Source organism: Izhakiella capsodis, from assembly GCF_900115045.1.
Taxonomy (GTDB): domain Bacteria; phylum Pseudomonadota; class Gammaproteobacteria; order Enterobacterales; family Enterobacteriaceae; genus Izhakiella; species Izhakiella capsodis.
The window spans coordinates 497,838-581,970 of sequence record NZ_FOVC01000002.1 but is presented as its reverse complement, the minus strand read 5'-3'; the positions used below and the strand labels follow the sequence as shown (position 1 = coordinate 581,970).

The following is an 84,133-nucleotide window of genomic DNA, read 5'->3' as shown; positions in this document are numbered from 1 at the left end:
AACCATGCAAACCCGGATGGCGTAAAGTTTTGCGAGCGCATGAAATACTAGGAAGGGATACAGAATTTCCGCTTTTGTCAGTTCTTGATAGCAACAGTTTAGAAGACACAATCTGGTGCATGAGATGTCTTCCCGAATATGAAGCTCTGTGGCGTAAATACGGGGTCTGGTGCGCTGCGCAAGTCGAACATCTGATGACAGATGACAGAAGCAAAAACGCGTTGAGAGTTGCATGGAGACATAGCGAAGGGCTTGCGACTGATGAAGAGCTATCGACTGCGTGGGCTGCTGCTGAGGCTGCGGCGCTGGATGCTGCTGAGGCTGCGGCGCTGGCTGTGGCGCGGGATGCTCGGGATGCTGCGGATGCTGCGGCGCTGGCTGCTCGGGATGCTGCGGATGCTGTGGCGCTGGCTGTGGCGCTGGCTGCTCGGGATGCTGCGGATGCTGCGGCGCTGGCTGTGCGGGATGCGGGGGCTGATGAAGAGCTATCGACTGCGCTGGCTGAGCTGGCTGCTGAGGCTGCGGCGCTGGCTGCGGGGGCTGATGAAGAGCTATCGATTGCGCTGGCTGCGGAGGATGCTCAACAGAAAAAACTAGTTGAGATTCTTACGGCAGGTCAATGGGTTGGCGGTGCGCCGTGGGAGCAGTAAGCCAACCGCTACTTTCACAGGCAAATGCGCATGGTGCGAGACAGCAATAAAAACTGGTCAATTCTGTGATACAGACTGTCGTGATGACTACGAACACTATCAGAAAGCGCAAAGCCAGAAATTAATCTAACCCCCTTCCCCTACCCCAATCGCCGCAACTGCGGCTATTTTCCAGTTATGAGGTGAATATGCGAGAGTTTAACGAAGATTCGCTAGTAGACATGAAATTTATGACACGAGACGCCGGATTTACTAGCCGTTATTTTTATAAACAGATAGAAAAGGGAAATCTCCCATCACCGCTTAAAATAGGGAGATCATCGCGATGGAAATATCGAGACTATCAGAGCTGGAAGCGCTCTTATGAAAAAAATGAAGAAAATTCAAACTGAATCAAATCCTTCATCTATCCAGTCAGCCCACCACTGCATCATTTTTTTTCTTGTATCCATATATTTTGCATGGTTGTACACTCCTCTAGTACCTGCGCTGTTAACATGCGCAAGTTGTGCCTCAATTGCGTCTACATTCCAGTTGTTTTCGTTGAGAACAGTACTGAATTGATGTCTGAATCCGTGGCCGGAAGCCTGTCCCTGATAACCTATCCGTCGAATAACTCCAAGTATGGTATTTTCGCTGATAGGTTTGTTTTTATCGGTCCTTCCTGTAAAAACATATTCGTACATACCCGTGAGTAATTTCAAACTATTCAGAAGGCTAGCGACCTGTGAAGACATAGGAACTACATGCAAGCGCCTGCCCTTCATAATCGCAGGATCAACATTAATAAACATTCCATCAAAATCAATGTTCTCCCACTTTAGCGTTCTTAACTCAATAGTCCTTAGTGCAGTATATTGAAGAAGAAGCGTAGCATTCTTTGGTATGACGCTACCGCTATATGACATCAGAGCTCGATTGAATTCTGGAATTTTGTGCATAGGAAGAAAGGGGAAATTTTCTTTTCTATATCCTTTCAGAGCGTCAACAAGATCTGGCGCTGGGTTATACTTAGCCCGGCCAGTTATGATTGCATACCTGAAAACTTCTCCGCACCGTCTTCTAGCCTTGTCAGCCCTGGACATGGCACCTCGATCTTCGTATAGCCTTATTACTCTTAAAATAACTAAAGGCTCAATTTCATCAATTCGAAGATTACCGATAAGAGGCAAAATATCATTAGTAAACATGCTCATTATTTCATCAGCGTATACTCGTGACCATACAGCAGTTTTATGAGAATGCCACTCAGAGAAGATATCACCGAAGGTATCGCCAGTATTTAACCTTGCAGACATTTTTCCAGCTTGCTTGTGAGCCGAAGGATCTTCTCCTGACGCAATTTTCAATTTTGCTTCTGATTGTAAAGCTCTGGCCTTTAACAGACTGATTTCGGGATAGGGCCCGATTACAAGAGTTTTTTCCTTACCGCCGAAGCGATAACGTAATCTCCAAACCTTTTTTCCCGTGGGCGGGATGAACAGGAACAATCCCCCGGAGTCTGCAAGTCGAAAAGCTTTATCTTTTGGTTTAGCGGCTTCAATCTGCTTCACAGTAAGCATGTGGGCACAATCCGATCATTACTAAAAATAATGCCCACAATATGCCCACAAAAGAGCGGTGTAGTCAATTCCTGCCGGTTCGCGTCAGTTCGCTATGAATGCCACAGCGGGCAGGCTTAATGGGGGATTATGTTCTCGTGGGGTTATGTCGGTTCTCTTTGAAATGGCGCCCCCTGCAGGAATCGAACCTGCAACTAGCCCTTAGGAGGGGCTCGTTATATCCATTTAACTAAGGAGACAGCGGCGCACAGTATAACCTTGTCTGATAATAAAATTAACCACTTGACGCGCCGTTTGCTTGTTTTACCAGCAAACGGCGCGAATTTATTCGTCAGTAGTGATCAGAATACGATGAAAAATGATGCTTAGCACCAACAAAGCAACCACATTGCGCCTGGCACAGGCTTTGACACTGAAATCCCTACATGGCCAGGGATAAGTTTCAGCCCCATTATCAACAACAAAACTGACTCCGGGGAAAATATGCATCAATAATAACGATATAGCCTGCGTTTGCAGACATAGGGCTAATCCTTTAAGTGCCCCACGTACGGCTTGTCTGCGCTGATGTTGAGCGAAGCAGTTAAAAATTAAACCAGTATTGTTAAATAAAGATCCAAATTGGAATGATAATTACAGGCGAACCTTATGATTTATCAAACATCAAGGAGATTGAAGATACATAAGCAGTTTAAATAGCTTCACTGACTGCGCTGACAACAACATTAATACTATGTTATATAATGTTTACTACTCTAATCGACCAAGGGGGGCATGTTTACACCGTCGACTATATAAACGAGAAACACTTCCTGCATTCTGACTGGATCAGATAAATAAAATTAAAATATCACAGATCGAAAAAACCGCATGCAGCAATATAGTTATAAACAGTCCTTACATAAATTCAAACGGATAATAACTCTGCCTTTCAATTAGCTTTTTATTGAATAGTTACATTGACATCAAACTTCCATCCGCTCCGGAATATAACTACTTTACGGTCTAGCCGTTTCTGACTCATCAAAGGTATGCGCTATACGGTTATGTGTAACATCATTCTGCATGGCAGCTCTATCGAGCTGTAAGGGATTAGAGCGATATTGCACTGCATTCACTGCGTGATCTTCATCAACGCGCTCAAAAGCGCCCGGCTTATGCGACGTGTAACTGGTCAAAAACAAAGCGGCCAGCATGAAAACGAATGGGCTCTTCATTTAGACAACCCTTCATGCTAACTCTTATCTGCAAGAACCATCAAACAGAGTAGTACGCAATAATGGGGAAAGTCAGATAATTTCTACCTATTGAATTGATGTGGCAAGACAGCTGCACTTTTAAATCAGATGGTACGATAATGATTATGAAACGTCGGGTCACCCGACATAACACCAGGAAATTGCAGCAATTGTTTACTTGCCCGCTGATGCGGGTTTTTTTTTATTTGACGGTATCGGCAATATCATTGATCGGCCCCCGCTATTAGCGCCAGACTCATCGCTTTGTGCCAGGACTTAGCGATCGCAGCGAACATCAATCATAACCGGACAGTGCGCCTGTTCAATAACAGCAGTACTTACCGATCCTTTAAGAAAGCGATTAAATGGCGTCAAATGCCGGCGTCCCATTATGATCATTTGCGCATTAATCGCTTTAGCTTGCCCGACAATAGTTTCAGCCGTTTCGCCAGCGATCACTCTGCCTCGCGCCTTAATACCGGCGTGCAGCAGCTGAAGCAATGCCCGGCGCACCACTGATTCTGCGCTGTTCTGCTCATCCTGGCTACGGATTTCGTCGTCATTCTCCTCGCCAGCAGCAAACTCCAGCGGCGCACTAAGATTGCAATTTTTTTCATCAACACAGCACAGTACCATGACCTGTGAGCTCAACGCCTGCGCCTGCTCTATAGCCAGAGAGACCACTTTCCTGGCTATCGTCGAGTCATCAATAGCCACCAGAAATATTTTCATTTTCTGCCCTCAATCCGTTGCAACTATTTTGTCGATTGGGTGAGGCTACGCCTCATTACAATTTAAAAAGAGTCGTTGCGCCTCTAATTTAGCGCTGAGTGCGGGGTCGCTAAATTTGCCTGACTCATGGCAATTTATGGTAGCGCACTGAGATATTATCTGTCAGCAACTGCCATATCCTATGGCTGGATGAATATTCAATATGCTGACAAGGCTTTAATGCCTAACATATGAGCTGAATCTCAGCATGATCAACTTTATTTTGCTTTCTAATGCAGGTAGATTAGTCAGCGATCCTGCCATCAAGTCATATGGCGACCAAAATGAGCAGCAGTGAAGCATCTCTCCGCCCGCGTTAGTTTCGTCTGTTTGCGTTGCGTGGGACTGGGATCACCGAAGCCGCACAAAGGAGCTGTTTGTGAAATACGCGTTAATGGGCATTTCGTTCTTACTGGTGGTCTGGGCAGGTACTTTTTATCTGATGTTGTAACAGGCCATACTAAAGCTGGGTCAGGCCGGCCTGACCCGCTCCGACGTTTGTCAGCTTTCAAGTCTTTCGCGTTCAATACTGCCAGACTGAATACCATCGGCACGAAACATCGATTTAATCCCTCGCACCGCCTGCCGGATACGATCGCAATTTTCAATTAACGCAAACCGCACATGGGTATCACCATACTCACCGAACCCAATACCCGGTGAAACACAGACCTTCGCCTCCTGAAGCAGCCGCCTGGCAAACTCCAGCGAGCCAAGATGTGCATAGTGATCGGGGATTTTTGCCCAGACGTACATCGAGGCTCCAGGCACGTCAACCATCCAGCCCGCTTCGTGCAGGCCTTTAACCAAAGCGTCACGACGATGTTTATACTCGTCTACAATAGTCTGTACACAGCTCTGATCTCCTTCCAGCGCGGCTATAGCTGCAACCTGCAACGGTGTAAACGTTCCGTAATCATGGTAGCTTTTAATCCGGGCGAGAGCCGCTACCAGCTCTTTATTACCAACCATAAAGCCGATTCGCCAACCAGCCATATTGTAGCTTTTGGATAAGGTAAAAAACTCCACAGCGACATCGCGTGCGCCAGGCACCTGCATAATAGAGGGTGCCTTCCAGCCGTCATAAACAATATCAGCATAGGCAAGGTCGTGAATGACCAGCACGTTATAATGCCTGGCCAGCGTCACTACTCGCTCAAAAAAATCCAGCTCAACGCATTGGGAGGTCGGATTCGAAGGAAAACCGAGTATCATCATCTTAGGTTTGGGATAGCTTTCGCGTATCGCACGCTCAAGCTCAGCAAAAAAGTCGATACCCTGAACCAGGGGTACAGAGCGGACCTGTGCCCCTGCGATAACGGCACCGTAAATATGAATTGGATAGCTGGGATTTGGTACCAACACGGTATCACCGTGATCGAGCGTTGCCAGCATCAGATGAGCCAATCCCTCTTTGGAACCGATGGTAACAATGGCTTCACTTTCCGGATCGATATCAACCTGATAGCGTTCCTGATACCAGTGCGATATTGCACGCCGTAATCGGGGAATACCGCGTGATGCTGAATACCCGTGGGTATCAGTACGCTGAGCGACAGTGCAAAGCTTTTCCACAATATGCGCTGGCGTCGGACCATCGGGATTACCCATACTGAAATCGATAATATCTTCGCCGCGCCGACGTGCAGCCATTTTCAATTCGGCAGTAATATTAAAGACATAGGGAGGAAGACGTTCGATGCGCGAAAAACGGCGAGCAGATAAATTATGAGCCATATGATCCTCAGATTAACGTTAGCGCCCGGACCGTCCGAGCGACGCTGACCGCCCTGGCGGTCGAGCTCTGAACTTATCGCGATCCCACCGCTGTTGTCGAGAAGCAAGATAAAAATTTTTTAAGCACTATCTAAGCCGAACAAATACCCAATCGTTCTTCCATCTTCCACGCAGTAGTCGATTATCCCGCAATACACCTTCCAGCAAAAAACTGTTTTTTTCCAGAATACGTCGTGATGACCAGTTTCCTTCCACCACATGCGCAGTGAGTTTATGGAAGCCACAATGATGCAAAAGATACTCGCACAGCGGTGCCAGGGCTTCGCTGCCGAAACCCTGACCATGAAACTGGCTAAGAAAAGCATAGCCAATTTCAACCTGACAGTACGGATACCCTTCGGCGGTAGCGCCCAGTAAGCCAATCGCTTCACCGGTCTTTTTCTGTCGGACAACCAGACAGAGCATATGGTCGCTGGTGAAAAACCAAGGTAGCAGGCATTCACTAAACCTTTTTTGCAGTTCTTCATCGTCAGGAATTGCGCTAACCCAGGCCATGCATTGCTCATCCTGATGCACCCGCAGGAACAGGGGCCAGTTTTCTGGCTTAAGCAACGTTATCAGCAACCGATCAGTTTCAAGTCGCATCCCGGGCCTCAAAAAGGGAAAACAGAAGGTAGAAAGATGAATAATGTCCCTATTTATTTAGATTAATTAACATTAAGCAAATATGTGAGTTTAATACTATTCCATCACTGAAAGGTATTTCGATGGGCATTGTGCATTATTTATGCGAATTCAAAGTTAAAAAAACCAGAGAAACGGTGATGAACCGCCAATAGAAGTCTTTCCGTATTATTTCAGTCAGGTTTCCTCTATTTAACTAAACAGTACAATAATCACTGAGTGACCATGATTTTTTCGCCGCCACTGCTCTTACTTTGTAAGCACTTAAATTCTGATAAAACAGATGTCGCCATGCTGCCAAGTACCTGGCCCGAAGTTAATCCATCGACTTTGGGTTGACGTGAATGAATGAGGCTCTCTTCAAATAATGAGCGATAGCAGAGCGACGAGTGTCGCTCCAGAAAAAATTACAAAACACGTCCCAAGGTTTGACGCAGATGTGCACCCGCACCAAGCAAACCGGGCTGATCGTGCGTGATAAGATAAACAGGGATAGGATGAACGTAGTCATGGAAACGCCCTTTGTCTTCGAACGCGGCGCGAAATCCGGAAGCTTTGAAAAACTCTAAAAAACGCGGCACGATGCCGCCAGCGATATAAACCCCGCCGAAAGTGCCAAGCGTCAGTGCCAGATTACCGCCGAAGCGTCCCATAATCACGCAAAACAGTGAGAGCGCCCGACGGCAGTCCGTACAGCTATCGGCCAGCGCCCGTCCGGATACATCTTCAGGCTTTAAGTTTTCCGGCTGGCGCCCATCCGATTTAACAATGGCCCTGTAAAGATTAACCAAGCCCGCTCCCGAAAGTATCCGCTCAGCCGAGACATGGCCCATTTCCATACGCAACACTTCAAGGATGAGATCCTCCTCTTCGCTGTTGGGAGCAAAATCGACGTGCCCCCCCTCTCCCGGCAAGCTAACCCAGCGCTCATCAACGTGAACCAGGTGAGCAACACCCAGCCCTGTGCCTGCACCGTAAACAGCGATAGGTTTATCCGCCACCGGCGCAGTGCCGCCAAACTGTAGAACATCCTGCTCTTTCAGCACTGGGATCGCCATAGAAACAGCGGTGAAGTCGTTGATTATCTCAAGGTTGTTAAAACCAAGATTGGACTTCATTTTACTGGTTGAAAACGCCCAATCGTGATTGGTCATCTCCACCCAGTCCTCGGTAATCGGGCAGGCAATAGCTATACACCCATCTTTTATCTCTTTTTGCTGCTCACCAAGCCAGTTTCGGATAACCGCTTCCAGACTCTCATATTCTGAAGTGGAGAACGTTTTGGCTTCTGAAATGGCACCGCTGTCAACGTCACAGAGCGCAAGTCGCGCATTTGTACCGCCAACATCACCCACCAAAGCATAACTGGTCATTAATGTTTTGCTCCGCATACGTCAATTAGAAATACTATAAAATCCTGCCGGGAAAACAACAATACTCACCAACGACTAAGGGTGAGCCTTTGCGCCGTTCCAGTGGCTTACCTTACCTGCAAGGATGCTGAGATGACAGTCCGCTTGCCTCAAATAGTTAAAAAGCCGTTTTGCGATCTCATGCCGTGTTACCCCCCTCCCGATCGCCAAAATCAGTCCAACTACGGCGGAAAATCTGGGCAATCCTGGCGGTATTAAGTTCGTTGACCTCCCCCCGGCGAACGCTATAAACGCCAGCATACCGTCAAGAAACTGTAGGTTATACTTACCGAAAACACTAAACAGCTGATTGCTCCCCCCTCAAACAGTCAGGCCAGCAAACAATCGCTAACTGTGGTATTTATTCGCACCCGCTGCCAAACGAGTGTTATCTGAGTTGGTAAACCCTCATCATCAGAAGGGATTGTCGGCCACTGGATGGCCACGCCTCACATTAGTCCTCAAGGGGGATTCAACCCTCGCTTTAGCATAATGTAAACGCATACACTAACGTCCGTAAGCTGCCTGTCTGTTCAAAGGAAAGAGAAATGTCTTATCTTGCACGCCACGAACGTTATCAAACAATGCAATATCAGCGCACTGGCCGAAGTGGTCTGAAGCTGCCGACAATTTCGCTGGGTTTATGGCACAATTTTGGTGATACAACCCTGATCGACAATAGCCGCACCTTGCTACGACACGCTTTCGATCGGGGGATCACCCATTTCGATCTTGCCAATAATTACGGTCCGCCCCCGGGGTCAGCTGAAGAAAATTTCGGCCGCATTCTGCGCGAGGATTTTCGTCCTTATCGCGATGAGCTAATTATTTCCACTAAAGCGGGCTATACCATGTGGGAGGGGCCTTATGGTGACTGGGGATCGCGTAAATACCTGATAGCCAGCCTAGATCAAAGCCTGCATCGCATGGGACTGGACTATGTAGATATTTTTTATCATCACCGCCCTGATCCGGAAACGCCATTGGAAGAGACAATGGGCGCGCTTAATCAGCTCGTCAGACAGGGTAAAGCCTTGTATATCGGACTATCTAACTATCGGCCAGAGCGCGCGGCAGAAGCCTTTGCTCTTCTGCGTGAAATGGGCACGCCCTGCCTTATTCACCAGCCTAAATTCTCTATGCTGGAACGTACTCCTGAACAAGGGCTGCTACAGGTCCTGCAACAGGAAGGCGTTGGCTGCATCGCTTTTTCACCACTGGCTGGCGGCATACTCACTGACCGCTATCTGAACGGTATTCCACACGATTCACGCGCGGCCAGCGGCAGCCGCTTTCTGAGCCAGGAAGCATTAACTCAGGATAAAATGACTAAAGTACGACGTTTGAATGCATTGGCAGAGAAGCGCAAACAAAAACTGTCGCAAATGGCGCTGGCCTGGGTACTCAATCATGCACAGATCACCTCGGTTCTGATTGGCGCCAGCAAAACTGCGCAAATTGATGATGCAGTATCTATGCTCACTAATCGCGACTTTACCCATGATGAACTGGCTTTAATTGACGAAATAACAACCTGATTTCCCGTCAAAAACCCGATCATACTGACCTGCTATGCGACGGAATTTACTCGAAGAGGGGAGTTTAACGATCATCAGGAGTACATCGAAGAATTGACTTTGCAAACAACAAGCAATAATGACATCGGCGGATGATCGTGAGGCAGCATCTGTTGCCTCACTGCTGGCAAATCTAGTGCTTACGACAATGCATTCATTACAGTTATAACACTGATAGTGATCCGGACATATCAGACATCGCTGGTGAAAAAATAAATGAAGAGGCTGAATACCCCTGATTCATTGATAATTTGGTCCGGAGAAACAAGCGTGCCTGAACAACCTTTGTAACCCCGTCTCAACATTAACCCTTCCCGGTTGCCAGACCGTACATTAACCAGATATTAAGCGCGACCACAAGCACCACGATAACCCGGCCTGCATTTTGAGTCAGCGTAGAATTCACCAGGCGCCCCATCAGCGCTCTATCGCCGGTAAAACTAAGTAGCGGTATGAGCGCTAACGCGATGCCAAAGCTCAGAACCACCTGGCTCATCACCAAAATTCTTGTGGGATCCCAGCCAGCCAGAATAACGATAAAAGAAGGAAGCATCGTTATCACTCTGCGCAGCCACAGCGAAATAGAGAAGTGGACAAAGCCTTGCATTACAACCTGGCCGGCAAGCGTGCCAACCACGGTTGAAGAGAGACCCGCCGCGACCAGGCTAAGACCAAATACCAGCGCCGCCGCGCGTCCCAGAAGCGGATCTAATGTCAGATAAGCCTGACCCAGTTCTGAAATCCCCGCATGGCCGCTAAAGTGGAAGGCCGCTGCAGCAGTGGCCATCATTGCCAGGTTAACAAATCCGGCAATGGTCATCGCAATCGCCACATCCAGCTTGGTTGACGAATAGCGCACATCACGCGTTTTCGCGTCGCCATGCTGCGTCAGGGATGAGTGCAAATAGATAACGTGCGGCATGATGGTTGCACCAAGCACTCCGGCAGCAAGATATACTGCATCTGCAGTTGGCATCGATGGGATCACCATGCCTTTAACCAATGTGGCCACATGAGGCTGAGAAAAAAACAGTTCGATGATATATGCGGCGGCAACAAAAAGCAGCATGCCGCCTATAACAATCTCCAGTGGCTTTTGACCACGGCGCTGCAACATCAGAATCAACACGGTCGCCACGCCGGTCAGAATGGCGCCTTGCAACAGCGAGACGCCGAAAATAAGTTTAAAGCCGATGGCCGCACCAATGAACTCAGCCAAATCGGTCGCCATGGCAATAATTTCAGCCTGAACCCAATAAAACCATACCAGCGGACGCGGGTAGCGATCGCGAATAAGCTCGGCGAGATTCCTGCCGGTCGCTATGCCCAGTTTGGCCGACATCAACTGGATCACCATCGCCATGACGTTAGCCCATACGACCACCCACAGGAGCGTGTAACCGTAACTGGCTCCGGCCTGAATATTGGTAGCAAAATTTCCGGGGTCGATATAGGCGATCGCGGCAATAAACGCTGGCCCCATCAGGGCCAGTTTCACTTTTCGGTTTCCACGAACATTGACGTTCGTCGTGCGACTCTCCAACATAATCAACCGTCCCCTTAAAACGACGCCGTAAGCTATCGCCATGCTCATGCGGTGAGCCAGCCGCTGCCATCATAGCCAACGCTAAACAATATAGCCATTGCTATATTCTTAGTGGCTATCTACCCCTATATAAAACGCATAATGGCGCTATCATCGTAGTTTAGGTTAATTTTATTAACAACCTGTTAGCTCCTTTTTAAGAGGACTTGATGGGATGTGATCAGAAAGCGTTTTCAGAAAAGCAAACCCATCGGGAATTATTATATTGTGGAATTGATCTCGTTTTTGGCGCCTGCGTTACATAGAATGTGCAGCGAAATATAACCTGCCTCAAGTTTAAGTTTGGAGCCCCATAATGATGTTCCGCATTCTTCACTTTGTGTTAGCGCTAGCGGTAGTTGGCGCACTGGCACTTTTAGTCAGTCGCGATCGTAAAAAAATTCGCATACGCTTTGTCGTTCAACTGTTGGTTATCGAAATCGTGCTGGCTTGGTTCCTCCTTAACTCTCAGATTGGCCTGGGGTTTGTTCAGGACTTTGCCGGGCTGTTCGATAAGCTGTTAAAATACGCCGCTAAGGGTACCAATTTTGTCTTTGGCAATATGAACGAAAAGGGACTGGCGTTTTTCTGGCTGAACGTCCTGTGCCCGATTGTCTTTATCTCCGCGCTAATCGGTATACTTCAGCATTTCCGCATTTTACCCATCGTCATTCGCACTATCGGCACCCTGCTGTCCAAAATAAACGGTATGGGTAAACTGGAGTCCTTTAACGCAGTAAGTTCGCTGATCCTGGGACAGTCAGAAAACTTCATCGCTTATAAAGACATCTTAGGGAAAATGTCAGAGCGCCGCATGTACACCATGGCGGCGACCGCTATGTCCACCGTGTCGATGTCAATCGTTGGCGCATACATGACAATGCTGCAACCGAAGTATGTAGTCGCAGCGCTGGTACTTAATATGTTCAGTACCTTCATCGTTTTGTCTTTAATTAACCCCTACACCGTCGAAAACGAAGAAGAGCTTAAGTTAAATAATCTGCATAAAGGCCAGAGCTTCTTCGAAATGCTGGGGGAATATATTCTTGCGGGCTTTAAAGTCGCTGTTATCGTGGCTGCGATGTTGATCGGCTTTATCGCGCTGATTTCGGGTATTAATGCGCTATTCGATGCGCTTTTCGGCATCAGTTTCCAGGGTATCCTTGGCTATATCTTCTTCCCGTTTGCATGGGTGATGGGTGTTCCTGCCCATGAGGCGCTACAAGCAGGCAGCATCATGGCGACAAAAATGGTCTCAAACGAGTTCGTCGCCATGGTAGACCTGCAAAAACTGACCGGGCATTTTTCTGTACAGGCGGAGGGGATCCTGTCGGTATTTCTGGTTTCCTTTGCTAACTTCTCCTCTATCGGCATCGTTGCCGGCGCTATCAAGGGCCTGAACGAAGGACAAGGTAACGTCGTGTCACGCTTTGGCCTGAAACTCCTGTACGGCTCCACACTGGTAAGCATTCTCTCTGCTTCAATCGCCGCACTGGTGTTGTAAACACCATTCAGGGCCGGAAAATTTCCGGCCCTGAATGATAGTTCTATCACAGGCTTTTTTCTCGCCAGCATCAAATAATCTAAACAGCGCTCAGCCACGTAACTGGTACTATTACACTCCATGTCGGAACCTGCATAAGGCATGCCTCCAGACTGGATGAATTGAAAGGAAAATAAAATCAGATGTTGCTGAAGGTTTTGATAGTGAAGTTGCCAGAAGGACAGCGATTGAATTGAAAAATTTGGTGGAGATAAGCGGGATCGAACCGCTGACCTCTTGCATGCCATGCAAGCGCTCTCCCAGCTGAGCTATACCCCCACTCTGATGCGTTATTCGGTGCCAAATTTTCTGGAGTAAATTTGGTGGAGCTAAGCGGGATCGAACCGCTGACCTCTTGCATGCCATGCAAGCGCTCTCCCAGCTGAGCTATAGCCCCATAACCGAAAAACCTTGTCGTGTTGACGGCGGGGATAATATGAAACACAGCTAGTGGTGTCAACGGCAAAATGTGAATCTGAGGTCAATCGCTGAAAAAGCGGGCAACCAGCGGAGTAGGTGATTTATGTGTGCCCTTTTTCACGCTGAAAATATTTATTGCCATAGAGAAGTAACCTTCCAGAATACTGAGTTAATAGCTTATAAATAAGCAGATAAGTGCTTGCTTGTGCGTGTTAGATCCACATGCAAACTGCTCAGTTTTTTACTGACAGAGTGGTCGCTTTGCGGGCTACACCGCGTTTACTGGATGTTTCCGGCACTGTGCTTTCCATGACGATTTATGCTAAATCCGGAAAGTATGCCTTGCATGCGTCTAAAGAAACTGCCCCTTGTTGCTATCAGACTGGTATAGCGAAACACAATGTGTCTGTCTTATACCCGTTAATCCCTGGTTTATGGCTGATGTAATTATCGCCACCGGTTTTTTACTGGATCCACATGTGGTTAACCCGTTTCCCGGATAATGGGTGCTCTTACAGGGTGACCTGAGGTATCTGTCTTTCCGCCAGGTATCATCAAAACAGGACTGGCAGGCGTCGATCGACTAACTGGTAATATGCTACTCCTGGCTGTCGCCTGACTCGCCCGTAAAATTAGCGTTTTTAATGTATTACACCGCAGATTCTGGCTGACGATAGCCAACATTTTCAGCAGTGCTGCCGCCGCATAATTTTTACTCATGTATGAGGCATGACGGCAGAGGGTGATTATTTGAAAAAAACGTTAGCCAGCACCAACGACAACGTTAACGCTGGCTTCCTGAATACTTTTATTTCCGCCATTGGCAGTTACTGATTGGTCTGCCTGCCAACTCAGTACGCTGTTGCCAATTATGTTTATCACCGTGACTGCAATTTTTACCACAGTCCTTGACCAGGGTGACTTTCTGAGAAATTTTCTTGCAGTATTTTCTGGTAACGCCCCTGGACTGCAACACCTACCATCTGCAGGCAATCGTTAATACTTATTCCCCTGTCAGTCGATAAAGTTTTTCGATCTCTCCCCCGTTTTATAACTCTTTATTCAACTCAATTTACTCATTAGTTGTTCATTTAACGCTTTACTGTAATATTAACCAGCGTGAACAATCAGCAGCATAAAGGATTAGATTGTGAAAAAGGAATGGTTAACTCCGCAGGAAATTGCCCAGCAAACCGGCTATACCCGACAAACTATTAATAAGTGGATCAATCGGGAACAATGGACTACCGCACCGCGCAAAGGCATCCAGGGCGGTCGGGGCCGCAAGGTGTTAATTGACGATCGTGTACGTCAGTTTCTGAAAACCTCAACCCGTCAGGTGGCGGAAGACGGTAGTCACTATCGTCCATCCACACGCAAAGACCCATTGACAAACCTGTTGGTTACATCGGTTCAGCAGATGACTAATGAGGAGCGCGAAAAGCTAACCGCACTGCTGTTACGCGAAGGAATTCTCGGGATGTTAAATCGTCTGGGAATTGACTAAGAATCTACAGGTAAAATCTCAGGCCCTGTACTGAGGGCCTGAGAAGAATGCTACTGCTGCTCCCGAGCCGAAATCCAATCCAGAGCCTTGTTGATTCGCTCAACTGAGCGCGTCTGGCCGATAGCGTGGACAGTCACATCAAGGCCAGGTGACTGGCCGGCGCCGGTGACAGCGACACGTAGCGGCATGCCAACCTTCCCCATACCTACGCCCAACTCATCAGCCGTAGACTGAATAGCATGATGAACATTTTCCGGCGTCCAGCTACCGATCGCCACCAGCTTGTCACGTACGACTTCCAACGGCTGGCGAGCAACCGGACGCAGATGTTTTTTCGCGGCATCAGCATCAAATTCAGTAAAGTCCTCATAAAAATAGCGGCATGAAGCGGCCATCTCTTTCAGAGTCTTACAACGCTCACCAAGTAATTTCACCAGCGCTGCCAGCTCCGGGCCGTTACGAGTATCAATGTTTTCCTGGTCAATATGCCATTGCAATTGGGTGGCAACATATTCAGCAGGCAACGCATTGATATAATGATGATTAAGCCACAGTAACTTTTCAGTATTAAAGGCGCTGGCGGACTTGCTCACCGCATCCAGGCTAAACCAGTGTTTCATCTCATCAATGCTGAAAATTTCCTGATCGCCATGTGACCAGCCAAGACGCACCAGATAATTTAGCAGCGCCTCCGGCAAATAGCCGTCATCACGATACTGCTTTACGCCTACGGCGCCGTGACGTTTAGACAATTTCTTGCCATCATCTCCCAGGATCATCGAAACATGGGCATATACAGGGACTTGCGCACCAATCGCTTTCAGAATATTAATCTGTCTTGGCGTATTATTAATATGGTCTTCACCACGGATAACATGCGTGATCTGCATGTCCCAATCATCGATCACAACGCAGAAGTTGTAGGTTGGCGAGCCGTCAGTACGTCGAATAATCAGATCATCCAGCTCCTGATTGCTGAACTCAATCGGTCCGCGGATCTGATCATCAAACACAACAGAACCCTCCTGCGGATTGCTGAACCGAACAACACATGGCTCACTGGCGTCATGATGCTGGTGCCCGTCACGGCAGTGGCCGTCATAGCGAGGCTTCTCCCCGTTCGCCATCTGACTTTCGCGTAACTGTTCCAGGCGCTCCCTGGAGCAATAGCATTTATAGGCTGTGCCAGCCTGTAACATCTCATCAATAACCGCATTATAGCGATCAAAACGCCTTGTCTGATAATAAGGGCCTTCATCCCAATCGAGACTTAGCCAATTCATCCCATCCATGATGGCGTCGATTGCCTGCTGAGTCGAACGCTCCAGATCGGTATCTTCAATACGCAGCACAAACTCCCCGCCGTGGTTACGGGCGAACAACCAGGAGTAAAGCGCAGTGCGCGCGCCACCGACGTGCAGATAGCCTGTCGGGCTGGGGGCGAAACGGGTTTTGATTTTCATTTACTGCTGCCTTATTACGCAAAAGCCGTCACGCGGCTATTATTTCTGATGAGGGAATAAATAAAAGATGGACAGCATTCTATCATCTGACGGTGATTCCTCAACGCTAAGCCAGGCTGCACCGTCTGTTTTCACTTTATAAACCAGCAACGGTTGATTCGTTTGCCCTATCAGCGCCTAAAAGCAAGCCTCTTGCTTAATTTTAAGACGAACAAACATTTTCATTTTAAAAAGCGTTGACTCATATGCAACTATCCCTATAATGCCACTCCACACAGCGGGGGTGATTAGCTCAGCTGGGAGAGCACCTCCCTTACAAGGAGGGGGTCGGCGGTTCGATCCCGTCATCACCCACCACTTAGGGTCGTTAGCTCAGTCGGTAGAGCAGTTGACTTTTAATCAATTGGTCGCAGGTTCGAATCCTGCACGACCCACCATTGTAGAAAGGCGCCCTAAAGGCGCCTTTTCGCTTTCATAAGTTCAATCATTTCTTTACTTCATTTTTATCGAATAACCTGTTCGTATACAGGTCTGAACGGCAGATTCACTTATATCTGGCGAAAACAGAGAAGCCGTGAACGATCAAAATTGACAAATCAGCCTAAATTCACATGCTACTAACGCAGGCCAGAAAATACCGGAAAGCCTGCAAAATCAACCAGCTTGAGTGAGTAAGCCGACAGCTGATGGCATTAGTCACTCAAATGACAGCCACAGGTTAATGTGCATATCCAGTCAAAATGAAGGCGCTAGCTGACGCTGATGCGCGAGTAAGCCAGCCTGTCGGCGGGCCTCCTGCCAGATAGCCTCCGCCGCAGGCGTAAGAGAGCGATTTTTGCGGCGAATCAGCATCAGCGAGCGATTGATCTCCGGGACCAGACGCCGCACCAACAGGGGCTTACCTTCCGGTAATGGTAAGGCCAGCGCCGGTAATATTGAAATGCCAATACCCGCCTCAACCATAGGATAAAGCGTGGCAGGGTGGCCGATCTCCTGAACAATTTCCGTTTCAACCTGCTGCTGCTGCAACGCGCAATCTATCAGCATCCTGCTGCCTGACGCATAATCCTGTAATACCAACAAACGCTGATTTAATGCAGACCACGGCACTACAGGTAAATCGGCAAGCTCGTCATCTTTTCGGCATAAAAGCAAAAATGGTTCATGCAAAATAGCTTCTGACTCAAAATCATCGCCTTGTAGGGGGCCAATGACGATACCGAAATCCACTTCGGCATTACGAATACTCTGTAATACCCAGTGCTGAGGATGGTCCCTGAGCACAACTTTTATCTCAGGATAATGTAACTGGCTTGCTGCAAGGCACTGTGGCATCAGCTGCGCTGAGATAGTCTGACTTGCGGCAACACGCACCGTACCGCTGCGCTGCAGACCGTAACGACGAACATCCAATAAGGCCGTATTCAGCTCTTCAAGCAGCCTCTCCAGGTGGCGTGCCAACTGCTCGCCTGCTTCTGTAAGCAACACTTCACGCGTGGTGCGATCCAGCAAGCGAATGCCGGTTTCATTCTCCAGCTCCTTGATACTATGACTCACGGCTGACTGGCTAAGACCAATAGCTTGCCCAGCCTGACTAAAACTACCGTGGTGCACAACAGCGACAAATATCTTCAGCTGGCGAAGCGTATAATTCATCTATTTTTCTCATGAATGAATGCAATAAATCAATTTTATTTCTAAAACTGATACGCGCACAATAGCGCCAGTCTCTTTTTAACCAGGTATTAACAATGGGTGTACTTCGCCTTGACCCAATGATGGTCAAACTGATTATTACTGTCCTGCTGGCTAGCTTTTTTCCCGCAAAAGGGGGTTTTGTACCGTTATTTGAAGGGCTGACTACTGCGGCTATCGCCCTGCTGTTTTTTTTGCACGGTGCAAAGCTATCGCGGGAAAACATTATTGCGGGCAGTAGCCACTGGCGGCTTCATGTGTGGATTATGTTCAGCACCTTCATACTATTTCCGACGCTGGGTCTGCTGGTCATTTGGTGGCATCCGGTAAACGTTGGCCGGGAAATTTATACTGGCTTTCTTTATCTCTGCATTCTGCCAGCAACGGTTCAGTCGTCCATTGCATTCACGTCGATTGCAGGCGGTAACGTAGCAGCAGCGGTGTGCAGTGCCTCAGCATCCAGCCTGCTTGGCGTGTTTATTTCCCCCCTGCTGGTAGGACTGCTGATGAATATTCATCATCATGGTGGTGCAGTTGATGGCCTGGAGCAAATCGGTAAAATCATGCTGCAGCTACTACTCCCTTTCGTCCTCGGACAATTCTCCCGACGCTGGATTGGTAACTGGATTGAGCGGCATCGAAGCCTCATCGGACACACGGATCAGACCTCAATTTTGTTAGTGGTTTATACTGCCTTCAGCGCAGCGGTAGTTAGTGGTATCTGGCATCAGGTTGATATCATGACACTATTGTGGATTCTGATCGGTAGCCTGCTGCTGCTGCTGATTGTACTTAGCATAAATCTGACCGCGGCGCGGCTATTTGGCTTTAAACGAGCGGACGAAATCACCGTTCTATTTTGTGGCTCCAAGAAAAGTCTGGCAAACGGCATACCAATGGCAAATATACTTTTTCCTGCCGCCACAGTCGGAATTATCGTTCTGCCACTGATGATCTTCCACCAGATTCAGCTGATGACCTGCTCTTTTATTGCACAACGCTATCAAAAGCAGGGCAAAAAAGCGGAGGACGAACCTAATAAACTGAGCGCTGACACCCGGAAGATGGAGTCGCAAAAATCATCTTAGCTAACTCTAAGGGGCTTTATCAGCCCCTCCAGTCCTTCAATCTTGATTGCCAGCGTCATTTGCATTAGTTCACCGAGAGGCCCCGAAGGAAACTCGCCTTTACGCGCAAACCAAAGCAGATAGGGCTCCGGCAAATCGATAAGCATGTAGCCTTTGTATTTGCCGAAAGGCATGGCGGTATTGGCAATTTTCAGCAGGCTTTCTTTTTCCATATCAGTCACCCAGAAGGTGTATCATCTGCGCTTCATCAATAACGTCAATCCCCAGTTCTTCAGCTTTTGCTAGCTTAGAGCCTGCAGCTTCCCCGGCAATCAGCAAATCGGTTTTCTTAGAGACGCTGCCACTGACCTTCGCCCCCAGCGCCATCAGACGCGCCTTCGCATCATCACGGGACATGATATTCAGCGAACCGGTCAGAACCACCGTTTTACCGGCAAAGGGACTGTTTATCTCTTCCGGCCTGATGACTTCAACAGCTGGCCAACTGATTCCCGACTCTTCAATCAGCTGGCGAATAACCTCGCGATTGCTCTCTTCATCGATAAAATTACGTACATGGCTTGCAACCACGTTGCCAACCTCAGGCACAGCGATCAAATCCTCAAGTGACGCATTCATCAGTGGCTCCAGAGAGCCAAAATGTGCTGCCAGGTTTTGCGCTGTGGCCTCACCAACTTCCCGAACCCCCAACGCATAAAGAAAGCGCGCCAGGGTAGTATGTTTGGCTTTTTCCAGCGCATTGACCAGATTTTGCGCTGATTTTGGTCCCATTCGATCGAGGCCGGTCATCACACCTGCGGTCAGACGAAACAGATCGGCCGGCGTTTTCACGTACTCTTTTTCCACCAGTTGATCGATTATTTTATCTCCCATACCCTCCACATCCAGTGCACGACGAGAAACAAAGTGCTTCAGCGCTTCTTTACGCTGAGCGCCGCAAATCAGCCCACCAGTGCAGCGTGCGACCGCCTCACCTTCCACTCGCTCAATATCGGAGCCACACACCGGACAGTGTACAGGAAAGACAATTTCACGCGAATCGGCCGGACGATCGTGAGTAATTACACCCACCACCTGGGGAATGACATCGCCTGCCCGGCGAATCGTTACGCGGTCGCCAATACGCAACCCAAGCCGCTCGATTTCATCAGCATTGTGCAAACTGGCATTACTGACCATCACACCGGCAACCTGAACCGGTTCAAGTCGGGCCACCGGCGTGATCGCGCCGGTGCGTCCAACCTGAAACTCCACATCACGCACGGTGGTAATTTGCTCCTGTGCAGCAAATTTAAACGCCACCGCCCACCGCGGAGCGCGGGCGACAAAACCCAGCTCTTCCTGTAAATCCAGTGAATCAACTTTTATCACCACACCGTCAATATCAAAACCAAGCTCGGATCGCTGAACGTCCACCCGCTGATAGAATGCCAGCACCTCTTCTGCGCTGTGGCATAGACGGATGCGATCGCTGACCGGTAGGCCCCACTTTTTAAATTGTTGCAAACGCTGCCAGTGGCTGCGCGGCATCAAACCACCCTCCAGCAGACCTAAGCCATAACAAAAGAAAGTCAGCGGCCGTTTAGCTGTAATGCGCGGATCGAGCTGACGTAGCGATCCCGCAGCGGCATTACGCGGATTCGCAAACACTTTGCTGCCTGTTCGGCGCGCATCGGCATTCAGCTTTTCAAAACCGGCTTGCGGCATAAAGACCTCACCGCGAACCTCAACCCTGGCGGGAATATCATCCCCCTGCAAACGCAGCGGAATGGCACGGATAGTACGGACATTGGCTGTTATATTTTCGCCGGTAGTGCCATCACCGCGCGTCGCCGCACGGGTCAATACACCTCCCTCATAGAGCAGGCTTACCGCTAATCCGTCCAGTTTCAGCTCACAGCAAAAGACAATCTCATCGCTACTTTTAAGACGATCCTGAACACGCTTATTGAACGCCAGATAGCCGGCATCATCGAATACGTTATCGAGCGACAGCATCGGCATTTCATGACGGACCTGCGCAAAAGCAGCCAGCGGTGTCGCGCCAACCCGCTGCGTTGGCGAATCCGGCGTCACCCATTGCGGGTGCTGCTCTTCAAGTTCACGTAATTCACGCATCAGCCGGTCATATTCAGCATCCGGAATTTCTGGGGAATCCAGCACGTGATAAAGGTGCTCATGATGACGCAACGTTTTGCGCAGCTGATTGATCTGATTTTCAATTGAGTGCATAAATTACCATCAGCGATAAAAAACCCCCGACTAGCGGGGGTTCAGTTAATTGAGAGGCCGTTCATCTTATCCGTTTTTTTCAACAACGGCGCGGATTCGCGCTTTGTAGATTTCAAGCTTCTGCGGCGTCATCATACGTCGCTCATCATCCAGAACCACTCCGCCAACGTCGTCAGCGATACGCTGCGCGGATTGTAGCATCAGCTTAAAGTTCTGATTAGCATCGCCATATGACGGTACCATCATGAAAATGGATATACCTGGCGTAGAGAAATCAGACATGGTGTCAGGATTAAACGAACCAGGCTTAACCATGTTGGCAAGGCTGAATAATACCGGCCCGCTTCCTGCCGGATTCAGATGGCGATGGAAAATGTTCATTTCGCCAAACTGGAACCCCGCCTGCAATATTCCCTGTAGCAACGCCTCGCCATTGAGCTCACTGCCTGCGTGCGCTGCAACGTGCAACACCAACACCGTCTCTCTTTCAGTGGATTCCACCGCGTCAGGCGCAGGCTCTTCTTCATGCGTTTTGTGTGCAGAGGCTTCAAGTGTAAACGTAGGCTCTACAGGCGCATGACGATCTACCCTGACATCAGGCTGCGCACTGTTGTAGGGCTCAATATTTTGCTCCGGCACCTCGTCACGGACAAGAGGATCTGAATGCCAGTCGGTTTCCATATCATCCAGCAGCGGATCGCGCGACGGCTGCTTTGACACAGCATACGACGTAAATTGCGCTGTAGCGATATCTGGCGACTGAACTGGTGTTCCGGTGATAGGCCTCACTTTTTTCTGCTGGCGGACTTCACCTCCAGGCTCAGCATGCAGGTGAGGTAGCGGCTCAACGGCCGGCTCTTGACGGCGTACGCGAACTTCCCCTACACCTTCATCGCTTTCCACGACGTCGTATTCCCGCTCTTGCTTGATACGTTTGTGTGGGCGATCGCGAAATACCGTAGAGCGCTCTTTACGGCTGGTCCACAAGCCGTGAAGAAGCAATGCGATTATGGCGATAGCGCCAACAACGATTAATATCAGACGCAAATCCTGCATCATTGTATTCTCTGTTGTTCCAATATCTTGCCACCACGGCAAACTTTATCCTCTAACTGTATTTGCACCGCTTCACAAGTGCAAGTCTGGGCACTATTTTCTCGCAAATAAGATCGACTCAGGCGAGTTTTTTGCTGGTTTTTCACGCAAGTCGCCTCGGACTCACCAGAAAACATAGGATATGATGTAGTTAACCAGATAGATGAAGGAGATTTCGTACTAATGATCAATCGAACTACCTCTGTAAATCCGGGGGGAGCCCACTATTTTTTTCAGGGATGGAAACTTATCCATCAACCCGGTATTCGTCGCTTTGTGCTGCTACCTTTGCTGGTCAATATCGTGCTTATGGGCAGCGCATTTCTTTGGCTGTTCCACAAGCTAAATGTTTGGATAGCGCTTATCATGGCGCACGTTCCCGACTGGCTTCAATGGCTAAGCTACTTACTTTGGCCACTAACCGTAATATCTATTTTATTAGTATTCAGCTATTTCTTCTCAACGTTAACTAACTGGATTGCCGCGCCCTTTTGCGGCTTGCTATCTGAACAACTTGAAGCTCGCTTAACCGGGCAATCACCGCCCGAAACGGGTTGGATAGAGTTAATGAAAAGCACGCCGCATATCTTGCTCCGGGAATGGCAAAAACTCGCCTGGTATTTGCCAAGAGCGCTGGGGTTGTTGATTTTTTATTTAATTCCCGGCCTGGGACAAACGCTGGCACCGGTACTGTGGTTTTTATTCAGTGCCTGGACGCTTGCTATCCAATACTGCGACTATCCATTTGATAATCATAAGGTAGATTTCACGCGCATGCGCAAGGCGTTAAGCCAGTATAAAAGCGATAATATGCAGTTTGGCGCACTGGTCAGCCTGTTTACGTTGATGCCAATTATCAATTTGGTGATCCTGCCAGTTGCTGTTTGCGGCGCTACCGCTATGTGGGTAGATAAATACCGCGCGCAGCTGGGTATCTCGCATACGCGCCACCAGTAAACCTATCCATCTCTCTGCCACCGGGGACAAGCTTTTCGCCATTTATTCCATTTTCTTTTACTTATTGCTGCAATACATATCCATATATGATTTCTTTACTTCCGAAGCAGATCTAGATCAGTATGCTGGTATGGATGTCACTTTTTTATACAGTTAAGGACGGGCAATGAGTAAGATCTATAAAGACAACTCGTTAACAATCGGTCATACCCCGCTGGTTCGACTGAATCACATTGGCAACGGGCGCATCCTGGCTAAAGTAGAGTCACGCAATCCTAGTTTCAGCGTAAAATGTCGCATCGGTGCCAATATGATATGGGATGCAGAAAAGCGCGGTGTTCTCAAGCCTGGTATCGAGCTGGTTGAACCAACCAGTGGCAATACCGGGATCGCTCTGGCCTATGTCGCTGCAGCCCGTGGTTACAAGTTGACGCTGACGATGCCTGAAACCATGAGTGTAGAACGCCGTAAACTCCTTAAGGCACTGGGTGCAAAACTGATACTAACCGAAGGGCCTAAAGGCATGAAAGGGGCTATCGCCAAAGCTGAAGAGTTGGTAGCGCAAAATCCCGAAAATGTCATCATGTTGCAGCAATTCAGCAATCCAGCCAATCCGGAAATTCACGAAAAAACTACTGGTCCGGAGATCTGGGAAGATACTGACGGTGAAGTAGACGTATTTATTGCTGGCGTCGGTACAGGTGGCACGTTAACTGGCGTTAGTCGTTACATAAAAAACGCCAAAGGTAAAAAAGATTTGATTACCGTTGCAGTCGAACCTGATGATTCTCCGGTAATTGCTCAGGCGCTGGCGGGCGAGGAATTAAAGCCCGGCCCGCATAAAATTCAGGGTATCGGTGCTGGTTTTATTCCTGGGAATCTCGATCTTAAGCTGGTCGATAAAGTCGTTGCCGTCAGCAATGAAGACGCTATATCAACCGCTCGCCGGCTGATGGAAGAAGAAGGTATCCTCGCCGGTATATCGTCCGGCGCGGCAGTCGCAGCCGCTCTCAGGCTGCAAGAAGATGACGCCTTTGCCAATAAAAATATCGTCGTTATTTTGCCCTCGTCAGGTGAACGTTATCTGAGTACTGCGCTGTTTGCCGACCTGTTTACAGAAAAAGAGTTACAGCCGTAATGTACCGCGTTCAATTTGTTCAAAAAAGCATCCCCTTGGGTGCTTTTTTTGTGGGCTATGTCATATTTTCACTATAAAACAGATTGCATTTCTAAGGCTGGATTGGTATCTAAGCAGCCAATTATTTTGAAGCGAAAAATTAATAATGACGCCCGAAGTTAATGTTGAAAAGATTTCTGAATTATTCAACGTACACTTTAGGGCACAATAAAAGCCATTGTAGTCAAGCATGACTGTTCGCGACGCTTCATACTTTCAACTGCACGTTTTTCGTTTTGTCTGTCGATCTCGGCAACGCGATGTGATCGGGCTAAAGCAACGCCTTCAGGCTAAACTTTAGATTCTCAACACCAAACCAATTTTATTGGGGAAACACGAATGTTCCAGAAAGAAGTGACTATTACTGCACCTAACGGCCTCCATACCCGCCCGGCAGCCCAGTTTGTTAAAGAAGCTAAAGCATTTCAGTCAGAGATCACTGTCACCTCCAACGGCAAGTCCGCCAGCGCCAAAAGCCTATTTAAGTTGCAGACGCTGGGACTGACTCAGGGTACAGTCGTCACCCTTTCAGCCACTGGTGAAGATGAGCAGCAGGCGATCGAGCACCTGGTCAAGCTCATGGCTGAGTTAGAATAAGTAAGTTCGACTCCAGAACTTACAGCATGGACTGGCCTACCTAATCACCTGGTTAATTGATCGCGGACAGCATGTCCGCGTTGCTGTTTTAGTAAAGTCTAAACGTAACTTGAACAGCGACCTGGCGGTTAGTTTCCCGGTCGTACCGCCATGCAGGGAGGTTAAATTGGTGAATGCACCACTTAACCTCATCAGGTGATTATCAAGATTATAAAAGGTAGGGTTATGATTTCAGGCATTTTAGCATCACCGGGTATTGCTTTTGGCAAAGTGCTTTTGCTGAAAGAAGACGAAATAGTAATTAATCGCAAAAAAATTTCCGCCGATGATACCAATGCGGAAATTAAGCGCTTTCTTGATGCCCGCGCCAAATCCTCAACACAGCTTGAAGCAATAAAAATAAAAGCAGGTGAAACCTTCGGCGAAGAAAAAGAAGCCATCTTCGAAGGGCACATCATGCTTCTTGAAGACGAAGAGTTGGAGCAGGAAATCATCTCTCTGATCAAAGACGAACTAGCCTCCGCCGATGCCGCTACTTTTTCGGTAATTGAAGGTCAGGCGAAAGCGCTTGAAGAGCTGGACGATGAATACCTCAAAGAGCGCGCGACTGACGTACGCGATATCGGTAAACGCCTGCTGCAAAATATCCTTGGGTTGCACATTGTCGACCTCAGTGCTATCCAGGAAGAATCCATTCTCGTGGCGAAAGATTTAACGCCATCTGAAACAGCCCAGCTAAACCTTAAAAAAGTGCTGGGTTTCATTACCGACCTTGGTGGCCGCACATCACATACGTCAATTATGGCCCGATCGCTGGAGCTACCGGCCATCGTCGGTACCGGTAATGTAACCCGCAGCGTCAAAAATGGCGACTTCCTGATACTCGACGGCGTTAACAATCATATTTACGTTAATCCAACCGCCGATAAAATTGACGAGCTGAAAGCAATTCAGAAGCAGTATCAGGAAGAGAAAAATGAGCTGGCCAAGCTGAAAGACCTACCCGCCATTACCCTGGATGGTCATCAGGTTGAAGTCGTCGCGAATATTGGTACGGTTCGCGATATCGCAGGTGCCGAGCGCAACGGCGCAGAAGGTGTCGGTCTGTATCGCACCGAGTTCCTGTTTATGGACCGCGACTCACTGCCAAGTGAAGAAGAGCAGTTCCACGCCTATAAAGCCGTAGCTGAAGGGATGGGCTCGCAAGCGGTTATCGTGCGCACCATGGATATTGGTGGCGATAAAGATTTACCCTATATGAATCTGCCCAAAGAAGAAAACCCCTTCCTTGGCTGGCGAGCCATCCGCATCGCGATGGATCGCAAAGAAATTCTTCATGCTCAGCTTCGCGCTATCCTGCGTGCTTCAGCTTTTGGCAAACTGCGTATCATGTTTCCAATGATTATTTCCGTTGAGGAAGTCCGCTTTTTGAAAAGCGAGCTGGACATGCTCAAAGCGCAGCTGCGTAGCGAAAGCAAAGCTTTTGATGAAAGCATCGAAGTGGGCATCATGGTAGAAACACCCGCCTCGGCAGTCATTGCCCATCATCTGGCAAAAGAGGTCGATTTCTTAAGTATTGGCACCAACGACCTGACGCAGTACACTCTTGCCGTCGATCGTGGCAACGATCTTATCTCGCATCTTTATAACCCGATGTCACCATCGGTACTGACGCTTATTAAGCAGGTTATTGATGCGTCTCATGCTGAAGGTAAATGGACTGGCATGTGTGGTGAGCTGGCCGGAGACGAACGTGCTACACTGTTATTATTGGGTATGGGTCTGGACGAGTTCAGTATGAGTTCGATCTCTATCCCGCGCATCAAGAAAATTATTCGTAATACGACTTTCAAAGATGCAAAGGCATTAGCAGAGCAGGCGCTGACTCAACCTACCTCAGAAGAGTTAATGAATCTGGTCAACAAGTTCATTGAAGAAAAAACACTCTGCTGATACCGCGTGACGCTGACCCAAAATTACAGCTTAGGAGAAAATCATGGGTTTGTTTTCTAAACTTTTTGGCGATAAATCGGATAGCACATCAGGCACCATAGAGATCGTCGCACCGTTATCAGGCGAAATAGTAAACATTGAAGACGTTCCGGACGTAGTGTTTGCCGAAAAGATCGTCGGAGATGGCATTGCGATTAAACCCTCCGGAAACAAAATGGTTGCACCCGTAGACGGTACGATTGGCAAAATTTTTGAAACTAACCATGCTTTCTCGATCGAGTCGGACAATGGCATTGAGCTGTTCGTGCACTTCGGCGTTGATACCGTAGAACTGAAAGGCGAAGGCTTTAAGCGTATTGCGGAAGAAGGTCAGAAGGTCAGCAAAGGTGACGTGGTTATCGAGTTCGATTTACCACTGCTCGAAGATAAAGCCAAGTCAACGCTGACACCGGTGGTCATTTCTAACATGGATGAGATAAAAGAGCTGGTTAAGCTGTCTGGCTCCGTCACCCTCGGTGAAACACCGGTGATTCGTATTAAGAAGTAAGCTATCACCAGACATAATGACGGCACCTGTAAAAGGTGCCTTTTTTTCGCTGAACGAAAAATCTGTGAGAAGGCGGTGGTAAATAGCCCTCCTCCCTGCTAACACCGCGATTGCCGATGCTGTTTGTAAATCAACGCTATATCGGACTGCTTTATGTTCAAGAGCATAGTGATTATCGTCAAACTGTAATCCCACCAAAAAAACTGACTGACCAAAATAAAAGTCGATCAAAAGCAAAAAATGTTCCCCGGTGTCACCCGCTAATCAGCCGGTTTTTCCGTTCTTCTTATCGTCCGCCGCAGCAATAGAGGGCTTAGCTGAAGACACCGGTCGACAGGTAGCGATCGCCACGATCGCAAATAATAGCAACGATTTTGCTCTCCGGTAGCGCATGCGCAATTCGCAGCGCACCGGCAACCGCTCCGCCAGAGCTGACACCACAGAAGATACCTTCGCGGCGGGCAAGCTGACGCATGATGTCTTCTGCCTCACACTGGCCGATATCAAGAATGTCATCCACCAGTTCGGGGCGAAAAATGCCAGGCAAATAAGCTTGTGACCAGCGGCGGATGCCCGGAATATTGCTACCTTCTGCAGGTTGCAGGCCAACTATTTGCACGCGGTCACTCTGCTCTTTCAGATAGCGCCCCACACCGGTAATAGTGCCGGTCGTCCCCATACAGGAAACAAAATGCGTCAGTACACCGCAGGTTTGTTGCCAGATTTCAGGACCTGTGGTCAGATAATGCCCGAGCGGATTATCAGGGTTATTAAACTGATCGAGCACTTTTCCTTCCCCACGCGCGGCCATCTCCCGGGCCAGGTCTCTCGCGCCCTCCATACCGCGCTCACGGGGAACCAGAATAAGCTCTGCGCCATAGGCTGCCATCGCCACACGCCGCTCTTCGCTCATATTGTCAGGCATCAACAGACGCAGTTTATAGCCCTTCATCGCCGCGATCATCGCCAGCGCAATACCCGTATTGCCGCTGGTAGCCTCAATCAGCGTATCGCCGGGTTTGATTTCATGCCGCACCTCACCCTGCTGGATCATCGACAATGCCGCCCGGTCTTTGACCGAACCGGCGGGATTATTGCCTTCAAGTTTTACCCAGATTTCGCTGCCATTATCCGGCGTCAGGCGCTGTAGCTGAACCAGGGGAGTACTGCCAACAGTTTTTTCAAGCGTCGTCACGTTAAGTTCCTGACAAACAAAATAGGCGGATAAAAAAAGGCCAGGCAAAACCTGACCTCCATTCGATACAAAAGAAAATATCAGGCACTTTGCGCAAAGGCAACCTGACGTAAAGGGGTTTCATCGTGATAAACCCGCGCCTGTTTCATGCCCACGTAAAACGTTTCACCGCGAAGAGGCGCAAGCTGCGAACCATCAAATATCACGCTAAACGGATCGGCATGCCAACCTTGCGGCTGAAGCTGAAGCTGCCAGAAGTGTCCTTTCGGACTGACTTCAACCACCCGCGCCGGTAGGGGCGTATCAGGGGTGTTCTGTCGGCTGACGTCGACCTCCCAAGGACGCAGGAAGAGATCGACACGATCTTGCCAGTCTGGTGTGTAACCTAGCGGCCAGTGCTGACCACCAACGGAAAATTGCGACCCCCGCACCAGGCCATCAAAGCGATTAACCTCACCGAGAAACTCCAGTACGAAGCGAGTCGCTGGCTCGCTCCACACCTCCTGCGGTGTGCCTGTCTGTTCAATGTGCCCATGGCTCATCACCACCACGCTATCTGCCACTTCCATCGCTTCTTCCTGATCGTGAGTAACGAAAACGCTGGTAAACTTGAGTTCCTCGTGCAGCTGACGCAGCCAGCGGCGCAGCTCTTTGCGCACCTGCGCATCCAACGCACCGAAAGGCTCGTCGAGAAGCAAAATCTGTGGCTCGACCGCCAGCGCCCGAGCCAAAGCTACGCGCTGTTTCTGTCCACCAGAGAGCTGGGCCGGATAGCGATTTGCCAGCTGCGACAGCTGAACCATGTCTAAAAGCTGCATAACCTTTTGCCGGATAACCGTAGCGCCGGGACGTGTACGTCGCGGCATCACCGTCAAACCAAAAGCAATATTATCGAACACCGTCATGTGACGAAAAAGCGCGTAATGCTGAAATACAAAGCCGACATGACGTTCACGGGCATGCAGCCGGGTAACATCGTTACCGTGAAAGCTCAGCCCGCCCCGCGTTAGACTTTCCAGGCCGGCAATAATACGCAGCAGCGTGGTTTTCCCCGAGCCTGACGGGCCAAGTAACGCAACCATTTGACCTGAGGGTATATCCAGCGAAATATCATGCAGTACTTTCGTTGCACCAAAAGCTTTGCTGATATGATTGATTTCAATACTCATTACTCATCTCCTGCTGCAAACGCTGTCGCTGGTTTTCCAGGCGCCACTGCAGTGCGCTTTTCAGAAACAGTGTCAGGATCGCCATCAGGGTCAACAAGGCCGCAGCAGTAAAAGCGCCCACGGTGTTGTAATCCTGATGCAATAATTCAACCTGAAGTGGCAACGTATAAGTCTCACCGCGTACCGCGCCTGAAACCACCGATACCGCGCCGAATTCACCAATCGCCCGGGCGTTAGTGAGCACCACGCCATACAGCAAAGCCCAGCGAATATTGGGTAGTGTCACCCTACGGAACATCTGCCAGCCAGAGGCCCCCAGCAGCACCGCAGCTTCATCCTCGTGGCTCCCCTGACTTAGCATAACTGGAACCAGCTCGCGCACCACAAAAGGACAAGTAACGAATACCGTCACCATAACGATACCCGGCCAGGAAAACATGAGTTGAATATTGTGCACATCCAGCCACCCACCCACGGGCCCATTAACCCCCCAGAATAACAGATAGATTAATCCCGCCACCACAGGTGAGACGGCGAACGGGATATCAAAAAGCGTCAGCATCAGCTGGCGGCCAGGGAAGTTAAAGCGCGTCACCAGCCATGCCAGCAGCGTACCAAAAACCAGGTTAACGGGAACGGTAATCAGCGCAACCAGCACCGTCAGCCAGATAGCATGTAGCATATCCTGATCACCGAGGTTTACTAGCGCCTCTCCCAACCCGTGATTCAGCGCCTCAACAAAAATTGATACTAGCGGTACCACTAGCAGCAATAGCGACAGGAGGATACCGAGGATAATCAACGCCCCCCTACCCCAGTTAATTCGGCTGCGGATTACAATTCTGGCACTATCGGTCATCAGTGCCCCCCGAGGCGTCGGCCGAAACGGCTTTGTAACGTGTTAATGGCAAACAGCAGCAGCAGCGACGCGGCCAGAATAACTGACGCGATAGCACTGGCCGCCGGGTAGTCAAACTCCTGCAAACGAACAAAGATCATCAGCGACGTCACCTCCGTTTTCCAGGCAATATTACCGGCGATAAAAATCACCGCACCAAACTCCCCCAGGCTGCGGGTAAATGAGAGCGCAGTTCCTGCCAGTAGCGCCGGAGTAAGCTCAGGCAGCACAACGCGACGGAAACTTTGCCAGGGCGTGGCTCCGAGCGTTTCTGCCGCTTCTTCATACTCCGGCCCCAGCTCCTCAAGCACCGGCTGTACCGTCCGCACCACGAAGGGGACGCTGGTAAACGCCATCGCTAGCGCGATACCAAGCCATGTATAAGAAATTTTCAGACCGAACCATGTGTATAATCCGCTGCCAAGCCAGCCATTGATGGAGAAAAGACCGGCCAGCGTCAGGCCTGCAACTGCGGTCGGCAATGCAAATGGCAGATCCATCAGACCATCCAACAACCTGCGTCCTGGGAAGCGATAACGCGTTAAGATCCACGCCATGAGCATACCGAAAAGGGCATTGAACAGTGAGGCCACACCGGCGGCAAGTAACGTGACCTGATAAGCCGCAACGATCTGCGGCTGGGTGATCACCTGCCAGTATTGCGCCAGCGTCATCTGCGATAGCTGCATCAACAGCGCGCTCAGCGGGAGTAGCAGAATCAGGCAGATAAAAAACAGACTACTGCCAAGACTGATGCCGAATCCCGGTAAAACGCGTTTCCCGCTGCCTGATACCATCTTAATGTCCTGCTGCTAACAGTTTTTCCAGCTCACCACCGCTGGCAAAATGGGTATTCATCACCTGATCCCAGCGACCAAACTGATCTTCAACCCTGAACAGCTGAGTTGGCGGGAAGCGACTTCTATTTTCCGCCATTAACACCGGATTATTCACCCGATAATAAAAGTCAGTCATAATCTTTTGTGCAACAGGGGAATAGAGGTAGTTAAGGTAGGCTTTTGCCACCGGCCTGGTATTGTTGCGCTCGACGTTTTTATCAATCCAGGTCACTGGAAACTCTGCGAGAATATTGTTTTTCGGCACCACGACTTCATAACCCTGGTCGGCATACCGATTACTGATGGTATTCACCTCTGACTCAAAGCTTATCAGCACATCACCCAGTCCACGATCGACAAACGTTGTTGTGGCACCGCGGCCACCGGTATCAAAAACCACCACGTTTTTTAGAAATTGCGTCATAAACTGCCGGGTTTTAGCCTGATCCCCACCGTCAGCCTGGCTGGTGACACCCCATGCGGCCAGCCACGTATAGCGGCCGTTACCAGAAGTTTTAGGGTTGGGGAAAACCAGCTTTACGTCACGTTTAACCAGGTCGCTCCAGTCGTGAATATTTTTAGGGTTACCCTTACGAACCAAAAACGCCATCGTCGAGTAAAACGGCGAGCTGTTATTCGGCAGGCGCAGCTGCCAGTCGGCGGGGATAAGATTTCCGCGATCGTGCAGTATCTGCACATCCGTAACCTGATTATAAGTCACTACGTCAGCTTTCAGCCCTTGTAATATGGCTAAAGCCTGTTTCGAAGAGCCGGCATGAGATTGCTTAATCGTGAGTTTGTCATCAGGATGCTGCGCATCCCATTGCTTTTCAAAAGGGGCGTTAAGTGCGACAAACAATTCGCGCGCCACGTCATAGGAGCTATTGAGTAATTCTGTTGCCTTAACGCTACCAACCAGCATGAGTGTTAAAGCCGTAGCCTTGGCTATTCTTTTTATCGTTATCTGCGACATTTTACACCCTGTGTGAGTTTGGCTGGTTGTATCAGGATGCCAGTTTATTTATAACACAGGGGAAAGTCGTAACGGTTTTATATACTTTTTAGTGATTTAAAAGCGTAAAACGCTATAAGTCACCGGCATCAGATAGGCGATGGCTCAATGACAAGCAGTCGTCCTTTGCAACCGGGCAGCCCGCATGAGCAATTGCATACCACCCGATCATCACAGATTAAGAGCGATGTTCAGCTCTGCCAGATAATTTTATTGAGACGCCACTTTTTCAGGGTTGCGTTATCGGGCATTAAGCCTTCCGGGCCGTGCCACTCACCGGTAAATTGGTACCATATGTGCTGACTGCCCGGCGCCCGACAGCGCACGTCGCTACCGTCACGATAGCCCGCAAGTTTACAGGCGCCAAATGCTTCGCTGTACAGCGTACTGAAAGGCGCTCCAAGCGCTACGCCGCCGGGTCCACTTACGTTGTCGTCCATTACGACAATCTGGTTAACATGGGTCTGGCCGCTAACTACCAATTTCAGCTTGCCCTCACTGAGCGCCTGCCAAAACGTCACCACCTTCTCTCCGTCGCTACGCATCCCTTTACGCAGGTGATAATCGCCGTCCAGGCCTTTGTTTATGGCCTCTTCAGTCATTGGCGTGGCGGCTGTAATCTTGCCAACTCCCTGTTCAGTAACCTGCAAAGAAGGGCCGAACCAGCTGACCGGGTTAAGCGCCGACCAGTGCCATGACAGCGGGTTATACCAGCTGGTGCTGTCTGGTGAGGTCGTTGATACGCCGGAACCGGCGCATCCGGACAGCAGCATGGCGGCACAAAGAGGCGCGAGGGAAACAGACTTCATGAATACTCCTTTCTATCAGAGGCGCGATCGCCGAACTGCTTTGAGTTTGCCGGCGATAAAAAGTTTACTCCACATGATTTAAGCGCGGATTAAAACAGTCGCGCAAGCGACGATCTAACACCAGCCAGGCCAGTCCCAGCAGATCAGCGATGCTCGTCATTATCATCCAGGGTGTAACCAGCGTCATATCCTGACTGGCAGCCAGGCACTGCTGGAGAAAAGAGGCCAATAACGAAATAGCCAGAACCCAGCGCCAGCATTGCCAGAAGCGAGGGAAGCGTTGCCAGAAGCGAGGGAAGCGTTGCCGCCAGCCACTGAGTAAAAAGCCAACCGCAGCCGGAACACCCCATATCAGACCCACGCCCAGATCGCCAGGATCAGGATAAAACAGCGCCAGAATAGCGCTGGCCTGCTGATGGGAGGTATCGGCCAGCACAAACAGAACCCAGCTACGCGCCTGCAACAGCAAAATCAACCAATAGGATAAAGGGAGCCTGAGTTGCCCTTTGGCATCCCAGACATCGGGCGGGTATTTCAGCATAATGAGGAATTAATACTCACGATCTTCGATCAAACGCTTACCGAGAGTGACGCTGTCCAGCGTGTCATAATCCAGTTTTTCGTAGAAGCCGATGACTGCATCATTTTCCTGACGCACCAGTAGGGTGATCTTGGGACAGCCACGCGCGATCAGTTTTTTCTCCAGACGATTGACCAGCGCATTTGCAATACCGCGACCGCGATAATCCGGATGTACACCAAGATAGTAGGCGGAGCCGCGGTGACCGTCATAGCCGCCCATCAGGCTACCGACTATTTCACCATTAACCACAGCGACCAGAAACAGATCGGGGTCATAACTCATCTTGCGTTCAATATCCAGCTCCGGGTCGTTCCACGGACGCAGCAGATCGCAGCGGTCCCACAAAGTGATAACCTCTTCAAAATCGTCCTGCTGAAACGCACGGATTTCCATAGCTTATATCCTGTTAAGTCGCAGATTCAGCTGATTATCACGCATTCTTGCCGATGCGCAAGTTTCGCACGTCACCGGGATAAAAAAACACGCTATTCTCCAGCTGAAATAAAAAGTAAATGCCTGAAATACACCGGATGTCGCGTAATCCTTAATGTTACGATATAACAATGGGCAGTATTTATTAGTGGACGCCATTGTGAAACCGATTAAATCTCTTACGCCTCTTGTTTCGCGCCGTCAGCTGCTGTTATGCGGCCTGGCACTCGCACTCACCGGAACAAAATCTGTTTTTGCTGCTGCTGAAGGCTCCCGCCCACGGCTGTCAGGCTATCATAACTACCCCAAACGCACCGTTCCTGGCAGGAAAAGAATTGTCATGATCGACCCTGGACACGGCGGTATCGATCCCGGCGCGATTGGCGAAGAGGGGTCGGAGGAAAAACATGTGGTGCTGGAGATTGCCCGCTATGTCCGCATGCTGTTGCAACATCATCCTACGATTGAAGCCATGCTGACCCGGGACAGCGACCATTTTATTCCGTTATATGAACGCGTGGAGATTGCCCATCGCCACGGTGCCAATCTGTTTATGTCAATCCACGCCGATGGATTCACCAGCCCGATCGCACACGGCGCTTCCGTTTTTGCCCTTTCCACCCGGGGAGCCAGCAGCACAATGGCGAAATATCTTGCCAATCGGGAAAACTCGGCAGACAGGTTTGGCGGTGCGCAGGTAGAGGCAAAAGATCGCTACTTGCAAGAAATCATATTCGATCTGGTGCAGACCAACACCATAAAAAAAAGCCTCACGCTGGGCAAGCATGTGCTTAATCAGATAAGGCCCATTCACCACCTGCACAGCCAGCACACCGAACAGGCCGCTTTCGCGGTGCTGAAATCACCGTCGATCCCCTCGGTATTAGTGGAAACGTCATTTATTACTAACCCACAGGAAGAGCGACTGCTGGATACCTCCGTTTTCAGACAGAAAATTGCCGGGGCGATTGTTGACGGCATTATTGGCTTTTTTAACGAAGTCGACGGCGTCCACAGACGATAAAATAGCGTATACTCGGCAAGTCATTTTATAGTAAGCAAGGCCACTATGAGTTCTCCCAATATCATCAGGGTTAAACAATTTCTGCTGCAGCTACAGGAAGATATTTGTCAGCAGCTCGCCGATGAAGACGGTAAAGCCGAATTTCACGAAGACAGTTGGACACGTGCGGATGGTGGCGGTGGACGCAGCCGTGTTTTGCATCAGGGCGCGGTTTTTGAGCAGGCCGGGGTCAACTTCTCTCACGTCCACGGCGATCAGATGCCGGCCTCTGCTACGGCTCATCGTCCGGAGCTGGCAGGCCGCAGTTTTGAGGCGCTAGGGGTATCGCTGGTGGTTCATCCCGAGAATCCCTATGTGCCGACCAGCCATGCTAACGTGCGATTTTTTATCGCGGAAAAGCCGGGGGCTGAGCCGGTATGGTGGTTTGGCGGTGGTTTTGACCTGACCCCGTTTTATGGCTTCACAGAAGATGCTCAGCACTGGCACCGTACCGCTCATCAGCTCTGCCAGCCATTCGGGGGTGACCTCTATCCACGCTATAAAAAATGGTGCGATGAATATTTCCATTTACCCCACCGTAACGAACAGCGTGGCATCGGCGGCCTGTTTTTTGACGATATGAGCACCCCGGATTTCGACAACTGCTTTAATTTTACAAAAGCGGTGGGACAAGGATTTATTGCCGCATACCGGCCAATTGTTGCCCGTCGTAAACACTGTACCTGGGGTCAGCGCGAGCGACAGTTTCAGCTTTACCGGCGGGGCCGCTACGTTGAATTCAATCTTGTATGGGATCGCGGAACGCACTTTGGTCTGCAAACCGGCGGGCGAACAGAGTCAATTCTGATGTCTATGCCACCGCTGGTGCGTTGGGAATATGATTATCAGCCGCAGCCAGGCTCAGAGGAAGCCAGGCTATACAGCGAATTTTTGCCAGTAAAAGAGTGGGTTTGACACATCCCTGATAATGTCTCCAGCCCGTCCTTTGCCCGGAGCATCATGTCAACGGTCAACCCAGCAGCGACAGGTTATAGCGGGGCGATTTGCGCCTCAACGACCGCCAGCGCTACCATGTTTACAATGCGACGCACTGAGGCTATTGGCGTCAGAACATGTACGGGGCTGGCCATGCCCATCAGCACTGGCCCCACCGTCACCCCGTCGGAGCAGGAAACGCGTAGCAAATTGTAACTGATACGCGCCGCCTCCATGTTCGGCATAATAAGCAGATTTGCCGACCCTTTTAGCGGGCTGTCCGGCATCAGATCCCTACGGATGCTTTCCAGCAGAGCGGCATCGCCATGCATTTCACCATCCACTTCCAGCTCCGGCGCCCGCTGCTGAATCAACGCCAGCGCCTCTCGCATTTTTCGCGCGGAGGGTCCATCAGAACTACCAAAGCTGGAGTGAGACAGCAGCGCCACCCGCGGCTCGATACCGAAGCGGCGTACCGTCTCCGCCGCTAGCAACGTCAGCTCTGCCAGCTGCTCGGCACTGGGATCGGCATTAACATAGGTATCGGCGATAAACGTATTCCCCCCCGGCAGCAGTAACGCGTTCATCGCCCCGGCAACTTTTTGCTGCTTGCGGTAGCCAAATACGTTCTCCAGCACCCGAAAATGTTCGTGATAATCACCGATGGTGCCACAAATCAGCGCATCCGCTTCGCCACGATGAACCATAATCGAACCAATCAGCGTAGGATTGCCAATAAGCGCACGCTGTGCCTGTTCGGCAGTAACACCCCGCCGCTTCATGATTTGGTAATATTCGTTCCAGTAAGCCTTGAAGCGCGAATCGGATTCATTATTGACTACTTCAAAATCTTTACCCGGCTGAATTTTCAAACCCTGTTTTTTCAGACGCATTTCAATAACGCCGGGACGACCAATCAGCACCGGCTTTGCCAGACCAAGACTAATCAGCTCCTGAGTGGCATGCAGGATACGAATATCCTCCCCCTCCGCCAGTACGACCCTTTTGGGCTCCTTACGTGCCTGAGCGAAAATGGGTTTCATAAACAGATTGGTTTTATAGACAAATTCCGCCAGCTTGTCTTTGTAGGCTTCCATATCCTTAATTGGGCGCGTTGCTACGCCAGAATCCATTGCCGCCTGCGCTACCGCGGGTGCAATCTGGGCGATTAAACGCGGATCAAACGGTTTGGGGATCAGGTACTCAGGCCCGAAGGTCAGATCCTGATCGACATACGCCGATGCAACCACATCGCTCTGCTCCGCCTGTGCCAGCCCGGCAATAGCATTAACCGCAGCCAGCTTCATCTCTTCGTTGATCGCCGTTGCACCGACATCCAGCGCACCACGAAAAATGAATGGAAAGCACAGCACGTTATTTACCTGATTCGGATAATCCGAACGTCCGGTGCAGATGATGGCATCAGGGCGAACTTCTTTTGCCAGTGGCGGCAGAATTTCAGGCTGAGGATTTGCCAGCGCCAGAATTAGCGGATCGCGTGCCATCCGCTTAACCATCAGTTGATTGAGCACACCGGGGCCAGAGCAGCCGAGGAAAATATCTGCGTTTTCAATAACCTCTTCCAGCTTACGCTTACCTGTATCCGCCACGGCATAGGCGGCTTTGGTCTCCGCCATGTTCTTTTCACGTCCCTGATAAATCACGCCTTTAGAGTCGCACACAGTGATATTGTGCTTTTTCATCCCCATCGTAACCAACAGATTCATACAAGCTATCGCAGAAGCGCCGGCACCCGATACCACCAATCGCACATCCGATAGCGTCTTTTTAACCACTTTCAGACCGTTAAGCACCGCTGCACAGCAAATGATCGCCGTGCCATGCTGATCGTCATGAAACACCGGAATATTCATGCGCTCGCGCAGTTTTTTTTCAATGTAGAAACATTCCGGTGCCTTAATATCTTCAAGATTGATACCGCCAAATGTCGGCTCCAGCGCCGAAACGACCTCAATGAATTTGTCGGGGTCGTTCTGGTCGACTTCAATATCAAAGACATCAATACCCGCAAACTTTTTAAACAGCACGCCCTTGCCTTCCATCACAGGCTTACCCGCCAGTGCGCCAATATTTCCCAGGCCAAGCACTGCCGTACCGTTCGAAATCACTGCCACCAGATTACCGCGTGCAGTGTATTTATAGGCTGCCTGTGGATCATCGGCAATTTCCAGACAGGGTGCAGCCACGCCTGGTGAATAAGCCAGCGCAAGATCGCGCTGCGTAGCCAGAGGTTTAGTTGGGATGACCTGAATCTTCCCTGGAACCGGATACTGATGAAAGTCCAGTGCACTCTGGTTCAGTTGATCGTCCATTTGCTACTCCTGTTATCGTTTTGGCCTGGTTGATAACTATAGAAGCTAAACAATGTCATAAACGTCGACAGAGCGCGAAAAATGAGAACACAAAAGTAATATTTGAACTTTGCTGAAATAAAAATAAAACCATCAGCGCATAAACCAGCTACCAGCACAATCGGGCTGCCCTGATACGGATACACGCAGCTCAAGAGGTCGGGAACCTGAATAAAATAAGCACTGAATGTCACGGTTCGAAACCTCATGATAATGCCCTTTCTGCTAAGCTTAATAAGTTAACAATCAGCTCCCCGACGTTAAATGTTGTACGTATTTGCGTTGTATGACCTTGACGCTGCAGGAAGACCAGATGCTGTTTCTTTCGTAAAATATTGTTCTCCAGAGTGGATTAGCTACGCTTGCTGAATCGGCTAAGTCCATTGCAACAATCTGAAAAAGCACATTTTCATCGCCATGAGCCTGCTGCAATGTGTTCATATGCGTAAGTTATTTTGCAATTGTATGAAAATTGCGTATCAAGGAGTTAAGAGATGAACCAGCTTGAAGCATTAAAACAGTATACAACCGTCGTCGCGGACAGCGGTGACATTGAATCTATCCGTGATTATCATCCTGAAGACGCCACGACCAACCCTTCGCTGATCCTCAAAGCCGCCGGACTTGAATCATATAAGCACCTGATTACTGATGCGATCGACTTCGCGAAAAAGCAAGGCGGTAATAAAGAAACGCAAATTATTAATGCCAGCGATAAAGTCGCTATAAATCTTGGCATGGAGATTTTAAAAAGCGTTCCGGGCCGCGTTTCAACCGAAGTCGATGCTCGCCTCTCTTTTGATCGTGGAATGTGCGTCACCAAAGCGGAAAAACTGATCCGTATGTACGAAGATCACGGTATTGACCGCTCAAGAGTACTTATCAAGCTGGCCTCAACATGGGAAGGTATCCGCGCCGCAGCCGAGCTGGAAAAAAACGGCATTCAATGTAATCTGACGCTCCTTTTTTCTTTTGCCCAGGCACGCGCTTGCGCCGAAGCCGGAGTCTTTCTGATTTCACCTTTCGTTGGACGTATCTACGACTGGTACAACAGCCGTAAGCCGCTCGCCCCTTATCGGGTTGATGAAGATCCAGGGGTACAGTCAGTACGTAATATCTACAATTATTATAAACAACATCGCTACAACACCATCATTATGGGTGCCAGTTTTCGTAAAACAGAGCAAATTATCGCGCTGGCAGGCTGCGATCGTTTAACCATCTCCCCGAACCTGCTGCAAGAGCTTCAGGCCAGTGAAGCACCCGTTAAGCGTAGACTGGAACCGTCAACCGAGGCCCTTAACCCGCCCTCGCCGCTTTCAGAATCAGAATTCCGCTGGGCGCATAATCAGGATCCGATGGCAGTCGAAAAACTGGCTGAAGGTATTCGTCAATTCGCCGTCGATCAGCAGAAGCTGGAAGACGTACTGTCAGCAAAACTGTAAAAACTTCCGGAGTGGCGCAAACCGCCCTTCACCTATTTGAGGGGGTGCTAATCCCCCGGGTTCTTTAAGCCAACGGAGAAGAAAATGTCCTCACGTAGAGAACTGGCTAACGCAATTCGCGCACTGAGTATGGATGCTGTGCAGCAAGCAAACTCCGGCCATCCAGGCGCGCCTATGGGTATGGCCGATATTGCTGAAGTATTATGGCGCGATTTTCTCAAGCACAATCCACAAAATCCAGCGTGGAGCGATCGCGATCGATTCGTTCTTTCTAACGGTCACGCCTCAATGCTGTTATACAGCCTGCTGCATCTGACTGGCTACGATCTGCCGATAGAAGAGCTTAAAAATTTCCGTCAATTGCATTCAAAAACGCCAGGTCATCCGGAAATTGGCTATACGCCGGGCGTTGAAACCACCACCGGGCCACTGGGACAAGGGCTGGCTAACGCGGTGGGCATGGCTATCGCCGAGCGCACACTAGGCGCGCAGTTCAACCGCCCTGGACACGATATTGTCGATCATCACACTTGGGTATTTATGGGGGACGGCTGTCTGATGGAAGGCATCTCTCATGAAGTTTGCTCTCTGGCTGGTACTCTCGGCCTCGGCAAGCTGATCGGTTTCTACGATCACAACGGTATTTCGATTGACGGTGAAGTTAAAGGCTGGTTTACCGATGATACGGCAAAACGCTTTGAGGCCTACAACTGGCACGTTATTCACGATATCGACGGGCACGACTCTGAGGCAGTTGCTGAGGCCATCAAAACAGCACAAAGCGTCACTGACAAGCCTTCGCTGATCATCTGCCGCACCATTATTGGCTTCGGTTCGCCGAACAAAGCTGGCAAAGAAGAGGCGCACGGCGCGGCGTTAGGCGCAGAAGAGGTGGCGCTGACGCGTAAGAAGCTAGGCTGGAATTATCCGCCATTTGACATTCCAAAAGAGATTTACGCCGACTGGGACGCCAAAAAAGCCGGTGCTACACGCGAGAAAAATTGGCAGGATAAATTCGCCGCCTATAAAGCGGCCTACCCTGAATTAGCCGCGGAGTATAGCCGCCGGATACAGGGCAAGTTGCCAAACCACTGGGAAACACAGGCGCAGAAATTTATCCAGCAGTTACAGGCAAATCCACAGAAAATCGCCAGCCGAAAGGCTTCACAGAATGCCCTGGAAACCTACGGTAAGCTATTGCCGGAATTTCTTGGCGGCTCGGCAGACCTGGCCCCAAGCAACCTGACCATGTGGTCCGGCTCTAAACCGCTAAACGAGGATATCGCTGGTAACTATATTCACTATGGCGTACGTGAATTTGGCATGACCGCTATCGCTAATGGTATTGCCAGCCACGGCGGCTTTGTACCCTATACCGCGACTTTCCTGATGTTCGTTGAATATGCACGCAATGCGGTGCGCATGGCGGCACTGATGAAAGCCCGACAGATCCTGGTTTACACCCACGACTCTATCGGTCTGGGGGAAGATGGTCCGACGCATCAGCCAGTTGAGCAGCTGGCCAGCCTGCGGGTCACGCCAAATATGAGCGTCTGGCGTCCCTGTGACCAGGTTGAGACAGCCGTTGCATGGAAGCATGCCATTGAAAGGCATCATGGTCCGACGGCGCTGATTTTGTCACGGCAGAATCTGGCCCAGCCGGAGCGCGATCAAAAGCAGCTGGAAAATATTTCACGCGGAGCCTACGTACTGAAAGAGTGTGCAGGCACGCCGGACATAATCCTGATAGCAACTGGCTCTGAGGTTGAAATTACGCTACAAGCTCAGCAGAAATTGAGCGCTGACGGACACAACGTAAGGGTGGTCTCCATGCCTTCAAGCGACCTGTTCGATAAGCAAGATGTGGCTTACCGGGAGTCGGTACTGCCTTCGACTGTCATTGCACGAGTGGCGGTTGAAGCGGGTATTGCCGATTACTGGTATAAATACGTTGGTCTGAACGGTAAGATCGTTGGCATGACCACATTCGGCGAATCTGCACCAGCCGACAAACTGTTTACCGCCTTCGGCTTTACCGTGGAGAGTATTGTCAATCACGCTAAAGCGCTGCTTAAGCCAGTTTAATTCAGCGCTGACATAGAAAAACCCGACACGTGTGTCGGGTTTTTCTATTTACCTGACGCGCTGAAAATCAGCAGCAGGTTGCTATCCTCTGTCATCATTACCGGGATTTATATTCGCTCGAACGAATACTGACCCAGCGCATCAGCCAGCCGACGCTGCCAGGCCAGTCCTCACAGATTTCCTCCCGTGCCTATTCCGCCAGTTCAAATTACTGACCAATGAGCTGCCAGCGCGTGGCGACGCCACAGACTTCCAAACTTCGATCTTTACGGTAAGTCAGCAAGACGCCCCCGATCGCCTCATACTCCGCGTTGACCAAGTCAAAATTTATTACCTCCTGGCCCAGAGCGCTTAAAGGCAACGTAGTCGAGAGTCTTTTGCTTGATAAGGCTGTTGACGCACCATCTCAAACGGTAGAGAGAGGACGTTAAGACTCCCGTTTCGCAGCTTATCCGCAGTAGCGGTTTTTTTTTCAGTCGACGGTGACACCCTCACCTGACGCCGCTGAGGGTCGAGTAAGCATTGGCCCAGGTTAACTCGCCAGGTGCCATAATCGATTAATTCACTAGCCTCATTACGCGTCAGTGCCTTTAGGAAGATGGGTCTGTATAAACACGCGCGGTACTTTGCGTTCACGCGAGACAGCGACAGGTGACCCGTTGCCATCTTTACCCCAGGCGCTCGCGCTGTTTTGCCTGCTGGGTACTCTATCCATCAGTTACAGCGTGAATTCATGCCATGAAGCGAACTGGTTGCCCGCGGGTTGTACAACTGGATAGTGTCGCCTTCCATTGCCTGCGCGAAAAATTCATCCATCGAAATGTTATGAGCGGTGCTGAGAGGATGAGCGTCAATCTGCAAGCGCTTAAGATCGATGCTGAGACGCTTCTGAACCGGCAGCAGGTTATCTTTTAAAAGACCTCCGGGTAACTTTCCACTGTAACCATTTCCATGATCAATTCGGAACAACGCGCGCGCCTGAATTCCCGCATGACGGCTGATAGTCATGACCTGACCAACATCGTCCGGAGTATTTATTGCCAGGCAATAATTAAGGCTATTTGCCAGTCAGAAATGACTGTCTGCAAAGGATCCGCGGGCAGACGAACGGCATAAAGAAGAGACAACCTCAGTAGCACACTCATCCAAAGTGGCATTAATAGAAGAGATTCTCAACAATTGAAAAGGCCGTAACGGTTTAATCGCTGGCAGCCACCGAGCGGTGCATGAGAACTCTCTTCGTGCCCTTTGTGATGCCATCGCGAAAAAAAGAAAAACAGGCTAACGACAACCTGAAAAATAAAACAGTTAAGATTAGGCATCTATCGTCTTAATTTTAAAAAAACTTGTCGGATACTTTCCAATCTGTTAACGCCGTCAACCCTCCGGATAGAACTGAAAAAACGAATACGTGACATAATTTAACCAGGGCATCTTAAATATCATCCGGGTCGATTGAGATTTTCAATTCGTCGTCAAATTGCTTCTTGTTGATATAAGCAGAACACCATCGGACAGAGTTAAACACTGCCGACTTTATCTGCCCTTTAGCACCAGAAAATTATCGGTGCAGCCATCCCCTAAGCTGCGCCTGCTGAAGCAGTATTAGCGTTTTTCCATCGCAAATACGACCATCAGCTACCCATGCCATCGCCTCTGGATAACTCATCTCCAGCACCTCAATTTGCTCGTCCTCAACGCCGCCGCCGCCCCCTTCTCTCAATGCATCACTGTATTCCGCTGCAAAAAAATGTACGATTTCAGTAACGCCTCCGGGCGACATATAAAGCTGAAACAGCTTTTCTACGTGACCCACGGCATAACCGGTCTCCTCCATGGCCTCTTTACGTATGCACTCCTCCGGCGAGTCGTCATCAAGCAGGCCAGCGCAGGTTTCAATAAGCATACCGTCAGGATTTTTATTTACCCAGGTGGCAATGCGAAACTGACGCGTAAGTACCACGCTATTTTTATTGCGGTTATAGAGCAAGATGGTGGCACCATCACCGCGATCGTAGACCTCACGTTTATGGCAGACTTTGCAGCCAGTAGGGCCTGACAGTTCATAGGTATAATTGCGCAAAACAAACCAGTTTTCTGACAACACTTTATTTTTTATCAAATTAATTTGGAGGGACATAATGACACCCTGTCTTTGATGAAGTAATAAATGGTAGTGCGCGAGGCGATCGAAAACTATCTTAATAATGCGATACAGAAGATGGATATGAAAGCAGCCGGCGCCATCAAACGCGCCGGCGAAGGAAAGTTAGCCTGGCAGGTTATTCAGATGCTCTTCATCATGCTGTTGCTGAGAAATCTCATGCGCACGTTTACGTACGCCAAACCAGCCAAGTATCAGAAGTAACGCCAGAACCGGAATACTGGCGATAGTCCAGGTTCCGTTCGGGTAGTCGAAGGCCATCAGTACCAGAACGCAGGCAAGAAATAGTAGCGTTAACCAGGAGGTATAGGGTGCGCCTGGCATTTTGAAACTCACTTCCTCGGCTTTACCTTCACGAATAGCCTTGCGCAGTTTGAGCTGACACAGAACGATGAAGGCCCAGGAGGATATAATCCCCAGCGAGGCAATGTTTAACACAATTTCGAATACCCGGGATGGCACGATGTAGTTAAGATAAACGCCCGCCACATAGACCAACACCGTGACCAGAATGCCCATATAAGGCACCTGACGCTTGCTCATTTTAGACAGAATTTTCGGCGCCGAGCCGCCCATCGACATTGAGCGCAGGATACGCGCAGTGGCATAAAGGCCAGAATTGAGGCTGGAAAGCGCTGCACTCAGCACGACGATATTCATGATGCTGCCGATATAAGGCACGCCAAGTTTGGAGAAGAAGGTAACGAATGGGCTCTCTCCTGCCTGATAGGCGTTCCAGGGCAACAGCAAAACCAGCAGCAAAATCGACCCTACATAGAACAGGCCAATACGCCAGATTACGCTGTTAACCGCTTTTGGCACCACGTTCTTAGGATCTTTGCATTCCCCAGCAGCAACCCCCACCATTTCAATAGCGGCGAAGGCGAACACGACGCCCTGTATCAATACCAGCGCTGGCAATATGCCATGTGGGAACACCCCGCCGTTATCTGAAATCAAATGAAAGCCGGTGGTATTTCCATCAATCGGCTTACCGCTACCAAGAAACACGATGCCGACCAGTAAAAAGATGGCTATTGCGGCGACTTTAATTAGCGCAAACCAGAACTCCATTTCGGCAAACCATTTCACGCCAACCATGTTCATAGAAGCGACAATGGCCAGTGCCCCCAATGCCAGCGCCCACTGAGGAATATCGCCAAACGCATGCCAGTAATGCATGTAGAGCGCCACGGCGGTAATATCGACAATCCCGGTCATCGCCCAGTTAACAAAATACATCCAGCCTGCGACATAAGAGCCTTTCTCTCCCATAAACTCGCGCGCATAAGAGACAAAGCTGCCGCTGGTAGGCCGATGCAGTACCAACTCTCCCAGTGCCCGTAAAATGAAAAAACAGAAGATCCCACAGACCAGGTAGACAATTGCCAGCGCTGGCCCGGCGGCCTGAAGACGCGCTCCGGCACCGAGAAAGAGGCCGGTACCAATAGCGCCGCCAATGGCGATCATCTGAACCTGACGATTTCCCATAGCTTTGTGATAACCCGAATCATGGGAGTTTAACCAACGTCTTCTGGCAGCATGCTTATCGGCTGCATCTTTTTTATCAGCTTTCATTTTTATTCCTGATAACCTGTCCAAACCTGCCAGCGTCCTACAATCCTGATGGACCTACTGACTCTCATAGTCCGATTTCCTGTCGAAGCCTGATAATTCCTCCTTCTTATCAATGATCGGACAAGCCTATGATCATCCTGATTTTTTTAATATTGGATGACAAATTCAATGGCGAAGCATCCTAACCGTTCCAGCGCGTCGACGCAAAATTTCTCAGTGGATATAACACAAAAGATTATAATTTTGTCTATGCCCGCAAAAAAAACCGACCCAAAATCAGGTCGGTTAAAAATTACATTGAGGCTACAAGGAGAGGGGGTAATTACCGACTCAGTATCCCCCGTTCATAGCAAATCATTGTCTGGGTAAAGTAAAAACACTTAAGGGTTGTGAAAAAAAATAACGGATATGTAAAAGAGAATTCAGCTATACGCACTACGGCAGCGCTATCTAAAACGCCAACTGGCACTGCTACGAATTACCACGATAACTTACACTTTCTTTCTAATTTTCCTCATGCTTTTTTAAGCATCGCCGGGTAAAGTGCTCACCGGCTTAATATCCAGAACAAACACAAACATTCCACTATTTCCACGCGGTTATCTAACGGTTAGCACTGCGTGTTTTGTAAGTCGCGACTACACATCGGGAGCTGATATTTCATGGCGAATTTTTTCATCAATCGCCCTATTTTTGCCTGGGTGCTGGCTATTTTACTGTGCCTGACCGGAACTCTTGCGATTTTCAATCTTTCTGTTGAACAATATCCGAACCTGGCCCCGCCTAACGTGATGATTTCGGCAACCTATCCTGGAGCATCCGCCGAAACTGTCGATAATACAGTGACTCAGAACATCGAACAAAGCATGACAGGTATCGATAATCTGGTCTATATGTCTTCACAGAGTAGTAATAATGGCCAGGCGAGTATTGAGCTAACCTTTAGCCCCGGCACCGATCCTGATGAAGCAATGCAACAGGTCCAATCGCAGCTAAATTCAGTGCTAAAACGTCTACCCCAGGCAGTGCAAACCCAGGGTGTGACGGTCAGAAAGGTGGGTAGCAGTAACTTTCTGACTGTCGCCTTCGTTTCCACCGACGGTAGCATGACAAGTCAGGATATTGCTGACTATATTGCCAGCCACGTGCAGGACCCGCTGAGTCGTATCAATGGCGTTGGCGAAGTGGACCCTTATGGTTCACAATATGCAATGCGAATCTGGCTCGATCCTAATAAACTTTATGCCTACTCTCTGACGACTGAGGACGTCATCAACGCCATTAAGGCGCAAAATACTCAGGTTGCCGTTGGCCAACTCGGCGGAATGCCACAGACCTCGCACCAGGCGCTGAACGCGACGGTGAATGCGCAATCGCTGCTGCAGACACCTCAGCAGTTTCGCCAGATAACATTGAGAGTAAATCAGGATGGATCGGCTGTCACTCTGGGCGATGTCGCTAAAGTTGAGCTTGGCGCAGAAAGCTATAACTACATCAGCCGCTATAATGGTCATGCTGCAACCGGCATGGGTATCAAGCTTGCGGCTGGCGCGAATGAGGTGCAAACCGACGAAAGGGTGCGCCATGAGATTACCGCCCTTTCTCAGTATTTTCCTCACGGTCTTCAGGCCCACATCGCCTATGAAGAAACCCCCTTTGTGAAGGCATCGATTAAAGACGTTGTTCAAACCTTGCTTGAAGCAGTTTTACTGGTATTCGGGGTTATGTACCTGTTTATGCAGAATTTTCGCGCCACCCTCATTCCGACTATTGCGGTACCAGTGGTGTTATTAGGGACATGCAGCATTCTCTATCTTTGTGGCTTCAGCCTGAATACTCTGACCATGTTTGCTATGGTACTGGCGATAGGTCTGTTAGTGGACGATGCCATCGTCGTTGTAGAGAACGTCGAACGCATTATGCGCAGTGAGGGTTTGTCACCGCTCGAAGCGACCCGTAAATCGATGGGACAAATTCAGGGTGCGCTAGTTGGCATCTCACTGGTCTTGTCGGCGGTCTTTGTTCCGATGGCTTTTTTTGGCGGTACGGTGGGCGAGATCTATCGGCAGTTCTCGGTGACCATCGTTTCCGCGATGGGGCTTTCGGTGTTAGTAGCGATGATTCTTACTCCAGCGCTGTGCGCTACTTTGCTTAAACCGATAACACCCGAACATGCCCAAAGTGGTAAAGGATTTTTTGTCTGGTTTAACCATCGTTTCAACCATAATTCCGATCGTTACCAGCATTGCGTGAGCAAAATTTTAGGCAAAACCGGCCGCTGGTTGCTGTTGTATGGTGCACTGATAGGCATCGTAGCACTGCTATTTTTACATCTGCCAACAAGCTTTTTACCCGCTGAAGATCGCGGTATTTTTATGACTATGGTTCAGCTGCCCCCCGGTTCCACCATGAATGAAACCAAAAAGGTGGTAGAAAAAGTCGAGAATTATTACCTGCATCAGGATAAAAAAGACGTGCTGTCGGTTTTTTCCGTGGTAGGCGCCGGTCCTGGTGGCAATGGACAAAATGTCGCTTTTATGTTCGTCCGGCTGAAAGACTGGAGTCAGCGCACCGCTTCCGCTGACTCCTCATTCGCTATCATCAATCGCGCTACCCAGCATTTTAGTACGCTGAAACAGGCAACCGTTATTGCTTTCAGCCCGGCGGCTATCAGCGGGCTCGGCAGTTCCTCAGGTTTTGATATGGAGCTGGAAGATCACGCGGGTGCTGGTCATCAGGCGCTCATGAAAGCTGGCGATGAGCTACTGGCGTTAGCTCGCGCAAACCCAAACCTGAGCAGTGTGCGTCACAACGGCATGGAGGACAGCCCACAGCTGCAAATTAATATCGATCAGCGTAAAGCCGAAGCTATGGGGCTATCGATGGATGATATTAACGATACGCTAACCACTGCATGGGGATCGAGCTACGTCGATGATTTTCTCGATCGCGGTCGTACTAAAAAAGTTTACGTTCAGGCCGCGGCTAAATATCGTATGCTGCCAAACGATATCTATAAGTGGTATGTGCGCAACAGTAGCGATCAAATGGTACCCTTTGGCGCTTTTGCAACTTCACACTGGACAAGTGGCTCACCTCTTCTGGAGCGCTATAACGGCTACCCCTCGCTGGAAATTATTGGCGAACCGTCGTCAGGTACCAGTTCCGGCACTGCCATGGCAACACTGGAGAAACTGGTGGCTAAACTGCCTGCAGGCTTTGGCATGGAATGGACCGGCTCTTCCTACCAGGAGCGCCTGAATGGTAAGCAGGCACCGGCACTCTACGCTATTTCACTGCTGGTGATTTTTCTCAGCCTGGCAGCGTTGTATGAAAGCTGGTCGATCCCTTTTTCTGTCATGCTGGCGGTGCCACTCGGCGTACTTGGCGCCCTGCTCGCAACCTGGATGCGCGGCCTTGATAATGACGTATATTTTCAGGTGGGTCTGCTTACGGTAGTCGGTCTGACAGCCAAAAACGCTATTCTCATTGTTGAATTTGCCAACAGTATGAACCGGCAGGGAATGGATCTACTAGAAGCTGCGTTACAGGCTGCACGATTACGATTGAGGCCAATTGTGATGACCTCATTAGCCTTTGGCCTCGGCGTACTGCCCATGACAGTTGCCAGCGGCGCTGGCTGTAATAGCCAGCATGCCGTCGGTACAGGTGTACTGGGCGGTATGATAACGGCTACTTTGCTGGCTATATTTTTCGTGCCGCTATTCTTTGTTCAGGTCAGAAGACGTTTTCCCCTTAAGCCTTCGCCAGCGGCCACTGCTTTTCCCCCCAAACATTTACCGGATACTCCGGAACCATTGGCGGAAAAATCTGATGGTAGTTAATCCTTCAGGGTATCCGAGCTGTGGCTAAGAGCCAGGAAGTCGTTCAGGATTGGCAACAACATGGCAGCCTCGCGGCTGCCATTTTACTTGCGTTCTTTCGATATTCTCTCAGTCAATTTTCGGCCTGGGCAGCGCTTCTAACGCAGCATGGCCTCGATGAAATCTTTCCAGTAACCCAGTTCAACCTCAATCATAATGCACCTCGTTATGAGTATGGATGCATTCTAAAACGTCTTCTTTACAAAAAAATACGGGTTTTACCGTTATTCAATCGAGGTTAACTGATAAGCCCGGTTGGGTATTTTAAACACGATGGTTGCCTGGATCGCCAGCTCCAGGCGCTTTACTGAATCTGTCATAGCATTCATGTTGATTGCCCCCGCTTGTTGCCGCAATATTTTACCTACTGTCTTGAGAAAGCATCCGCTGTAAACTAGCGACTTGATGCAGGTCATTCTCAGAGTTATGGCCCCGAGTTTAATAACGGAATAAACAAAAATGCTTAGAATTTATGGCATCAAAAATTGTGATACAGTAAAAAAAGCCCGTCGCTTTCTTGAGCAACAGCAGGTTGAAACGCAGTTTCATGATTACCGTGTTGACGGTCTGGATCACGCACTGTTGCAGCGTTTTATCAATCAGCTCGGCTATCCGGCGTTGCTGAATACGCGCGGCACAACCTGGCGTAAGCTTGATGAAGCCACGCGCAACAGTGTTCAGGATGAACAGAGCGCCGCAGATTTGATGATGGCGCATCCGGCATTAATTAAACGCCCGCTGTTAATGGCTGACAACGGTGCTATGCTGCTGGGTTTTGATGTGCAAAGCTATATGATTTTCATTCAGGAGAACCACTGAATATGTTTTGTCCGGTTATTGAGCTGGCACAGCAACTGATCCGACGCCCTTCCCTGAGCCCTGTCGATGCCGGATGCCAGGCTATCATGATTTCCCGTTTGAAAGCGCTGGGCTTTACCGTTGAATCCATGCCTTTTGGCGATACGCACAATTTCTGGGCATGGCGAGGCCAGGGAGAAACGCTGGCGTTTGCTGGCCATACTGACGTGGTGCCAACCGGTGATGAGGCCCGCTGGATCACGCCACCCTTTGAACCCTCTATCCGTGATGGCATGCTATTCGGCCGGGGTGCGGCGGATATGAAAGGCTCACTCGCAGCGATGGTCGTTGCTGCAGAGCGCTTTGTCGCTGCACACCCCTACCACCGTGGCCGGCTGGCTTTTTTAATCACCTCGGATGAAGAAGCCAGTGCAGCAGACGGCACGGTGAAAGTGGTCGAGGCACTGATGGCACGCAACGAGCGGCTGGATTACTGCCTGGTTGGCGAACCATCCAGCAACGAGATCGTCGGCGATGTGGTAAAAAATGGCCGCCGCGGTTCAATAACCGCCGAAGTGACTATTCACGGTGTTCAGGGCCACGTCGCCTATCCCCACCTCGCTGACAATCCAGTCCATCGAGCCACCCCTTTTTTGCTGGAGCTGGTGAACACCGAATGGGATAACGGCAACGCGTTTTTCCCGCCGACCAGCATGCAGATTGCCAACATTCATGCCGGTACAGGTAGCAACAACGTCATCCCCGGCGATCTTCATCTGCAATTTAATTTTCGTTTTAGCACCGAGCTGACAGATGCGCTGATCCGCTCACAGGTTGAAGTGATGCTGGAAAAACATAAGTTACCCTACAGCATAAGCTGGAACCTTTCTGGTCAGCCTTTTTTGACTGCTCGCGGTAAACTTGTGGATGCGGTGATTAATGCCGTTACGCACTATACTGAAAATAAGCCGCAGCTGCTAACGAATGGCGGTACATCGGACGGCCGCTTTATTGCTCGCATGGGTACGCAGGTGGTCGAGCTGGGACCAGTAAACGCTACCATCCATAAAATCAATGAATGTGTTAAAGCGGCTGATCTGCAATTGCTTAGCCGCATGTATCAACGCATTATGGAGCAGCTCATCGCCTGACATTTTCACCCGAGGAGAGAGTATGGAATGGGTTAAAGATTACTGGTGGATAATTATTATTGTATTGATGGTCGGCGTATTGATTAATGTCTATAAAGATTTAAAGCGTATTGACCCGAAGAAATACCTGGCAAATCGACCTGAACTGCCGCCCCACCGGGATAATAATGCAAAATGGGATGACGATGACGACTGGCCGAAAAAACCCTGAAATACTCAGAGAAAATTTCTCACCTCCTCATGACCCCGACACCGCCACGTCAAAATAGCCGCGTGGGATGGACTGAAGGCTTCAGTCCATCAATACCCACCATCAGAGTCTGTTGAAAGAACAGGCTAAACTGTCTCTCACACCACTGACATTCGCACTCAGATTTTACCTTAATCGTGAAACCGACATACACGCACCAATCGCCCGGCGAGGCTTTGCACGGCGAGCATCCAGTGACCACATGTACTTGACCCCGGTTATTTGACAACCAATCGACAATGCTCGCTTTATTGCAATGAGCGAAGCTGATGTTTTAAAGATTCGGCCTCAGTGGTATTCAGCGAGTATAAACCAGTAGCCGCTTCCTCACGCCAGCGCGTTATCAGCTGGCGGCGGCCGCTCAGCGCGAACTGTCGGCAGAGAGCCTGCGACGACTGATGCTGTAGGATAGCCCCGCGCAGGAGCGGCATGGGCGCCGGACTGTGTAACACCAGGCGGCCCAATGCTGCCCGGGTTGCTTCAAAAGGACGCTGAGCAAAAGCAAAGCAAGCCAGCTCCAGCTTATCCTGACGGTCTGGTACCCTCTCACAACGCTGCACCCGGCTGAGAGCCGGTTCGTTAATAATTTCCTGTAACCAGCCCAGTTCATCGTCAAACCGCCGACGCGCACGGGTAATCAGTTGCTCCCCCGGTAGCGTTAATGGCCGCAGCGCCATCGCAGCATAGCAGCCGCTGCTGGCCTCACGGGCGCTGCCAATGCGTACCAGCTGAAATCCGCATGCCTGCCAGAATGCCAGTAATTCGGCGGTATAACCGAAACTGACCGAGAGATAGTCACAACCCCGCGCCTCCCGCAATGCAAGGTCCACCAGTTGGCGACCCACGCCTTGTCTGCGCAGGGCTGGCGTCACGGCAATACGGCTGATACGCCTGGCTCTGAGCCGCGGCGCGTCACGTAATCCGGCATGTGCCGCCAGAGACTGCGCGACCAGATTACCTGGCGGACGCCGCCACCCAGCCCAGACATTGTCCGCTAATGCGCTGTCAAGACCGCCCTCTTCAACCAGCCACATCCCCCCTTGTACCCGCTCCTGCTGCATGACCAGGCTGAAATGCTGTCCCGGTGCATCCATCATACGGCGCAGATCGAGTGGCGATGTACGATAGTGAGCGCTGCACAGCAGCTGATAGAGTTGACTTAGCAGCTTCGGCGAGCATTGCCAGTCCTGCGGTTGCAGGCTGAACCAGCGGAGTTCGCCTTCTGTGTTAACTATCTGCGGCTCGGCGAAAATCAGTGCACGCGCCAGCCAGCTTTCCAGCGGATCATTCGCTGCCCAACGCAGCGGTTGATTAAGCGTCAGCATCCGTACTGCGGGCAGAGAGGCACAAAATTTAAGCACAAAGCCGCGTCCGGTACCTTCATAACCCTGAATGGTCGTCGTCAGCAAAACTCTGGGAAAGCACGCTATCAGCTGCCTGAGCACGGGCGCAGGAATGGCGGCAGCTTCATCAATCAGCAGCCAGTCGCCAGCGGGTGGCGAACCGGCATGACACAGCGCCAGCAGTCTGTCGGGCGCAATAAACTGAAAGCGATCGCCGGCAAAAGCAGACAGCACGTCGGTTGAGACCCTGGCCGGAGCCGTCACCCAACAGACTCCCGGCCAGTGGCGCGCCAGCATTCCCGCGAGGGCTGACTTGCCACGGCCACGTCCGGCGGTCAGTACGCTAATGCCTGGCGGGCTGGCGAGCAGCTGCTGACATAGCACCTGCTGCTCGTTATCACTACTCCGCCAGCGGGCAAAAGACCTGTCATCCGGCCAGCGTGGCGCCAGCCCCTGCTGATGTAACAACACCTGGGGATCGCAAAACAGACGGCGTAAATGATGGATAAAGTTGGGAGTCGCAACGGGTTGAGGCTGTTCGCTCCATCGCAGCGAATCGCTGTCAGGCTGTGTGGCCCAATCCTCTAAAGCTGGGATCAGTAGCAGCAGCCAGCTTCCCGCTCGCAACGTGCCTGCCAGCGCCGCAAACGCCTCGGCATGAAACCCCTCTCTGGCATCAAAAACCGCATGATGAAACTCACGTCCCAGCAGCGTTCGTATGGCGCCGGGTGTGCAATGCAACGCTGACGGTGACGTTTCGCTAACCCACAACCAGTCGCCAGGTAACCGTTGCTGCCAGCATAACACCTGCTGCTGGCACCATTGCGCGTCACCGCTTAGTACCGCCAGTCGGCGGATACCACAGACGGACATGTTATGACTGAGGTCTGACAGTCGGTTCATTGAAAGGTATTGCAATTCGCCGGATTACCGTACTCAAAACCGCGTTTAAACCAACTGTATCGCTGCTGCGAGGTACCATGAGTGAAGCTATCAGGCACCACCTTTCCCTGACCACGTTGTTGCAGTCGGTCATCACCAATGGCCTCAGCAGCATTCAGCGCCTGCTGTAAATCACCTGGTTCCAGAATATTTTGCTGCTGCATGTAGTGCCCCCAGACGCCAGCAAAGCAATCGGCTTGCAGTTCCAGCTTAACTGACAGCTGATTTGCCTGAGCCTGACTAACGCCCTGCTGCATCTGGCGCACTTTAGATTCAATACCGAGGAGTTTTTGCACGTGGTGGCCGACCTCATGGGCGATAACGTAGCCCTGGGCAAACTCACCGTCAGCCCCCAGCGTAGTTTTCATCTCATCGTAAAAAGAGAGATCAATATAAACCTTATCGTCCGCCGGACAGTAGAACGGCCCCATCGCCGCCTGACCCTGACCGCAGGCAGTAGGGGTCACATTGCGATACATAACCAGGGTAGGTGGCTGCCAGGTTTTACCCATATGATTAAACAGCATTTTCCAAGTATCATCGGTTAAAGCAAAAATTACAGAGGTGAATTTAGCCGCTTCGTCATCGCGTGCGGAATTGGCACTTTGCTGACTGGGAGCACTAAGCGTGTTTGTATTCCCCGTGAGCAACGGCGTAAGATCATAGCCGTAATAGCTGGCTATGATAACAATAACTAATATTATCAGTCCGCCTTTTCCTCGTGGGATGCGCATGCGGCCACCGCCAACGGTGGGCTGATCGCGACGATCCTCAACATGGTCACTTTCACGATGGCCTCTCCAGCGCATAGATCTTCTCCCTGGATATCTAAATATTAAGGTTGAACAAATAAAATAGATTTTAGTCGGGAGTGCAGGTTAAAACCAGAACGGAGGGCAGGAAAAGCGGCACCCTTCAAGGATCGGGTGCCGGCAAAAGATTAATCGAGGTTTACGCCAAGACGGCGGGCCACCTCTTCGTAGGCTTCAATTACGCCACCGAGACTCTGTCGAAAGCGATCTTTGTCCATCTTATCCATTGTTTGCTTATCCCACAGACGCGCGCCATCGGGTGAAAATTCGTCGCCCAGCACCACTTCGCCGTTAAACAAACCGAACTCCAGCTTGAAGTCCACCAGAATAAGGCCGGCATCATCAAACAAACGAAGCAGTACTTCATTGGCCTTATAGGTAAGTTCCCGCATACGGGCAAGATGCGCTTTACTGACCCAGCCAAAGGTTTCGCAGTATGATTCGTTGATCATCGGGTCATGCATAGTGTCGTTTTTTAAGAACAGGTCAAACAGAGGTGGGTCCAGCTCAATGCCTTCTTCTACGCCGAGCCGTTTTACCAGCGATCCCGCCGCACGATTGCGCATCACACATTCAACCGGCACCATCTCCAGTTTTTTAACCAGGGCTTCGTTATCAGAGAGCAGAGCTTCAATCTGGGTCGGAATACCCGCCTGCTCAAGCTTTTTCATGATGAAATAATTGAACCTGTTGTTTACCTTTCCCTTACGCTCAAACTGCTCAATACGCGCGCCGTCGCCTGCTGACGTATCATTGCGGAACTCGAGTATCAGCAGATCCGGATTATCAGTGCTGTACACGGTTTTCGCCTTGCCGCGATACAACTCAGCTTGCTTTTGCATCTTGATTAACTCCAAACAAATAGCCAGGTACTTGCCACGCATTGAGTACGGTATCGTTTGCGTGGGCTGAATAAAAAAGCCGGGATTCTCCCCGGCCTGTTGTTAACACTATTTACTGAAGGCAGCCTGGAATACAGGTACTAGCGCATCATTCTGCGACTGAGTCAGCGTATGACCTTGTGGATCTGTCAGCTGCAGACTACTGCGGTTGCCTAAATCCCCGACTTGAATTTTATATGTACCATTCACCAGGCCGGGATCTTTCGCCGCCAGGGCATCCCAGGTACTGCTACCGGGTGACTTATAGGTCACGCTCAGGCTACCCTGAGAGTGATTGCTGTCGGTTACTTTCATGCCGATGCGCGCTAGCGAAGCGGGCAGGCGCTGCCATACGGTATTGAACGGAGCACGGACGACAAGATTTGGCAGGCCGGTATCATCGGCACCGCTCTGAACGTCTAACTGAGCTGAGCTACGATTCGCAGCTGCGCTTTGACGATCATTTTCTGCTTTATCCAGTCCGACGCTGAGCAGGTTAAGCATCTGCGCAGTATAGCGCTGCACTTCGCCCGAAGAGCTGATCTCTTTGCCTTCCTGCTGCAATTGCAATAAGCGTACGCTTAACGACTGCTGGTAACCCTGCTGCTGAACGCTGATCTGATAACGACCACGATACTGATGATCTTCATCGGGTCGCTGCCATTGGATCCAGTTAGTCGTCAAAGATTGACTGGCATCCTGCTGCTCAGCAATCGGAAAATGATGTGACTGTAAAATGCTCACCACCTGCGACCACAGGTTAGCGTCGCGCACGCTGTCTAATATCAGCATACCCGTATTGCCGCTAAACTGAGTACGCGTACCATTCATTAATGCCAGAGCCTGAGCCGGGGGGCGAATATCAAGTTTCTTCCCGACAGGACCTTTGCTGTCATCGGTCGGCACATCATAATTACCATTCTGAAGAGGTAATATCATTCCGGCTGGCACGTGCAAATCCTGCAGGCCTGGCGCGTTCATATACTCGCTGCTATCGCTGACCTGACGTTTATAATGCTGATTGTTAGAACAACCAGCCAGCAGCATCGCGGTTGAAAGTCCAAACGTAACAACCAACGCGGACCTTTTTACGGTAAAAGCCATCAATTCTCCCTAAAATTACAGCAGACCTGCTTGCGTCAACGCCTGAGCCACGATCGGCTCGGCAGCTACACTCAGCGGTGTCATTGGTAGTCGCAGCATGTCAGACGCTATCAATCCCAGCCGCTTCGCTGCCCATTTCACAGGGATCGGGTTGGGTTCACAAAACAGCTGTTGATGCAAAGGCATCAGGCGCTGATTAAGACGGCGTGCTTCAGCGAAATTGCCCTGTTTAGCCAGCCGACAAAGCTCGGCCATTTCACGCGCTGCAATATTCGCCGTAACGGAAATCACGCCTTTGCCACCCAGCTGCATCAGATCGAGCGCTGTCGCATCATCGCCACTGACGATAATAAAGTCATCACCAGCCAGCTCTTGGATCTGGGCAACGCGCGATAAGTTCCCGGTTGCCTCTTTAATTCCAATAATATTTTCGATCGCGGCCAACCGGCCCACAGTTTCAGGCAGCATATCGCAACCGGTTCGAGACGGCACATTGTACAGCATTTGTCGCAGATCGGTGCTTTCTGCGATGGCTTTAAAATGTTGATACAGCCCTTCCTGAGTCGGACGATTGTAATAGGGTACGACGGTCAGACAGCCTACCACACCAGTATCGACAAAACGTTTGGTCAGGGAGATGCCTTCAGCGGTGGCATTTGCGCCGGTTCCGGCAATGACCGGGATTCGACCGTCAGCAAAATCCAGCGTCATCATCACCACATCGGCGTGCTCATCATGTGTCAGCGTGGCACATTCGCCAGTTGTGCCAACAGACACAATCGCGGAGGTTTCACTATCTACATGATAATCTACTAATTTTTTCAGACTCGTCCGGCAGACATTCCCTTTTTCGTCCATCGGCGTAACGAGTGCAACAATACTTCCCGTAAACATTGGCGATCCCCTCGACAAACAAGTGCTTCATGGTACGTTTGTCACCGTGTTAAAAGCAAGGGCGCAAGGCGTCTCAAGCGCTTGTCAGCAGATTTTTTTATGTTTACCTTATTGCTATTAGCATCCTGACAGGAATTTTTATTTTGCCGCAATCAGAGCAACATCATCTGGTGATTACCGCCCTGGGCATTGATCGCCCCGGTATCGTTAACACCATTACCCGCCATGTCAGTAGTTGCGGTTGCAATATTGAGGATAGTCGGCTGGCGATGCTGGGTGAGGAGTTCACCTTCATTATGCTGTTGTCCGGCAACTGGAATGCTATTAATCTTATCGAGTCAACCTTGCCGCTAAAAGGCGCTGAACTGGAGCTGCTTATCGTAATGAAACGCACGCTGGCGCAGGAAAGACCGCCAATGCCAGAAACTGTTTGGGTCAAAGTGGAAGTCGCTGACTCACCGCATCTGATTGAGCGCTTTACTGACTTATTCGACTCCTATCAGATGCACATTGCCGAATTGGTTTCACGTACGCAGCCAGCGCAAGGAAATCAGCCACCTTTACTCTATATTCAAATAACTGCTCACAGTCCCGCCCGTCGGGATGCATCGCAAATCGAACATGCGTTCAACGTTCTATGTACCGAACTGGGAGCTCAAGGCACGATCAACGTCGTGTCTTATCTACAGCATGAAGAAAAAATGGAGATATAGTGATGAACCCACTGAAAGCCGGTGATATGGCACCGAAATTTAGCTTGCCCGACCAGGACGGCGAACAAGTGAGTTTAACCGACTTCCAGGGACAGCGCGTTCTGGTCTATTTCTATCCGAAAGCTATGACGCCAGGTTGCACCGTTCAGGCTTGCGGTCTGCGTGATAACATGGACGATGTGAAAAAAGCTGGCGTCGATGTACTTGGCATCAGCACAGATAAACCAGAGAAGCTGTCTCGTTTTGCCGAAAAAGAGATGCTGAACTTTACGTTACTTTCCGATGAAGACCATCAGGTTTGCCAACAGTTTGGCGTTTGGGGTGAGAAGAAATTTATGGGGAAAACTTATGATGGCATTCACCGCATCAGTTTTCTCATCGGTAATGACGGAAAAATAGAGAAAGTTTTCGATAATTTCAAAACCAATAATCATCATGACATCGTGCTGGACTACCTAAAGTCTGCATGTTAAAACTCAACCGGATCGGTTAACAACCGATCCGGCTCTGACTAATCCTCTGGCGTTGGCGAAACCACTTCATCCGGCCAGGCGTGCATCACAGCCTTAATCAGCGTCGCCAGGGGGATAGCGAAAAACACGCCCCAGAAGCCCCACATGTCACCAAACACCACGACAGACATCATAATTACCAGCGGATGCAGATTAACCGCCTCGGAAAACAGTACCGGCACCAGAAGATTGCCATCCAGCCCCTGAATAATTAAATAAACAGCCAGCATCGTCCAGAAATCACCACCCAGGCCCCACTGGAACAAGCCGACGCAGATAACCGGGATCGTCGAGACGACCGCGCCGACGTAAGGGATCAGCACCGAGATACCGACCAGCACCGCCAGTAGCAGGGCGTAATCCATTCCGACAATGACAAAACCAAGCCAGGTCGCGATACCTACGACAACCATCTCGACCACTTTGCCACGAATATAGTTAGTAATTTGCTGGTTCATTTCAAACCAGACCTGGTCAGCCAGTCCACGCTGACGCGGCAAAATGCGCAGTACGCTACCCCACAGCTGCTCCCGATCCTTAAGCAGGAAAAACACCATAATGGGCACCAGTACCAAATAAATCGCCAGCGTCACCAATCCTACTAACGAGGCCAGTGAGTATTTCACTACTTGTTCACCCAACCCACTGAGTCGGCTGCGTAAATCGTTCACCACGATATCGATAATGCCGACGTCCATCAGGGTGGGAAAACGTTCAGGCAGGCGCATTGCGTAACGGTAGAGGTTATTCAACATATTGGGTAAATCGTGGGTGAGATTGATCCCCTGCTGCCAGGCCACCGGCACCACCACGAAGGTCAAAATTAAAACAATGCCAGCAAAAAGCAGCATAATCAGCGACGCAGCCCAGGTGCGTGTACATCCGAGACGTTCGAGGCGTGCGGTCGGCCACTCAAGAAGATAAGCAATGACCAGCGCCACCAGCAGCGGTGCCAGCAGGCCGTTAAAAAAATAAATAATACAAAAGGCGCCAACCAGAATGATCAGCAACGCAATTGCCTGGGGATCGCTAAAACGTCGGCGATACCACTGCTTTAACAACTCCAGCATTCAAGCCGCCTGTAAATATCGATAAGTCCTTGCAGTGTACCCTAACCCGCAGAAGCAGTAAGCCATATTTAATCCTGATTTGTATCGCGCAAACGACTTAGAGCGTAAATGAATAGTATTATTGTCTGACAGCTTCCGGGGTTCCCATGCTGCTCTGGTCGCAGTAAGCATTCTTAACCTGTGATACAGTGCCTCATTAGCCAGTTAACATACCCGCTCACCACTCGTTTGTAGATGGCATGAGGTAACGCCGCCGAAAATGGTTAGCGTCCATCACGTCAGCCGCACCCCATGCAAGCGAAAAAACCGGCAATGTGCAATGTAATATTCCGTGCAGTGCCCATCCGTTAGATCCGCTCAGGAAATAACCAGCCATCGGCTTTATAAGCTGATACGCTGGTGAATAGCGCGAATACACGCATACCCGATAGTGCCAAAATATCCGCAGGCGTTTTCTTCATGGCAGCGTTCTTAATCTTATCCCCGATTTTTTGAGTAGCAGCCATAGTATGGCTGGACAGCGCATAAATAACCGATTTATCAATCCAGCTGTAATGAAAATTAAAAACTAAAGACTTTTCTTTTTTGATTACATCATCGATAAAAGTATTATTATCTATGTCAGATTCGGTTTATAAACCATCTTCCACGCATAATGGATGTCCACATAATCAGCAGACGTTAACACGCTCGCCAGCAGGCTGCTTAAACATGCATTGTTATTTATATAGGAAGATAAAAATATAGCCATATGACATCAATCACATGTGAAAAGATAAAGCAGGGAAAATCATTTAGAATAGAGGCGGCAATCAGTGTTGGAGTAGATAAAGATAATAATATTTTTTGAAATAGTGCGCCAATCACGAAAAAGTAAGCTAGAAGATTAATCTAAAAAAGATAGTTTATGATGACCAACAGATATAAAAAGCAGAAAACCGTCGTTTGTAAGGCATGTAAATTGTTGTCGTTACAAAAACCGCCTCGCTTTTCCTTTAATCTTTTCCAGAGTAAACTGCGGCTGTGCTACGAGAGGTTCTCCTGTCACACCTGAATGGGTAGAGTGCAGTGAGAAATCCCGTCGGATGGATGCCGCACGTTTTGATCGATCCAGAGTCTAACCCATGACTTCTTGTCAGGAAAAGATGCATGTTTAAGCCGTTAAAAACACAAATTATCGCTTCTGCGCTGGCAGCCCTGGTGATGAATACAGTCATGCCCGTGAAGGCTGATGTCACCGATAATCTACCCGATATGGGCACCACGGCAGGCGGTACACTATCGATTGATCAAGAGCGGCAAATGGGCGACTTTTATGTACGCCAACTGCGGGCCAGCGCACCGTTAATCAACGATCCGCTGCTTAATGCATATATCAACAATCTCGGACAGCGTCTGGTTTCCCATGCCTGGTCAGTGCGTACCCCTTTTCATTTCTTTCTGGTCCGTAACGATGAGTTGAACGCCTTCGCTTTTTTTGGCGGTAATGTGGTGCTGCACTCTTCGCTGTTTCGCTATGTAGATAATGAAAGCCAGCTTGCAGCGGTAATGGCCCATGAAATCTCTCACGTCACCCAGCGCCATCTCGCCCGCGCGATGGAAGAACAGCAGCGTAGCGCCCCATTAACATGGGTCGGCGCACTGGGCTCAATATTACTGGCTATGGCGAATCCTCAGGCTGGTATGGCGGCGCTGACCGGTACGCTGGCTGGAACCCAGCAGGGGATTATCAGCTTCACTCAACAAAATGAGCAGGAGGCCGATCGTATTGGCCTGCAAGTTTTGCAACGTTCAGGTTTTGATCCACAGGCAATGCCCCACTTCCTGCAAAAACTGGCTGACCAGTCACGTTATGGTCAGAAGCCGCCGGAGATGCTGCTAACGCACCCGTTACCCGATTCCCGTTTGTCAGATGCGCGTAATCGCGCAAATCAAATGAAGCCGGTGGTAATCCAATCTTCTCAAGGTTTTTATATGGCAAAAGCACGTGCTCTGGGGATGTACGCTTCCGGAAAAAACCAGCTCAGCGACGATCTTCTGCACAGCTGGTTGCAGGGTAACCGTCGGGAAAAAACCGCCGCGCAGTACGGAAGAGCCGTGCTGTTTTTACAGGCAAAATCATTTGCTGATGCCCGGCGCATCATCGATCCCATGCTTGCCAGCGATCCTGACAATCTCTGGTATCTGGATATCATGACCGATATCGACATTGGCCTGAAAAAGCCCCAGGATGCTATTCGCCGTCTGCTGGCAGCAAAAAATATAAGCGATCCTGTGTTGCAGCTGAACCTCGCCAATGCCTATCTTGAGGCCAATCAGCCGGCCGATGCGACGCGTATTCTCAATCGCTATACCTGGGATCATAAAGATGACGCCAACGGCTGGGATTTACTGGCCCAGGCTAACGCAGCGCAGGGACTATCCAATGAAGCGCTGGCCGCACGAGCCGAAAGCCTGGCGCTGAGCGGCGAGCTGGATCAGGCCATTCGCGCACTGAGCAGCGCCAGCTCGAAATCGCGTCTCGGCAGTCTGGAACAGGCGCGTTATGACGCCCGTATCGATCAGCTGCGCCGCCTGCAACAAGTTTTCCAGAAATATCAGCGGTCCTGATAGCGACCAGGAGATAAACAGTGTGTCAGGTAATGATTTACCACAATCCGCGTTGCAGCAAGAGCCGGGAAACGCTCGCTCTGCTGGAAGCCCAGGACATCAAACCTCAGATCGTCTTCTACTTAACCACGCCACCGGACCTGGCCACGCTGGAAACGCTGCTGCGTCAGCTGGAATTTAGCGAAGCGCGCCAGCTGATGCGTACGGGTGAGAGCCTTTATCAGGCGCTAAACCTGGCAGACCCAACCCTGAGTGAAACCGCGTTATTACAAGCTATGGTGCAAAATCCAACGCTGATTGAGCGGCCGATCGTTATCGTCAATGGTCGGGCAAAACTGGGGCGTCCGCCGCAGCAGGTGCTATCCTTACTCAAACAGCATTGATATGCCCAGCACGCCAGCATTAAAGCCCGAGAATTTCTTTAACAAAAGGGATCGTTAATTTGCGTTGGGCACTGATTGAGGCGTGATCAAGTCGATCAAGGGTGGTGAACAGCGTACGCATTTCTCTGTCGAGTCGCTTGAGCAAAAAACGGCCAACGTCTTCCGGCAACTCGAAACCGCGCTGACGCGCCCGCAGCTGTAATGCCTGGAGTTTATCCTCATCAGACAGCGGTTGCAGGCGATAGATTTGCCCCCAGTCCAGGCGCGATGCCAAATCCGGTAGTTGCAGATTCAGCTGCCGTGCTGGCCGATCGCCGGTGATGATCAGGCGCGTTTTGCCGCCCTCAAGAATACGATTGTACAAATTGAAGATCGCCATTTCCCAAGGCTGATCACCAGCGATACATTCAATATTATCAATGCACACCAGCGCCAGCTGTTCCATGCCATCCAGAACCTCAGGAACGAACCAGGTGCGTTTATCCAGAGGGACATAACCCACCGCCTGATTGCGCGCCGAGAGATGAGCACAGGCTGCATGAAGCAGATGACTGCGGCCACTCCCTTCGCGCGCCCATATATAAAAATAGCTGCCATGACTCTGCCCCAGCGCACCCTGCAATGCCGCCAGTAGCGCCGGGTTATCCCCCGGCCAGAAGCTGGCAAAGGTTTCATCATCTGGCAGATAAAGTGGCAGCGAAAGCTGCGCAGGCGTGTTCAGAATTACCTCGGAATTGAGCGGTAGGAGATCGCCCTGAGTTTATCACAGTTCAGCAGCGGAAATGAAACGGACGATCGGAACCGTCCGTCGACGATTTTTAACCATCATCCTCCGGTGCTTCCAGCACCACCTCTTCCGGACGCAGCAGTGAAATCACTTTGAAAATTAAACTGAGCATTACGCCGACTATCGTTGCCAGCGCCATTCCTTTCAGCTCTGCTGCACCGATATGTACCCTGGCACCACTGACACCAATGATCAGGATCACCGAGGTCAGGATAAGGTTTTGCGCTTTGTTATAATCGACCTTCGACTCAATCAGCACTCGTACTCCTGATGCAGCAATGACGCCGTACAACAGCAGTGAAACACCGCCCATTACCGGCACCGGTACCGCCTGAATGGCAGCGGCCAACTTACCAATACAGGAAAGCAGAATAGCCAGAACCGCCGCACCACCGATAACCCAGGTGCTGTAAACACGGGTAATGGCCATCACGCCGATATTCTCACCGTAGGTGGTATTCGGCGTCGATCCAAAAAAGCCGGAAATTACCGTTGAAATACCGTTCGCGAACATCGAGCGATGCAGTCCAGGATCTTTTATCAGGTCTTTTTTTACAATATTTGCCGTCACCACCAGGTGGCCAACATGCTCGGCGATCACCACCAACGCTGCGGGAACAATAGTCAGCATCGCCGCCAGATCAAACTGTGGCTTGTAGAACGTAGGTAACGCAAACCAGCTAGCCTGCTCAACCGGCGCCCAATTAACCACGCCCATAAAATACGACAGCGCATAGCCCACCAGCACACCGACCAGAATCGGAATGATTGCCAGAAAGCCGCGAAATAGTACCGAGCCGAACACGGTCACCGCCAGCGTCACCATTGAAATGATCATCGCCTTCCCGTCCGTCGGCACACCGTCAGCAGGCAGCAAACCTGCCATATTCGCTGCAACGCCAGCCAGCTCCAAACCAATTACCGCGACGATTGCGCCCATCGCTGCCGGTGGAAACATAACGTCCAGCCAGCCAGAACCGGCTTTTTTTACAATCAGTGACACCAGACAAAACAGCAGACCGCAGAGAATAAAACCGCCGAGTGCTTTTTCATATCCTAACGGTAGTAACAGTAAGACCGGTGAGATGAAAGCAAAGCTGGAGCCGAGGTAGGCGGGGATTTTCCCCTTGCAGATCAGCAGATAAAGCAACGTGCCAATACCATTAAAAAGCAATACCGTTGCGGGATTAATATGAAACAGCACGGGTACCAGTACGGTTGCACCAAACATAGCGAATAAATGCTGGAAGCTGAGTGGAATCATTTGCAGCAGCGGTGGCCGCTCGCTAACGCCAATGGCACGACGAGTCATCGAATATCCCCTTGAATTGTTTTTTTTGTAAAAAAAAGCCGACTCTGCGGTCGGCTTCAGCGGTTATTTAGTACCAAATATCTTATCGCCGGCATCGCCCAGCCCGGGAATAATGTAGCCTTGTTCGTTCAGTCCCTCGTCGACCGAGGCGGTATACAGCTCGACATCCGGATGCACTTTTTCCAGCGCACGGATACCTTCGGGTGCAGCAACCAGTACCAGTACCTTAATGCTGGTACAGCCAGCCTTTTTCAGTAAATCAATAGTGGCAACCATTGAGCCGCCGGTCGCTAACATTGGATCGACGACCAGCGCCATACGCTCATCCATACTGGAGGCCAGCTTCTGAAAATAGGGCACCGGCTCCAGGGTTTCTTCGTCGCGATAAATACCGACTACGCTGATACGGGCACTGGGTACATGCTCAAGTACGCCTTCCATCATGCCAAGACCGGCACGCAGAATCGGTACTACAGTAATTTTTTTTCCTTTGATTTGTTCAATTTCTACCGGGCCGTTCCAGCCTTCGGTGGTCACTTTCTCGGTTTCCAGATCGGCTGTCGCTTCATAAGTCAGCAGGCTTCCAACCTCAGACGCCAGCTCGCGAAAACGCTTGGTGCTTACGTCATGCTCACGCATCAGACCCAGTTTATGTTTGACGAGCGGGTGTTTGACTTCCACGATCTTCATTAGTTGGACTCCCGAAATGTATTGGCTGCAAAAAAAAATCGTCAGATTATACCGCCTTTTGTCAAGGCTGCCAGAAGCAATGGATCAAATTAAACACCCTTATTACCTGGCTCGCGCCCGAAGGTGCCGGTGAGGAATGTAGCGAAAGATGGCACTCGCAAACGATTGCTCACACTGCTAGAATTGCCGCGCTTTCGTTAATACCACCAATCGCAACCGCGTGGGGATTTCGCAGTGACCGACAGAACCTCTCTGAGCTATAAAGACGCCGGCGTTGATATTGATGCTGGCAATGCGTTAGTTGACCGAATCAAAGGCGTGGTCAAGAAAACACGTCGTCCTGAAGTCATGGGCGGTCTGGGAGGCTTTGGCGCCCTGTGCGCCCTGCCGCAAAAATACCATGAGCCGGTGCTGGTTTCCGGTACCGATGGCGTAGGCACTAAGCTGCGTCTGGCAATGGACCTTAAGCGTCATGACACCATCGGCATCGACCTTGTGGCAATGTGCGTGAACGATCTGGTTGTTCAGGGTGCAGAACCGCTGTTCTTTCTCGACTATTACGCCACTGGCAAGCTGGACGTGGAAACGGCAGCCAGCGTCATTAGCGGCATCGCTGAAGGCTGTTTACAATCCGGCTGCGCACTGGTGGGGGGCGAAACAGCGGAAATGCCGGGGATGTATCACGGTGAAGATTATGACGTGGCAGGCTTTTGCGTTGGCGTCGTGGAAAAATCATTAATTATCGACGGCAGCAAGGTGCAGGACGGCGATGTTCTGATCGCCCTCGCCTCCAGTGGCCCGCACTCTAACGGCTACTCTTTGATACGAAAAATTCTTGAAGTCAGTAACACCGACCCCGATAGCGTTCAGCTGGAAGGCAAATCCCTGGCCGATCACCTGCTGACACCGACGCGTATTTACGTAAAAAACCTGCTGAGTCTGATTGAGCAGGTTGATGTTCACGCCATTGCTCACCTGACTGGCGGCGGCTTTTGGGAAAACATTCCGCGCGTGCTGCCAGACAATACTCAGGCGGTTATCGATAGCGCCAGTTGGCAGTGGCCAGCGGTATTTAGCTGGCTACAAGAGGCCGGCAACGTCAGCCAGCATGAAATGTATCGTACCTTTAACTGCGGCGTCGGCATGATGATAGCGTTGCGCGCTGATGAGGCCGATAAGGCAATTGAACTCCTGTCTGAAGCTGGCGAAAAAGCATGGGTAATGGGGCATATTAAGGCGTCAAATGCCGCGGAGCGCGTGGTCATCGCATGAAAAGGATTGTCGTCCTTATTTCCGGTAACGGCAGTAATTTACAGGCAATCATTACCGCCTGCCAGCAGGGAAAAACCGGCGGCAAAGTCGTCGCCGTTATCAGTAACAAAGCCAGTGCTTACGGGCTTCAGCGCGCGCACGAAGCGGGAATACCCACCCTGACGCTGCCACCCGCCACATTTGCCGATCGTCAGGCGTATGACCAACACCTCATGGCGGAAATTGACCGTTTTCAGCCCGATCTGGTGGTGCTGGCGGGTTTTATGCGCATACTGAGCGACGCGTTTGTCCAGCACTATAGCGGACGAATGCTCAATGTACATCCTTCCCTGCTGCCGAAATACCCCGGATTAGATACCCATAGACGGGCGATTGAAAATGGTGAGACCGAACATGGCACCTCGGTGCATTTCGTGACTCAGGAGCTGGACGGCGGTCCGGTTATTTTGCAGGCGCGGGTGCCAATATTTGCCGACGACAGCATAGAAGACGTGCAGGCGCGGGTTCAGCATCAGGAACACAATATCTATCCGCTGTCTATCGCCTGGTTCTGCACCGGTCGTCTGCAGATGCACGAAGGCGCTGCCTGGCTTGATGGCAAGCCGCTTGCGCCGCAGGGCTACGCGGCAGAATAGTCTGGCCGGAGCAGCCCTGCAGCCGGTTGGTTCATCCATCCGGTTCAGGCCGTCCAACCGCGTTGACTTGTCCCCCGGAGAGGCCGACCTGCGCGGTTACATTATTGCGTCCTGTATTCAGATTCATAGTGCATCGCGCCTGATGTTCCGCTGAGCGCAATTTGTCTCCGTCTGCCAGTCCCGACAAGCTGGCGCACACTATCGCCGCAAATATTAGACGATGATTCGCTTTTATTATCGCCTACTACGAAACAGCTGCCATCGTTCAACGGCAACCTATGTCTGACACAATATTCATTCACAGCCATTGGACTTTATTGTCTTACTCTCGCCATAATGAAACGGATAGTGGATACCATCCTCCTGCATCGCGACTATGGGGTAATAATGGGTCAGGAAAAACTATATATTGAAAAAGAGTTAAGCTGGTTATCCTTCAATGAACGCGTTTTACAGGAGGCAGCAGATAAAAATAATCCCCTGATTGAGCGAATGCGTTTTCTGGGTATCTACTCTAATAACCTTGAAGAGTTTTATAAGGTCCGTTTCTCAGATTTAAAACGTCGGATACTGATTGGTGAGGAGCAGGGTTCAGGCTCGCCTAACTCACTGCGCCACCTGCTGAATAAAATTCAGGCCAGAGTGCTAAAGGCGGAGCAGGAGTTCGACGGACTGTATAACGAACTGCTACTGGAAATGGCGCGTAATCAAATTTTCCTGATCAACGAGCGTCAGCTCTCACCGAATCAGCAGAACTGGCTGCGCGATTATTTCCGTCAGGAGCTACGCCAGCATATCACGCCAATATTGATTAACCGTGATACTGACCTGATTGTATTCCTCAAAGATGATTACACCTATCTGGTGGTAGAAATTATTCAGGGCGAAACCATTCGCTATGCCCTGCTGGAGATCCCTTCTGATAAGGTGCCGCGCTTTATCAATCTGCCTCCCGAAACACCGCGTCGACGTAAACCAATGATTTTACTGGATAATATTCTGCGTTTTTGCCTAGATGAGATATTCAGTGGCTTCTTTGATTACGATGAACTTAATACCTACTCGATGAAAATGACCCGCGACGCGGAGTACGACCTGGTCACCGAGATGGAATCAAGTCTGATGGAGCTGATGTCTTCCAGCCTGAAGCAACGCCTGACCGCAGAGCCAGTACGCTTTGTATATCAGCGTGATATGCCTGATGAGCTTGTGGAGCTCTTGTGTAAAAAGCTGGGGATTGATAACTACGATTCGGTCGTGCCGGGGGGACGTTATCATAATTTTAAAGACTTCATCAGTTTTCCTAACGTCGGCAAAGCCAATCTGGTAAACCGGTCGCCGCAGCCACTGCGCCATCTCTATTTCAGCCAGTTTCGCAACGGATTTGACGCTCTCCGCCAGCGCGACGTGTTGTTGTATTATCCCTACCACACCTTCGAACATGTACTTGAACTGCTGCGCCAGGCGTCGTTCGATCCCAGCGTGCTATCGATAAAAATCAATATTTACCGCGTCGCGAAAGACTCCCGCATTATGGACGCCATGATGCACGCAGCCTGGAACGGTAAAAAAGTCACCGTGGTGGTCGAACTGCAAGCCCGTTTCGATGAAGAAGCCAATATTCTCTGGGCCAAACGCCTTACGGCCGCCGGAGTACACGTTATTTTCTCTGCGCCAGGTCTGAAAATTCACGCAAAATTGTTCTTGATCAGCCGCCGCGAAGGTGAGCAGGTTGTAAGATACGCCCATATTGGTACCGGTAACTTTAATGAAAAAACGGCTCGAATTTACACCGATTATTCCCTGCTGACAGCGGATGCCAGGATTACTAATGAGGTTCGTCGGGTATTTAATTTCATTGAAAACCCATATCGTCCGGTCGATTTCGAGTATTTACTGGTATCGCCGCAAAACTCGCGAGAGCGGTTGTACAAACTAATTGATAACGAAATTGCCAACGTGCAGCAAGGGCTGCGAGGTGGCATCACGCTTAAAGTGAATAATATGGTTGACGGTGGACTGGTAGACAGGCTATATGCGGCATCCAGCGTCGGCGTCCCGATTAATCTGCTCGTGCGCGGCATGTGTTCGCTGATCCCGCAGCTGCCGGGCATCAGCGATAATATTCGCGTCATCAGTATCGTAGATCGTTTTCTTGAACACGACAGGGTCTATATTTTTGAAAACGCCGGCGATAAAAAAGTCTACTTATCCTCCGCTGACTGGATGACACGCAATATTGACTTTCGTATCGAGGTCGCGGTGCCATTGCTGGATGCGACTCTCAAGCAGCGTGTAATCGATATCATGAACATTCTGTTTAGCGATACCGTTAAAGCCCGTAATCTAGATAAAGAGCTCAGCAATAGCTACGTACCGCGCGGTAATCGACGTAAAGTGCGCGCGCAAATGGCCATATACGCCTATCTTAAATCTTTGGAGCAAACTGACTAATCTATGCCCGTATCTCATAAAATTACGCCGAAACCGCAGGAATTCGCGGCTGTAGACCTCGGTTCAAATAGCTTCCATATGGTGATTGCGCGCGTTGTCGATGGCGCGATGCAGGTGCTGGGCAAACTTAAGCAGCGTGTGCATCTGGCCGATGGTCTGGACGCAGACAGTAATCTCAGCGAGGAAGCGATGCAGCGTGGGCTGTCATGTCTGGCGCTGTTTGCAGAAAGATTACAGGGATTCACGCCTGCTCACGTAACCATCGTCGGCACCCATTCGCTGCGTCAGGCAAAAAATGCTGACGTTTTCCTGCAGCGCGCGGCTAAAGTCATACAGTTCCCCATCGAAGTTATCTCCGGTAACGAAGAGGCACGCCTGATTTTTATGGGCGTTGAGCATACTCAGCCGGAAAAAGGCCGCAAGCTGGTTATCGATATTGGCGGGGGCTCAACCGAATTGGTGATCGGTGAAAACTTCGAACCGCGCCTGGTGGAGAGCCGGCGTATGGGCTGCGTCAGCTTTGCCAGGCTCTATTTTCCCGGCAACATTATCAATAAAGAGAACTTCCGCCGCGCCCGACTGGCGGCAGCACAAAAGTTAGAGCCGCTTTCATGGCAGTACCGGCGGCTTGGATGGGAATATGCGATGGGCGCCTCAGGCACCATCAAAGCCGTCTGCGAAGTGCTGGCCGCTATGGATAAGAAAGAAAAATCTATCACCCCTGAGCGTCTGGAAAAGCTCAGTGACGTGGTGATGCAGTATAAAAGCTTTGACGAGCTGACGCTGCCAGGGCTTTCCGATGAACGTAAAACAGTTTTCGTTCCTGGACTGGCTATTTTGTGTGGCATCGTTGATGCGCTGGCGATTAAAGAGCTACGCCTCTCGGACGGCGCGCTGCGTGAGGGGGTACTTTATGAGATGGAGGGCCGCTTCCGTCACCGCGATATCCGCAGCCGCACGGCACAAAGCCTGGCGAGCAGTTACAACATCGACAGTGACCAGGCGCGTCGTGTGTTGAATACCGCCACTGAACTATACGGTCAGTGGCGCGATCAAAATCATAAACAAGCCGATCCGCAGCTCGAAGCGTTATTAAAGTGGGCCGCGATGCTACATGAGGTCGGATTAACCATCAACCACAGCGGTATGCAGCGCCATTCCGCCTATATTCTGCAATATACCGATCTTCCTGGTTTCAATCAGGATCAGCAGATGCTGCTATCAACCCTCGTTCGCTTTCATCGTAAAGCAATTAAGGTTGACGACCTGCCGCGCTTCACGCTATTCAAAAAGCGCCAAATCCTGCCGCTGATTTTTCTGCTCCGTCTGAGTGTGTTGCTAAATAACCAGCGCCAGGCAACAACGGTGCCAGCTTCGCTGGGGCTAAAAACCGACGATGGTCACTGGATGCTGCTGTTTCCACAAAATTTCTTTAGCCAGAATAATCTGGTGCAGCTCGATCTGGAAAAAGAGCAAAATTACTGGCAAGAAGTGACCGGCTGGAACCTGACCGTTCAGGAAAAAAACCAATACTAACCTATCTGAACAGGCGGCGTTAGCCGCCTGAACCGGGCTGATAAATATGAAACCTGCGCTTCCCGATAACTATTTCACGCAAAAATACGCGCTAACGGCGCCCCATTCAGAAGTTTTTGCTGCGCTCCCTTCGCTTTCCGTTGGCAACGCGCTGGATTTAGGCTGCGGCAATGGTCGCAACACGCTGTTACTTAATCTCAAAGGTTTCAAGGTGACCGCATGGGATCGCAACCCGCGCAGCCTGGAAAACCTGAACCGGATAATTGAAGCCGAGCAGCTCACCGGCATAGAAACTCAGTGGGTGGATCTAAATAATCACCGTTTTAACGGAAACTGGGATTTTATTCTGTCAACGGTGGTGATGATGTTTTTACAGCCTGCAACCATCCCTCAGCTTATTGCTGACATGCAGGCCTCAACGAGGAAAAACGGCCATAACCTGATTGTCGCCGCTATGGATACCCCCGACTATCCCAGCCAACCTAACTTTACTTTTGCGTTTAAATCGGGCGAACTTAGTCATTATTACCGCAACTGGCATATTGTGAAATACAACGAAAACGTCGGTCAGTTGCATCGCACCGACGAAAACGGCAAGCGGATCTCTCAGCGTTTCGCTACCTTATTTGCACAAAAAACCTTTGTAAAAGATTAATTCCTTCTGTCTGGATGTCTTGCCGACAACTGCCTGCGAAATAGACTCGGCAGGCAATGGGTTGTCATTTCAGAGCGCGTTGACTATCCAGAGTCATCAGTTTTGATTGTAAAAAACAAGCCATTTTTTGTACAAAATGGTCATTGACCCTGACGCCAGGTTGTGACTTAATTGGCCTCTCGCCCATTTGGGTACAACATAGGACTCTGTGCGTGAACAGCGCCACAACCCCACTTCATCGACGTCAGCGCCGTAAATCAAGTTTGATGATCCGTATCGTTTTGCTGATAAGCTTTTTTATCCTTATCGGTCGCCTTATTTTCGTTATTCCCGGTGCCATCTCTCACCACCAGCAAAAGCTACAAGAAGCCAGCACGCCAACGATCCCGAACCCTGTGAAAATTAACAGAGAAGGCTAAAGGCGCAATTACCTGAGCGTGGGTAGCTTATACTCGTGCAAAAGATAGATTACTATTCATTACTCTGCCTCAGCCTTCCAGAGATCCTGACTCAACCGGTATTTTCGCAAGCGACCTTTTCAACCCCTTATTTGAAACCTGAGAGCAATATCAAATATCCCATTGAAAAAATGTGCTTCCCGTTGCGGCCAACTACCAAAAATACCCAATAAAAAAGCCCGCATTACGCGGGCCTAGAAGTACTTAGCTGCTTTTACGTGCAGGCTGTTGCCGGACGCGAAATCATTCCCACTCGATCGTCGCTGGCGGCTTGCCGCTGATATCGTAAACCACACGCGAAATACCGTTGATTTCATTGATAATACGGTTAGAAACGCGACCGAGAAATTCATACGGCAGATGTGCCCAGTGCGCGGTCATAAAGTCAATAGTTTCTACCGCGCGCAGTGAAACCACCCAGTCATATTTACGGCCGTCGCCCATCACGCCAACCGAGCGAACCGGCAGGAATACCGTGAATGCCTGGCTGACTTTTTGGTAGAGATCGGCTTTGTGGAGCTCTTCAATAAAAATGGCGTCGGCACGGCGCAACAGATCGCAATACTCTTTTTTCACTTCGCCCAATACGCGAACACCGAGGCCTGGTCCCGGGAACGGATGGCGATAGAGCATATCGTAGGGCAGACCCAGCTCAAGGCCGATTTTGCGAACTTCATCTTTGAACAGCTCTTTTAGTGGTTCAACCAGCCCAAGCTTCATCTCTTTCGGTAAGCCGCCGACATTGTGGTGTGATTTGATCACATGCGCTTTGCCGGTGGCGGAAGCAGCCGATTCGATAACGTCAGGATAGATAGTCCCTTGGGCCAGCCATTTCACGTCCTCAAGCTTGCCTGCTTCTTCGTCGAATACTTCAACAAAGACGCGACCGATGGTTTTACGTTTGGCCTCGGGATCGTCAATGCCCGCCAGCGCATTCAGAAAGCGCGTTTCAGCCGGCACATGAATAATATTCAGACCAAAGTGATCGCCAAACATATCCAGAACCTGTTCCGCTTCATTCAGACGCAGCAGCCCGTTATCGACGAACACACAGGTCAGTCGTTCGCCAATAGCACGATGCAGCAGCATCGCGGTCACAGAGGAGTCGACGCCACCCGACAGGCCGAGTATAACTCGGTCGCTGCCGACCTGTTGACGCAGGCGTTCGACGGCGTCTTCAATAATCTTCTCCGGTGTCCACAGCGCCTCACAGCGGCATATATCACGCACAAAGCGTTCGAGAATACGCTGTCCCTGGCGGGTATGCGTCACTTCCGGATGAAACTGTACGCCGTAAAAACGTTTTGCTTCGTCAGCCATAATGGCAAACGGGCACGTTTCGGTGCTGGCGACGGTGACAAAGCCAGCCGGGATCGCGGTCACTTTATCACCGTGACTCATCCAGACATCCAGCAGTGGCTTGCCAGCATCGCTGATAGTATCTTCAATATCGCGAATCAGTGCGCTTTCAGCTTGCACTTCAACCTGAGCATAACCAAATTCACGCTCGGTTGATCCCTCAACGCGACCACCCAGTTGGATTGCCATCGTTTGCATGCCATAGCATACGCCGAGCAGTGGCACACCCGCGCGGAAGACGTATTCCGGCGCACGCGGGCTGTTAAGCTCCGTGGTACTTTCCGGACTGCCGGAAAGAATAATGCCGTTGGGATTAAACTGGCGGATCTGCTCTTCGCTTACATCCCAGGCCCACAGCTCGCAGTATACGCCAAGCTCACGCACGCGACGTGCCACCAGTTGGGTATACTGAGAACCAAAATCGAGAATGAGGATCCGATGCTTATGAATATTTTCCGATGTCATTAAGGCAATTCCAGAGCATAGACAAAACTGCGGAAGAACGCCCGCTCTAACCGGGCGTAGTAATTTAGCGGGATTATGATCCCATGCGGTAGTTGGGCGACTCTTTGGTAATGGTCACGTCATGCACATGGCTTTCAGCAATACCGGCACCGCTGATACGGACAAATTCCGCTTTGGTACGCAGCTCATCGATATTGCCACATCCGGTCAATCCCATGCAGGAACGCAGGCCTCCCATCTGCTGATGCACAATCTCTTTCAGACGACCTTTGTAAGCAACGCGCCCTTCAATGCCTTCTGGCACCAGCTTGTCCGCTGCGTTATCGCTCTGAAAATAGCGATCGGAGGAGCCTTTTGACATGGCGCCCAGCGATCCCATACCGCGATAGGATTTAAACGAACGGCCCTGATAAAGTTCGATTTCACCGGGAGACTCTTCAGTACCAGCCAGCATTGAGCCAACCATGACCGCTGAGGCACCAGCGGCGATAGCTTTCGCAATATCGCCAGAGAAGCGAATGCCACCATCTGCGATAACAGGAATGCCGGTCCCCTCCAGCGCAGCAACCGCATCAGAAATTGCGGTGATCTGCGGTACACCTACGCCAGTAACAATACGGGTGGTACAGATTGAACCCGGACCGATACCCACCTTCACCGCGCTGACGCCCGCGTCAGCAAGAGCCAGTGCCCCTGCACCGGTAGCGATATTGCCGCCAATAATTTCCAGGTCAGGATATTTTGCACGGGTTTCACGAATGCGTTGCAACACGCCCTCCGAATGTCCGTGCGAGGAGTCGATCAGCAGAACGTCGACACCGGCTGCGACCAGCGCATCAACGCGCTCTTCATTACCGGCACCGGCACCAACCGCAGCCCCAACGCGCAAACGTCCCTGTGGGTCCTTACAGGCATTCGGTTTACGTTCTGCTTTCTGAAAATCTTTTACTGTGATCATCCCCTTCAGGTGGAAGCTGCCGTCAACCACCAGCGCTTTTTCAACGCGCTTTTCGTGCATTTTTTGCAATACGACTTCGCGCGACTCACCCTCTTTAACCGTCACCAAACGCTCTTTTGGCGTCATCACTGCCGATACCGGCTGACTCAAATCGGTCACAAAGCGAACGTCACGCCCGGTAATAATGCCGACCAGTTCATTGTCGGCGTTGACTACCGGATAACCCGCAAAGCCATTGCGTTCAGTTAAGGCTTTTACATCGCTCAGCGGCGTGCCAGGCAACACCGTCTGTGGATCGGTCACGATCCCACTTTCATGCTTTTTCACCCTGCGGACTTCCTCCGCCTGGCGCTCGACTGGCATATTTTTATGAATAAAGCCAAGACCGCCTTCCTGCGCCAGCGCAATAGCCAGGTTCGCCTCTGTCACGGTATCCATTGCTGCAGATAGCATGGGAATATTCAGGCGGATATTTTTGGTTAACTGAGTGCTGAGATCGGCAGTGTTGGGCAAAATGGTTGAGTGAGCGGGGAGGAGCAGGACGTCGTCAAATGTGAGAGCTTCTTTAGCGATTCGTAGCATGGCAATATCTCAAACTGGGGTAAATGAGAACAGATAAAATATTGCTGCTGAACTATACAGGGCGTAACCGATCGCCTCCAGCTTTTTTTCCAAAAACTCTATGATCCCCACAGACAGCCATGTAGTATCGGTCACTTAACTCGCAAATTTACTCTTTGATTTCTATCACATGTCGCTACCTCCGTCAGGCACCATTTTTACAGTTAGTCGGCTGAATACGACTGTACGTCAGCTGCTGGAACAGGAGATGGGGCAGGTATGGCTGAGCGCCGAGATCTCTAACTTCTCTCAACCCTCTTCCGGGCACTGGTACTTTACCCTCAAAGACGACGGCGCGCAGGTACGTTGCGCGATGTTTCGTCATAGCAACCGCCGCGTAGCCTTCCGCCCTCAAAACGGTCAGCAGGTATTGGTTCGCGCCTCCATCACACTGTATGAGCCACGCGGCGACTATCAATTGATCGCTGAAAGTATGCAGCCCGCAGGCGAAGGCGTATTGCAGCAGCAATTCGAGCAGTTAAAACAGCGGCTCAGTGCCGAGGGGCTGTTTAACGCCGCCCATAAAAAGCCGCTACCGGACCCGGCGCATCGGGTGGGCATCGTCACCTCTGCGACCGGCGCTGCGCTTCATGACGTTCTGCGGATCCTTCACCGCCGGGACCCGTCTCTACCGGTAATCATCTATCCGACCCCTGTGCAGGGGGTCGAAGCACCAGCCTCGATCGTCCGGGCCATCGAACTGGCTAACTTACGCGATGAGTGTGATGTGCTGATCGTCGGGCGCGGCGGCGGCTCGCTGGAGGATTTGTGGAGCTTCAATGATGAACAGGTGGCAAGGGCAATTTTTGCCAGCCGCATACCGGTGGTCAGCGCAGTAGGCCATGAAATCGATGTCACCATTGCCGATTACGTCGCCGACTTGCGTGCATCTACCCCCTCAGCCGCCGCTGAACTGGTCAGTCGTAATCAGATTGAACTGCTGAGACAGATGCAGTCGCAGCAGCAGCGGTTAGATATGGCAATGGATTATTATCTGGCACGCCAGAACCAGGGCTATACCCGCCTGGCGCACCGTTTGCAGCAGCAGCATCCCCAGCTACGTCTGGCTCGTCAGCAAAGCACCCTGCTGCAACTTCAGCAACGTATGACTGATGCCATCCAGCGCAGGCTGAAGCGTATTAATCAGCAGCACGAGCGCACAACTCAGCGGCTGAGCTATCAGCAACCATTGCCACGTATTTCTCGTTTGCAGCAGCGGCTGCAACAACAGCATTATCAGTTGAACCAGGCCATCGGCCAGCAGCTAAATGAACGCCACCAGCGATTTGCCACGCTTGCCGGTCAGCTGGAGGGCGTCAGTCCGCTGGCAACGCTGGCGCGCGGTTTCAGCGTGACAACCACTGCCGACAATAAGGTCGTTAAGAAAGTGCGTCAGTTGAAAGCCGGCGATACACTGAAAACCCGTCTTGATGACGGTTGGGTTGAAAGTCAGGTGACTGAATTACATCGAATCCGCATCAGAAAAAGCCCTGCCGACTGACGGCCGGGCGACGTTCAAAGCACACTCATTTTTCAGCAAGATTGTCTGCCACGATCAGCACGGTTATCCCTCCGGCCTACTGAATTTGCTGACAGGCAGCTTCAGGAGACAATGACGCGCGAGAGGGAAATCATCCCGTGCGTTTTGCAAAAGAAATCAACCGCCCCACATGCTTTGAGTACTTCAGCCGGTTGAACGCATTCCGGGCACACTGGCTGGTTACCAAACTGACGGCCGCAGGCCGGGCAGTCAAAGCCGCTGGCCGACTCGTTTAGCCGCTGCTTATCATGAGGGCATAAAGGCATCGGTCAATCTCCATGACAGATGTGAAAAGCCGGCTTTAGAAAAAATCAGGACCGGTAATTCGGCCCTGATCAAATTAGCGTTTATTCTTCTTGAGGTGCGATATCAGACGTTTACGCTTACGCTGCTGAGTCGGCGTCAGCAAATTACGCTTACCGGCATAGGGGTTATCTCCTTCCTTAAACTGGATACGGATAGGGGTTCCCATCACATTCAGCGATTTACGGAAATAGTTCATCAGATAGCGTTTGTACGAATCCGGTAGATCTTTAACCTGATTGCCGTGAATCACTACGATCGGCGGGTTATATCCACCGGCATGGGCGTACTTGAGCTTCACGCGGCGGCCACGTACCAGCGGTGGCTGATGATCGTCCGTTGCCATGTGCATGATGCGCGTCAGCATTGAGGTACTCACGCGGCGGGTAGAACAGTCGTAAGCTTCAGTTACCGATTCAAAAAGGTTACCTACCCCACTGCCGTGCAACGCAGAGATAAAGTGTACGCGGGCAAAATCGATAAAACCCAGACGATAATCCAGCGTCTCTTTAACCTCATCTTTCACTTCCTGCGATAAGCCATCCCACTTATTCACTACGATGACCAAAGAGCGTCCGGCATTAAGGATAAAACCAAGTAGCGAAAGATCCTGATCGGAGATACCCGCGCGTGCATCAATAACCAGCATCACAACGTTTGCATCTTCAATAGCTTGCAGGGTTTTAATTACCGAGAACTTTTCTACCGTCTCGGTAACTTTGCCACGCTTACGTACACCGGCGGTGTCAATCAGAATATACTCGCGTTCGTCACGCTCCATCGGAATATATATGCTGTCACGCGTAGTACCCGGCATGTCAAATACCACCACACGATCTTCACCGAGAATACGGTTTGTAAGCGTTGATTTACCCACATTGGGACGTCCGACGATTGCCAGCTTTATCGGCAGATCCTGCGGATTAAACGCTTCGTCCTCTTCAGAAGCATCAGCGTCGTTCAACGCTTCCTGCTCCGCCCAGTACGCTTCGTTTTCCTGCTCTTCGGTCAGTGGCTGTGGATCGACCTCTTCGTCACTCATCCAGGGCAGGAGCACTGTTTCCAGCAGGCTGGTGACACCACGTCCATGCGAGGCCGCAATAGGATAAATCTCTCCCAGTCCCAGTGCATAAAACTCGACAACCGCTGAATCAGTGTCCACGCCGTCTGTTTTATTTGCCACTAAGAAGGTCGGCTTATCGCGCATACGAAGATGTTTGGCGATGCCCTCATCGGCTGGCATAAGCCCGGCGCGGGCATCTACCATAAACAGCACCACGTCGGCTTCTTCAATAGCCAGCAATGACTGAGCCGCCATGCGGGTTTCCACACCCTCTTCACTGCCATCGATACCTCCGGTATCGATGCAAATAAACTCACGTCCTTCAACTTCTGCGCGACCATACTTCCGGTCGCGCGTAAGACCGGGGAAATCTGCAACCAGCGCATCACGCGTGCGTGTCAGGCGGTTAAACAGAGTGGATTTGCCTACGTTGGGACGTCCAACCAGCGCAACCACAGGTATCATAACTAAAACCTCACTAAAAATTGCCTGGTCATCCCACAAAGTCGTTTTTAACGGACATCTCATAGTTGACGGGCGAACCAGCGAATGGCGGTAAGAATACCATGCTGTGAGAAAAACGAAACGGCCCCTGATGAACACAGGAGCCGTTTAAAAATAACAACTGCTCAGGATTTAGCGTTTAAAGACGTAAACCTCGCCATCTTTTGACTGAATAACCAGCTTATCACCCGCCACAACCGGTTCAGTCTGAAAGCCTGAACTGTCGACGTTTTGCTGTGCGACAAAGCGACCATCTTCAGTGTTCATCCAGTGTAGATAGCCTTCCGCATCACCAACCACCAGATAGCCATCGTACAGCACCGGTGAGGTCAGATTACGGTGCAACAGCCCGCTCTGACGCCACAGAGACACGCCACCGTCAGCGCTGAGCGCGTCGACACGATCGTTTTGGTCGACCAAATAAATATGATTGTTTTCGACGATGATATCGTGGATACCACCGATTTCACGTTTCCACATTATCTGACCTGAACGTAGGTCAAGCGCGGTCAGATCGCCATTATAGGCCAGCGCATAAACAACGCCGTTAACAATGACCGGCGTCATATCGACATCGGCGAGACGATCAATTTCAGTAGCGCCGCTCGGCTGAGAAATACGCTGCTGCCAGATAATCTGTCCCTGATTGAGCATTACCGCACTAACGCGGCCATTATCACCGCCGACGATAGCAGCACCAAACGCCGTTGAGGGGGCTGATTCGCCACGCAAAGAGAGCGAAGGCTCATCCAGGTTAACTGTCCACTTGATGGTACCATTACTGGTGTCCAGCGCCTGCAACATACCGTTACTGGTATGGATCAGTACCAATCCATCGCTGACAACCGGCCGGGATAGCACTTCGCCTCCAGCCTGAGTTTTCCAGGCTACGCTGCCGTTACTGGAATCAAGAGCGTAGACTATGCCATGCTCGCTACCGATATACAGCAAGGAGCCAGCGGCAGTTATGCCTCCCGACAGCATTGCGGAATGGTTTTTAGAAAAGAAACCCGTTTTTCCAGAAAGATCAACCCGCCATTGCTCTTTGCCATCAGTGGCGTTTAGCGCTTTAACTACGCCGAAACGATCGGCCGCATAAATAAAATTGTCCTGCCATGCCGGATGCAAATTAGAGTAGTAGTTCCCAACGCCATCGCCGACCGACTCACTCCACAACTGTTTCGGTGTGAACTGATTTTCGACCTTCGGCAGCGGTGACATTTTCACGACGTCTTCTTCACCGCTGAACCATGAACATCCGCTGAGTAAGGTAACTGAAATCAGTCCCGGCAGAAGTATCTTACGCAATTCCATGAAGTCCCTCATGTGCCCGTCAGGGTCAATTTTTATACCAATCCCACCGAATTTTAACCCGGCAGATTATTGATTTTCATTTGCAGCATTTCTTTCAGCGTCGAGGAGCTATTGGCTTGGATAGCTTGCTGCCAAACTTCGCGCGCGCCTTTAACATCGCCTTTGCTCAGCAAGGCTTCGCCACGTACGTCGGCAACGATCGCCGTCCAGGCATCCCCTTTAATTTGTTCAAGTGTTTTTAAGGCTTCATCGGGTTGCTTCTGCTGTAGCTCAATGCGCGCCAGACGCAAATTAAGCACCGCTCGCAGCTCCGTATCGTTGGTGTCTTTAAGACCCGCTTTTAACTGCGCGGCGGCATTACTCAGCTGATTGAGATCAACATAACGCTTTGCCAGTTCAAGTGAGGCCAGCGCGCCGTATGTATTACGATTATCTCCTACGAACTTTGCAACAGCCTCCAGCGTCTGCGGTTTACTGTTGTCCATCGCCAAAATAACCTGCTGCCAGTCAGCGGAGGTTTCACGGGAAATAGTACTTTCGTGACTGTTCCAGTAACTCCAGCCAGCCAGTGCCCCAACCCCAAGGATGACGCCCACTACCAGCGCCTTTCCATTCTGGGAAAAGAACCGACGAAGGGCATCCGTCTGTTCACTCTCGTTGCTATAAATTTCCACGCAACCCTCTCCTTTCACTCAGCCTGTGCGGCATTATGCTTTTAATAATAATTCAATGGCCGCAGCGGCCGCATCCTGGGCCAGAGTTTTCTGATCCCCGGTACGTAAATCCTTGATGACCACCTGGCAAGCAGCGACTTCATCCTCACCCAACACCAGTGCAACGCGGGCACCGTACTTATCAGCGCGGGCGAACTGCTTTTTGAAATTACCGCCACCAAAATTAGTCATCAGCTTTAATTGCGGGTTGGCGTCGCGCAGCTGCTCGGCAAAAACCATGGCCGCCGCTTGCACCCCCTGACCAGATGCGATCACATAGACATCAACAATGCGCGTCGGTTCAAAATTCGGATTAACCGCCTGAACCAGAAGTACCAGACGTTCAAGCCCCATAGCGAAACCAACGCCAGGGGTAGCACGTCCCCCCAGCTGTTCGACCAGCCCGTCATAGCGACCACCGCCACAAACGGTGCCCTGTGAGCCAAGACTGGTGGTCACCCATTCAAACACGGTACGGTTGTAGTAGTCGAGTCCCCGTACCAGGCGCTGGTTTATCCGATAATCAATGCCCGCCGCCTCAAGCAAAGCGCAAAGAGCATTAAAATGTTCGCGCGATTCGTCGTCAAGATAGTCATGCAACGCTGGCGCGCTGTTTAGCAATTCCTGAATTTGATCATTTTTGCTGTCCAGCACCCGCAGTGGATTGCTGTACATGCGCCGTTTGCAGTCTTCATCCAGCTTATCTTTGTGTTGCTCAAGGAAGGCTACCAGCGCATCACGGTAGTCTGCACGTGCCTGCAACGAGCCAATAGAGTTCAACTCAAGAGAAACATGATCGGCAATGCCTAACGCTTTCCACCAACGGGCGGTCATGATGATCACTTCCGCATCAATATCCGGGCCTTGCAGGCCAAACACCTCAGCGCCTATCTGGTGAAACTGGCGATAGCGCCCTTTTTGCGGACGTTCGTAGCGGAACATCGGTCCGATATACCACAGGCGCTGTTCCTGATTGTACAGCAGGCCATGCTCAATACCTGCGCGTACGCAGCCTGCCGTACCTTCCGGGCGCAAGGTTAGGCTCTCGCCGTTGCGGTCATCAAACGTGTACATCTCTTTTTCAACCACGTCGGTTACTTCACCGATAGCGCGTTTGAAAAGCGGCGTCTGCTCTACAATGGGTACGCGGATTTCACTGTAGCCGTAACTACTCAGCACCTTCTTGAGAATGCTTTCAATTCTTTGCCAAATGGCAGTTTCTGTCGGAAGATAGTCGTTCATGCCACGAATGGCCTGAATATTCTTTGCCACTGAATTCTTCTCATCTGTTAGTAATGCAGGCCAAACCACGTCGGCCCGCATCTGATATTACTCCACGCCAGAATAAGCATATGCTGTGACGCTTACTTACTTTTCCAGCAGATGGATATTAATACGTTGGCTTTCATCAAGCATTGAAGCCTTAGCGCGAATACGCGCCTCAAGCTGGTCGATCATATCCTGATTATCAAGGCGATCGCGCTGGCGAACACCGTCTTCATAAAAACCACTTTTTTTATTTCCCCCGGTAACACCAAGCGTTGACACCAATGCCTCGCCGGGACCATTCACCACGCAACCGATAATAGATACGTCCATCGGCGTGATGATATCTTCCAGCCGTTGTTCAAGGGCATTCACCGTGCCGATAACGTCGAACTCCTGACGCGAGCATGTCGGGCAGGCAATAAAGTTGATACCGCGGGCGCGAATACGCAACGACTTAAGAATATCAAAGCCAACCTTCACTTCTTCAACAGGATCAGCAGCCAGCGAAATACGTAGCGTATCACCAATGCCTTCAGACAGCAGCAGGCCGAGACCAATTGCTGATTTCACCGAGCCGGCACGGGCACCACCAGCTTCGGTGATCCCAAGATGCAACGGCTGATCAATTTGCTTTGCCAACAGGCGATAAGACTCGACAGCCAAAAATACATCAGAGGCCTTAACGCTGACCTTAAATTGGTGAAAGTTAAGCCGGTCAAGATGATCAACATGGCGCATCGCTGACTCAAGTAGCGCCTGTGGCGTTGGCTCACCGTACTTTTCCTGCAGATCTTTTTCGAGCGAGCCT

73 protein-coding genes and 5 tRNA genes (1 of these 78 running past the window's edge) are annotated in these 84,133 nt (G+C 50.5%); 32 read left to right on the top strand and 46 right to left on the bottom strand.

The features are described from left to right. Window positions 1-119: 119 nt before the first annotated feature. Window positions 120-650 carry a hypothetical protein gene (locus tag BM191_RS06070; RefSeq protein ID WP_092876140.1) on the top strand — a complete coding sequence of 177 codons (531 nt, stop codon included), beginning with the start codon at window positions 120-122 and terminating at the stop codon, window positions 648-650. A gap of 383 nt (window positions 651-1,033) precedes the next feature. Here the strand turns inward: BM191_RS06070 and BM191_RS06060 are convergent, their stop codons facing one another. The 4 genes from BM191_RS06060 to BM191_RS06045 all read right to left on the bottom strand — a co-directional run bounded on the left by BM191_RS06060 (window position 1,034) and on the right by BM191_RS06045 (window position 4,182). Continuing rightward, window positions 1,034-2,212: a tyrosine-type recombinase/integrase gene (locus tag BM191_RS06060; RefSeq protein WP_092876136.1), complete on the bottom strand. Its 1,179-nt coding sequence runs from the start codon at window positions 2,210-2,212 to the stop codon at window positions 1,034-1,036. Between the two features lie 164 nt (window positions 2,213-2,376). Further along, window positions 2,377-2,451 (bottom strand) — tRNA-Arg (locus tag BM191_RS06055). A gap of 759 nt (window positions 2,452-3,210) precedes the next feature. Further along, complete coding sequence (locus BM191_RS06050; RefSeq protein ID WP_230479520.1) at window positions 3,211-3,429, bottom strand: hypothetical protein; 219 nt, start codon at window positions 3,427-3,429, stop codon at window positions 3,211-3,213. Between the two features lie 297 nt (window positions 3,430-3,726). Continuing rightward, on the bottom strand, window positions 3,727-4,182 hold the full coding sequence (locus BM191_RS06045; protein WP_092876134.1) for a universal stress protein: 456 nt from the start codon (window positions 4,180-4,182) through the stop codon (window positions 3,727-3,729). A 418-nt stretch (window positions 4,183-4,600) separates the two neighbouring features. On the opposite strand from BM191_RS06045, the gene ypdK reads away from it, so the two are divergent. Continuing rightward, window positions 4,601-4,672, top strand: a complete 72-nt coding sequence (gene ypdK, locus BM191_RS17500) for a membrane protein YpdK (protein WP_143088793.1) — start codon at window positions 4,601-4,603, stop codon at window positions 4,670-4,672. A gap of 50 nt (window positions 4,673-4,722) precedes the next feature. Here ypdK and alaC read toward each other — a convergent pair whose 3' ends face one another. From alaC to glk, 3 genes are all read right to left on the bottom strand, one after another. Continuing rightward, window positions 4,723-5,958, bottom strand: a complete 1,236-nt coding sequence (gene alaC / locus BM191_RS06040; RefSeq protein ID WP_092876132.1) for an alanine transaminase — start codon at window positions 5,956-5,958, stop codon at window positions 4,723-4,725. 126 nt (window positions 5,959-6,084) lie between these two features. Then, window positions 6,085-6,603, bottom strand: a complete 519-nt coding sequence (locus BM191_RS06035; RefSeq protein WP_092876130.1) for a GNAT family N-acetyltransferase — start codon at window positions 6,601-6,603, stop codon at window positions 6,085-6,087. Between the two features lie 446 nt (window positions 6,604-7,049). Continuing rightward, window positions 7,050-8,015 (bottom strand): glucokinase, encoded by a 966-nt coding sequence (gene glk, locus BM191_RS06030; protein WP_092876188.1) that lies wholly within the window; start codon window positions 8,013-8,015, stop codon window positions 7,050-7,052. A gap of 587 nt (window positions 8,016-8,602) precedes the next feature. On the opposite strand from glk, the gene mgrA reads away from it, so the two are divergent. Beyond that, window positions 8,603-9,592 carry an L-glyceraldehyde 3-phosphate reductase gene (mgrA, locus tag BM191_RS06025; RefSeq protein ID WP_092876127.1) on the top strand — a complete coding sequence of 330 codons (990 nt, stop codon included), beginning with the start codon at window positions 8,603-8,605 and terminating at the stop codon, window positions 9,590-9,592. 343 nt (window positions 9,593-9,935) lie between these two features. Here the strand turns inward: mgrA and BM191_RS06020 are convergent, their stop codons facing one another. Further along, a complete protein-coding gene (locus tag BM191_RS06020) occupies window positions 9,936-11,177 on the bottom strand; it encodes an Nramp family divalent metal transporter (RefSeq protein WP_092876125.1) in 1,242 nt (413 codons plus the stop codon). Between the two features lie 358 nt (window positions 11,178-11,535). Between BM191_RS06020 and BM191_RS06015 the strand changes: the two genes are divergently transcribed. Further along, window positions 11,536-12,720 carry a NupC/NupG family nucleoside CNT transporter gene (locus tag BM191_RS06015; RefSeq protein ID WP_092876186.1) on the top strand — a complete coding sequence of 395 codons (1,185 nt, stop codon included), beginning with the start codon at window positions 11,536-11,538 and terminating at the stop codon, window positions 12,718-12,720. Window positions 12,721-12,962: 242 nt separating this feature from the next. Here BM191_RS06015 and BM191_RS06010 read toward each other — a convergent pair. The 3 genes from BM191_RS06010 to BM191_RS16760 form a co-directional block, all read right to left on the bottom strand. After that, window positions 12,963-13,038 (bottom strand) — tRNA-Ala (locus BM191_RS06010). A gap of 42 nt (window positions 13,039-13,080) precedes the next feature. Beyond that, a tRNA-Ala gene (locus tag BM191_RS06005) sits at window positions 13,081-13,156 on the bottom strand. Window positions 13,157-13,941: 785 nt separating this feature from the next. Then, window positions 13,942-14,082, bottom strand: coding sequence for a hypothetical protein (locus BM191_RS16760; protein ID WP_177203298.1), 141 nt, complete (start codon window positions 14,080-14,082; stop codon window positions 13,942-13,944). 247 nt (window positions 14,083-14,329) lie between these two features. Between BM191_RS16760 and BM191_RS06000 the strand changes: the two genes are divergently transcribed. Further along, window positions 14,330-14,686 carry a YfeC-like transcriptional regulator gene (locus tag BM191_RS06000; protein WP_092876123.1) on the top strand — a complete coding sequence of 119 codons (357 nt, stop codon included), beginning with the start codon at window positions 14,330-14,332 and terminating at the stop codon, window positions 14,684-14,686. 50 nt (window positions 14,687-14,736) lie between these two features. On the opposite strand, the gene gltX is transcribed toward BM191_RS06000, so the two are convergent. Next, entirely contained in the window at window positions 14,737-16,149 is a 1,413-nt protein-coding gene (gene gltX / locus BM191_RS05995) for a glutamate--tRNA ligase (RefSeq protein ID WP_092876121.1), read from the bottom strand. 281 nt (window positions 16,150-16,430) lie between these two features. On the opposite strand from gltX, the gene BM191_RS05990 reads away from it, so the two are divergent. Both BM191_RS05990 and BM191_RS05985 read left to right on the top strand, forming a co-directional pair. Next, window positions 16,431-16,506, top strand: a tRNA-Val gene (locus BM191_RS05990). A 4-nt stretch (window positions 16,507-16,510) separates the two neighbouring features. Continuing rightward, window positions 16,511-16,586, top strand: a tRNA-Lys gene (locus BM191_RS05985). A 298-nt stretch (window positions 16,587-16,884) separates the two neighbouring features. On the opposite strand, the gene BM191_RS05980 is transcribed toward BM191_RS05985, so the two are convergent. Beyond that, window positions 16,885-17,805, bottom strand: coding sequence for a LysR family transcriptional regulator (locus BM191_RS05980; protein WP_092876119.1), 921 nt, complete (start codon window positions 17,803-17,805; stop codon window positions 16,885-16,887). A 95-nt stretch (window positions 17,806-17,900) separates the two neighbouring features. On the opposite strand from BM191_RS05980, the gene BM191_RS05975 reads away from it, so the two are divergent. Beyond that, window positions 17,901-18,932, top strand: a complete 1,032-nt coding sequence (locus BM191_RS05975; RefSeq protein ID WP_092876117.1) for a bile acid:sodium symporter family protein — start codon at window positions 17,901-17,903, stop codon at window positions 18,930-18,932. Here the strand turns inward: BM191_RS05975 and BM191_RS05970 are convergent. The 3 genes from BM191_RS05970 to zipA form a co-directional block, all read right to left on the bottom strand. After that, window positions 18,929-19,144 (bottom strand): DUF3820 family protein, encoded by a 216-nt coding sequence (locus BM191_RS05970; protein ID WP_092876115.1) that lies wholly within the window; start codon window positions 19,142-19,144, stop codon window positions 18,929-18,931. The genes BM191_RS05975 and BM191_RS05970 overlap by 4 nt on opposite strands. Before the next feature lies 1 nt (window position 19,145). Continuing rightward, window positions 19,146-21,164, bottom strand: coding sequence for an NAD-dependent DNA ligase LigA (ligA, locus tag BM191_RS05965; RefSeq protein WP_092876113.1), 2,019 nt, complete (start codon window positions 21,162-21,164; stop codon window positions 19,146-19,148). A 66-nt stretch (window positions 21,165-21,230) separates the two neighbouring features. Then, window positions 21,231-22,223 carry a cell division protein ZipA gene (zipA, locus tag BM191_RS05960; RefSeq protein WP_092876111.1) on the bottom strand — a complete coding sequence of 331 codons (993 nt, stop codon included), beginning with the start codon at window positions 22,221-22,223 and terminating at the stop codon, window positions 21,231-21,233. Window positions 22,224-22,442: 219 nt separating this feature from the next. Between zipA and cysZ the strand changes: the two genes are divergently transcribed. The 5 genes from cysZ (at window position 22,443) to crr (ending at window position 27,490) form a co-directional block, all read left to right on the top strand. Further along, a complete protein-coding gene (cysZ, locus tag BM191_RS05955) occupies window positions 22,443-23,216 on the top strand; it encodes a sulfate transporter CysZ (RefSeq protein ID WP_092876109.1) in 774 nt (257 codons plus the stop codon). 166 nt (window positions 23,217-23,382) lie between these two features. Further along, the gene (gene cysK / locus BM191_RS05950; protein WP_092876107.1) at window positions 23,383-24,354 is read left to right on the top strand and encodes a cysteine synthase A; all 972 of its coding nucleotides are present in this window, start codon (window positions 23,383-23,385) and stop codon (window positions 24,352-24,354) included. A gap of 378 nt (window positions 24,355-24,732) precedes the next feature. Next, window positions 24,733-24,990, top strand: coding sequence for a phosphocarrier protein Hpr (gene ptsH, locus BM191_RS05945; protein ID WP_092876105.1), 258 nt, complete (start codon window positions 24,733-24,735; stop codon window positions 24,988-24,990). Between the two features lie 225 nt (window positions 24,991-25,215). Next, on the top strand, window positions 25,216-26,943 hold the full coding sequence (ptsI, locus tag BM191_RS05940; RefSeq protein ID WP_092876103.1) for a phosphoenolpyruvate-protein phosphotransferase PtsI: 1,728 nt from the start codon (window positions 25,216-25,218) through the stop codon (window positions 26,941-26,943). Between the two features lie 43 nt (window positions 26,944-26,986). Further along, the gene (crr, locus tag BM191_RS05935) at window positions 26,987-27,490 is read left to right on the top strand and encodes a PTS glucose transporter subunit IIA (protein WP_092876101.1); all 504 of its coding nucleotides are present in this window, start codon (window positions 26,987-26,989) and stop codon (window positions 27,488-27,490) included. Between the two features lie 313 nt (window positions 27,491-27,803). Here crr and cysM read toward each other — a convergent pair whose 3' ends face one another. The 8 genes from cysM to BM191_RS05890 all read right to left on the bottom strand — a co-directional run bounded on the left by cysM (window position 27,804) and on the right by BM191_RS05890 (window position 34,388). Continuing rightward, window positions 27,804-28,685 carry a cysteine synthase CysM gene (cysM, locus tag BM191_RS05925; RefSeq protein ID WP_092876097.1) on the bottom strand — a complete coding sequence of 294 codons (882 nt, stop codon included), beginning with the start codon at window positions 28,683-28,685 and terminating at the stop codon, window positions 27,804-27,806. Window positions 28,686-28,765: 80 nt separating this feature from the next. Further along, window positions 28,766-29,854 carry a sulfate/thiosulfate ABC transporter ATP-binding protein CysA gene (cysA, locus tag BM191_RS05920; RefSeq protein ID WP_092876095.1) on the bottom strand — a complete coding sequence of 363 codons (1,089 nt, stop codon included), beginning with the start codon at window positions 29,852-29,854 and terminating at the stop codon, window positions 28,766-28,768. Further along, on the bottom strand, window positions 29,844-30,713 hold the full coding sequence (gene cysW / locus BM191_RS05915; RefSeq protein ID WP_092876092.1) for a sulfate/thiosulfate ABC transporter permease CysW: 870 nt from the start codon (window positions 30,711-30,713) through the stop codon (window positions 29,844-29,846). The genes cysA and cysW overlap by 11 nt, the downstream gene beginning before the upstream one ends. After that, a complete protein-coding gene (cysT, locus tag BM191_RS05910) occupies window positions 30,713-31,549 on the bottom strand; it encodes a sulfate/thiosulfate ABC transporter permease CysT (RefSeq protein WP_092876090.1) in 837 nt (278 codons plus the stop codon). Before cysT ends, cysW begins: the two co-directional genes overlap by 1 nt. 1 nt (window position 31,550) lies before the next feature. Further along, window positions 31,551-32,564: a sulfate ABC transporter substrate-binding protein gene (locus BM191_RS05905; protein ID WP_092876088.1), complete on the bottom strand. Its 1,014-nt coding sequence runs from the start codon at window positions 32,562-32,564 to the stop codon at window positions 31,551-31,553. Between the two features lie 230 nt (window positions 32,565-32,794). After that, complete coding sequence (locus BM191_RS05900) at window positions 32,795-33,412, bottom strand: RpoE-regulated lipoprotein (RefSeq protein WP_092876086.1); 618 nt, start codon at window positions 33,410-33,412, stop codon at window positions 32,795-32,797. Window positions 33,413-33,476: 64 nt separating this feature from the next. Further along, window positions 33,477-33,953 carry a DUF2919 domain-containing protein gene (locus BM191_RS05895; protein WP_092876084.1) on the bottom strand — a complete coding sequence of 159 codons (477 nt, stop codon included), beginning with the start codon at window positions 33,951-33,953 and terminating at the stop codon, window positions 33,477-33,479. 9 nt (window positions 33,954-33,962) lie between these two features. Continuing rightward, window positions 33,963-34,388 carry a GNAT family acetyltransferase gene (locus BM191_RS05890; RefSeq protein WP_092876082.1) on the bottom strand — a complete coding sequence of 142 codons (426 nt, stop codon included), beginning with the start codon at window positions 34,386-34,388 and terminating at the stop codon, window positions 33,963-33,965. Between the two features lie 199 nt (window positions 34,389-34,587). Between BM191_RS05890 and amiA the strand changes: the two genes are divergently transcribed. Both amiA and hemF read left to right on the top strand, forming a co-directional pair. After that, window positions 34,588-35,451: an N-acetylmuramoyl-L-alanine amidase AmiA gene (amiA, locus tag BM191_RS05885; protein ID WP_230479519.1), complete on the top strand. Its 864-nt coding sequence runs from the start codon at window positions 34,588-34,590 to the stop codon at window positions 35,449-35,451. Window positions 35,452-35,496: 45 nt separating this feature from the next. Further along, window positions 35,497-36,405, top strand: coding sequence for an oxygen-dependent coproporphyrinogen oxidase (gene hemF / locus BM191_RS05880; RefSeq protein ID WP_092876078.1), 909 nt, complete (start codon window positions 35,497-35,499; stop codon window positions 36,403-36,405). 74 nt (window positions 36,406-36,479) lie between these two features. Here hemF and maeB read toward each other — a convergent pair whose 3' ends face one another. Next, window positions 36,480-38,759 carry an NADP-dependent oxaloacetate-decarboxylating malate dehydrogenase gene (maeB, locus tag BM191_RS05875; protein WP_092876076.1) on the bottom strand — a complete coding sequence of 760 codons (2,280 nt, stop codon included), beginning with the start codon at window positions 38,757-38,759 and terminating at the stop codon, window positions 36,480-36,482. Window positions 38,760-39,292: 533 nt separating this feature from the next. Here maeB and tal point away from each other — a divergent pair. Next, on the top strand, window positions 39,293-40,243 hold the full coding sequence (gene tal, locus BM191_RS05870) for a transaldolase (RefSeq protein WP_092876074.1): 951 nt from the start codon (window positions 39,293-39,295) through the stop codon (window positions 40,241-40,243). Window positions 40,244-40,327: 84 nt separating this feature from the next. Then, on the top strand, window positions 40,328-42,328 hold the full coding sequence (gene tkt / locus BM191_RS05865; RefSeq protein ID WP_092876072.1) for a transketolase: 2,001 nt from the start codon (window positions 40,328-40,330) through the stop codon (window positions 42,326-42,328). Between the two features lie 714 nt (window positions 42,329-43,042). Here tkt and BM191_RS05855 read toward each other — a convergent pair. From BM191_RS05855 to ansP, 3 genes are all read right to left on the bottom strand, one after another. Continuing rightward, window positions 43,043-43,336, bottom strand: coding sequence for a hypothetical protein (locus BM191_RS05855; protein ID WP_092876068.1), 294 nt, complete (start codon window positions 43,334-43,336; stop codon window positions 43,043-43,045). A gap of 553 nt (window positions 43,337-43,889) precedes the next feature. After that, window positions 43,890-44,468 carry a GDP-mannose pyrophosphatase NudK gene (gene nudK, locus BM191_RS05850; RefSeq protein WP_092876066.1) on the bottom strand — a complete coding sequence of 193 codons (579 nt, stop codon included), beginning with the start codon at window positions 44,466-44,468 and terminating at the stop codon, window positions 43,890-43,892. Window positions 44,469-44,597: 129 nt separating this feature from the next. Next, window positions 44,598-46,070 (bottom strand): L-asparagine permease, encoded by a 1,473-nt coding sequence (gene ansP, locus BM191_RS05845; protein ID WP_092876064.1) that lies wholly within the window; start codon window positions 46,068-46,070, stop codon window positions 44,598-44,600. Between the two features lie 662 nt (window positions 46,071-46,732). Between ansP and acrD the strand changes: the two genes are divergently transcribed. After that, window positions 46,733-49,915: a multidrug efflux RND transporter permease AcrD gene (acrD, locus tag BM191_RS05840; protein ID WP_092876062.1), complete on the top strand. Its 3,183-nt coding sequence runs from the start codon at window positions 46,733-46,735 to the stop codon at window positions 49,913-49,915. A 137-nt stretch (window positions 49,916-50,052) separates the two neighbouring features. Here acrD and ypfM read toward each other — a convergent pair whose 3' ends face one another. Then, window positions 50,053-50,109: a protein YpfM gene (gene ypfM / locus BM191_RS16500; protein ID WP_143088792.1), complete on the bottom strand. Its 57-nt coding sequence runs from the start codon at window positions 50,107-50,109 to the stop codon at window positions 50,053-50,055. A 304-nt stretch (window positions 50,110-50,413) separates the two neighbouring features. Between ypfM and BM191_RS05835 the strand changes: the two genes are divergently transcribed. The 3 genes from BM191_RS05835 to BM191_RS05825 are packed head-to-tail and all read left to right on the top strand — an operon-like array spanning window position 50,414 to window position 52,114. Continuing rightward, the gene (locus BM191_RS05835) at window positions 50,414-50,773 is read left to right on the top strand and encodes an ArsC family reductase (protein WP_092876060.1); all 360 of its coding nucleotides are present in this window, start codon (window positions 50,414-50,416) and stop codon (window positions 50,771-50,773) included. A 2-nt stretch (window positions 50,774-50,775) separates the two neighbouring features. Beyond that, on the top strand, window positions 50,776-51,903 hold the full coding sequence (gene dapE / locus BM191_RS05830; RefSeq protein ID WP_092876058.1) for a succinyl-diaminopimelate desuccinylase: 1,128 nt from the start codon (window positions 50,776-50,778) through the stop codon (window positions 51,901-51,903). Between the two features lie 22 nt (window positions 51,904-51,925). Beyond that, entirely contained in the window at window positions 51,926-52,114 is a 189-nt protein-coding gene (locus BM191_RS05825; protein ID WP_092876056.1) for a YpfN family protein, read from the top strand. A 287-nt stretch (window positions 52,115-52,401) separates the two neighbouring features. On the opposite strand, the gene BM191_RS05820 is transcribed toward BM191_RS05825, so the two are convergent. The 5 genes from BM191_RS05820 to dapA all read right to left on the bottom strand — a co-directional run bounded on the left by BM191_RS05820 (window position 52,402) and on the right by dapA (window position 58,129). Further along, the gene (locus BM191_RS05820; RefSeq protein WP_092876054.1) at window positions 52,402-54,399 is read right to left on the bottom strand and encodes a tRNA(Met) cytidine acetyltransferase TmcA; all 1,998 of its coding nucleotides are present in this window, start codon (window positions 54,397-54,399) and stop codon (window positions 52,402-52,404) included. Further along, on the bottom strand, window positions 54,396-55,247 hold the full coding sequence (gene ypfJ, locus BM191_RS05815; RefSeq protein WP_092876052.1) for a KPN_02809 family neutral zinc metallopeptidase: 852 nt from the start codon (window positions 55,245-55,247) through the stop codon (window positions 54,396-54,398). Before ypfJ ends, BM191_RS05820 begins: the two co-directional genes overlap by 4 nt. A 131-nt stretch (window positions 55,248-55,378) precedes the next feature. Beyond that, the gene (purC, locus tag BM191_RS05810; RefSeq protein WP_092876050.1) at window positions 55,379-56,092 is read right to left on the bottom strand and encodes a phosphoribosylaminoimidazolesuccinocarboxamide synthase; all 714 of its coding nucleotides are present in this window, start codon (window positions 56,090-56,092) and stop codon (window positions 55,379-55,381) included. A 108-nt stretch (window positions 56,093-56,200) separates the two neighbouring features. After that, entirely contained in the window at window positions 56,201-57,235 is a 1,035-nt protein-coding gene (gene bamC, locus BM191_RS05805; RefSeq protein WP_092876048.1) for an outer membrane protein assembly factor BamC, read from the bottom strand. A gap of 15 nt (window positions 57,236-57,250) precedes the next feature. After that, window positions 57,251-58,129, bottom strand: coding sequence for a 4-hydroxy-tetrahydrodipicolinate synthase (gene dapA / locus BM191_RS05800; RefSeq protein WP_092876046.1), 879 nt, complete (start codon window positions 58,127-58,129; stop codon window positions 57,251-57,253). A gap of 143 nt (window positions 58,130-58,272) precedes the next feature. On the opposite strand from dapA, the gene BM191_RS05795 reads away from it, so the two are divergent. Continuing rightward, the gene (locus tag BM191_RS05795) at window positions 58,273-58,842 is read left to right on the top strand and encodes a glycine cleavage system transcriptional repressor (RefSeq protein ID WP_092876044.1); all 570 of its coding nucleotides are present in this window, start codon (window positions 58,273-58,275) and stop codon (window positions 58,840-58,842) included. A 2-nt stretch (window positions 58,843-58,844) separates the two neighbouring features. Further along, window positions 58,845-59,315 carry a thioredoxin-dependent thiol peroxidase gene (gene bcp, locus BM191_RS05790; RefSeq protein WP_092876042.1) on the top strand — a complete coding sequence of 157 codons (471 nt, stop codon included), beginning with the start codon at window positions 58,845-58,847 and terminating at the stop codon, window positions 59,313-59,315. A 38-nt stretch (window positions 59,316-59,353) separates the two neighbouring features. On the opposite strand, the gene BM191_RS05785 is transcribed toward bcp, so the two are convergent. After that, complete coding sequence (locus tag BM191_RS05785) at window positions 59,354-60,424, bottom strand: AI-2E family transporter (RefSeq protein WP_092876040.1); 1,071 nt, start codon at window positions 60,422-60,424, stop codon at window positions 59,354-59,356. Window positions 60,425-61,573: 1,149 nt separating this feature from the next. Between BM191_RS05785 and bepA the strand changes: the two genes are divergently transcribed. Together bepA and arsC are read left to right on the top strand one after the other, a co-directional pair. Continuing rightward, window positions 61,574-63,034 carry a beta-barrel assembly-enhancing protease gene (gene bepA, locus BM191_RS05780; protein ID WP_092876038.1) on the top strand — a complete coding sequence of 487 codons (1,461 nt, stop codon included), beginning with the start codon at window positions 61,574-61,576 and terminating at the stop codon, window positions 63,032-63,034. Between the two features lie 20 nt (window positions 63,035-63,054). Next, a complete protein-coding gene (gene arsC / locus BM191_RS05775; protein WP_092876036.1) occupies window positions 63,055-63,417 on the top strand; it encodes an arsenate reductase (glutaredoxin) in 363 nt (120 codons plus the stop codon). Window positions 63,418-63,436: 19 nt separating this feature from the next. On the opposite strand, the gene hda is transcribed toward arsC, so the two are convergent. From hda to upp, 3 genes are all read right to left on the bottom strand, one after another. Continuing rightward, window positions 63,437-64,138 carry a DnaA inactivator Hda gene (gene hda, locus BM191_RS05770; RefSeq protein WP_230479531.1) on the bottom strand — a complete coding sequence of 234 codons (702 nt, stop codon included), beginning with the start codon at window positions 64,136-64,138 and terminating at the stop codon, window positions 63,437-63,439. A gap of 97 nt (window positions 64,139-64,235) precedes the next feature. Further along, complete coding sequence (uraA, locus tag BM191_RS05765) at window positions 64,236-65,516, bottom strand: uracil permease (RefSeq protein ID WP_092876032.1); 1,281 nt, start codon at window positions 65,514-65,516, stop codon at window positions 64,236-64,238. 63 nt (window positions 65,517-65,579) lie between these two features. Further along, window positions 65,580-66,206 carry a uracil phosphoribosyltransferase gene (upp, locus tag BM191_RS05760; protein WP_092876030.1) on the bottom strand — a complete coding sequence of 209 codons (627 nt, stop codon included), beginning with the start codon at window positions 66,204-66,206 and terminating at the stop codon, window positions 65,580-65,582. Window positions 66,207-66,440: 234 nt separating this feature from the next. Between upp and purM the strand changes: the two genes are divergently transcribed. From purM to BM191_RS05730, 6 genes are all read left to right on the top strand, one after another. Then, complete coding sequence (purM, locus tag BM191_RS05755) at window positions 66,441-67,478, top strand: phosphoribosylformylglycinamidine cyclo-ligase (protein WP_092876028.1); 1,038 nt, start codon at window positions 66,441-66,443, stop codon at window positions 67,476-67,478. Beyond that, window positions 67,475-68,113 carry a phosphoribosylglycinamide formyltransferase gene (gene purN, locus BM191_RS05750; protein ID WP_092876026.1) on the top strand — a complete coding sequence of 213 codons (639 nt, stop codon included), beginning with the start codon at window positions 67,475-67,477 and terminating at the stop codon, window positions 68,111-68,113. Before purM ends, purN begins: the two co-directional genes overlap by 4 nt. A gap of 387 nt (window positions 68,114-68,500) precedes the next feature. Beyond that, complete coding sequence (gene ppk1 / locus BM191_RS05745) at window positions 68,501-70,567, top strand: polyphosphate kinase 1 (protein ID WP_092876024.1); 2,067 nt, start codon at window positions 68,501-68,503, stop codon at window positions 70,565-70,567. Window positions 70,568-70,570: 3 nt separating this feature from the next. Then, window positions 70,571-72,103: an exopolyphosphatase gene (gene ppx, locus BM191_RS05740; protein WP_092876022.1), complete on the top strand. Its 1,533-nt coding sequence runs from the start codon at window positions 70,571-70,573 to the stop codon at window positions 72,101-72,103. A 46-nt stretch (window positions 72,104-72,149) separates the two neighbouring features. Next, window positions 72,150-72,758 (top strand): tellurite resistance methyltransferase TehB, encoded by a 609-nt coding sequence (gene tehB, locus BM191_RS05735; RefSeq protein WP_092876020.1) that lies wholly within the window; start codon window positions 72,150-72,152, stop codon window positions 72,756-72,758. 212 nt (window positions 72,759-72,970) lie between these two features. Beyond that, window positions 72,971-73,177 carry a YfgG family protein gene (locus BM191_RS05730; RefSeq protein WP_092876018.1) on the top strand — a complete coding sequence of 69 codons (207 nt, stop codon included), beginning with the start codon at window positions 72,971-72,973 and terminating at the stop codon, window positions 73,175-73,177. 282 nt (window positions 73,178-73,459) lie between these two features. On the opposite strand, the gene guaA is transcribed toward BM191_RS05730, so the two are convergent. Both guaA and guaB read right to left on the bottom strand, forming a co-directional pair. Next, on the bottom strand, window positions 73,460-75,040 hold the full coding sequence (guaA, locus tag BM191_RS05725; protein ID WP_092876016.1) for a glutamine-hydrolyzing GMP synthase: 1,581 nt from the start codon (window positions 75,038-75,040) through the stop codon (window positions 73,460-73,462). A gap of 73 nt (window positions 75,041-75,113) precedes the next feature. Then, on the bottom strand, window positions 75,114-76,580 hold the full coding sequence (gene guaB, locus BM191_RS05720) for an IMP dehydrogenase (protein ID WP_092876014.1): 1,467 nt from the start codon (window positions 76,578-76,580) through the stop codon (window positions 75,114-75,116). 169 nt (window positions 76,581-76,749) lie between these two features. Here guaB and xseA point away from each other — a divergent pair, with 169 nt between their 5' ends. After that, window positions 76,750-78,120: an exodeoxyribonuclease VII large subunit gene (xseA, locus tag BM191_RS05715; RefSeq protein WP_092876012.1), complete on the top strand. Its 1,371-nt coding sequence runs from the start codon at window positions 76,750-76,752 to the stop codon at window positions 78,118-78,120. A 101-nt stretch (window positions 78,121-78,221) separates the two neighbouring features. Here xseA and BM191_RS05710 read toward each other — a convergent pair whose 3' ends face one another. From BM191_RS05710 to ispG, 6 genes are all read right to left on the bottom strand, one after another. Continuing rightward, entirely contained in the window at window positions 78,222-78,425 is a 204-nt protein-coding gene (locus BM191_RS05710) for a YfgJ family double zinc ribbon protein (protein ID WP_092876010.1), read from the bottom strand. A gap of 74 nt (window positions 78,426-78,499) precedes the next feature. Beyond that, window positions 78,500-79,990: a ribosome biogenesis GTPase Der gene (der, locus tag BM191_RS05705; protein WP_092876008.1), complete on the bottom strand. Its 1,491-nt coding sequence runs from the start codon at window positions 79,988-79,990 to the stop codon at window positions 78,500-78,502. 171 nt (window positions 79,991-80,161) lie between these two features. Continuing rightward, on the bottom strand, window positions 80,162-81,343 hold the full coding sequence (gene bamB, locus BM191_RS05700) for an outer membrane protein assembly factor BamB (RefSeq protein ID WP_092876006.1): 1,182 nt from the start codon (window positions 81,341-81,343) through the stop codon (window positions 80,162-80,164). A 53-nt stretch (window positions 81,344-81,396) separates the two neighbouring features. Continuing rightward, entirely contained in the window at window positions 81,397-82,017 is a 621-nt protein-coding gene (locus tag BM191_RS05695; protein WP_092876004.1) for a YfgM family protein, read from the bottom strand. A 33-nt stretch (window positions 82,018-82,050) separates the two neighbouring features. Next, the gene (hisS, locus tag BM191_RS05690) at window positions 82,051-83,328 is read right to left on the bottom strand and encodes a histidine--tRNA ligase (protein ID WP_092876184.1); all 1,278 of its coding nucleotides are present in this window, start codon (window positions 83,326-83,328) and stop codon (window positions 82,051-82,053) included. A gap of 96 nt (window positions 83,329-83,424) precedes the next feature. Continuing rightward, window positions 83,425-84,133: the 3' portion of a flavodoxin-dependent (E)-4-hydroxy-3-methylbut-2-enyl-diphosphate synthase gene (ispG, locus tag BM191_RS05685; RefSeq protein WP_092876002.1), read on the bottom strand. The gene runs 413 nt beyond the window's last position; 709 of the gene's 1,122 nt are visible here — the last part of the coding sequence; its start codon lies off the right edge, out of view; its stop codon occupies window positions 83,425-83,427.

What these genes read in the sequence shown, in the direction of transcription:
- glk (WP_092876188.1), bottom strand. Translation starts at nt 8,015, where the DNA reads ATGACCAGTTATGCTTTGGTGGGTGATGTTGGCGGTACAAATGCGCGA.
- uraA (WP_092876032.1), bottom strand. Translation starts at nt 65,516, where the DNA reads ATGACTCGTCGTGCCATTGGCGTTAGCGAGCGGCCACCGCTGCTGCAA.
- BM191_RS05905 (WP_092876088.1), bottom strand. Translation starts at nt 32,564, where the DNA reads ATGTCGCAGATAACGATAAAAAGAATAGCCAAGGCTACGGCTTTAACA.
- nudK (WP_092876066.1), bottom strand. Translation starts at nt 44,468, where the DNA reads ATGTCCCTCCAAATTAATTTGATAAAAAATAAAGTGTTGTCAGAAAAC.
- BM191_RS05900 (WP_092876086.1), bottom strand. Translation starts at nt 33,412, where the DNA reads ATGAAGTCTGTTTCCCTCGCGCCTCTTTGTGCCGCCATGCTGCTGTCC.
- bepA (WP_092876038.1), top strand. Translation starts at nt 61,574, where the DNA reads ATGTTTAAGCCGTTAAAAACACAAATTATCGCTTCTGCGCTGGCAGCC.
- cysZ (WP_092876109.1), top strand. Translation starts at nt 22,443, where the DNA reads ATGATCAATCGAACTACCTCTGTAAATCCGGGGGGAGCCCACTATTTT.
- tkt (WP_092876072.1), top strand. Translation starts at nt 40,328, where the DNA reads ATGTCCTCACGTAGAGAACTGGCTAACGCAATTCGCGCACTGAGTATG.
- BM191_RS05785 (WP_092876040.1), bottom strand. Translation starts at nt 60,424, where the DNA reads ATGCTGGAGTTGTTAAAGCAGTGGTATCGCCGACGTTTTAGCGATCCC.
- ptsI (WP_092876103.1), top strand. Translation starts at nt 25,216, where the DNA reads ATGATTTCAGGCATTTTAGCATCACCGGGTATTGCTTTTGGCAAAGTG.
- tal (WP_092876074.1), top strand. Translation starts at nt 39,293, where the DNA reads ATGAACCAGCTTGAAGCATTAAAACAGTATACAACCGTCGTCGCGGAC.
- bcp (WP_092876042.1), top strand. Translation starts at nt 58,845, where the DNA reads ATGAACCCACTGAAAGCCGGTGATATGGCACCGAAATTTAGCTTGCCC.
- BM191_RS05970 (WP_092876115.1), bottom strand. Translation starts at nt 19,144, where the DNA reads ATGGAAAAAGAAAGCCTGCTGAAAATTGCCAATACCGCCATGCCTTTC.
- upp (WP_092876030.1), bottom strand. Translation starts at nt 66,206, where the DNA reads ATGAAGATCGTGGAAGTCAAACACCCGCTCGTCAAACATAAACTGGGT.
- crr (WP_092876101.1), top strand. Translation starts at nt 26,987, where the DNA reads ATGGGTTTGTTTTCTAAACTTTTTGGCGATAAATCGGATAGCACATCA.
- BM191_RS05835 (WP_092876060.1), top strand. Translation starts at nt 50,414, where the DNA reads ATGCTTAGAATTTATGGCATCAAAAATTGTGATACAGTAAAAAAAGCC.
- BM191_RS05975 (WP_092876117.1), top strand. Translation starts at nt 17,901, where the DNA reads ATGGGTGTACTTCGCCTTGACCCAATGATGGTCAAACTGATTATTACT.
- guaB (WP_092876014.1), bottom strand. Translation starts at nt 76,580, where the DNA reads ATGCTACGAATCGCTAAAGAAGCTCTCACATTTGACGACGTCCTGCTC.
- cysT (WP_092876090.1), bottom strand. Translation starts at nt 31,549, where the DNA reads ATGGTATCAGGCAGCGGGAAACGCGTTTTACCGGGATTCGGCATCAGT.
- BM191_RS05855 (WP_092876068.1), bottom strand. Translation starts at nt 43,336, where the DNA reads ATGACTATCAGCCGTCATGCGGGAATTCAGGCGCGCGCGTTGTTCCGA.
- ligA (WP_092876113.1), bottom strand. Translation starts at nt 21,164, where the DNA reads ATGCACTCAATTGAAAATCAGATCAATCAGCTGCGCAAAACGTTGCGT.
- BM191_RS05980 (WP_092876119.1), bottom strand. Translation starts at nt 17,805, where the DNA reads ATGAATTATACGCTTCGCCAGCTGAAGATATTTGTCGCTGTTGTGCAC.
- hemF (WP_092876078.1), top strand. Translation starts at nt 35,497, where the DNA reads ATGAGTTCTCCCAATATCATCAGGGTTAAACAATTTCTGCTGCAGCTA.
- BM191_RS06035 (WP_092876130.1), bottom strand. Translation starts at nt 6,603, where the DNA reads ATGCGACTTGAAACTGATCGGTTGCTGATAACGTTGCTTAAGCCAGAA.
- mgrA (WP_092876127.1), top strand. Translation starts at nt 8,603, where the DNA reads ATGTCTTATCTTGCACGCCACGAACGTTATCAAACAATGCAATATCAG.
- BM191_RS06050 (WP_230479520.1), bottom strand. Translation starts at nt 3,429, where the DNA reads ATGAAGAGCCCATTCGTTTTCATGCTGGCCGCTTTGTTTTTGACCAGT.
- ansP (WP_092876064.1), bottom strand. Translation starts at nt 46,070, where the DNA reads ATGAAAGCTGATAAAAAAGATGCAGCCGATAAGCATGCTGCCAGAAGA.
- ppk1 (WP_092876024.1), top strand. Translation starts at nt 68,501, where the DNA reads ATGGGTCAGGAAAAACTATATATTGAAAAAGAGTTAAGCTGGTTATCC.
- cysK (WP_092876107.1), top strand. Translation starts at nt 23,383, where the DNA reads ATGAGTAAGATCTATAAAGACAACTCGTTAACAATCGGTCATACCCCG.
- BM191_RS06070 (WP_092876140.1), top strand. Translation starts at nt 120, where the DNA reads ATGAGATGTCTTCCCGAATATGAAGCTCTGTGGCGTAAATACGGGGTC.
- guaA (WP_092876016.1), bottom strand. Translation starts at nt 75,040, where the DNA reads ATGACATCGGAAAATATTCATAAGCATCGGATCCTCATTCTCGATTTT.
- BM191_RS05710 (WP_092876010.1), bottom strand. Translation starts at nt 78,425, where the DNA reads ATGCCTTTATGCCCTCATGATAAGCAGCGGCTAAACGAGTCGGCCAGC.
- BM191_RS05825 (WP_092876056.1), top strand. Translation starts at nt 51,926, where the DNA reads ATGGAATGGGTTAAAGATTACTGGTGGATAATTATTATTGTATTGATG.
- BM191_RS05895 (WP_092876084.1), bottom strand. Translation starts at nt 33,953, where the DNA reads ATGCTGAAATACCCGCCCGATGTCTGGGATGCCAAAGGGCAACTCAGG.
- cysW (WP_092876092.1), bottom strand. Translation starts at nt 30,713, where the DNA reads ATGACCGATAGTGCCAGAATTGTAATCCGCAGCCGAATTAACTGGGGT.
- purC (WP_092876050.1), bottom strand. Translation starts at nt 56,092, where the DNA reads ATGCAAAAGCAAGCTGAGTTGTATCGCGGCAAGGCGAAAACCGTGTAC.
- bamB (WP_092876006.1), bottom strand. Translation starts at nt 81,343, where the DNA reads ATGGAATTGCGTAAGATACTTCTGCCGGGACTGATTTCAGTTACCTTA.
- BM191_RS05890 (WP_092876082.1), bottom strand. Translation starts at nt 34,388, where the DNA reads ATGGAAATCCGTGCGTTTCAGCAGGACGATTTTGAAGAGGTTATCACT.
- ypfJ (WP_092876052.1), bottom strand. Translation starts at nt 55,247, where the DNA reads ATGCGCTGGAGAGGCCATCGTGAAAGTGACCATGTTGAGGATCGTCGC.
- bamC (WP_092876048.1), bottom strand. Translation starts at nt 57,235, where the DNA reads ATGGCTTTTACCGTAAAAAGGTCCGCGTTGGTTGTTACGTTTGGACTT.
- acrD (WP_092876062.1), top strand. Translation starts at nt 46,733, where the DNA reads ATGGCGAATTTTTTCATCAATCGCCCTATTTTTGCCTGGGTGCTGGCT.
- BM191_RS06060 (WP_092876136.1), bottom strand. Translation starts at nt 2,212, where the DNA reads ATGCTTACTGTGAAGCAGATTGAAGCCGCTAAACCAAAAGATAAAGCT.
- BM191_RS06015 (WP_092876186.1), top strand. Translation starts at nt 11,536, where the DNA reads ATGTTCCGCATTCTTCACTTTGTGTTAGCGCTAGCGGTAGTTGGCGCA.
- alaC (WP_092876132.1), bottom strand. Translation starts at nt 5,958, where the DNA reads ATGGCTCATAATTTATCTGCTCGCCGTTTTTCGCGCATCGAACGTCTT.
- ppx (WP_092876022.1), top strand. Translation starts at nt 70,571, where the DNA reads ATGCCCGTATCTCATAAAATTACGCCGAAACCGCAGGAATTCGCGGCT.
- maeB (WP_092876076.1), bottom strand. Translation starts at nt 38,759, where the DNA reads ATGGACGATCAACTGAACCAGAGTGCACTGGACTTTCATCAGTATCCG.
- BM191_RS06020 (WP_092876125.1), bottom strand. Translation starts at nt 11,177, where the DNA reads ATGTTGGAGAGTCGCACGACGAACGTCAATGTTCGTGGAAACCGAAAA.
- purN (WP_092876026.1), top strand. Translation starts at nt 67,475, where the DNA reads ATGAAAAGGATTGTCGTCCTTATTTCCGGTAACGGCAGTAATTTACAG.
- ptsH (WP_092876105.1), top strand. Translation starts at nt 24,733, where the DNA reads ATGTTCCAGAAAGAAGTGACTATTACTGCACCTAACGGCCTCCATACC.
- BM191_RS06045 (WP_092876134.1), bottom strand. Translation starts at nt 4,182, where the DNA reads ATGAAAATATTTCTGGTGGCTATTGATGACTCGACGATAGCCAGGAAA.
- zipA (WP_092876111.1), bottom strand. Translation starts at nt 22,223, where the DNA reads ATGATGCAGGATTTGCGTCTGATATTAATCGTTGTTGGCGCTATCGCC.
- xseA (WP_092876012.1), top strand. Translation starts at nt 76,750, where the DNA reads ATGTCGCTACCTCCGTCAGGCACCATTTTTACAGTTAGTCGGCTGAAT.
- gltX (WP_092876121.1), bottom strand. Translation starts at nt 16,149, where the DNA reads ATGAAAATCAAAACCCGTTTCGCCCCCAGCCCGACAGGCTATCTGCAC.
- cysA (WP_092876095.1), bottom strand. Translation starts at nt 29,854, where the DNA reads ATGAGTATTGAAATCAATCATATCAGCAAAGCTTTTGGTGCAACGAAA.
- der (WP_092876008.1), bottom strand. Translation starts at nt 79,990, where the DNA reads ATGATACCTGTGGTTGCGCTGGTTGGACGTCCCAACGTAGGCAAATCC.
- dapE (WP_092876058.1), top strand. Translation starts at nt 50,776, where the DNA reads ATGTTTTGTCCGGTTATTGAGCTGGCACAGCAACTGATCCGACGCCCT.
- tehB (WP_092876020.1), top strand. Translation starts at nt 72,150, where the DNA reads ATGAAACCTGCGCTTCCCGATAACTATTTCACGCAAAAATACGCGCTA.
- dapA (WP_092876046.1), bottom strand. Translation starts at nt 58,129, where the DNA reads ATGTTTACGGGAAGTATTGTTGCACTCGTTACGCCGATGGACGAAAAA.
- BM191_RS05820 (WP_092876054.1), bottom strand. Translation starts at nt 54,399, where the DNA reads ATGAACCGACTGTCAGACCTCAGTCATAACATGTCCGTCTGTGGTATC.